The sequence below is a fragment of the Rathayibacter sp. Leaf185 genome, from assembly GCF_001423885.1.
GTDB lineage: Bacteria > Actinomycetota > Actinomycetes > Actinomycetales > Microbacteriaceae > Rathayibacter.
Window position 1 is genome coordinate 1 of the sequence record NZ_LMPP01000005.1, and the last position, 115,343, is coordinate 115,343.

Genomic DNA, 115,343 nt, shown 5'->3' on the forward strand with positions numbered 1-115,343 from the left:
CTCGTCGAGGACCTGCCGCTGACCCGGGCGGCGCTCGCGGCCGCGCGGATCAGGTGGCGGGCGGCCGAGGTGATCTGCTCGGTCGCCGCGCTGCTGCCCAAGGAGTCGCTCCCCGAGTTCGACGAGCGCGCTGCCGAGCTCGCGCTCACGACGACGCCGACGCAGCTGCGACGCGCCGTCGACAGGCTGCGCGACGAACTGCACGACCAGCCCCTCGAGAAGCGGCACGCCCGCGCGAAGGAGAACCGCGGAGTGTGGCTGACCCCGGAGATCGACGCTGGAACGCGCGCCCCTGCTCGTCGAGGACCTGCCGCTGACCCGGGCGGCGCTCGCGGCGGCGCGGATCCGGTGGCGAGCGGGCGAGGTGATCTGCACCGTCGCGGCGACACTGCCCGAGGAGTCGCTCGCCGAGTTCGACGGACGCGCCTCCGAGCTCGCGCTCGCGACGACGCCGACGCAGTTGCGGCGCGCGGTCGACAGGCTGCGCGACGAACTGCACGACCAGCCCCTCGAGAAGCGGCACGCCCGCGCGAAGGAGAACCGCGGAGTGTGGCTGACCCCGGAGATCGACGGGATGGCGACCCTGTCCGCGTACCTTCCGGCGCCTGACGCGGTCGGCGCGTACAACCGCCTCGACCGGATCGCCCGCACCCTCCGCGACGGCGACGGCACTCACGGAGACCAGCGGACCCTCGCGCAGCTGCGCGCCGACGCCCTCACCGATCTGCTCTGCGACGGCGACATCGCCGGCACCACCCCGGTCGGCGACGGAACGACGGCTCCGACCTTCGTCCCCGGAATCCGCGCGGACGTGCGGCTGACCCTCGCTGCGAGCACCGCCGCCGGCCTCGACGACGCTCACGCCGACCTCGACGGCTACGGAGCGATCCCCGCCGCCGTTGCGCGAGAACTCGCCGGTGTCGCCGCCACCGTCACCCGTGTCCTGACCGACCCGAGCACCGGAGCCGTGGTCTCCGTCGGCCGCACCCANACCGATCTGCTCTGCGACGGCGACATCGCCGGCACCACTCCGCTCTCCGACGGCGAGACCCCCGCGCCGACCTCGACGGCTACGGAGCGATCCCTGCCGCCGTTGCGCGAGAACTCGCCGGTGTCGCCGCCACCGTCACCCGTGTCCTGACCGACCCGAGCACCGGAGCCGTGGTCTCCGTCGGCCGCACCCACCGCGTCCCACCCCCGCAGATGCGCCTGCACCTCCAGTTGCGTGACCAGACCTGCCGCTTCCCCGGCTGCACCCGCCCCGCCTCCACCTCCGAGGCCGACCACACCACCGAATGGCGCAACGGCGGCGACACCTCCCTCCACAACCTCGCCTGCCTCTGCACCGCCCACCACCACGTCCGCCACGGCGACCGCTGGACCTACCGCCTCCAACCCGACGGGACCGCCGACTGGACCACTCCTTCCGGCCGCCGCCTCACCACCCGACCACCCGCCCTCCCAGGACGGCCACCCGCACCGCCGCGCTTCGCCGACACACCATCAGCGGTCGGGCCCGTCCTGACTCGGGCCGCGTCGATGCGCAAGCCTGAAGCGAGACGGGCCTCACTGGCACGTCCTGCGCGTGCGGTGTCTGTCCCCGGGCCCGGGAAGCGGGACGACCGATGACCAGGGGGGTGAGTGGAACCGCCGGAGAGGCGACGTCAGGTGCGCGACGGGTTGCGGATGCCGACCAGGGAGACGATGCCGCCGGCGATCAGGAGGGCGGCGGTCGCGAGCGCGGCGCGGGCGAAGCCGCCCGCGTCGAGGGTGTCGCCGACGATGAGGGACGTCGCGGCGATGGCCACGAGGCCCGCGATGCGCGAGACCGCGTTGTTGACGGCGGAGCCGACTCCGCTGTGCTCGCTCGAGACCGCGCCGAGGATCGTCGAGGTCAGCGGCGCGACCGTCACGGCGAGGCCCAGACCGAACAGCACGATCCCGGGCAGCAGCCGCGTCAGGTAGTCCCCCGGCTCGCTCGCACCCACCATCAGGAGGAACCCGCCACCCGCGACGAGCGGGCCCAGCCCCATGAACAGCCGCGGCCCGAATCGCGCCGACAGGGACCCCGCGTACTGCGACAGCAGGAGCAGCAGGATCGTCGGCGGCAGCGTCGCCACGCCCGCGAGGGTCGCCGAGAAGCCCAGCCCCTGCTGGAGGAAGAGCCCGAGTGCGAAGAAGCCGAACGAGAGCGCGCCGTAGATCATGGCGGTCGCCACGTTGCCCACGGTGAAGTTGCGCGTCGCGAACAGCGACAGCGGCAGCATCGGATGCGGCGCCCGCCGCTCCCAGAGCACGAACGCGATGAGCGACGCCACTCCGCCGACCAGTGCGGTCAGCACGAGCGGGTCGTCGAAGCCGAGGCGCTCCTGCTCGATGAGCGCGAAGACCGGGCCACCGAGGCCGACCACTCCGAGCACCGCACCGACACCGTCGATCGGCACGCGACTCCCGGAGTCGATGTGTCCGAGCCGGCGCAGCAGCACGAGAGTGACGGCGATCGGCACGATGTTGAGCGCGAAGACGTAGCGCCACGACCCGGCATCGACCAGGAGTCCGCCGATCACGGGGCCGGCGATCGTCGCGGTACCGGTCCAGGCCGTCCACGCGCCGATCGTCTTCGCCTGGGCGGCGCCGCGCACCGTTGCGATGATCAGCGCGAGCGAGCTGGGGACGAGGATCGCCCCCGCCGCACCCTGCAGCATCCGCGCCACGATCAGCACCTCCGCGGTCGGCGCCGCAGCGCAGAGCAGAGAGGTCACGCCGAATCCGATGAGCCCGATCGTCATGCTCCGGGCACGGCCGATACGGTCGGCGAGCGAGCCCGCCACCAGGATCAGCGCGCCGAGCGTGATCAGGTAGCCGTCGACCACCCACTGCTGGGTGACGAGTCCCCCGCCGAGCTCCCGCGAGATCGCCGGGAGCGCCACGTTGACGACGGTCCCGTCGAGGAACGCGACGAAGGAGGCGAGGACCGCCACGACGAGGACGGCGCGCCGCCCCTTCTCCGCGGGGTCCACGGTGGCACTCACTGCGGCTTCCGGCTCATCCGCTCACCGTACTCCGAGCGCCACGGAAGGAGGCGGCGCCGCGGATCCAGACTCGTCGCCTACTCTCGTAGCCATGTCTGCGCAAGGAACCACCCGCGGCGGCATGCTCGCCCGCGTGCTCGCGATCGCCGGGGCGAGCATCGCCGGCGGTCTGCTGATCACCGTCGGCGTCACGCCCGCCCTCGCCGTCACCGGCCTCGCCGAGAACAACCCCGTCGGTCTGTTCGAGACCGTTCCGGAGTACCTCGAGCTGGGCCAGCTGGCGCAGAAGACCGAGATCTACGCCAAGAACGCCGACGGCTCCGACCAGCTGCTCGCCTCCTTCTACGCGCAGAACCGCGAGGAGGTCGCCTTCGACCAGGTCAGCCAGTTCGTGAAGGACGCGGCCGTCGCCACCGAGGACCCGCGTTTCTACGAGCACGGCGGAGTCGACCTGCAGGGCACGATCCGCGCGGTCCTCAGCAATCTGGTCGGCGACGACCTCCAGGGCGGATCCTCGATCACGCAGCAGTACGTCAAGAACGTGCTCGTGCAGAAGGCGGAGTCGCTGAGCGACACCGACGAGGCCGCCTCCGAGGCCGCCTACGCCGAGGCGACCGCGACCACTCCCGCACGCAAGCTCAAAGAGATGAAACTCGCCGTCGACCTCGAGAAGAAGTACAGCAAGGACGACATCCTCCTCGGCTACCTCAACATCGCCGGGTTCGGCGGGCAGGTCTACGGGATCCAGGCGGCAGCCGAGTACTACTTCTCGACGACCGCCGCGAACCTGACGCTGGCGCAGTCGGCCAGCCTCATCGCCACCGTCAACAACCCCAACAACCTGCGCATCGACGACCCCGAGAACATCGCCGCGAACAAGGTCCGCCGCGACTACGTCCTCGACCAGATGCTCCAGGAGGGGAAGATCACGCAGGCCGATCACGATGCGGCCGCAGCCGAAGAGGTCGTCCCCGCGGTCAATCCGATCCAGACCGGGTGCCAGACGGCCGGGAACGCGGCCTACTTCTGCGACTACGTCACCCGCGTGATCCAGAACGACCCGGCCTTCGGCGACACCGAGAACACCCGCTTCGCCAACTTCCAGCGCGGCGGCTACAAGATCTACACGACCCTCGACCGCGACCTGCAGGACACGGCCACGAACGCCACGAACGCGGCAGTGCCGAAGGTGCCGACGAACGACACCAACATCGGCAGCTCGACCGTCTCGATGGAGGTCGGCACGGGTCGCATCCTCGCGATGGTGCAGAACAAGGACTACGACGCCGCCGGGTCGGTGAACGGCGCGAACTTCTCCGCCGTGAACTTCAACACCGACACGGCCTACGGAGGCTCCGCCGGCTTCCAGGTCGGGTCGACGTACAAGGTGTTCACGCTGGCGCAGTGGCTCGCCAACGGCCACACCCTGTTCGAGACGGTGAACGGTCGCGAGCGCACCTTCGAGGGCTTCCCGGCGAGCTGCGCACCCGGCGGTGAGGACGAGACCTCGTACGAGGTCAACAACGACGAGGGCGAGAACGGCAGCTACAGCGTCCTGAACGGGACGATGCAGTCGATCAACACCGTCTTCGTCTCGATGGCGCAGCAGCTCGACCTCTGCGCGATCCGCGATCAGGCCGTCGCCTTCGGAGTGAAGGCGGCCGACGGCGGCGAGGTCGACTACAAGCCGTCCTCGATCCTCGGCTCCGACACCCTCATCTCGCCGCTCTCGATGGTCACGGCCTTCGCCGGGTTCGCCAACAACGGCACCGCCTGCTCGGCGATCGCGATCGACTCGATCACCGACGCCTCCGGTGCCGCGGTGCCGCCGCCCGTGTCGACCTGCAACCAGGCGCTCAGCCCCGAGCTCACGGCGGTCGCGAACTACGCCCTGCAGCGCGTGGTCTCCTCGGGAACCGCCGCGCAGTCCGATCCCGACGACGGGATCGAGCACATCGGCAAGACGGGGACCACCGACAACGCCGAGTCGACCTGGATGGACGGCGCCAGCTCGCGCGTCGCGACGGTCGTCTGGGTGGGCAACATCGATGGTCACGTCTCGATGCGCGAGGTGCGCTTCCCGAACTCCGACCTCGAGAGCCGGCCGTACGCCTCGAACATCCGCCACTACATCTGGAACGCGGTGATGACCCGCGCCGATGAGAAGTTCGGCGGCGACGACTTCGCCGAGCCGTCCAGTGCACTGCTCAACGGCCGCCAGGTGACCGTTCCGAACGTGTCCGGCCAGTCGGTCGACGACGCGACCGAGACCCTCGAGGACCTCGGCTTCGACGTCGAGGAGGGCGCGACCGTCGACTCGGGCGCAGCCGCGGGAACCGTCGCGGGCACGGATCCGGGCGCCGGGACGACCGTTCCGCGCTACTCGAGCATCACCCTGCTCGTGAGCAACGGCTCGCAGGTCCCTGCCCCGGCGACGCAGGCTCCCGCGCCGGCGCCGTCCGCGAGCGAGACTCCGGAGGCGACTCCCGCGCCGACCGCCACGGAGACGCCGGTGGCGACACCGACGTCCACGCCGACCGGGGACGTCGAGGAGTGAGCGGCTTCGACGGCTCGTTCCTCGGCCCGGAGGTCGGCCCGCTCCGCCCGGCCGCCGAGCGCGCGACGAGGATGCTGCCGTACACGCACTTCGAAGTGCTGCTGGATCCGGAGCGGCGGCTCGCGCTGTCGACCGCGGTGAACATCGACGGTGCCCGGCTGGTCGAGCTCGGTCGTGGCGACGACTGGCATCTCGACGACCGCATCCCGGCCTCCGAGCAGACGGGCCCCGAGGTCTACGCTCGCAACGACTTCGACCGCGGTCACCTCGTCCGCCGCCGCGACCCGGTGTGGGGTGAGGCGACGGAGGCGCGCGCGGCCAACGTCGACAGCTTCTGCTACACGAACGCAGCACCGCAGGCCAGCGGCTTCAACCAGTCGAAGGAGCTGTGGCTCGGCCTCGAGACCCTGGTCCTCGACTACGCGCAGACCTGGCGCACCCGCCTCGACGTCTTCACCGGGCCCGTGCTGGCCGAGGACGATCCCGTGTACCGAGGCGTCGCGATCCCACTCCGGTTCTGGAAGATCGCGGTGTGGAGCCCCGACGGCGAGACCCTCGCGACGAGCGCATACCTGCTCGATCAGACCGATCTCGTCGAGGGGATCACGCGCGAGGGCGTCGTGCCCCTCGGTGGATTCCGGACCTTCCAGGTCGCAGTGTCGCTGATCGGCGAGCTGACGGGGCTCGACGTCGACGTGGTGGCGGCGGCCGATGTCCGCGCCGACGAGGGTCTGCGCCCGTCGACGCCGCGCGAACTCACGACTCCCGAGGACGTTGCAGCCGGTCTGGCCGTCCGCTGATCCGCAGTGGGGTCCAGGATGGGGGACATGAGCTCCCCCGTCCTCGTCGAGATCGTCTCCGGTTCCGTACTGCTGCGTGATCCTGCCGCAGGGCTCGTGCGCGTCGACGAGCCGGGCTACCTGCGCGGCGACGGGATCTTCGAGACGCTCGCCGTGATCCACGGCCGGCCGCACGGGCTCGAGGAGCACCTGCACCGGCTCCGGGCGTCGGCGGAGGCGATAGGGCTCCGGCTCCCGGACGACGAGGCCTGGACCGCAGCCGTGTCTCTCGCACTCGACCAGCACGACGAGGGGGACGACCTCTCGGTGCGTCTCGTGGCCGCCTACCGTGACGCCGAGGGGGCGCGCTGCACCGTCCGCGTCGAGCCGACCCCCGACTCCGGCGCCCTGCGCGCGAGCGGAGTCGCGGTGGCCGTCCTCGAGCGCGGCTGGGCCCGCGGCGCGACGGACGCGGCGCCGTGGCTGCTCGGCGGTGTGAAGACCACCTCGGGAGCCGTCACGCGGGCCGCCCTGCGCGAGGCGCGCCTCCGCGACGCCGACGACGTGGTCTGGCGCACGAGCGACGGCTGGCTGCTCGAGGGGGCGACGTCGAGCCTGGTGCTGCTGCTCGACGGTGTGCTGACGACACCGGTCGCAGGTCGCGGGATCCTCGACGGGACCACGGTCTCGCGGGTGCTGGCGCTCGGCTCCGACCGCGGGATCGACTCCGCCCGGCGCGAGCTCCCGGTCGCCGCGCTCGCCGGGGCCGAGGCGGCGTGGCTCGTCTCGAGTACGCGGCGCGCAGTCCCGATCCGTGCGGTCGACGGCGTCCCGCTGGCGATCGACCGCGCCCTCACCGTCGCCTTCGAGGCGGGGCTGCTCGCCGGCTGAATGCTCCGCTCGACGCGGGGATCAGGCCGCAGCAGCGAGGGCGAGCGCGGTGTGCGGGCCGACGCCGGCCGCCTCCGCGTCGCGCAGGTCGTCGACGGTGTCGACGTCGAGCCTCAGGGAGGAGGTGCGCAGGACATCGACGACGCTGCAGCCCGCCGCGCGGTGGCGCGCGAACGAGTCGAGGCCGAAGGAGGGCGTGATCACGGCTCCTGCACGCAGGAGGAGCGCCGTGGTGCCGGTTCCCGCGCGGTCGGGCACGACGGCCGGCAGGGCGACCGCGGCGCGCAGTACTTCGTCGAGATCGACCGGCACGAGGGCGGGCAGGTCGCCGGTGAGAGCGATCACGGGCGCCTCCGGCCGCTCGACGAGGGAGTGCGAGACTCCGGCCGACACGGCGCCGTTGAGGGTCCCGGGATCGGCCAGGACGACGAGCCCGGGATCCGCCGCGATCGCGCGCGCCGCCGCTTCGGCATCGGAGGTGACCAGCACCAGCAGCGCCACCTCCCGCGCTGCGCGCGCGGCCGCGAGAGTGTCGAGGAGGAACGCCTCGGCCAGTGCTGCACGCCCCTCGAGCTCGAGCCGCGTCTTCGACGATCCGCGGCCCTTGAAGACGACGACGGCGCTCCAGCGGACGCTCACTGCTCCCCCGCCGCAGCCCGGCCCGCCGCGAAGCCCTCGGCGTACGCCTCGTCAGCGCCGAGCCGGAACATGTCCTCGGGCCCTGTGCGTGTCAGCGAGCGCGCCCCTGGCGCGTCGAGGCCGGTGATCAGTCGGTCGAGGCCGCGGACGATCGCGACCGGGCGGCCGGTCGACTTGCCCTTGACGAGGTCGCCCAGCCCCGCGATCTCGTCGGCGACGGCGGGCATGGTGACGCCGAGAGTGCGCCCGAGTGCGTCAGTGGCTCCGCGGAGATCGTCGATGACGTCGAGGCCCGCCGCGCCGATCGCCGCGTCGGTCTGACCCACCCGCCAGGCGCGGCCGAGGGTATCGCTGATGATCACGGCGACCCTCGCGCCGAGCCGCTCGCGCAGCCCCGCGCAGAGGCGTCGAGCGGAGGCATCCGGATCCTCCGGCAGGAGCAGCACGGTGCCGTCGGCGACATTGCTCGAGTCCACACCCGCTGCGGCCTGGACGATGCCGAGGCGGTTCTCGACGATCCGCGTGACGCCGTGAGCGTGGGCGCGGGTCGCGACGACCCGCACGGTCTCGGCCGTGATCGCGTCCTCGCGGTCCTCTGCGGCGATGAGCCGGCCCTCGGCCTTCGAGACGATCTTGCTGGTGACCACGAGGATGTCGCCGTCAGTGGGACGATCCTCCGCCGGGGCGGCGGCGATGGAGGCGAGGATCAGCTCGAGCAGGTCGTCACCGGGCACCACCTCGGGGATCCCGTCGAGGGTCCAGGCCTGCACTCGCGTCGCACTCACCCGTCCATTCTCCCGGGCGGCGGGACGTCCACCCGACCGCGGAGTCGGACGCGGACCGCACTGCCAGGACCCGGTCCGGACGGCCGGCACGCAGCCCCCGGGGGTCAGGAGGTGAGGAACTCCGCGACCGCGGGCGGCACGTACGGCGAGACGTCGCCGCCCAGGCTCGAGACCTGGCGCACGAGCGAGCTCGAGACGTGCGCGTGCGCCGGGTCGGGCAGGAGGAACACCGTCTCGACGTGGGCCAGGTTGCGGTTCACGATCGCCATCGGCGTCTCGTAGGCCACATCGACCTGCGAGCGGATGCCCTTGACGAGGACGCTCGCCCCGACATCCGTGCAGTAGTCGACGAGCAGCCCCATGCTCCACGAGGCGACGACGAACGTGCCCTCGAGGCCCGCCTCCGCGATCGACTGCTCGATCAGCGCGACGCGCTGCGTGATCGGCAGCAGCGCCGTCTTGGACGGGTTGTGCACGACGACGACGTGCAGCTCGTCGACGAGGCGCGCGGCGCGCTCGATGACGTCGAGATGCCCGAGGGTGACGGGGTCGAACGAACCGGGGACGACGGCGATGCGGGCCATGGCCGAAAGCGTAGCCGCCGACGGCGACGCCTCCCTGAACGGGAGCGGCTCAGCTCTTCGCGAGGAACTCGCGGTCGCGATCCTGCACTCGGCGCTCCAGTGCCGCGCGGAGGCGGTCGTGGCCGGCGAGTATCGGGTCCGACTCGAGCAGATCCTCGGCCAGAGCCCTCGCCTCGACGATGACCGATGCGTCCTGCACGACGCGCAGCAGCCGGAGGGAGGAGCGCCCGCCCGACTGCGAGTCGCCGAGCACATCTCCCTCGCGTCGCAGCTCCAGGTCGACCTCGGCGAGCTCGAAGCCGTCGAGCGTCGCCGCGACGGCCTCGACCCGCTCGCGCGCGATGGTCCCCGCCTCCGACGCCGTCACGAAGAGGCACACGCCCGGCACACCGCCCCGGCCGATCCGCCCGCGGAGCTGGTGCAGCTGCGAGACCCCGAAGCGCTCGGCGTCGAGGACGATCATCATCGACGCGTTCGGGACGTCGACGCCCACCTCGATCACGGTCGTCGAGACGAGCACGTCGATCTCACCGGCCGCGAAGGCCTGCATCACGGCGTCCTTCTCGTCCGTCGACATGCGGCCGTGCAGGGCGGCGGAGCGGCGCTGCGAGAGCAGGGGGTGCGCCCGCACGCCCTCGATCGTGCCGGCGACGGTCGAGAGCGGGGTCGCCGCGTCCTCGGGAGCGACGGCACTCTCCGCCACCTCCCCCGGCTCGATAGCCGGGCACACGATGTAGATCTGGTGACCCGAGCGGATCTCCTCCTCCGCCCTCTCCCACGCCCTCGCGATCAGCCCGGGCTTGTCGGTGAGCGACACGACGTGGCTCGTGATGCCGGGGCGGCCCGCGGGCAGCTCGCGGATGGTCGAGGTGTCGAGATCGCCGAAGACCGTCATCGCCACGGTGCGGGGAATGGGCGTCGCGGTCAGCACGAGGACGTGCGGCGGCTGCGCGCCCTTGCGCCGGAGGGTGTCGCGCTGGTCGACTCCGAAGCGGTGCTGCTCGTCGATGACGACCAGCCCGAGATCGTAGAACGTCACCTTGTCACCGAGCAGCGCGTGCGTGCCGACCACGATCTTGGCTGTCCCCGAGACGATGCGCAGCAGCGCCGCCCGTCGCTCCGCGGCACCGAGACCGCCGGTGAGCAGCGTCGGCACCAGCTCCGCCGAGAGCTCGGGACCGAGGGTCTTCACGATCGAGCGCAGATGCTGCCCGGCGAGCACCTCGGTCGGTGCCAGCAGAGCCGACTGGCCGCCGCTCTCGGCCGCCGTCAGCATCGCGCGCAGGGCGACGAGCGTCTTGCCCGAGCCGACCTCGCCCTGCACGAGCCGCGACATCGGGTTCTCGGTCGCCAGGTCGAGCGCGATCTCGGCACCGACCTCCCGCTGATCGCCGGTGAGCTCGAACGGCAGCGCGGAGTCGAAGCGCTCGAGCAGACCGCCCAGCGAGGGCGTGCGCGCGGTCGCCGGGCTGGCCTTCGCGGCCAGGCGCCGCTCGAGCAGGGCGAGCTGCAGGAGGAACGCCTCGTGGAAGCGCAGGGTCCGGCGCGCCTGCGCCTCCTCCCCTTCGCGCTGCGGCCGGTGGATGAGCTCGAGCGCCTCGCCGAGGGGCATCAGCGACCTGCTCGCGCGGACGGACTCGGGCATCGGATCGGGCACCTCGCCCAGACCGTCGAGCAGCACCGCCATCGCCGACTGCAGCTGCCAGCTCGAGATAGCGCTCGTCGCCGGGTAGATCGGGATCGGCCGCTCGGCCCAGTCCTTCGCCAGCTCGACCCCGCCCGCCGCGACGGCCTCGTCGTCGTCGAAGAGGCGGTAGTCGGGATGGGTGAGCTGCTTGGTGGTGCGGAACATCGAGACGGTGCCGGCGAAGATCCCCCGCGCCCCCCGGTGCAGCTGCGACCTGCGCCACGGCTGACCGAAGAAGGTGAGCGAGAGGGTGCCCGTGCCGTCCGAGATGATCACCTCGAGGAGGCTCCCCCTGCGGTTCTTCATCGGACGCTCGTGCACCTCGCGCACCTCGGCCACGATCGTGACACTCTCGCCGACGGGCAGCTGCGACAGCGCTGTCAGCTCGCCGCGCTTCGCGTAGCGCCGAGGGTAGTGACCGAGCAGCTCGCCCACGGTGCGGTAGCCGAACGCCTTCTCGACGGCGGCCGCGGTGCGCGGGCCGACGACCGCTGCGAGGCCTGCGTCGAGGGGGTCGGGATTCACCTTGCGATCATAGAGCGGACGTCGGACGTCGCTGCGGGGTGAACGCGGATCGCGGCAGAACTGCGGCGAACACACGACGGGGCACGCCCACCTCGGTCCGGAGCGACGCGACGACCCGGGTCGACGCGTCCCAGGACGAGACGGCCTCTGCAGCGAACGGCGCGTACCGGACGTGCTCGAGGGTGCGGCGAAGACCCCTCAGGGCCTCCCGCGCCTCGTCGCCCCCGAGGGACGCGGCGATCAGAGCCTCCTGCGCGCGAGGTGTCGCGGTCGTCTCGACCGGGACACCGAGGTCCCGAGCGCTCGCCAGCAGCTCGGTCCACGCCGCCTCGGTCGATCCGCCCTCGGCAGCCCGCCGCCGGAGTGCCCGTTGGACGACGCGGAGCAGCCAGGGCACCAGCAGCACCAGGAGGAGGAGCACCCAGGCGGTGACCGCGGGCGCCGCCGACACGGACGTCCCGCCGAGGGCGCCGGCCGTGGCCGTCGAGGTGGCAGCGGTCGCCGTCGGAGCCGCGCTCGCCTCCGGAGTCGTCCCGGCCGCCGCGCTCGACGTCGCACCCGGAGTGCTCGACCCCGACGAGGACGTCGCGTTCGGGAGCGTGTACGACGCCGGAGCACCGCGGCTCGGAGTCGGCTCGAAGGGCAGCCAGCCCACACCCTCGAAGTAGAGCTCGGGCCACGCATGCAGGTCGGAGGACATCACGCGGTAGTTCGTGAGGTCGCTGTCGGCGGCCGGGACGACCGAACCCGGCTGATAGCCGATCGCGAGTCGGGACGGGATGCCGAGATCACGCGCCATCACCGCCATCGCCGACGCGAAGTGCACGCAGTACCCCTCGCGGACGGTCAGGAACGCCTCCAGCACGCCGACGCCGTCGCCGTCGTAGCCCTCCTCGGCGGGGGTGTCCTCGGAGTAGGTGAACTCGGACGAGCGGAAGTAGGACTGCAGCGATCGAGCGCGATCGTACGCCGTGGTGTCGTCGGCGGTCACCTGCTCAGCCGTCGTCCGCACGATCTCGGGCAGATCGTCGGGAAGGGTCAGGTAGCGGTCGAGCCCCTGCGGCGCCGGAGCGTCGAGGAGTTGCTGCGGGTCGGGCTCGAGACGCAGCGCCTGCACGTCGTAGTCGTCCCCGGCGCGAGTGGTCGCGTCGCCCCGGATCGAGCCGTCCTGCACGTCCTGGAGCCAGCCGTCGCCGACTCCGCTCAGCGACTCGACCGGGTACGGCACCGGCAGCCACTGGCTCCGGAGCGTCTCGACCGAGACGTCGACCTCCTCGCTCAGCCGGGGCACGCTGTCGGCGAGTCCCTCGGGGACGATGGGCGCATCGATCGGAGCGGTCTCCTCCGTCGCGCTCGGCGCCCAGTTCTCGCCCTCGAAATCGGAGACGGTGAGAACCCGGAGGTAGACCGGCAGATCGGAATCGGTGGCGTACCGGAGGACCGTGACGGGGTCGGGGCGGCGCAGATCGGCACCGAGGGCGACCACCGGGTCGATGGAGCCGTTGAAGAGCGTGCCCGAGACTCCGGACGAGGTGTTGGTGCGGACGTATCCGCTGGCGGAACCTGCGAGCAGCCCCGCCACGACCACGACCACGCCGACGACCGCCGTCGCAGGCGCGGCCGACGCGAACGACGGACGGCTCGCACCGGGTCGCCGCGGGCGCGCGCTCACCGCGAGGATCGCGACGTAGAGGAGCGTGGTGACGATCAGGCTCGCCCAGGACACGTCGGCGGGGTCGATCACAGCGGGCACCGCGAGCAGCGCCGCCGGGAACAGGCCGGCGAGCGCGGGGAGCCGGACCGAGAACGCGAACAGATCGGTGGCCCACGCGAGCACCACGACCCCGCCGACCAGGAGGAAGGCGATCCCCTGATCGGCGACCGCGGGCAGACCCTGCTGAGCGATCGAGGTGAAGCCCGCCTGAGCGAGCGCCCGCGCATCGGCGAGGGCCGACGGCGTGGGGATGACGAAGAGGAGGGAGCGCGCGGGCACGAACATCGCCGTCACGACCACGACGGCCGTCAGGGTGGCGAGGATCGGCGGCACGACCGGGTGCGCGCGCAGCGCCCTCGCCCCTGCCGGGACGGCGAGGACGAGGCCGACGGCCACGGCGAGCTGCACGAGCCAGCCGACCCCCGACAGGAGGCGCCCGGTGCCCGAGGCCGCGGCGACGATCGCCAGCCAGAGCAGGACGCTGAGCAGGACCGAGCCGGCCCGGCTGTCGCGGCGGGTCACGCGACCACCCGGAGGGCGAGGGCGTCGGCCCAGGCCTCCTCGATGCGCGTGCCGACCGAGACCGGGACGGTGTACCAGCCGAGCGAGGTGAGCACCGCCTCCTCCTCGGGGCTGCCGCCGACGACGAACGCCAGAGCGGGGCGGGCGTGGGCGGCGAGGGAGGCGAGCGAGGCCAGATCCTCCTCGCGGAGGCGCGAGAGCACGGCGAAGACCGGTCGGACTCCTCCGGCCTCGCGCATCTCGCCCGCGACGCGGCCGACGGCCTCGACCGAATCGGTGGCCGCCTCGAGCTCGGCGAGGCGGAGCAGCACGTCGTGCGCGACCTCGAGCCCGTCCTCCGACGGGTCCAGGCCTCCGCTCGAGCCGGTCTCGACCAGATGGGTCTCGAAGCCGCGGTCGAGGAGGTGGACGGCGAGCGAGGCGGTCATCGAGACGGCCCACTCGAAGCGCTCGTCGCCGCGCCCGTCGAGCATGCGGCTCGCTCTGGTCTCCAGCAGGATCCAGGCGTGCGGGTCGGTGTTCTGCTCGTCCTGGCGCACTTTCAGCTCACCCGATCGCGCGCTGGCGCGCCAGTGCACCCGACGCATCGCGTCGCCCGGGCGGTAGTCGCGCGGGATGACGTCGTCGGTCCCGGCTCCGGCCGTCGCGTGGGCGACGGGGCTCGATCCGCCCGCGCCGTGGGCGTCGAGCACGTCGCTCTGCAGCGGTACGGCCCGCGGAGTCACGACGAACGGCTGAGCGGCCCCCGCGGCGCTCTCGCGCAGCGCCAGCCCCAGCGCATCGCCGCGCACGAGGCGGAGCGGCCCGATGCGGTGGATCCCCCGCCGACCCGCGGGAAGCCGGTAGCGCGCGCGGACGCGTCCCGCACCGCTCCCCGCCGCGGCGATCGGAGGAAGGGCGAACCCGCCGCGCGCGACGACCCGGCCGGCCGCCTCACCGCGCTCGACCCGCTCGAGACGGTCCTCCGCGCGGGCGCCGGCCCGGAGCGGCCCGCCGCGGTTCTCGACCAGCACGTCGACCTCGACCACGTCGCCGACCGCGACCACGCGGGGCGCGAACCGACGCTGCACCTGCAGCACCGGGCTGCCCGGGACGAGCGAGACGACGGCACCGAGGGGCAGGCCGAGCAGCACGAGCCCGACGAACAGCAGCTCGCGGAAGCCCAGCAGCGGCGCGACGATGATCGAGGCCGTCCCGAGGACGACGAACGACCAGCCGCGCACCGTCAGCGCGACGCCCGCGAGAGCCGGGAGCGCTCCGATGCGCGTCGAGGGCGAGTCGCCCGCCCGCGGCTCAGGCGCCACGGCCGCTGAAGGGCACCGGGGTGGCGGCGACGATCCGCTGCACGATCTCGGTCACGGAGTGGGAGGAACTCGTCCCGGAGCGGCCCGGCAGGCGGGTGGCCGGCAGCAGACGGTGGCCGAGGACAGGGACCGCGAGGGTGTCGATGTCGTCGGGTACGACGAAGTCGCGGTCGTTGATGGCGGCGAGCGCCTTCGCCGCTGCGATGAGCTGGAGGGTCGCCCGCGGACTGCCGCCGAGACGCAGCTCGGGATCGATGCGGGTCGCCTGCATGATCGCGACGACGTACTCCTGCACCGGCGGCGCGACGTAGACCGATTGCACGTAGTCGATCATCCGCTCGAGCTGATCACGGGTGACGACCGGCCGCAGCTCCTCGAGCGGGCTCCGAGCGTCGCGAGTGCGGATCATCTCGAGTTCGGCGCGCTCGTCGGGGTAGCCCAGCGAGAGGCGCGCCATGAAGCGGTCGCGCTGCGCCTCCGGGAGGCTGTACGTGCCCTCCATCTCGACCGGGTTCTGCGTCGCGACGACCGCGAACGGCCGCGGCAGGATGTGCGTGATGCCGTCGACCGAGACCTGCCGCTCCTCCATGCACTCCAGGAGCGCCGACTGCGTCTTCGGCGATGCCCGGTTGATCTCGTCGCCGATCAGCACGTTGGCGAACACGGGGCCGGGTTTGAACTCGAAGTCGCGCGTCGCCTGGTTGTAGACCGAGACTCCGGTGACATCGGAGGGCAGCAGGTCGGGCGTGAACTGGATCCGCGACACGCTGCCGCCGACGGAGGCGGCGAGCGATTTGGCCAGCACCGTCTTCCCGGTACCCGGGACGTCCTCCATCAGAAGGTGGCCGCCGGCGAGGAACACCGTCAGCGCCATCGAGACCTCGGCGTCCTTGCCGTCGATCACCCGGGTCAGATTCGACAGGATCGCAGCGCAGTGCTCGGTGAACTCCTCCCGCGACATCGACGCGTCCGTGCCAGGAGCGGAGCCGACAGTGGAGGGGTGCGAGTCGAGGGACGTCATAGCTGGTGATTCTCGCAGTCCGAGCAGGAAAACGGCTCAGGGTTCGCAGGGGTCTCCCGGGAGGCTCCGGCGCCGTATGCTCGGGTCGGTGACCAGGATCATCGCCGGCTTCGCCGGATCCCTCACCCTCCGCGTCCCGCGCACCGGGACCCGGCCCACCAGCGACAGGGTCCGGGAGGCGGTCTTCTCGGCTCTCGAGGCGCGCGACGCCCTCGACGGAGCGACGGTCGTCGATCTCTACGCCGGTTCCGGCGCCCTCGGGCTCGAGGCAGCCAGCCGGGGCGCGAGCTCCGTCGTGCTGGTCGAGCGCGACCCGAAGGCGGCACGCACCGCGGGCGAGAACGCGCGCGCCATCCTCTCCTCCGCGGCGTCGAACCGGGTGACCCGTCCGAGGATCGAGGTGGCGATCGCCTCCGTCCGCTCCTTCCTCGACGGGTCGCCCGCCCTCAACGTCGACACGGTCTTCCTCGATCCGCCTTACGACCTGCCCGAGGACGACCTCGCCTCCGACCTCGCGGGCGTGCTGCCGCTCCTCCGCGACGACGCCGTCGTGGTCGTGGAGCGCAGCTCCCGCAGCCCCGAGCCGCGCTGGCCGGCCGGGCTCGAGCGCGACAAGCGCAAGGACTACGGCGAGACGACGATCTGGTGGGCCTCGCCCGCGGCCGATCAGCCCGCCGCGCCGTCCCAGCCCAGGTAGGGGTCCCAACCCCCGCGGTCGAGGAGGGCCTCGCCGCCGAGCCGAACCTCCGCGTCGCCCTCGCGGACGACGCCGAGGGCGGTGAAGCCCGGAGGCAGCGCCACGGCGCTGGGGAAGCAGGCGAGCATCGCGTGGTCCTCCCCGCCGCCCAGCACGAGGGCGCGGGCGAGGGCCGGGTCGACCCCGGGCAGCAGTCCCGCGTGCCGGTCGACGGCGACGGGGTCGAGGTCGACGACGACTCCGCTCGCCCTCGCCATCCGGCGGGCGTCGAGCACGACGCCGTCCGAGACGTCCATCATCGCCGTGGCCCCGGCGCCCGCCGCGATCCCGGCCGCGATCGGCGGCGTGGGCCGCAGCTGCGCGTCGAGCACCTCGGGGAGCCGCTCGCGCAGGCCCCGCGCGAGCTCCGCGGACGGCTCCCCCTGCGCCTGCGCCTGCTCGAACAGGAGGCGCAGCCCGAGGCCGGCCGCGCCCAGCGTCCCCGCCGTCGCGACCACGTCTCCTGGCCGGGCGCCGCTGCGCAGCACGGGCGCTCGGCCGTCGAGCGACCCGAAGGCGGTGATCGCCAGGGTCAGCGTCGTGGAGGCGGAGAGGTCGCCGCCCACGACCGCGCAGCCCGGTGCCATCGCGGCGCAGCCTGCCGCGAGTCCGTCGGCGATGCCCTCGAGGACATCGACCCCGAGGCCCTGCGGCGCGGCGATCGCCACGACCAGCGCGGTCGGTCGCGCGCCCATCGCCGCGACGTCCGAGAGGTTCGAGGCCGCGGCCTTCCAGCCGAGATCGAACGGCGTCGACCAGGCGAGCCGGAAGTCGGGGCCGTGCACCATCATGTCCGTGGTCACGACGAAGCGGCCGTCGGGCGCGCGCAGCACGGCGGAGTCGTCGCCCGGCCCGACGAGCGTCTCTGCTCCGGAGTCTCCGCCGAGCCTCCGCAGCACCCGCGCGAGGACCTCGCCCTCGCTGAGCTCGGCCAGGGTGGGGCTCGGATCCGGTTCCATGGTCGACACGCTAGCGTTGCGATCGATGTCCGCTCGCCGCCTCCGCACCCCGTTCGTCGCCCTGTCCGCCGTGCTCCTGCTCTCGGGGTGCGCCGCCGCCGTCCCCCTCGAGCCGGCCGCCGACGCGACGAACGAGGGCTGCGCCGAGGTGTCGGTGCGCCTGCCCGATGTCGTCGCCGAGCAGCCCGAGCGCGAGACGGACGCGCAGGGCACGGCAGCGTGGGGCACGCCGGCCGCCGTCATCCTGCACTGCGGGGTCGAGCCTCCCGGGCCCACCACCGACCTCTGCGTCTCCGTCAACGGCGTCGACTGGATCATCGACGAGACGCGGGCCGATGAGGACGTCTACACGTTGACCACCTACGGTCGCGACCCGGCCGTCGAGATCACGGTCGACCAGAGCCGCGCCTCCGGGACCTCGGCCGTCACCGACCTCGCGAACGCCGTCTCCTACCTCCCCCAGGACAGGGAGTGCACGGACGTGTCCGACACCGACACCCTCGACACGACGGGCACCCCGACCGGCTGACTCTGCCGCAGCGGTGAGAGGGCGTGCCGCGGAGCGGCTTCAGGCGCCGAGAGCGCCGCTCACCACGCGCAGCGCCTGGTCGGCGGGCGCGCCCAGCGCCCGGGCGCGGTCGACGTAGACCGAGGCGGCGAGCTGCAGCTCGCGCTCGACACCCTCGATGCCGCCCGCGACGATCGTCCCCGCACGGCCGCGGGTCTCGACGACTCCGGCCGCCTCCAGCTCCTTGTACGCGCGTGCCACCGTTCCCGGAGCGACCCCGAGCTGCTCGGCCAGGACGCGCACCGGAGGCAGCCGCGTCGCCAGCGGCAGCGCCCCCTCGGCGACCAGCCCGGCGATCTGCTCCCGGATCTGCTCGAACGGCGCGGCGGACTCCTCCGGGTCGACGCGGAGGTCGAGGGTCACTGCGCGGCGACCGGGAGCCGCTCGAGCGCGAGGTCGATCAGCTCGCCGATCAGGTCCGGGTAGTCCACGCCGCTCGCACCCCACATCCGCGGGAACATCGAGATCGGAGTGAAGCCCGGCATCGTGTTGATCTCGTTGATGACGAAGCCCTCCGCGGTGAGGAAGAAGTCGACGCGCGCGAGCCCCGCGGCACCGATCGACTCGAACGCCCGCACGGCGAGCGCGCTCATCTCGGCGAGCTCCTCGGCGGTCAGGTCGGCCGGGCAGATCAGATCGATGCCCGCCGCGCCGAGGTACTTGGCCTCGAAGTCGTAGAAGCCGCCGCCCGAGACGACGACCTCGCCCGCCACCGAGGTGCGGGCCGGGGCGCCGCCGAAGGCGCCGAGCACGCCGATCTCGATCTCGCGGCCGGCCATCCCCGACTCGATGAGCACGCGCGAGTCGTGCGCGAACGCCTCCTCGAGCGCGGCGCCCAGCTGCGAGCGCTCGTCGACGCGGCTCACCCCGACGCTCGACCCGGCCCGGGCCGGCTTCACGAACACCGGCAGTCCGAGGCCGTCGAGGGCGGCGGCGGCGTCACCCTGGTCGACGCGCCACTCCGACTCGGTCACGGTGTACCAGGGCGCGACGGCGATGCCGGCCGCCCGCAGGACCGTCTTGGTGAAGTGCTTGTCCATCCCGAGCGCCGAGGCGAGCACGCCGGAGCCGACGTACGGCAGGCCGATCAGCTCGAGCAGCCCCTGGATGGTGCCGTCCTCGCCCCACGGGCCGTGCAGGATCGGGAACACGACGTCGACGTCGCCCAGCGAGCGTTCGCCACCGCCGTCCGAGACGGTCAGCTCACGTGACACCGCCGACTCCGGCCAGCGCACGCGGCTGCCGTTGTCGACGACCTCGGGCAGGGCGGCCGCATCGAGCGCGAACTTCTCGGGACGGTCCTCCTCGAGCACGAACGCACCGTCGCGCGTGATCCCGACGGGGATCACCTCGAAGCGGTCACGGTCGATCGCCCGCAGCACCCCCGCCGCCGTTGCGCAGCTGATCGAGTGCTCGCTTGAGCGCCCCCCGAACAGAACGGCCACGCGGAGCTTGCTGGTCATCGAGGTTCCTCTCACCCTGAGGCTCGTCCGAATCCGTGGTCAGGTGCGGCGCGATGTCCTTCGGGTCGAGCGTACCGGCGAGCACCTGCGACACCTGCTCGACGATGGGCATGTCGACACCCCTGGCGCGGGCGAGCTCGAGCACCGGCGCGACCGAGGCGAGCCCCTCCGCCGTCTGCTGCATCGACTTGACGACATCGGTGAAGCTGTAGCCCTGGCCGAGCAGGCGCCCGGCCGTGTTGTTGCGCGAGAGCGACGAGCTCGAGGTGGCGATGAGGTCGCCGAGGCCGGCGAGCCCCGACATGGTCTCGGCCTTCGCTCCGTAGGCGACCGCGAAGTCGGTCATCTCGGCGAGGCCGCGCGTCATGATCGACGCCTTCGTGTTCTCGCCGTAGCCGACCCCGTCGACGATGCCGATCGCCACCGCGATCAGGTTCTTCAGCACGCCGCCGAACTCGGTCCCGATCACGTCGGTGTTGACGAACGAGCGGAAGTAGCGGTTGGTGGCGGCGAGTGCCACCTCCTGCGCCGTGACGAGGTTCTCGGAGGCGATCACTGCGGCGGTCGGCTGCTCCTTGGCGATCTCGAGGGCGAGATTGGGCCCTGAGGCGACCGCGATCCTGCTCGGATCGATCGGCAGCACCTGGAGGATCACCTCGCTCATCCGCAGCCCCGTGCCCTTCTCGACACCCTTCATCAGGCTGACGAGGACGGTGCGCTCGGTGAGGAACGGGGTGATGGCCTCGAGATTGCCGCGCAGGGTCTGCGACGGGATCGAGAGGTAGACGTGGTCGGCGCCCTCGAGCGCTTCCTCGATCCGCGGCGTGGCACGGATGTTGCGGGGCAGGTTGATGCCGGGGAGGTAGTCGCTGTTGCGCTTCGCCTCCGTGATCTCCCGCGCCAGCTCGGCTCGGCGCGCCCACATGACCACCTCGGAGCCGCCGTCGGCGAGGATCTTGGCGAACGTGGTCCCCCAGCTGCCGGCGCCGAGCACCGCCACCCGGCGCGGGACCGGGATCGGGCGCTTCTGGCCTCTACTGCTCGGACTCAAAGCGACCCGTCCCCTTCTGGTTGTGCTCGGCCGGGTTCCAGCGCTTCTCGGGCGCCGTCTCGCCGCGCAGCTCCTCGAGGAGCGCCGTGATCGCGGCCATCACGACCGCCGACGCCTCGTTCAGGGTCGCGGAGTCGAGGCTGCGCCCGCGGAACGCGGACAGGTCGACGGGGTCGCCGATCAGGACGTCGACCCGCTTCCGCCGGAAGAGCGTGACCTTCTTGGAGTAGCGCCCCATGAGCTGCTGCGTGCCCCAGTGCGCCATCGGGATGACCGGGAGGCCGTACTGCAGCGCCATCCGCACTGCGCCCGTCTTGCCGCGCATCGGCCACAGCTCGGGGTCGCGGGTGAGCGTGCCCTCGGGATAGATCAGCACCGAGCCACCGCGGTCGACCAGGTCCTTCGCCGCCTGGAGCGGCTGGCTCCCCCGCACCGAGCCGGCGCGCTCGACGGGGATCTGCCCGGAAGCGCGGAGGACGGCGCCGACGACGGGGACCGTGAAGAGCGACGCCTTCGCGAGGAAGCGCGGCGCACGACCCGCCCGCCACAGAGTCCAGCCCGTGATGAAGGGGTCGATCTCGCTGTAGTGGTTCGGCGCGAACACGAACGCGCCGGTCCGGGGGATCTTGTCGATATCGCGGACCCGCAGGTCGACGGAGGCGGTCAGCGTCGGGATCACCGCCGCCGCGAGGAACCAGAAGACGGAGGGACGACTGCGTTCAGACACCCGCCCATCCTCGCATCCCCGCGCCGGGGAGCCCGACTGCGCGCGCCCGGGCCGGACGACGGAACCCCGGGCCGTCGAGAGCGCCTGCAGGAGCAGGCGGCATCGACGATCCGGGGTTCCCTCGAGCAGGAGCCCTACGCGTCGAGCGAGAAGTCGGCGCCGAGCAGCTCGAGCTTGGTGAGGAAGTTCTCGTAGCCGCGGCTGATGATGCCGACGTTCGAGACCGAGGAGGTGCCCTCGGCCGAGAGCGCCGCGATCAGGTGCGAGAAGCCTCCGCGCAGGTCGGGGACGACGATGTCGGCTCCGTGCAGCTTCGACGGACCGGAGATGACGGCGGAGTGCATGAAGTTGCGCTGGCCGAAGCGGCAGGCCTGCCCGCCGAGGCACTCGCGGTGGATCTGGATGGTGGCGCCCATCTCGACGAGGGCGTCGACGAACCCGAAGCGCTGCTCGTAGACCGTCTCGTGCACGATCGAGACGCCCTTGGCCTTGGTCAGCGCCACCACGAGCGGCTGCTGCCAGTCGGTCATGAAGCCGGGGTGCACATCGGTCTCGATGATCACGGGCTTGAGCTCGCCACCGGGGTGGTAGAAGCGGATGCCGTCCTCGGCGATCTCGAACGCGCCGCCGACCTTGCGGAAGACGTTGAGGAAGGTCGTCATCTCCTGCTGGCGTGCGCCTCCGACGAAGATGTCGCCGTCGGTCGCGAGGGCCGCGGCGGCCCAGGAGGCGGCCTCGTTGCGGTCGAAGAGGGCGCGGTGGGTGTAGCCCGAGAGGCGCTCGACGCCCTCGATGCGGATCACGCGGTCGGTGTCGACCGAGATGATGGCGCCCATCTTCTGCAGGATGTTGATGAGATCCATGATCTCGGGCTCGATCGCGGCGCCGGAGAGCTCGGTGATGCCGGAGGCGCGGACCGCGGTCAGCAGGACCTGCTCGGTCGCTCCGACGCTCGGGTAGGGCAGCGACACCTTCGCGCCGTGCAGTCCCTCGGGCGCCGACATGCGGATGCCGGAGGGGAGCTTCTCGACGATGGCGCCGAAGTTGCGCAGCACCTCGAGGTGGTAGTCGATCGGGCGATCGCCGATCCGGCAGCCGCCGAGGTCGGGGATGAACGCCTCGCCGAGGCGGTGCAGGAGGGGTCCGCAGAACAGGATCGGGATGCGGCTGGAGCCCGCGTGCGCGTCGATGTCGGCCATGTGCGCCGACTCGACGTTGGAGGGGTCGAGGATGAGCTCGCCCACCTCGGGGCCCTGCTTCACCTTGACGCCGTGGACCTCGAGGAGGCCCTTCACGACGCGGACGTCGCTGATGTCGGGGACGTCGCGCAGGGTCGACGCGGTCTCGCCGAGGAGGGCCGCGACCATGGCCTTGGTGACGAGGTTCTTCGCGCCCTTGAGCTCGATGCGACCCTTCAGCGGTCGCCCGCCGTTGATCGTGATCCGCTCGGTCGTCATCCCCACCCTGGCCCCCGCCGCCTTCGCATCCTGAAGTGCCGTCCTGGCGTCCTGAAGAAGTGTGTTCACGCTATTTCACCGGCAATGTCTTGGGCCGCCAGCTCGCGCGACGGGTCTCGAATTCGGAAATGAGCGCTTCGTCGCGCAGGGTCAGACCGATGTCGTCCAGCCCCTCGATCAGGCGCCATCGTGTGTAGTCGTCGATCTCGAAGGGGAAGGTCTCGCCACCGGCGGTGACCGTACGGGCAACCAGATCGACGGTGAGTTCTATTCCCGGCTGCGCGTCGATGATCGCCCAGATGCGCTCGATGTCGTCCTCGGCGACCGCGGCGGCCAGCAGCCCCTGCTTGCCGGAGTTGCCCCGGAAGATGTCGCCGAAGCGGGAGGAGAGCACGACGGTGAAGCCGAAGTCGCGCAGCGCCCAGACCGCGTGCTCGCGGCTCGAGCCGGTGCCGAAGTCGGGCCCGGCGACGAGGATGCCCGCCCCGCGGAAGGGCGCCTGGTTGAGGACGAAGTCCTCCTCCTGGCGCCAGCCGTAGAAGAGGGCGTCCTCGAAACCGGTCTTGGTGACGCGCTTGAGGAACACCGCCGGGATGATCTGATCGGTGTCGACGTTGCTCCGCTTGAGCGGTGCGGCGATGGCGGTGACGGTCTCGAACTTCTGCATGATCAGGCCTCCACCAGTTCGCGAGCGGGCTCCAGATCGGACGGGCTGGAAAGGGTGCCGCGCACGGCGGTCGCCGCGGCGACCAGCGGCGAGACCAGATGGGTGCGCCCGCCCTTGCCCTGGCGGCCCTCGAAGTTGCGGTTCGAGGTCGACGCACAGCGCTCCCCCGGAGCGAGCTGGTCGGGGTTCATCCCGAGGCACATCGAGCAGCCGGCGAAGCGCCACTCGGCCCCGAAGTCGAGGAAGACCTTGTCGAGGCCCTCCGCCTCGGCCTCGATGCGCACACGGGCGGAGCCGGGGACGACCATGACGCGGACGCCGGGCGCCTTGGTGCGTCCCGCGATCACAGAGGCGAACGCACGGAGGTCCTCGATGCGCGAGTTGGTGCAGGAGCCCATGAAGACCGCGTCGACCGGGATCTCCTTCATCGGGGTCCCCGCCTCGAGATCCATGTACTCGAGGGCGCGGCGGGCGTTCGAGCGCTCGTTCGGGTCCTCGATCGACTCCGGGTCGGGGACGGCCTGCGAGAGCGAGACGCCCTGGCCGGGGTTCGTGCCCCAGGTGACGAACGGCTCGAGCTCGTCGGCGTCGAGGACGACCTCGGCGTCGAACACGGCGCCCTCGTCGGTGGGCAGGGTGCGCCAGTACTCGACGGCGTCGTCCCAGTCCTGCCCGGCGGGGGCGTGCGGGCGGCCCTTCAGATAGGCGAAGGTCGTCTCGTCGGGAGCGACCATGCCGGCACGCGCGCCCGCCTCGATCGACATGTTGCAGATGGTCATGCGGCCCTCCATCGAGAGCGCGCGGATCGCGGAGCCGCGGTACTCGAGGACGTAGCCCTGACCGCCTCCTGTGCCGATCTTCGCGATGACGGCCAGGATGATGTCCTTCGCCGTCACGCCCTCGCGCAGGGTGCCGTCGACCGTGATCGCCATCGTCTTGAACTGCTTCAGCGGCAGCGTCTGGGTCGCCATGACGTGCTCGACCTCGCTGGTGCCGATGCCGAACGCCATCGCACCGAAGGCGCCGTGAGTGGACGTGTGCGAGTCGCCGCAGACCACCGTGATGCCGGGCATGGTGAGACCCAGCTGGGGCCCGACGACGTGGACGATGCCCTGCTCCACGTCGCCCAGCGAGTGCAGGCGCACACCGAACTCGGCGCAGTTGCGGCGCAGGGTCTCGATCTGGGTACGGCTCGTCAGGTCGGCGATCGGACGGTCGATGCCGACCGTCGGGGTGTTGTGGTCCTCGGTGGCGATCGTGAGATCGGGGCGGCGGACGGGACGGCCGGCCAGGCGCAGGCCGTCGAAGGCCTGCGGACTGGTCACCTCGTGCACGAGGTGCAGATCGATGTAGATCAGGTCGGGAGTGCCGTCCTGGCCCTTCGATACGAGGTGGTCGTCCCAGACCTTCTCGGCCAGGGTCCGCGGGCGGGCGGCCACGGCATCGTGGCCCGTACCGGCGTTCGTGTCGGTCGTACTGTCGTTCATGTCGGTGGATTCTCTTCCTCGGGAAGGATGGTCAGCCCACGAGAGACACCGCGACGAGAGAGGCCTGTCAGATCGAGGTCTCGTCGCGGCGGAGAAGAAGGAGCCGGCCGAACAGCATTCGACGAGGATAGCACCGCGCACGCGGTGGGCCGGGGACGACCGGAGCGCCTGTCGCAGGGGCTACGGAGTGGCGAGCATCGCGATGAGCACGGCGGGCACCACGAGGAGGGCCGCGGCTCCGACGACGACGCCGCCGACGACGAACACGGCGGCGGCAGCCGCGCCGAGCATGCCGAAGAGGCCGCCGCGCCGTGCGACGGGGAGTGCCTCGTGCTCGAACCACTCGCCGTCGAGGGGATCGGGCGCCTCGGACTCGTGGCGCGCCGCCTCTTCGAGGCGCTGCGGGAGCTCGGCGAGCATGCGGGCCGCATGCGGCGACTCCGACGCCAGCTCGAGGGGCTGCACCAGCGCGCGCTCGGCCAGCTCGAAGGGGTCCTCGTCGGTGCTGACGAGAGCCCGCTCGAAAGCGTGCAGCTCCTCGGGGGCCGCTCCGCTCTCGACGAGGTAGCCCCAGCGGCCCGCCTCGATCAGATCGCCGGAACGACGGTAGAGCTCGGAGAGCAGGATGCGGGGATCGAGCCAGGCGGGATCGGCGGCGACGCAGCGCTCGAGCAGCGAGACCGCTCCACGGACGTCCCCCTCGGCGAAGCGCGTCTTCGCGCGATCGAGAGCCTCGTCGGTGTTCATCCCTCCAGTATGCCGTTCGACAGCCGGGCTCTGGAGTTGACGCGACACGATGCCGCAACCCGTCCGGGGGGGCACCTGGCGCGAGGAGGGTCGCGCCTCAGGCCGCCGGTCCGAGAAGGGCGTCGACCACGACGACGGTCACGTTGTCGCGACCACCGGCCGCGATCGCCTCACGGACGAGAGACTGCGCGAAGTCGGCGGGGGCGATCCCGCCCGCGTCGCGCCGCTCGAACAGGTCGGCGATCCGCTCGTCCGAGAGCTCCTTGGTCAGACCGTCCGAGCAGAGGAGGTAGCTCGCCCTCGGGACGATCGGGAGGGTCCAGACGTCGGTCTCGACGGCGTCGTCGGCTCCGAGGGCACGCGTGACGATATTGCGGTCGGGGTGCGATTCGGCCAGCTCCCGGGTGATCAGGCCCGCGGCCACCAGCTCCTGGACGGCCGAGTGATCGACCGTGAGCTGCTGGATCCCGGAGCCGTCCCACCGGTAGACGCGCGAGTCGCCGACGTTGAAGAGGGCCCAGCGCGCGGGGCCTGCGCCGTCGGGCCGCACGAGCGTCAGCCCGGTCAGGGTGGTGCCGCAGAGCGCACCGCCCACATCGAGATCGCGGACCGCGGTGTTGGCGGCCTCGACGAGGTCGAAGACGGCGTCGACGGGCCCGATCGTCGCCGGGGCGTTCGCGCGGAGGGCGTCCACGGCCGTCGCGCTGGCCAGATCGCCGCGCGCGTGCCCGCCCATGCCGTCGGCGACCGCGAGGAGGAGGTCCTCGGCGAGCAGCGCGTCCTCGTTGACCCGGCGCACGGTGCCGACATCGGTGCTGCTGGTCACCGACAGGCGCAGCACGCCCTGCGGGAGCTCGATGCTCGTCGCGCTCATCGGCCCGTCACTTCTCCTCGGCGCCCGAGCGGGGCGCGTCGGTGTCGGACACCACCTCGGGGTGGCCGTCGTGCATCTCGATGTGGCTGTGCTCGCGGCGCATCTTGAGCAGGCTCGCCACTGTCGCGACCGTCATGCTGACGACGATCACGGCGAGCGAGGTCCAGGTGTCGATGTCCCAGACGGGGACGGGCTCGCCTCCGTTGATGAAGGGCAGGTCGTTCTCGTGCAGGGCGTGCAGCACGAGCTTCACGCCGATGAAGGCGAGGATGAAGGCGATGCCGTACTTGAGGTACTCGAGCTTGTCGATCAGACCGCCCAGGAGGAAGTAGAGCTGACGCAGCCCCATCAGAGCGAAGATGTTCGCGGTGAAGACGATGAACGGGCTCTCGGTGATGCCGAAGATCGCCGGGATCGAGTCGAGCGCGAACAGCAGGTCGGTCGAGCCGATCGCCAGGAACACGATGAGCATCGGCGTGAAATGGCGCGTGCCGTCGATGGTGGTGCGGATCTTCGAGCCGTCGAACTCGTCCGAGATCTTCACCCGGCGGCGCAGGAGGCGGATCAGCAGATTGTCGGTGCCCTCGCTGTCGTCCTCCTTGCCGAAGGCCTGGTTGTAGGCCGTGTAGACCAGGAACGCGCCGAAGAGGTAGAAGATCCAGCTGAAGCTCTCGATGAGCTGGGCGCCGAGCAGGATGAAGACGCCGCGGAAGATCAGCGCGATGATGATGCCCACCATCAGCACTTCCTGCTGGTACTTCGGCGGGACGGCGAAGCGCCCCATGATGATGACGAAGACGAACAGGTTGTCGATCGAGAGGCTGTACTCGGTCAGCCAGCCCGCGAGGAACTGCCCCGCCGTCTCGCCGTCGCCCAGCACCAGCATCGCCAGGGCGAACAGCAGCGCGAGGCTCACGTAGAAGCCGACCCAGAGACCCGACTCCTTGAGGCTCGGCACGTGCGGACGCTTGTAGACCAGCAGGAGATCGGCGGCGAGGATCAGGCTCAGGACGACGAAGGAGCCGACCACGAACCAGACGGGCAGATCGATCATGGGAGGGGGCCTTTCGGGGTGGGTGGAGGTCCGACGGTCTCTCCCCGGGGCCCGGAGGGCGCAGCCCGACCGTGCGCCCGCCCCGCTCCCGGCATCGCGGCGGCGCGAGGCGTGCTGACGGGGGCGGGAAGGTCGGGATACTCCCCTTCGCGGATGCGAGCCTAGCGTCGATCCGGACCGTGCTGACGGACCGTGTTAACCGACGAAAGCCCCCGGTGAACCGAGGGCTTTCAAGGGTGTTGCCGTGGTGACCCCAGCGGGATTCGAACCCGCGTTACCGCCGTGAGAGGGCGACGTCCTAGGCCGCTAAACGATGGGGCCGCGTTTTTGCAACTCGAAGAGTGTTGCACACCGATCTGCACCGGTGCAAATCGGCGGGGGCGAGCGCCTTGCACCGCGACTCCGGCCGCGCTTAGCTCGGGGCATGCGACTGACCAAGCTCGAGCACTCCACCGTCCTCGTCGAGGAGGCGGGCGCCCGCCTCGTGATCGACCCCGGCTCCTTCACCCGCCCCGTCGACGGCACCGCCGACACGGTCGCGGTCGTCATCACGCACGAGCATCCCGACCACTGGACCCCCGAGCAGCTGGAGCGGCTGCGGGGAGCGAACCCCTCCCTCCGGATCTTCGGGCCCGCTGGAGTCGCCGCGGCCGCCGAGGGATTCGACGTCGAGACCGTCGCCGAGGGAGACCTGGTCGAGGTCGGCCCCTTCGAGCTGCGCTTCTTCGGCTCCCGGCACGCGGTCATCCACCGCTCGATCCCGGTGATCGACAACGTGGGCGTCCTCGTCGACGGGCGCTTCTACTACGCGGGCGACTCCTTCACCGTGCCTTCCGGGGTCGACGTCGAGGTTCTCGCCGCCCCCTCCGGCGCCCCGTGGATGAAGATCGCCGAGTCGATCGACTACGTGCTCGCGCTGGCGCCGCGGCACGCCTTCGCGACGCACGAGGCGGTGCTCTCGGAGGCCGGGCAGAAGCTCGGGCACGACCGCCTGGGCTGGGCGACCCAGGAGGGCGGCGGCGAGTACCACGCGCTCGCCTCCGGAGACACGCTGGAGGTCTAGCGACACCGCCAGCCGGGGGCGTCGGAGTGGACGACGTTCGCGAGGTCGGCGCCGAACTCGAAGCTCCAGCGGGCGGAGTCGCCCGCGACCAGCACTCCGGGGAGCCAGAATCGCGCGTCGTCCCACATCGCGGTGTAGGGGACCTCGGCGACCGGCACGAAACCGGCGTCGAGCTCGCTGGAGGCGACGACATCGCCCTCCCAGCGCCGGCAGACGAAGACGTGCGAGCGCTGGCTCCACGCCGGGCGGTGCGGGAAGCGGTAGTCGAGACGGCCGCGCGGCTCGAGATCGCGCGGATCCGCCCGCAGCCCGACCTCCTCTGCGAGCTCGCGCACCGCCGCCTGCTCGGGTGACTCGCCGGGCTCGAGCTTGCCGCCGGGCGCGACGATCCGGCCCTCGCCGAGGCCGCGGCGCTTGCGGCCGAGCAGCACCTCGCCTCCGTCGACCGTCTCGCGGAGCACGTAGACGACGCACACCTCGGGCAGATCGGGCACGCGTACCTCCGCTCGCCGCGGCAGGGGGCTCCGGACCGCCGTCGTAGGCTAGCCGGGTGACGACGACCGCGCTCGAGCGCTTCCAGGCCCTGCTGCGGGTCGACACGGTGTCGCACTCGGACGAGTCGAAGACCGACTGGAGTCGGTTCTACGTCTTCGTCGAGCTGCTCGAGCAGCTCTACCCGGCACTGCACACGGCGCTCGACCGCGAGATCATCGCCGGGCACTCGGTCCTCTGGCACTGGAAGGGCGCCGAGGCCGGCGATCCCTCGGTGCTGATGGCGCACTACGACGTGGTCAGCGTGACGCCCGAGGACTGGTCGAGCGCCCCGTTCGCGGCCGACACGGTGCTGCGGCCCGACGGGCGGACCTCGGTCATCGGCCGGGGCGCCGTCGACGACAAGGGGTCGCTCGTGACGCTGCTCGAGGCGGTCGAGGCGGCGGTCCTGCGCGGCGAGCGGCCGCAGCGCGACGTCTACCTGGTCTCGACCCACAACGAGGAGACGGCGGGCGACGGCGCACCCTCGGTCGTCTCCCTGCTGGCGGCCCGCGGGGTCCGGCCTCGCTTCGTGCTGGACGAGGGCGGGAACGTGCGACGCGGCATCGTCCCCGGCGTGACGACTCCGATCGCCGTCGTCGGTGTGACCGAGCGCGGCATCATGAACCTCGAGCTCACCTGCCACGATGCAGGCGGACACGCCTCGGCTCCCCCTCCCCTGCCGGGCATGCTCGCGACGCAGCGCCTGGCCCGCGCGATCCACCGGCTCACCGAGAACCCGTTCCCCTCGACGCTCCCCGAGCCGATCGCCGAACTGGTCAGGGCCGCCGCACCGCACGCCGACGCGGCGCACTCCGTCTGGTACGCGCACCCCCACGAGCACCCGGACGCCGTCATCGGCGCGCTCGCCTCGCACTCGAACCGCTCTGCGGCGATGCTCCGGACGACCGTCGCCGTGACCCAGCTGCGCGGGAGCACCGGAGCGAACGTGCTGGCCTCGACCGCGAGCGCCGTGGCGAACGTGCGCATCAACCCCGGCGGCACCGTCGCGGGGGTCGTCGAGCGCATCCGCTCCGTCATCGACGATCCAGAGGTCGAGATCGAGGTGCAGGTCGCGCACGAGCCCTCCCCCGTGTCGCCGACGGGCGAGCCCGGCGACGGCGGCCCCTACGACGTGCTGCAGCAGGTGGTGCACGAGGTGTTCCCGGAGGCGATCGTCGCCCCCTACGTGCAGACCGGCGGCAGCGACGCCCGCCACTTCCACGCCATCAGCGACGGCGTCTACCGCTTCATCCCGTTCGAGATCAGCCCGCAGCAGCAGCTCGGCATCCACGGAGCCGACGAGTCGATCGAGGTCGACCAGTTCGAGCGCGCGATCGTGTTCTACGCGGCGCTGCTCGCCCGGCTCTGAGGCGCGCCGGCTCCGAGCGCTCTGGCGCGGGAACGCGTCCGATTCTGGGAAAAGCGTTCGATGACGCGCCGATTCGTGTTGGCCGCCCGTTCACCCCGGGATGATGGACTGGCGCTCGCGGGCATTCCCCTTGGATCCCGCGGAGAAGCTCCGCTAGTGTCGATGCTGAAACATCCGATTCAGCTCCCGCAGATCGTGAAACTCGAGGATCATGACCGTCCGTCAGGCCGAGTACCCCCGGCCCAACCACTTCATCCTTCACCTCAGCGACACGCACTTCATCGCCGGAGACGGGGGCCTCTACGGCTCCGACGTCGACAGTGAGGCGCAGCTCCGCCGGCTGTTCGACGAGCTCGAGGAGTCGGGCGGCCGCCCCGAGGCGATCGTCATCACCGGCGACCTCGCCGACAAGGGCGAGCCGCAGGCCTACGCCAAGCTCCGCGCCGTCGTCGAGCCGGCCGCCGCGCGCCTCGGCGCCGAGGTCATCTGGGTGATGGGCAACCACGACGATCGCGGAGCGTTCCGCTCGGGGCTGCTCGACCAGCTGCCGACCACGCAGCCGATCGACCGCGTGCACGACGTCAACGGGCTGCGGATCATCGCGCTCGACTCGACGGTCCCCGGTGCGCACTACGGCGAGATCTCGGACGCCCAGCTCGACTGGCTCGCCGAGGAGCTCTCGAGCCCCGCGCCGCACGGCACGATCCTGGCGCTGCACCACCCGCCGGTCCCCAGCGTCCTCGACCTGTCGGTGCTCGTCGAGCTCCGCGACCAGCCCGCGCTGGCCGAGGTGCTCGAGGGCTCGGACGTCCGCAGCATCATCGCCGGACACCTGCACTACTCCTCGACCGCGACCTTCGCCGGGATCCCCGTCTCGGTGGCGTCGGCGACCTGCTACACGCAGGACCTCAACGTCCCCGTCGGCGGGACGCGCGCCCGCAACGGCGCGCAGGCCTTCAACCTGATCCACGTGTACGACGGCACCGTGCTGCACTCGGTGGTGCCGATCGGGGTCTCGACCGAGGTCTCCTACGTGTCGGCGAACGAGACGCAGCGCATCCTCGCGGAGCACGGCGTCGAGATCGCGGCGGCCACGGCCGCTCCGGTCGCCCGCGACGAGGCGCTCTACCCGCCGATCGCCGAGCCCGTCAGCGTGTAGCGCGTCGTGGGAGGGGCGCGGAGTCAGCGTCCCGGGCGACCTCCCGCGCGGTCCTTCGCGAACAGGTAGCCGGCGAAGGCGAGGGCCGAGCCGAGCGCGAGTCCCACACCGATCCCGGCTCCGACTCCGATGCCGGGGAAGACGAGCGAGCTCGCCACCCCGAGCAGCAGCCCGAGCACTCCCCCGACGACGGCCCAGACCACGGTCAGTCCTCGCGCTCCCACGGTGCCGGGATCGGGTAGTACTCCTCGAGGAACCCGATGACGGCCTTGGTGCGTGCCTCCGCCGAGATCTCGGGGAAGCTGCCGTCGTTGAGGCAGAAGAAGTCGACGCTGCGGTTCTTGAGCAGCTTCTTCATGTCCTTCAGCCCCTGCAGCATCGTCGTGTCGACGTACTTGACGGAGGCGTTCTCCTGCACCACGGCGCGGCCGGTCATCAGCGCGTAGTAGTGGTAGAGCGAGTTGGTGACCGAGACGTCGCTGGAGGAGCGGAAGCGGCTCGCGGCGGTCGCGGTGAACTCCGGCTCGAACTCGGCCTCGAGCTCGGCCATGACCGTCTTGCGCAGCGGTGTGGCGGCGTGCTCGAGGTGACGCGTGGTCATCGCGCCGAAGCGCTCGCGGAGGAGCCGGCGGTTGACGCGGGCGGCGTTCTCGAATCCGCTGCGCGCCGCGTTGGAGTCGCCCATGCCGATGCGGGTGGTCGCCTCGATGAACTTGGTGATGCCTCCGGGCGAGAAGAAGATCGACGGGTTCACGGGGCGCCCGAAGAACATGTCGTCGTTCGAGTAGAGGAAGTGCTCGGCGAGACCCGGGATCCGGTGCAGCTGGCTCTCGACGGCGTGCGAGTTGTGCGTCGGCAGCACCGACAGGTCGCGGAAGTGGTCCTCGCTGCGCACGAGCGTGACGTCGGGGTGGTCCTCGAGCCAGCGCGGTCTCGGCGAGTCGGTGACGATGAAGATGCGGCGGACCCACGGGGCGTACATGTAGACGCTGCGCAGCGCGTACTTGAGCTCGTCGATCTGGCGGAAGCGAGCGGGGGCGTCGTCGCCCTCGCCGACCACGTAGCTCGCCATGCGGGCGGCGCGGGCGCGCTGGAACTCGAGATCGGTGCCGTCCACCCACGAGAAGACCATGTCGACGTCGAAGCGGATGTCGCTGACGAGGGGCTCGAACATGCCCTCGAAGGTCGGCCATGTGCGGCCGTAGAGCTCGACGTGCGCATCGATCGCCTCGGTGACGGGCAGGCTGTTGCGCATCAGGGCGTTCTCGGCGGGAGTGATGATCTCCTCCTCGCCGACCTTCCAGAACTCCAGGCGCACCCCGCTGCGCGCGCCGTAGCGGAGCGAGCCGTTCGAGGAGACACGGGGGCGGAAGAGCGAGAACACGGCGGCGCGCGGGTACGGCGCGATCATCCCCTCGGCGAGCAGCTGCGGAGGGGTGCCCCGCTTGTCGAGGGTCTTCACGTAGAACGGCTCGGTCGCGAAGGCGCGCGCGAGCAGCGTGGCGAGCTCGGCGCCGAGCGAGCGGTCGATCGCCAGGAAGGGCGAGCCGTCGTTGCCGCGGATGAGGCGATAGGGGAACTCGGCCTCGTCCAGGACCTCGCCGAGGGCGATCAGATCCTCCGTCCACGCCGCGCGCGGGGTCGTACTCGAGTTCACCAGCGAGAACAGGCCGGCATGGACCACGACGTCGTCGCGGTCGAAGTGGCGCGGACGCAGGAGGGGTGAAGGCAGAGCACGGACGGAAGGCATGATTCACATTATCCGCCGCCGGGGTTTCTCCTGTGTCACCGGCGGTTCACCTTGACAGGGAGTGCAGGCGCGCGAGGGCCTCGTCGCCCCTGATCGAGGCCTCGTGCTCGAGCCGTCCCTGCTCCGCGAACACGACTCCGAGGACGAAGGCGGGCTCGCCGCGCTGCTCGGCCGACACGGCGTGGGCGAGCACGGTCTCGCGCAGCGCGGCGGCATTGCGCTCCTCACCGAGGGCGTCGGCGATCCGCTCGGCCGCCGACTCGAGGGCGCGGTGCCTCTTCTTCACGGCCGACGGGACGACCGACGACCAGGCCTGCATCAGGTAGCGGAGGCGCTTCGCGGCCTTGCGGATCTCGTGGCGGGCGATGTCCGCCTCCTCCACCGGCGCGCTCCGCGCCCGCTCGAGCCTGCCCAGCTCCTTCTCGACCGAGCGGTCGATCAGCCTCGTGACCCCCGAGCCGGCGTGCTTCCTGAACGCAGGAGCCGCGAGGAGGGCGTCGAGAGAGGCGAGCAGCGCGAGGTAGCGGTCGTCGACGAGGGTCCGGGAGACGACAGCGAGAGCAGTGGCGTGCCTCTGCTCGCCCGCCTCGACGAGAGCGTCGATTCCGGAGGAGGCGCCCGGCGCCTGCGCGATCGCCGCGTCGACCGCGGAGTGCAGCCGCTCGGCGAGCACTTCCTCGTCGCGGGCGGCTCCGAGGATCTCCGCGAGCCTGCGGAGCTCGTCGCGGATCGGATCGGTCGCCTCGCGCTCGAGCACCGACCGGGACCCGGCGAGCACCGTGCGCAGGCGACGGGTGAGGACGCGCATCCGGTGCAGGGCGTCCTCGGTCTCGAGGCGCACGTGCGGATCGATCGCGCGGAGGTCGCGCAGCAGGAGGCGGATCGCGGCGAGCGCCGCCTCCCCTCCGGTGCTCGGGGAGGTGACGGGCTCCTCGAGGGGACCGCCCGTGGCGCGGGCGAGCTTCGAGGCGCTCTCGGCAGGACGGGCGCCGGCGTCGAGCAGTCGCTCCTCGATCGCGTCGAGCGCGGCCTCGCCCTCGGTGCCGCGAACATCGACCAGCTCGACCTCCCACTCGCGCCAGCGCCGCTCCTGGCCCGAGCGCGCATCGACCGCGATCACGAGATCGTCGGCGATCTCGGCGAGCAGGCGCCCGTCGGCGTCCACCGCGCGGGTGATCCCGCGTACGGTCTCGAGGACGGCCAGCGTCTCGAGACGGGAGTGCGCGACGTGCGCGAGGACAGGCTCGCGCACGGCGTCCGGCACGGTGCGCGACTCGGTCAGCGGTACGTGGATCTCGGTGCGCCCCGCGGATCCGGGGAGCTTCACGTGCCAGCCCTCGTCGGCTCCGCCCTCCCGGCGCCGGAGGGTGATCCGACCGCGGGAGAGCGCGCGGTCCGCGCTGTCGAAGTACTCGGCGCGGAGGGTCACCGGCTCCTCGCGGACCACGCTCGCCACGGCTCCCGCACCGACGAGCTCGGGCAGCTCGGCCTCGGCGTCGACGTCGTACTTGCGCTCGATCTCGGTCTGCACGCGGCGGGAGGGGCTCGTCTTCTTCGCTGAATGGCTGGCCATGCTCCATTGTGCGCAGTCCGAGGCGTCCTCCCGCACCATCGCGAGCTCGTCCTGCGAGCGCCGCCTAGGCTGGTGCGATGACTGCGCCCGTCCCTCCTGTCGCCCGCCGCATCCCCCTCGAACGCCGCCATCACGGTGATGTCGTCGTCGACCAGTACGAGTGGCTGCGGCAGAAGGAGGACGAAGAGGTCCTCGCTCACCTCGAGGCCGAGAACGCCTACACCGACGCCGTGCTCGAGCCGCTCGCGCCGCTGCGCCAGAGCATCTTCGACGAGATCCGCTCGCGGACGAAGGAGACCGACCTCTCCGTGCCGGTCCGCGAGGGCGCCTGGTGGTACTTCTCGCGGTCGTACGAGGGCCGTCAGTACGCGGTGCACTGCCGTGCCCCGATCTCGGGTGCCGACGACTGGACGCCTCCGTCGATCGCCGAGGGCGGCCCGCTCGAGGGCGAGCAGGTCGTCCTCGACGGCAACGCGGAGGCGGAGGGGCACGACTTCTTCTCGCTCGGCAGCTTCGATGTCTCGAGCGACGGCCGCTTCCTCCTCTTCGGCACCGATATCGAGGGCGACGAGCGCTACACGCTGCGGATCCGCGACCTCTCGACCGGGGAGGACCTGCCCGACGTGGTGGAGGGAACGGGCGGCGGCGCGACCTTCGGCGCCGACGCCCGCTTCGTCTTCTACCCGACCGTCGACGAGTCGTGGCGACCCGACACCGTGTGGCGCCACGAGGTCGGCACCGACTCCTCCGCCGACACCGTGGTGTTCTCGGAGCCGGACGGGCGCTACTGGATCGGCATCGGCCTCACCCGCAGCCGCCGCTACCTGGTCATCGAGATCGGCAGCAAGATCACCAGCGAGTGCCTGCTGCTCGACGCCGGCGACCCCACGGGCGAGTTCCGCTCCGTCTGGCCCCGCCGCGAGGGCGTGGAGTACGAGGTCGAGCACGCCGTGGTCGACGGGCGCGACCGGCTCCTGATCGTGCACAACGACGGCGCGCTCGACTTCGAGATCGTCGAGGAGCCGGCCGACCTCGATCGGAGCCCCGAGGAACGAGCCGCCGAGCGCCGTGTCGTCGTGCCGCACGCGGCAGGGCGCCGCATCGAGGGCGTCGACGCCTTCGCGCAGCACGTCGTGGTCTCGTACCGCTCCGAGGGGGCGACCCGCCTCGGCCTGCTGCGCGACGGCTCGGACGAGGCGGTGCTGGAGGAGATCGTCTTCGACGAGCCGCTCTACGACGCGGGTCTCGCCGGCAACCCGGAGTGGGAGCAGCCCGCTCTGCGCCTCGCCTACACCTCGTTCGTGACACCCTCGACGGTGCTGACCCTCGACGTGGCGACGGGTGAGCGCACGGTGCTCAAGCAGCAGCCGGTGCTCGGCGACTACGACCCCGAGCGATACGTCCAGCGGCGCGACTGGGCGACGGCCGCCGACGGCACGCGCATCCCGCTCTCGCTGGTCTGGCGACGCGACGCGGCCGACCCGGACTCCGCGCCGGCCCCGCTGGTCCTCTACGGCTACGGCTCGTACGAGGCCAGCATCGACCCGGGCTTCTCGATCGCGCGGCTCTCGCTGCTCGACCGCGGAGTCGTCTTCGCGATCGCGCACGTGCGCGGCGGGGGCGAGATGGGCCGCTCCTGGTACGAGAACGGCAAGACGCTCACCAAGCGCAACACCTTTACCGACTTCGTCTACGCGGCGCACCACCTCGTCGCGGCGGGCATCACGACTCCGGAGCGGCTCGTCGCCCAGGGCGGCTCGGCCGGCGGTCTGCTGATGGGCGCGGTCGTGAACCTCGCCCCGGAGTCGTTCGCCGGGATCCTCGCGCAGGTGCCGTTCGTCGACGCGCTCACCTCGATCCTCGATCCGTCCCTGCCGCTGACGGTGATCGAGTGGGACGAGTGGGGCGACCCGCTGCACGACGCCGAGGTGTACGCCTACATGAAGTCCTACTCCCCCTACGAGAACGTGCGCGAGGGCGTGCGGTACCCACGGATCCTCGCCACCACGAGCCTCAACGACACCCGCGTGCTCTACGTCGAGCCGGCGAAGTGGGTCGCGCGGCTGCGCGAGGTGGGGGCGCCCGCGCTGCTCAAGATCGAGATGACGGCGGGGCACGGCGGTGTCAGCGGGCGCTACGAGCGCTGGCGCGAGGTCGCGTTCGAGTACGCGTGGACGCTGGACGTGCTCGGGCTGTCCTGAGCGCGGTTCCCGCACGGGCGTGCTCCGATCGACGGGGCACGCCGCAAGCCCCAGCGGCCCGGCACCCGGGCCGGTTAGGGTCGGGGGTGCCGACGAAGGGGAGAGCCGACCAATGAGCGCAGGCCTATCGATCGACCGGGCCACGGCCTGGGTGGCGCAGCAGCGGTGGTACGCGAGCAAGGGGCGCAGCCCCGTCCTCGAGGTCCGCGGGGAGTGGACGCTGCGGCGTGACGGCGGCGACATCGTCGTGATGCTCGTCATCGACCGCGCGGGCACCGGCCCGGTGCTGTACCAGGTGCCCGTGACGGTGCATCCGGAGCCCGTCGCGGGCCTCGAGGAGGCACTGATCTCGGGCGAGGGCGGCCGGTACGTCTACGACGGCCCGCGCGATCCCTTCTTCGCGGAAGCGCTGATGGCGATGATCGCCGACGGCGGCTCCTCCGACGCCGAGGGCGCCCTCGGCCACGCTCGCGCCGACGGGCACCGTCAGCCGGGCGCCGTGATCGGCGCGTTCGCGTCCTCGCGCATCCTGAGCGGCGAGCAGTCGAACACCTCGATCATCGTGCAGACGACAGCGGAGGACGGCTCGGCCGGGACCCCCGTGATCGTGAAGGTGTTCCGCGCGCTGCACCACGGCGACAATCCCGACGTGACCGTCCAGTCGGCTCTCAACGCGGCCGGCAGCACGCTCGTGCCTCCGGTGGTCGGCAACGTGACCGGCGAGTGGGACGACTCCGGAGAGGAGTCGGGCCGCGCGTTCGGCCACCTCGCCTTCGCCCAGGAGTTCCTCCCCGGCGTCGAGGACGCGTGGCGCGTCGCCCTCGAGGCCGTCGGAGCCGACGCCGACTTCACCGGCCCGGCCCGCGAGCTGGGCATCGCGACAGCGGAGGTGCACGCGGTGCTCGCCGGGGTCATGGAGACCGAGGACGCCTCGCCCGAGGTGATCGAGCGGATGATCGCCAGCATGCGCCGGCGCCTCCGGATCGCGTCCGCCGAGGTCCCCGTGATCGCCGAGGACGCGGAGGCGATCGACGCGGTGTTCCGCGCGGCCGCCGCCGCACCGTGGCCGCGGCTCCAGCGCATCCACGGCGACTACCACCTCGGACAGGTGCTGTCGGTCCCCGGCCGGGGCTGGGTGCTCCTCGACTTCGAGGGCGAGCCGCTGCGGCCGATGAACGAGCGGCGGATGCCGGACATCGCGCTCCGCGACGTCGCGGGCATGCTGAGGTCGTTCGACTACGCGGCGGGAGCCTCCGAGCAGGACTCCCCCGGCACCTCCCGCGCCGCCTGGGCGGCGGCGACCCGCGCGGCGTTCCTCGAGGGGTACGCCGAGCGGGCTGGTGACGCGGTCACCGCGCACCGAGCCGTCCTCGACGCGTTCGAGCTCGACAAGGCCGTCTACGAGGCGATCTACGAGGCCCGCAACCGGCCCGGCTGGCTGTCCATCCCCGTCGCCGCGGTGCAGCGGCTCGCCTCGCACTCGTAGGGTTCAGAGATGAGCGAACGCGACACGACCCCCGAGCCCCTCGATCCGCTGAGCGACTTCTCGCTGCCGGGCGACGCCGACCTGCACGTGGAGGGCGACGCCTCCGGAGCGGACGGCACCGAGATCGCGGAGCCGGGAGACGACGACGACCGACGCGCGGCCGACGACTCCGCCCGAGGCTAGAGCCAGCCCCACTTCTTGAAGAGGCGGTGCAGGACGACGCTGGAGGCGAGCATCGCGGCCAGGGCGGCGGGGTATCCCCAGGCGAGGTGCAGCTCCGGCATGGCGTCGAAGTTCATGCCGTAGACACTCGAGATCATGGTCGGCGCGAAGAAGATGGCCGCCCATGCCGAGATCCGCTTGACCTCGTCGTTCTGCTGGTTGCCCGCCTCCGCCAGCTTCTTCATGTCCTCGTTCTGGCGCTGGGCGACCAGGGTCGCGTTGACGGCGAGGATCTCGCGGAGGGTCGTGCGGAAGCCGTCGACGCGCTCGTTCACCACCGCGACGTGGTCGGCGACGTCGCGGATGTAGCGGCGCAGCTCGACGTCGGACTGGAAGACCTCGAAGTCGGTCACGAGGCGCCCCAGCATGCCGACCAGCGGCGAGACCGCGCGCTGGAAGTCGAGCACCTCCTGGCTGAGCTCGTAGATGCGCCGCGACACCGCGGGGTCCCCCTCGAAGACCTGGGCCTCGATCTCGTCGATGTCGTTCTCGAGACCGGCCACGACGGGTGAGTACTGGTCGACCACGGCGTCGAGGATCGCGTACAGCACCGCGACGGGGCCGACCCGCAGCAGAGCGGGGTCGGACTCCATCCGGCGGCGCACGAGCGAGAGGTCGGGCTTCTCGGAGTGGCGGACCGTGACGACGAAGTTCGGGCCGACGAACAGGTGCAGCTCGCCGAAGTCGACCTCCTCGCGCTGATCGGAGTAGCTGGCGGCGCGGAGCACGACGAACATGTCGGCGCCGTAGCGCTCGAGCTTGGGCCGCTGGTGCGCGCTGATCGCGTCCTCGATGGCGAGCGGGTGCATCGAGAACTCCTCCTCGAGGGAGGAGAGCTCGGCCTCGGTGGGCCGGTAGAGGCCGATCCACGCCATCGCGTCGGGCAGCTTCTGCAGCGCGGCGAGCGCCTCCGGGATGCTGTGCGGCGAGACGACGCGGTGGCCGTCCTGGTAGATCGCGTTGTCGACCGTGCTGGTGCGCGGGGGCTCCTCAGTGGGGAGGATCCGCTCGATCGGGCTCGTGTCCTCGGCGGCCGCTCGAGTGCGCGAGCCGATCCCGAGGATCGTCGCGGGGACGCGGGGCAGTCTCATCCCGGCTCCTCTCGTCGTGGCCGACGACCCATTCTGCACCCGCGGGTGAACAGGAGGTGTCGTCGTGCGCGGCCGGTGTCGGAGGTGCTCAGTAGCCTGGACGGGCACGACGGCACCCCTCGCGAAAGGACGGACGTGAAGCTCCTGCACACCTCCGACTGGCACATCGGGCGCACGTTCCACGGCCACTCGAGCGTCGGCGCGCTCTCGCTCGTGCTCGACGCGCTGGTCGAGACCGTGCGGGCGGAGGAGGTCGACGCGGTCCTCGTCGCCGGCGACGTCTTCGACTCGGCCGTCCCCGCCGCCGAGCACTACACCCTGCTGACGCGGACGCTCGAGGCGATCCGTGCGGCGGGCGCCGAGGTCGTGCTCACGAGCGGCAACCACGACTCCCCCGCGCGGCTGGGCTTCCAGGCGGGGCTGCTGCGCACCTCCGGAGTGCACGTGCTCACCGACCCCGAGCGGTACACCGAGCCGGTGGTGCTGCGCGGCGCCGACGGCATCGAGGTGGGCGTGTACGGCATCCCCTACCTCGAGCCGGCGCTCTACCGTCACCGGCACCCGGAGGAGTCGCTGCGCCGCCACGAGGACGTCCTCGCGTTCGCGATGCGGCGGGTCAGGGCGCACGCCGAGGCCGCAGGGCGGCGATGGATCGTGATGTCGCACTGCTTCGCCGTCGGTGCGCCGGCCGGAACGGTCGAGCGCGACATCACCGCGGGCGGCATCGACTACGTCTCGGTCGACCACTTCGCCACGGCCGACTACGCGGCCCTCGGCCACATCCACGGGCGGGCGACGCTGCTGCCGAACGTCCGATACTCCGGTGCGCCGCTGCACTACTCGTTCGGCGAGGCGTCGAAGCCGCGCGGCGGCTGGCTCGTCGAGCTCAAAGCCTCCGGTCTCGGCGAGGTCGCCTGGTCGCCCGTGCCGGTGCCCCGTCGCCTGAGCACGATCGAGGGGCCGCTCGAGCAGCTCCTGAGCGATCCCTCGCTCGCCGAGTACGAGGGCGACTGGGTCTCGGCGGTGCTCACCGACGAGGTGCGCCCGCTCGACGCGATGGCACGGCTGCAATCGCGGTTCCCGGGTTGCGCGACGCTGGAGCACCGGCCGCCCCACGCCGCCGACGACCGGCGCGAGTACGCCGAGCGCATCCGCGGGCGCAGCGACGTCGAGGTGGTCGACGACTTCCTCGCGCACGTGCGCGGCGGCCACGGCGCGAGCGAGGTCGAGCGCGCGCTCGTGCTCGACGCGCTCGCGGCCGTCGACGTCGAGGCGATGCGGTGAGGATCCGGCGCCTCGCCTTCGCGGGCCTCGGCCCCTTCCGCTCCGAGCAGTGCATCGACTTCGACGCCCTCGAGGACGTCGGCATCTACCTGATCGCGGGCCGCACCGGAGCCGGGAAGTCGACGATCCTCGATGCGATCAGCTTCGCGCTCTACGGGTCGGTGCCGCGCTTCGACGGCACGGCGACGCGCCTCCGGAGCGACCACAGCGCACCCGAGGACGAGACGTTCGCCGAGCTCGACTTCGAGGCGGCGGGGCGGCTGTACCGGATCCGTCGCTCTCCCGAGTACGAGCGCCCGGCCAAGCGCGGCGGCGGGACGACGAGGCAGGCCGCGAAGGTGTCGCTGCTCGAGCACGTCGACGGCGAGTGGACGGGCCTGTCCTCGAGTGCCCGCGAGACCGGAGCCGACATCGGCCGCATCGTCGGCCTGGCGAAGGACCAGTTCCTGCAGGTGATCCTGCTCGCGCAGAACCGCTTCCACGAGTTCCTGCTGGCGAAGAACGACGATCGGCAGCGGCTGCTCCGCACGCTGTTCGCGACCGAGCGCTACGAGCTGCTGCGCAAGCGCCTGCTCGAGCAGCGGCAGCAGAGCGCGGCGGCGCTCGAGGAGGAGCGCGCGGCTGTGACCGCGCTGGCCGACGAGGCCCGCCGCGTCGCCGGGGAGGAGGAGCCGGGTGTCGTCGACCTTCCCTGGTTCTCGGAGCTCGTCGCGCGACTCGAGCCGGTGCTGACGGGGGCGCGTACCGAGGCCGCGGAGGCGGACCGCGGCGATCGCGAGGCGCGACAGGCGCTCGAGGCGGCTCGGATCCTCCGCCGCTCGCAGGAGCGGCGCTCGCGTGCGCTGCGCGAGGCCGAGGAGCTCGCCGTGGCCGAGCCCGCCGCTGCCGAGCACCGCGAGCGGATCGAGCGCGCCCGTCGGGCCGACGGCGTACTGCCGGTGCTGCGGAGTGCTCGTACCGCCCGAGCGGCCTCCGAGACCGCCGCGGTGGCGCGGGAGGGGGCGGGCGAGCGGTTCGCAGCGATGTTCGGGCTCGCGCCCGATCACGCGGCGGCGTCGGAGGCGGTCGAGGCTCTGACGACACGGCTCGGAGCGCTGGCCGACGTCCTCGCCGACGAGCAGCGGCTGCCCGAGGCGAGCAGGAGCGCCGAGCAGGCGCAGAACGCCCGCGAGAAGGCGGATCGCGCCCTCGAGATCGTCGAGGTCGAGGCGCGGGAGCTGCCGTCACGGCTCGATGCGCTCGAGAGCGAGGAGTCGGCACTCACCCCCGAGGCCGCTGCGGTCGCGGGACTCGCGGAGGACCTCGCCGCCCTCGAGCGGCGCATCGCCCTGCTCGCCGAGCGTGCTGCTGCGGCCACCACCCTCGACGACCGGCGCGCCGCTCACGCCGGCGCCGTCCGCCGGCACGGGGAGCTGGCCGCTGAGCACGCCCGCCTCGTGGCGCAGCGCTTCGCGGGCTTCGCCGGCGAGCTCGCTGCTGCTCTGCACGACGACGAGCCCTGCCCCGTCTGCGGATCGACCGAGCACCCCGCGCCCGCGAGCCACGGTGACCGCACTCCGGTCGGCGTGGCAGACCTCGACCGGGCGCGCCTCGAGGTCGAGCGCGCCGCCTCCGCGATGGACGCCGCGCGCGCCGAGGAGAACGCCGCCGCGCTCGCGTGGGCCGCGCTCGACGAGCGCGCCGGACGCGAGAGCGCGGACGAGCTCGAGCGCGCCCGCGTGACAGCCCTGCGGCGACTCGACTCCGCGCGGACGGCCGCTGCCCGCTGCGAGACCCTGCGACGCGAGCGCACCGCCGTCCGGGTGCGCGCCGACGAGCTGACGACGTCGATCGACGCCGCACGCGAGAAGCGCGACCTCCGCGCCGGCGAGACGGCCGCCGCGGAGGAGTCGCTGCGGATCCTCCGCGAGCGCGTCGACGCCCACAGGGGCGTGGCCGCCAGCATCGCCGACCGGGTGTCCGGACTCCGCGAGGAGCGTCGCGTGGCGGAGGCGCTGCTCGAGGCCGAGGAGCTCGCATCGACCCGCGCCGAGGCCGCCGAGGCGGCGGAGGAGCACCTCTCGGAGGTCCTCGAGGACCGAGGCTTCCCCACCGCCGAGGCCGCCGAGGCAGCCGCCCTCTCGAGCGGTGAGCGGGCACGCGCCGAGGCCGTCGTCGCCGAGCACGAGCGTCGCCGCTCCGCCGTCGACTCCGTGCTCGCCGAGCCCGAGCTGCACGAGCTGCCGACGGCGCCCGTCGACGTCCCCGCCGCCGAGGAGGCGGCTCGCATCGCCTCCGCCCGGCGCGACGACGCCCGTCGCGAGCTCTCGCTGCTCGAGGATCGAGCCGAGCGCCTCGGCAGCATCGCGAGACTGGCCGAGACGCGACTCGCCGGACTCGATGCACGCCTCCGCAGTCACGACGAGCTGCGCGCGCTCGCCGACACGATCGACGGCCATGGCCAGAACTCGAGGCGGATGGACCTGGAGGCGTTCGCGCTCGCGGGTCGCCTGGAGGAGATCGTCGCCGCAGCGAACCTCCGCCTGACCGCGATGACCAGCGGCCGGTACACCCTCGCCCACGACGACTCCCTCGCCTACCGCGGCGCCGCCTCCGGGCTCGGGATCGACGTGCTCGATGCCTTCACCGGCGCTCGCCGCCAGCCGGCATCACTGTCGGGCGGCGAGACGTTCCTCGCCTCGCTGGCGCTGGCGCTCGGACTCGCCGACGTCGTGACGATGCAGTCGGGCGGCATCTCGCTCGAGACCATGTTCATCGACGAGGGATTCGGCTCCCTCGATGCCGAGACCCTCGAGACCGCCCTGGGCACCCTCGACGCGCTGCGCTCGGGCGGCCGGACCATCGGCCTGATCAGCCACGTCGACGCCATGCGCGAGCGCCTCCCGACCGGCCTCCGCGTCATCGTCAGCGACCGCGGCGACAGCACGATCCTGACCGCCTGACGGCGCGGGTCCGGGCTTCTCACGAACATCCCGGACCCGCTGCTAGGGTCGTCCGCAGTGACACGGGGTGCCCCCTCCAGGGCTGAGATGAGACCCGTCGAACCTGATCTAGTTCGTACTAGCGAAGGGATGTCGCGAATGAGCATTCGCACGCCTGCCCACCCGACCCTCCACGACCGCGCGAGCGCCGTCGGCCGCGATCTCGCCGCCCTCCGCGGGGAACCGCCGCTCGTGCAGTGCATCACGAACGCCGTCGTGACCGGCTTCACCGCCAACAGCCTCCTGGCCCTCGGCGCGAGCCCCGCGATGTGCGATCTGCCCGGCGAGGCGGGCGTCTTCGCCGAGATCGCCTCCGCGATCCTGGTCAACCTCGGCACCCCGGGCGCCGAGCAGCGCGACGGCGCACGCGAGGCGGTCGCCGCCGCCCAGCACGCCGGGACGCCGTGGGTGCTCGACCCCGTCGCCGTCGGCCCGCTGCCCGTCCGGACCGCTCTCGCGGCGGAGCTGCTCGACGCGCGGCCCGCGATCATCCGCGGCAACGCCTCCGAGATCCTCGCTCTCGCCGGACTCGGTGCCGGCGGTCGCGGTGTCGACGCGGTCGACGGAGCCGAGGACGCGCTCGAGGCCGCCCTCGCGCTCGCCCGCCGCACCGGTGGAGCCGTCGCCGTCTCGGGTGCGGTCGATGTCGTCACCGACGGCGCGACCGTGATCCGCATCGCCGGCGGCCACCCCCTGCTCACCCGGGTGACCGGAGGCGGCTGCGCTCTCGGCGCCGTGATGGCCGCGTTCCTGGGCACCGGAGCCGATCCTGTCGCCGCCGCCGTCGCGGCCTCCGTCGTGTGGGGCCTCGCGGCCGAGCGCGCCGCCCTCCGCGCCGCCGGGCCGGGCTCGTTCGCCGTCGCACTCCTCGACGAGCTCGCCGCGCTCGACGCCGAAGCCGCAGCACAGGGGGCGCGACTCGCATGAGCACCCCCGACCTCTCGCTCTACCTCGTCACCGACACCCGTCAGTGCGGGGCGCGCGGTGTCCCCGCCGTCGTCGCGCAGGCCGCGGAGGGAGGCTTCACGACGGTCCAGGTCCGCGACCACGACGCCTCCGCCGCCGAGCTGGTCTCACTCGTCCTCGCCGTCGCCGCCGTCCTCGACGAGCGCACCACGCTGATCGTCGACGACCGGGTCGACGTGGTCCTGGCTGCGCGCCTCGCCGGAGCGCGGGTCCACGGCGTCCACGTCGGCCAGTCCGACCTGCCCGCAGCAGCCGCCCGCTCGATCCTCGGCCCGGACGCGGTCGTCGGCCTCACCGCCGACACCCCCGTGCACCTCGAGGCCGCGCACGCCCTCCCGCCGGGCACCGTCGACTACCTCGGCGTCGGCGTGATCCGGCCGACAGCGACCAAGGCCGATCACCCGGCTCCGCTCGGTCTCGACGGCTTCGCGGCGTTCGCCGCCGCGAGCCGCTACCCCTGCGTCGCGATCGGCGGCGTCGCGCTCGGCGATGCCGCTCCGCTGCGACGACGCGGCGCGGCCGGTCTCGCCGTCGTCTCGGCGATCTGCACGGCCGACGACCCTGCCGCCGCCGCACGCGCCTTCCGCGAGGAGTGGGACCGATGAGCACCTCGATCCCCCGCGTGCTCAGCATCGCGGGCACCGACCCGACCGGCGGCGCCGGCATCCAGGCCGATCTCAAGTCGATCGGCGCCCTCGGCGGCTACGGGATGGCCGTCGTGACGGCCCTGGTGGCGCAGAACACCCACGGTGTCCGCTCGGTGCACCTGCCGCCGGCCGGCTTCCTCCGCGAGCAGCTCGACGCCGTGAGCGACGACGTGCGGATCGACGCCGTGAAGATCGGCATGATCGCGACCGCCGAGCTCGGCGCGGTCATCGCCGACTGGCTCGACGCCGTCACCCCGCCGCTCGTCGTCGTCGATCCGGTGATGATCGCGACCAGCGGGCACCGTCTGCTCGACGAGGAGGCGGAGGACGCCGTCCGCGCTCTCGTCCGCCGCGCAGATCTGGTGACTCCGAACCTGCCCGAGCTCGCCGTTCTGGCCGGCGAACCGACCGCGACGACCTGGCAGGAGGCGCTCGCGCAGGCCGCACGCCTCGCCCAGTCCCTGGGCACGACCGTGCTCGTCAAGGGCGGGCACCTCGAGAGCACGGCTGCTCCGGATGCGATCGTCACACCGGCCGGCGACGTGAGCGAGGTGCCGGGTGAGCGCGTCGAGACCTCGAACACCCACGGCACGGGCTGCTCCCTCTCCACCGCGATGGCGACCCTGCTCGCCGGAGGTACGAGAGACGCCACCGACGCCCTCGCCGAAGCCAAGGAGTGGCTCACCGCGGCGCTGCGCGGCGCCGATGCGCTCGAGGTCGGCTCGGGCAATGGACCGATCGACCACTTCCACCGCCTCCGCATCCCGCCGTTCTGCACGGCCGTCTGGGACGAGACCCGGGAGCTGCGCAGCGAGATCGACGCTCTCCCGTTCGTGCGCGCGCTCGGCGACGGGAGTCTGGCCCGCGACGACTTCGAGTGGTACCTCGAGCAGGACGCGCTCTACCTGACCGAGTACGCGCGCGTTCTCGCGGTCGCCGCGCAACGGGCGCCCAGCACCGCCGAGCAGGTGTTCTGGGCCGAGTCCTCCGCTTCCGCCCTCGCCGCCGAGGCGCAGCTGCACCGCGACCGCCTCGGCGATCGCCTCGCGGTCGCCTCCGAGACCACCCGCGGCTACATCGACCACCTCCTGGCCGTCGGCTCGCGCGGAGACTACGGCGAGCTCGTCGCCGCCCTGCTGCCCTGCTTCCAGCTCTACGCCGATGTCGGCGAGCGCCTCGCGGCGGCGTCGAGGTCGGGACACCCCTACGAGGACTGGCTCGCGACCTACTCCGACCCGGTCTTCGCCGCAGCGACCGAGCGGTTGATCGCGATCACGGAGTCGGCGGCGCAGCGGGCCACGCCACCTCAGCGGGAAGCGATGCGCGACGCGTTCCTGCGCTCGAGCCGGTTCGAGCACGACTTCTTCGCGGCGCCCCTCAGGCGCCGCGAAGAATGAGGAGGATCAGCCGATCGCCTCGCGCAGCACGTGCATCAGCGCATCGAGCTGCACCGTGTCGGCCGAGGCCGTCTCGGCCTCCGCACCGTCGAGCGCGCGGGCGGCGAGGCCCGCCTTCGCGTCGATGAGCTCGGCGATCTTGGCGTCGATCGTGTGCGCCGCGATGATGCGCCAGGCGGTCACGGGCTCCTCCTGACCGATGCGGTGCACGCGGTCGATGGCCTGCGTCTGCTCGGCCGAGGTCCACGACAGCTCGGCGAGCACGACGTTCGAGGACGCCTGCAGGTTGACCCCGACACCCGCCGCGGTCAGCGAGCAGACGGCGACCGACACGTCGGGGTCCTCGTTGAACGCATCGATCTGCGCCTGCCGGAACGTCGCGGTCTGGTCGCCGCGGATCGAGACGGAGGTGAGCTCGCGCTTCTCGAAGGTGTCCTCTGCCTGGTCCATCACGTCGACGTGCTTCGCGAAGAACACGACCTTGCCGACCGACCGAGCCAGCTGGGACGCGTAGTCGGCGGCCAGCGCCGCCTTCGCCTGGCCGATCCGGCGCACCATGGTGAAGACGTTCTCGCCGGTCTTGGCCGACTTCGACTCCTCCAGCTCGCTCTGCGCGACGATGCGGATGAACCGCTCCTGCTCGGTGTCGTCGAGCTCGTGCGTGATCGAGGCGGTGACCGCCTTGAAGCGCTGCAGCATGCGGGCGCCGAGCTCGCGCTCCGCCTTCTGGATCGAGCGCCCGAGGTCGTCGTCGAGCTCGACGGGCAGGTCGACGATCCGCTTCGAGGGCAGATCGGCGGCGACGTCGATCTTCTTGCGGCGGACGATGCCGAGGTCTATGACCGCCTCGCGCGCCTCCGGGTAGAACGCTGTGTCGGCCGGGGTGAGCCCGGTGTCCTCGAGCTGGCGCATCAGATCGGGCCCGGGCTTGGTCTCGTCGATCCAGCCGAGGAACCGCCAGATCGCGCGGAAGTCGTCGACGTCGTTGATGAGCGGCGTTCCCGTGAGGGCGATCATCAGCGGATCGTGGCCGGGCGTCGTCTCGCGGATCTTGGCCGCGAGCGCCAGGACGCTCTGCGAGCGCTGCGAGCGGAGGTTCTTGATGAAGTGCGCCTCGTCGACGACCATTCCGCGGAAGCCGAGGCTCCCCAGCCAGCCGCTGTGCCGGTCGAGGATGTCGTAGTTGACGATGACGACGTCGGCGAACGCGTCGAGCGTGGTCCCGTCGCCGTGGATCACCGTCGCACGGCGCTGCGGAGTCCAGTGCTCGACCTCGCGGGCCCAGTTCATCTTCACGACGTTGGGCACGACCGCGAGCAGCGGGTACGAGCCGGTGACGGAGGCGGCGAGGAGGCTCTGCGCCGTCTTGCCGAGGCCCGGCTCGTCGGCGAGGAGGAAGCTGCGGTGCCCCTCCCTAGCGCTCTCGATGAAGCGCGCCTGGTGCGGCATCAGCTCGCGACCGCGCGGCGTCACACGGTCGATGGTGGGAGGCTCGGGCAGCTCCATGCTCGCGGCGCGTCCACCGGCGCCGTACTCGAACGCCTTGAACAGCGGGCCGAGCAGCTCCCAGTCGTCGAGGCGGCGGCGGGGCGCGGGGGCCGGAGTCGCGATCGAGAAGTCCGGCGGGAGGAACGGGTTGGCGAGCTGGCGGGCACGCACCGACTGCGGAACCACCTGGTTGACGGGCACCTCGGGCTTGGGCTCCGGCTCGGTGACGATCAGCAGCTCGTCGGGGCTCAACTCGGCGCCGGCCTCGAGGAGCCAGTCTCGGCGCAGCTTCTGCGCGGCCGCCGTGATGCCGGCCTCCGACTCGAGCAGGGCGATCAGGCTCGTATCGCGCGCGGCGGTCTTCGCGAGGATCGTGGCGATGCCGTCGAGACGCTTCATCTCCTCGGCACGCTGGGAGTCGCTGAGCTCGGTGTCGACCTTGACGCGCTTGCGCTCCTCGCGCATCAGCAGCGCGATGACGAGGAACTTCGTCCGGTTGGTCGGACCGACCTTCCCGGTCTGCGCCTTCGCCTCGACCTCGCGGACCCGTCGCGCGAGGATCGGGATGATGCCCGAGTTGTCCACTCCGCGCGATCGCGAGCGCGGACGGCTCCCGGCGGCGTTCGCGGGTCGACGCGTCTGACCGGACTGACGCTGGCCGCTGCGAGCCATGCTCCTCCTCCACGTGTGACGGGGCGGAGGAGGGATTCCCGCGCTCTGCCGTCGCAGTGCACTCGCCACGCTGCTCACGAGGAGCGACGGGCATCGATGCATCCGCTGGCCGTCGGGAGCTCCGAGCAACGGGTCTGAGACCCGGTCGCAGCATCCCCGGACGTGCGGACGCGACTCCAGTCTACTCCCCGGCGCGGCGGGACGCGGTCAGTCCGCGACCGGCACCTTGATGAGCAGGCCGGCGGCCACGACGACGCCCACGGCGGCGAGGTGGAGCGAGGACCACACGGCGTCCGGGAACGAGAACGGCAGCACCGGGTTCCAGAGCACGAGGATCGAGACGAGGCCCACGAGCCAGAGGTACGACTTCGCCTGGAGCGCGAACCACCCGATCACCGCGGCGAGGATGGCGACCGGGTAGCGGACGAAGTCGTAGGCGTCGCCTCCGACGAGGGCGAGCCCGGCGAGCAGGATGATCGCGGCCAGGATGCCCGGCGCGAGCGCCATCTTCGCGATTCCCCGGGACGGGTAGCGGTCGGTCGCTCCGGAGCCGGCTCTCTGCGCATTCACCCTCCGATGGTACGGGCGATACCCCCGCCCCGTATCCGGCGGCGGCGTAGGCTGACCGCGTGATCGAGGACCTCAAGAAACGCTCCCTGCACCGAGCACGCATCCTGGGGGGCCAGATGCGCGGGCTCGAGAAGATGATCGAGAACGAGGACTACTGCGTCGACATCGTCACGCAGTCCCTCGCGATTCAGAAGTCGCTCGGCTCGCTCAACAAGCTGATCGTCGAGAATCACCTCCGCACCCACATCACGGCGATGTTCGAGGAGGGCGGCGACGCCCGCGAGGCCGCCATCGCCGAGCTCGTGAAGATCTTCGAGCTCTCGAACAACCGGTCCTGACGGTGACCACGCTCACCGCCGTCCGCGGCGACATCACTCGCGAGCACGTCGACGTGATCGTCAACGCTGCGAACTCGTCCCTGCTCGGCGGAGGCGGAGTCGACGGTGCGATCCACCACGCAGGCGGTCCCGAGATCCTCGCCGAATGCCGCCGCCTCCGCGAGACCGACCTCGAGGAAGGTCTGCCGGCGGGATCGGCCGTGGCGACGACCGCGGGGAAGCTGCCCGCCCGCTGGGTGGTCCACACCGTCGGGCCGGTCTTCTCGGCGCGGGAGGACCGCAGCGCCGTGCTCGCCTCGGCGTACACCGCATCGATCCGCACCGCCCGCGCCCTCGGCGCCCGCACGATGGCGTTCCCGGCGATCTCGGCCGGCGTCTACGGCTGGCCGATGGGCGACGCGGCGCGGATCGCGGTGGAGTCGGTGCGTGCCGCCGCAGTCGACGGCGCGCTCGACGAGGTGCGCTTCGTCCTCTTCTCGGAGGATGCGCTCGCAGCATTCACCGCCGCGCTCAGCTCGTAGCAGACCCCGACGTGCCGCCGGCGCCCGAACCGGTGCCGTCCGGAGCCTCGAACTGCGATCCCGGTCCGCCGCCCTGGCCGAACCCGCCGTCCGGCATCTGTCCCCGTGGGTCGAAGCCGCCCACGGAGGAGCCGACGGCGTTCCCCACGCCGTAGCCGACCCCGAAGCCGCCGGCGAGCAGGAGGAGTCCCGCGACGACCGCGGCGATGATCAGGGCCGCGCGGTGCCGCCACCAGGGCCGGCGCGGTGCGACGGAGGACCTGCTGCCCTCCGACACATCGGCCGCGGCCGGCGCCGGCCACCCCGTCGCGGTCTCGCGCCGTTCGTTCTCGATCGTGTCGCTGCCAGCACCCATGATGTCTCCGCCTCTCGTTCCGCACCCCGAGCGGGGCGCGGGACGAGAGTCGACCCGGGGGCTATGCGGACACTGAGCGGAGCCGATCAGAGGGCTCTGATCCGGCCCGTTCCGGACTCCAGCCCCGCTGAGCTCCGGCCTGCGCTGAGCTCAGGCCGTCTTGGGCCGCGCGAACTCGTCGAAGGGCAGCGTGATCGGTCGCGTGCGCGGCGGCATGCGCAGCACGGAGTCGAGCGCCGGCCCCATCGCCTCGCGCCAGGCGCGGTAGCCCCCCTCGGTGAGGTGCAGCCCGTCCTCGGAGTACTCGGGCAGGATCCCGCCGTCCTCGCCCGCGAGCACGGGCCAGAGGTCGAGGTAGCCCGCATGGGCGGTGGGCGCGAACTGCCACAGGTGCCGGTTGATCTCGCGGATCTGCGGCGAGAACTCGTGTCCGCGCGGCAGCACCGAGATCACCAGGATCCGGATGTCGGGGAGGTCGCGGCGGAAGGTCGCCACGATGGTCTCGATGTTCCTGACGATGTGCTCCGTCGTGCGGTGCCAGGCGAGGTCGTTGGTGCCGACGAGCACCACGACCGTGTCGGGCGCCTGCTCGATGAGCTCGGGGAGGCGCGCGACGACGTCGGCCGTGGTCGCTCCTCCGACGCCCTCGTCGACGACGGTCGACGCGGCCAGCCACTGGCCCCACTCACCACCCTGGATGATGCTGTCCCCGACGAAGAGGACCTTGCCCAGCTGGAGATCGCGCCCCGCGTCCGTGTCCGACCGTTCGCTCATCGTGCTCCTCTCGGTAGCGTCCGGGCCGACGTCGCCGCCCACGGACCCTCCCATTGTCACCGCTGGACCGTGAGACCGCCAGGCGAGCGCTCATCGGCGGTGTCCTTCAGACCCGCCGCGGTCGCCGTGATGCGGTTCGCCATGCCGTTGAAGATGACGCCGTGGAACGGCAGGACCGCGAACCAGTACAGCCGTCCGGCGAGCCCCTGAGGGAAGAAGACGGCCCGCTGGGTGTAGACCGAGCCGCCGCCCTCGGCCGGCTCCGCATGCATCTCGAGCCACGCGCCTCCCGGCACCTTCATCTCGGCTCGCAGGCGCAGCAGCGTCGGCCGCTCGATGGCCTCCACCCGCCAGAAGTCGAGCGCATCGCCCGCGTGCAGGCGCTCGGAGTCGCGGCGCCCGCGCTGGAGGCCCACTCCCCCGACGAGCTTGTCCATCCAGCCCCTGATCGCCCAGGCCAGCGGGAACGAGTACCAGCCGTTGGTGCCGCCGATGCCCTCGATGACCCGCCAGAGCTTGGCCGCATCGGCGTCCGTCTTCCGGACCTTGCGGTCGACGTACACCGTGTGGCCCGCCCACTCCGGGTCGCTCGGGAGGGGATCGCTCGGAGCACCGACCACCTCGGAGTTCTGCCAGCTCGTCTCGATCTCGCCCGTCTGCATCTTGCCGAGCGCGAGCCGTACCGAGCGGCGGTAGCCCGTGAGCCCGCCCTCGGGGTCCGGGATCAGCTCACGGATGTCCTGCTCGCGCACGATGCAGTCGTACTGCAGCGAGGCGATGATCGGCACCGCGAGCGACCGCGGGATGGGCGTGACGAGGTTGACCCACTGGGAGGCGAGCCACGGTGTGAAGACCGGCAGCGAGGCGATCGGCCGCTGCGGCAGACCCGCCTCGACCGCGTAGCCGTTCATCATCTGCCCGTAGCGCAGCACGTCGGGGCCGCCGATGTCGAACGTGCGGTTGAGCGTGCGGTCCTCGAGTGAGGCGGCGCCGATCAGGTAGTGCATCACGTCGCGCACGGCGATCGGCTGGATGAAGTTGCGCACCCACTGCGGCGCGGGCATGTACGGGAGGATGTCGGTCAGGTGCCGCACCATCTCGAACGACGTCGATCCGGAGCCGATGATGACGCCGGCCTGCAGGGCGATCGTCGGCACGCCCGACGCCATCAGGATCCGTCCCACCTCCGCGCGGGAGCGCAGGTGCTTCGACAGCTCCTCGCCGTCGGGGTGCAGCCCGCCGAGGTAGACGATCCGCTCGATGCCCGCTGCGAGGGCGGCCTCGGCGACGTTCGTCGCGGCGCGGCTCTCGACCTCCTCGAAGTGCGCGTGATCGGCACCGGACCCCATCGAGTGCACCAGGTAGTAGAGGACGTCGACGCCCTCGAACGCCGCGGTCAGCGACTCCGGATCGGCGAGATCGCCCTGGGCGACCTCGACCTGCTCGGCCCACGGCACCTCGGCGAGGCGGCGGGGGTCGCGGACGAGCACGCGCACGCGGAAGCCGGCCTCGAGCAGACGAGGGGTGAGGCGCCCGCCGATGTAGCCGGTGGCGCCGGTGACGAGCGCGAGGGGGCGCGACGGGGCCGTGGAGGATTCGCTCATGCGATCCACGCTACGCCGCACCTCCGACAGGCTCGCGGCCTGGTGCGGCGGAGCGCCCGCTGCTATGCGAGCCGGGTGCCGCAGGGTCCGGTCAGGCGATGCCGAGGACGGCGCGCACCCGGGCGACGTCGTCGTTCATCTGACGGATCAGCGGCTCGACTCCCTCGTAGGCGACCTGTCCGCGGATCCGCGAGACGAACGCGACATCGACGACCAGGTCGTAGAGATCGAGCGTCTGGTCGAGCACGAAGGCCTCGACCTGCTTGGGCGGCACGCCGACGAAGGTCGGGTTGCTGCCCACCGAGATCGCCGCCGGGTAGGTGCGCCCTTCGGCGGTCAGCCGGCCCGCGTACACGCCATCGGCCGGGATGAGCCCCTGCGACTGCGGAGACAGGTTCGCCGTCGGGAAGCCGAGCTCGCGCCCGCGCTTGGCGCCGTGCACCACCACTCCGCGCACCACGGGCTCGTGACCGAGGAGCCACGTCGCGTGCTCGATGTCGCCGTCGGCGAGCAGCTCGCGGATCCACGTCGACGACACGCGACGGCCGTGCTCGGGGCGGACGTCGTCGATCAGCTCCACCGTGAAGCCGTGCACCCCGCCGAGCTCGCGGAGGCGGTCGACATCGCCCGCTCCGCGCGCCCCGAAGCGGAAGTCGGAGCCGACGAGCACGATGCGCGCCTCGAGAGCGTCGACCAGCACCTGCTGCACGAACTCCTCCGCCGTCAGTGAGCGGAAGGCCTCGTCGAAGGTGAGCAGCAGCGTGGCGTCGACGCCGGTGCCGGCCAGCAGCTCGAGCTTCTGCTCGTTGCCGACCAGCGCGGGCGGGCACTTCTCGGGAGCGATGACGCTGAGCGGGTTCCGGTCGAACGTGACCACGACGGCGGCGAGACCCTGCTCGCGCGCCCGCTCGTGCAGCGTGCCGATGACCGCGCGGTGGCCGGAGTGGACGCCGTCGAACTTCCCGATCGTGACGGCGGAGGGGCCGATCCCGGCGAGGTCCTGCGGAGTCGTCTCGACGCGCATCAGGCCGCGCCCCGGCGGCCCTGCACCCGGAGCCACCAGAGCCCGAGGACGGGCAGCACGAGCGGGATGAGGAGGTAGCCGGCACCGAAGGCCGACCACACGGTCGCCTGCCGGCCGAACGGATCCACACTCGAGAGCCCCAGCAGCTGCGGAGCGAGCACGCTGATCGCCCCGACCACGAGGACGCCGATCAACTCGAAGGTGATCGTCACCCACGCGACGCGCTGCCACACACGACCGGGCGCGACGAGCGCGACGGTGGCCACGATGTAGACGACGGCCGAGAGCGCCGAGAGCGAGAAGGCGAGGGGCGCCTCGTCGAAGCGGTCGATGATCTGGAAGACGGAGCGACCGGTCGCGGCCAGCGCGAGGATCGCGTAGACCACGACGAGGAGACTGCCGAACCCCCTCGCCCGCGTCGAGCGGGCGGTACGGGTGCGGGGGTCTCGGGGAGTGGTCGCCCGTCCGGGCGCATCGCTGGCTTGATTCGACATCGCAGGGTCAATGGTAGGCGCTGGCTGCGGGGTGCTCACGCGACCTGGAAGAACCAGATCTGGTGCATCCGGTAGACCATCACCGCGACCGAGAGGCAGACCACACCGAGGATCACGGTGCTCCAGCGGCTGCGCTCGATCAGCGCCCAGAAGCCGGCGGCGAGCGGCAGGATCAGCGCCGAGATCAGGTAGACGTAGTACTCGGGCAGGCTGCCGGTCGGGCTGTTGCCCACTTGCGGCGAGACGATCGCTACCGCGAGCTGCACGATGAGCAGCAGCTCCACGATCGCCGTCGCCCCCACCGAGACATCGGAGGGGCGCCGGCCGAAGAGGCCGAGCACGAGGCAGAGAAGCCCGGCGACGACGGCGACGCCGACCTGCAGCGTCGTGAACCAGTCGATCACGGCGCGACCGCCCTGGTCTGCTCCGTCGGGAAGTTGACGACGCTCTTGAGCACCTGGCCCCGTCGCTCCGCGAGCCCGATGAGCCGGCCCGCCGGGTCGACCGCGGCGAGCAGACCCGTGGCGCCGAGCGTCTCCTCCGCGGCCGCGATGCGCTTGCCGTTCGCGAGGTCGACGGCGGCCTGCGCATCGAGGTGCAGGAGGGGGAACAGCTCGCCCGCGACCGCCGTCGGGGTGAGCAGAGCGGAGGGGACGTCGAGCTCGTCGATGTCGCCCGCCGTGTCGATCGAGAAGGGACCCACGGAGGTGCGGCGCAGAACGGTCAGGTGCCCGCCGACCCCGAGGGCGGCCCCGAGATCGCGGGCGAGGGCGCGGATGTAGGTGCCGGAGGAGCAGCTGACCCGCACGTCGAGGTCGAGGAAGCCGTCGACCTCCCGGCGCTCCAGCACGTCGAAGGCGCTGACCGTAACGGGCCGCGCGGGGAGGACGACCTCCTCGCCGTCGCGCGCGCGGGCGTAGGCGCGGCGTCCGTCGACCTTGATGGCGCTGACCGAGCTCGGGATCTGCTCGATGGCACCGGTGAGGGTCCCGACGACCGCGTCGACAGCCTCCGGAGTGATGGCTGCGATGCGGCCCGGCTCGGCACTCGCGAGGGTCTCGCCCTCGCGGTCGTCGGTGCTGGTCGAGGCGCCGAGGCGGATCGTCGCCTCGTACTGCTTGTCGAGCCCGACGAGGTAGGTGAGCAGCCGCGTCGACGGACCGAGCCCGAGGATCATCAGGCCCGTCGCCATCGGATCGAGGGTGCCGGCGTGACCGACCTTGCGCGTCCCGGCGCGGCGACGCGTCCGCGAGACGAGATCGTGGCTGGTGATGCCGCCCGGCTTGTCGAGCAGGAGGATCCCGTTCGGTGCCGTCCCGTTCGGTGCCGTCCCGCTCGATGCCGTCGCAGGGGTGGCGGGGGTCTCGAGCACGGGTGCGAGGATACACGCGCCGTTCGGGAGTCGGCCCGGCGTGGGCGGGCACTCCGTTCGGACCGCCGGGGCGCCCGTCCTAGGCTGTCCGGATGAGGATCGCAGTACTCGGAGCGGGCGCCGTCGGGGGAACGATCGCCGCGCTGCTGGATCGTGCAGGACACGATGTCGAGGTGACAGCGCGAGGCGCTCACCTGACCGCGATCCGCCGCTCCGGTATCCGTCTCGACGGCGCCTGGGGCGAGCACACCGCCTGGGTCCGCAGCGGCGAGACGCTCGACCTGGTCCCCGAGCTCGCCGTCCTCGCGACCAAGGCGCAGGATGCGGAGGACGCGCTCCGAGCGAACCGCCGCACGGTCGACGGCACACTGCTCGTCGTCGTGCAGAACGGACTCGACGGTCTGCAGGCCGCGGCACGCCAGGTCCGCGACGCCCGGCTCGTCGGAGCGCTCGCGCTCTTCGCTGCGAGCCACCTCGAGCCCGGACGGGTGAGCGTCACCGCGCCGGCCACCACCACGCTCGGCGTGCCCGGCGGACCGGCCGACGACGACGTCCGACGGGCCGCGTCCCTCCTGGGCGAGGCGATCCCGACCGCGACGACCGACGACTTCGTCGGCGCGCAGTGGACGAAGCTGCTCATCAACGAGGTGAACGCACTGCCGGCGATCACCGGGCTCTCGGTGCAGGAGACGATCGCCGATCCCGGGCTCCGACGCCTGCTCGCGCGGGCGATGAAGGAGGCGGCGCGCATCGGGATCGCCTCCGGCGTGCGCTTCGGCGCCCTGCAGGGCCTCAACGACACCGCCGTCCGCACGCTCGTGGCCGCTCCGCTCGCCGCCGTCGAGTTCCTGCCGCGGCGGATGGCCTCCCGGATGGGCGACGTGCCGAACCCGGGCTCCACCCTCCAGAGCGTGCGCCGCGGCGTCCCGAGCGAGATCGACCACCTCGCGGGAGCCGTCGTGCGCACCGCGCACCGGCTCGGCCGTGAGGCGCCCGTCAACCAGCTGCTCGTCGAGCTCGTGCACGAGGTCGAGCGGACGGGAGCCTTCCTCCCCTCGGCGGAGGTCGTGCGGCGCGGCTCGGCGCTCTAGCGGCTCCGCGCCCCAGCGCCCTCGGCTCCGCGCCCCAGCGCCCTCGGCTCCGCGCCCCAGCGGCTCAGCGCCCTCGGCTCCGCGCCCCAGCGGCTCAGCGCCCCAGCGCCCTCGGCTCCGCGCCCCAGCGGCTCAGCACGAGTCGGCGAAGACACGCCGGGGGTGCTCCGGGTCGCGGATGTCGACGAGCACCGGCGCCAGTCGGCGCGGGTCGGTGCTCGCCCGGTAGGCCTCGTCGACCGGGGGCTCCTGCGTGTCGAGCCGGATGCTCAGATTCCACGCGCCGCGGATCTCGGGCCGCAGCGCGAACTCTCCGTCGACCAGCAGCACCGCGTCCTTACCGGCCGTCCGCCACTTCGGCTGGCGCGGCTCGTCGCGGACGGCGTCGAAGCCCGCCAGCACGAAGCCGGTGCTCCCGCCCATCTTGAACGGGCCGATCAGCACGCGGCGCAGCAGCTCGTAGTCGTAGCGGCCCAGGTAGGCACGCTGCGCCTCCGGGAGCTCGTCGTCGTCGCGGTCCACCCGCGGCCGCTGGAAGTCGGTGAGGTGCGCGACCATCGCGTCGTGCCCGGCGCGCCGGATCGCCTCCGCCAGCTCGAGCGCGAACGCGGCGGTCACCTCGGGGTCGTCCCCGTCGATGCCGACGGCGACCCGGCCTCGGCCGTAGTTGTGCAGCACCTCCGCGGCGAGAGCGTCGAGCACATCGGCCTTCCGGGGAGCCCACTTGGTCATCCGCCCACGATACGCGGCACCCCTTAGGGTGAGCCGATGCCCACAGGATTCGCCCCCGAGATCGTCGACTGGTTCCGCACCAGCGCGCGCGACCTCCCCTGGCGACGCGAGGGGTTCCCCGCGTGGGGCACCCTCGTCAGCGAGTTCATGCTGCAGCAGACCCCCGTCGTCCGCGTGATCCCGCGACTGGCGGAGTGGCTCGAGCGCTGGCCCACGCCCGCCGATCTGGCCGCCGTCCCGCCTGGCGAGGCGGTGCGGGCCTGGCAGTCGCTCGGCTACCCGAGGCGCGCCCTCCGCCTGCACGCCTGCGCCGGCGCGATCGCCGAGCAGCACGGCAACGTCGTCCCCGACGACGTCGAGACGCTCCTCGCGCTGCCCGGCATCGGCGACTACACCGCGCGCGCCATCGCGGTCTTCGCCTACGGCCTTCGCCACCCGGTCGTCGACACCAACGTGCGCCGGGTGATCGCTCGTGCGGTCGGCGGAGTCGCGGAGGCGGGCCCACCGCGCGCCAAGCCCGACCTCGCGGCCATGGACGCCCTGCTCCCGGAGGGCCTCGAGGACGCCGCCGCCTTCAACGCCGGGATGATGGAGCTCGGTGCGATCGTCTGCACCGCGCGGGCCCCGCGCTGCGACTCCTGCCCGATCCGCGACTCCTGCCGCTGGCGCGCCGCCGGCTACCTCGCCTACGACGGCCCGGTGAAGGCCCGCCAGAAGACGTTCGAGGGCTCCGATCGGCAGGTGCGAGGACTGATCCTCGCCGAGCTCCGGGCATCGCACCGCCCCGTCACGGCCGCCGAGATCGACTCGGTCTGGCCCGACGCCGAGCAGCGCGCCCGGGCGCTGGCCGGCCTTCTCGCCGACGGCCTCGCGGTCGGCGGCCCCGCCGAGGGCTACCTGCTCCCCCACTCCTGACCACCGTGTCGGAGGCGCCGGGTAGCGTGACGCCGTGACCGATCGCCGCCTCCGCCTCCCCCGTCCCGACGACGACGTCGCCGCCGCTCTCGCCGCATTGCGCAGCGATCTGCCGGCCGGATTCTCCCCCGACGCGCTCGCCGAGGCCGAGGAGGCGGACCGGGTCGCCGACGACACCGGCCGCCTCGACCTCACGGCGATCCCCTTCGTGACCATCGACCCGCCCGGCTCGCTCGACCTCGACCAGGCCGTCCACCTCGAGAGCACCGCCGACGGTGTCGTCCTCCGCTACGCCATCGCCGACGTCCCCGCAGTGATCCGCCCCGGAGGCGCACTCGACGCCGAGACGCGTCGCCGCGGTCAGACCTACTACCTCCCCGACGGCCGAATCCCCCTGCACCCCGCGGTCCTCTCCGAGGGCACCGCCTCCCTCCTCCCCGAGCAGACCCGCCGGGCGCTGGTCTGGACGCTCACTCTCGACGCCGACGCCGAGCCCCGCTCCGTCCGCCTCGAGCGCGCACTCGTCCGCAGCGCCGCCCGCCTCGACTACGAGTCCGTCCAGCGCGACGTCGACTCCGAGACGCTGCACCCGTCGATCGCGCTGCTCCCCTGGTTCGGCCGCGAGCGCCTCGAGCGCGAGGCCGAGCACGGCGGAGCGAGCCTCACCCTGCCCGAGGAGGAGATCGTCGCCGTCGAGGACGGCTACCGCGTCGAACGCCGCGCTCCCCTCGCCGTCGAGGGCTGGAACGCGCAGGTCTCGCTCCTCACCGGCATGGCAGCCGCGTCGCTCATGCTCGAGGCCCGCATCGGCATCCTCCGCACGATGCCCGCCGCCGACGCCTCGACCCTCGCCGCCTTCCGCTCCCGCACCGAGGCTCTCGGCACCCCCTGGGCACCCGACGAGCCCTACGGCGCTTACCTCCGCCGCCTCGACACGGCAGACCCCCGCCAGCTCGCCGTCATGTACGCCGCCGCCTCGCTGTTCCGCGGAGCCGGCTACACCGCCTTCGACGGCACGGTGCCGGCTCAGCCCGAGCAGTCCGCCCTCGCCGCCCCGTACGCGCACGTCACCGCGCCGCTGCGCCGCCTCGTCGACCGCTTCGGTCTCGCGACCTGCCTCGCGATCTCCTCCGGCACGGAGGTCCCCTCCTGGCTCCGCGTGGCCCTGCCCGAGGTCCCGTCTCTGATGGCCGCGAGCGATCGCCGATCAGGAACCGCCACGCGGGCGGCGACCTCCATCGTCGAGGCGGCGATCCTCCGCGGCCACGAGGGTTCGACCTTCACGGGCATCGTCGTCCAGACCGGCAGGACCCGCTCCTCCGTCCAGCTCCTCGACCCCGAGATCACGGTCGACGTGCAGGCCCCGCTCACGCCGGGAGCCCGTGTCGACGTCGACCTGGTCTCGGTCGATGTCGCCACGGGCTCCGCAGTCTTCGGGCTCAGCGCCTAGTCCTCGTCGTCGTCCTCACGAGGCTTCACGTACGGGTCGGCCTCGCCCGCGTAGTCCGCCTTCGCGGCGAGCGTCTGCACCTGCGAGTCCTGGTTGCGCGCCGCAGCGAGGAGATCCTCGATGTGCTTCGCGTTCTCGGGCACCGCGTCGAGGATGAATTCGAGCGACGGCGTCAGCCGCGACGTGATGTTCTTGCCCACCTCGGTGCGCAGCATCCCGGTCGCCGCCTTCAGGGCCGCGGCCGAGTCGGTGCGCTCCTCGTCGGTGCCGTAGACCGTGTAGAACACGGAGGCGTGCTGCAGGTCGCCGGTCACCTGCACATCGGTGATGGTGACGAAGCCGAGCCGCGGGTCGCGGAGTCCACGCTCGAGTCGCTTGGCGACGATCACCTGAATCCGTTCGGCGAGCTTCCTCGCCCGTGCCGGATCTGCCATGGCTGGTCCTCACATCTCTCTCGACGAACCTCTCGGCCCGTCCTCTAATCATTACCCTGCCGGGGCCGGGTCGTTCGGTTTCGCCATCCGACCTCGGGCGGGGTGCCTCGTCACGGCTCCCTCCCGAGCGCCTGCGGCGCTCCCGCCAGACCCGAGCCAGGAGCCGCGACGAGGCACCCCACCCGCTCCTCCCGTCGAGAAGCACCGGTCTCTTCTGATCTGACGCTGAGGGACGAGGTTTGTCACCCCTCCACTGCTGGCGGGTGGAGGTCTTCTCGTCGCCGCGCCTGGCTCGGGTCTGGCGGGCGCCCGAAGGGCGCGGGATGGCGCGGCGACGAGAAGACCTCCGCCTGCCCCCTGCGGAAGCCGAACTTCTGAGGACCGACCTCTGCAAGCCGGACCTCGGGGAGGCCCGGTGGGAAGCCAGAAGGCCCGGGCGGACCCGGGCCTTCTGGGGAGTCGGGATCAGCCTCGCGGCTTCTCCTTCATCTCGATCGTCTCGATCTCGTCGCCGATCTGGATGTCGTTGTACTTCCCGAGACCGATACCGGCCTCGTAGTCCGTACGGACCTCCGTGACGTCGTCCTTGAAGCGACGCAGCGACTCAATGGCGAGGTTGTCGCCGACGACGACGCCATCGCGGATGACGCGCGCCTTCGAGTTGCGGGTGATCGTGCCGGAGCGGACGATGACACCCGCGATGTTGCCGAACTTCGAGGAGCGGAACACCTCGCGGATCTCGGCGACACCCGACTGGACCTCTTCGAACTCGGGCTTGAGCATGCCCTTGAGCGAGTTCTCGACCTCTTCGATCGCGTTGTAGATGACCGAGTAGAAGCGGATGTCCACTCCTTCTCGAGCAGCGCGCTCGCGGGCCTTCGGGTCGGGGCGGACGTTGAAGCCCACGATGATCGCGTTGTCGATCGTCGCGAGGTTGACGTCCGACTCCGTGATCGCACCGACACCGCGGTGGATGATGCGCAGCTGCACCGAGTCGTCGACCTCGATCTTGACGAGCGACTCCTCCAGCGCCTCGACGGCACCCGACACGTCGCCCTTGATGATGAGGTTGAGCGATTCGACCTTGCCCTCCTCGAGAGCACGGGTGAAGTCCTCGAGCGAGATGCGCTTGCGGGCCTTGGCCAGCAGGGCGTTGCGCTGAGCGGCTTCGCGCTTCTCGGCGATCTGGCGCGCCGTGCGGTCCTCCTCGGTGACGAGGAAGGTGTCGCCGGCGCGGGGCACGGACGAGAGTCCCTGCACCTGGACCGGTCGCGACGGCACGGCCTCGAGGACGGCGACGCCGTTCTCGTCGGCCATCGCACGGACGCGGCCGTAGGCCGTTCCCGCGACGATCGCATCGCCGACACGCAGCGTTCCCGACTGGATGAGCACGGTCGCGACCGCACCGCGTCCCTTGTCGAGCTTCGCCTCGATCGCGACTCCGCGTGCCTCCTTGTTGGGGTTGGCGCGCAGGTCGAGACCGGCGTCCGCGGTGAGCAGCACGGCGTCCAGCAGGTCCTGGATGCCCGTGTTGGCTCGCGCCGACACGTCGACGAACATGACGTCTCCGCCGTACTCCTCGGCGACCAGACCGAACTCGGTGAGCTGCTGGCGCACCTTGGCCGGGTTGGCGTCGGGCTTGTCCACCTTGTTGACCGCGACCACGATCGGCACGTTGGCCGCCTGGGCGTGGTTCAGCGCCTCGATGGTCTGCGGCATGATGCCGTCGTCCGCCGCGACCACGAGGATCGCGATGTCCGTGACCTGGGCACCTCGGGCTCGCATGGCGGTGAACGCCTCGTGACCCGGGGTGTCGATGAAGGTGATCGGGCGCTCGATGCCCTCGTGCTCCGCGACGACCTGGTACGCACCGATGTGCTGCGTGATGCCGCCCGCCTCGCCGGCGACGACGTTGGCGTTGCGGATCGCGTCGAGCAGGCGCGTCTTTCCGTGGTCGACGTGACCCATGACGGTGACGACGGGGGGACGGATCTCGAGGTCCTCGTCCGTCTCGTCGTCGAGCTCCTGCTCGAGGTCGAGACCGAAGCCCTCCAGGAGCTCCTTGTCCTCGTCCTCGGGCGAGACGACCTGGATCTTGAAGCCGAGCTCTCCGCCGAGCACCTCGAAGGTGGCCTCGTCGAGCGACTCGGTCGCCGTCGCCATCTCGCCGAGGGCGAAGAGCACCGTGACCAGGTTGCCGGGGGGCACCGGCACGCCGGTCATGGCCTCGATCTTGTCGGCGAAGTCCGAGATCGACGCGCCGCGGCGCAGACGGATGACCGTCTTGCCGTCGCCGCGGGGGACGCTGACGCCGCCGAGCGACGGGGCCTCCCTGAGCTCGAACTCCTGACGCTTCGTGCGCTTGGACTTGCGGGCCTTGCTCTTGCCGCCACCGCGACCGAACGCACCCGCGGTGCCACCACCGGGACCGCGACCGCGACCGCCGCCACCACCGGGACGAGGGGCGAATCCGCCACCTGCTCCGGGGGCGCCACCGGGACGCTGGAAGCCGCCGCCGGCCGGACGACCGGGGCCGCCGGGACGACCGGCTCCTCCGCCGCCGGGACCGCCGGGACGCTGGCCGAAGCCTGCAGGGCGCTGACCCATGCCGGGACCGCCGGGACGCGGGGCGCCGGGGCGGGGAGCAGCAGGGCGGGGGATGTTGCTCGGGGTCGGGCGCGAGCCCATTCCCTGCGAGCTCGCGAAGGGGTTGTTCCCGGGGCGGGGAGCAGCGGGACGCTGACCCATGCCCTGGTTGCTCGCGAACGGGTTGTTGCCGGGCCGGGGCGCGCCGCCGGGGCGGGTCGATCCACCGGCTCCGCCGGAGCGCGGCGGGGCGGCCGCGGGGGCCGGGCGAGGGGTCGCCGGCTTCGGGCCACCGGGGGTCGGGCCGTCGGAGGGCTTCTCCGCCGCGGGGGCGGAGGGCGTCTCGACGGGGGCCGGGGTCGCTGCAGCGGCGGGTGCGGCCGGAGCCGGCGCCTCGGCGGGTGCGTTGGCGGCGTCCTGGGCGCGCTGGGCGGCCGCAGCCTCCTGCGCGGCCTGAGCCGCGACCTGGCGCTCGGCCACCGACATCGGAGGAGCCGGCGCCGGAGCGGGCGGCTTGACCGGGCCGGGGGTGGGCGCGGAGGGACGGGCGCCGGAGGGGCGGGGAGCCCCGGGGCGGGCGGTGTTGCTGGGTGCCGCCGGAGTCGACGACGGAGCACTCGCCCCTGCACCGGCGTGGCCCTGGAGGGCCTGGCGGAGCTTGCGGGCCACGGGGGGCTCGATGCTCGAGGACGGTCCCTTGACGAACTCGCCCAGTTCCTTCAGTTTCGCAAGTGCGACCTTGCTATCGACACCGAGTTCCGATGCGATCTCGTGTACGCGTGGTTTTGCCACTTCTCTCCTGTCTTGGGCCTGCACCCAAGACGGGGGCAGGCGTCACGAACGGACGGGTCTCATTTCGAGCCGCTCATCAGTCTTCGCTCATGATCAGTTCACGGGCCGTTCTGCCTGTTCTCTATGGTGTGATCGTGCGCTGCGTCGGGCCCTCAGGATGAGGAGCCGAGCCGGTCGGATCGCGGGTGAGGTACTGCTCGAGGCCGCTCGCGTCCACGCTTTCGCGTGTCCGGAACGCCCTGCTGAACGCTCGGCGCTTGACCGCGCGTTCATAGCAGTCCTTCGTCGGGTGGAGCCACGCTCCCCTGCCCGCAGCGACGGCCCGCGGATCGACCGCGAGGACATCGGAGTGGGAGACGATCCTCAGAAGAGAGGATCGGGGGGCGCGCAGACGGCAGCCGACGCACGTTCTGACGGGTTCCACCTTACTCCCTCGTCCCCGGGAGCGCCTCCCCGCACGGCCGACGGGCGGGGATCACTCCCCGTCCATCACCGAATCGGGCTGGATGTCGATCTTCGCGCCGGTGAGCTTCGCGGCGAGTCGGGCGTTCTGGCCCTCCTTGCCGATCGCGAGCGAGAGCTGGTAATCGGGCACGAGTGCGCGCACGGCCTTCAGGCTCTGGTCGATCACGAAGGCGCTGGTCACCTTGGCGGGCGACAGGGCGCTCGCGACGAAGGTCGGCAGGTCGGAGGAGTAGTCGACGATGTCGATCTTCTCGTTGTTCAGCTCGGCGGTGACCGCGCGCACGCGCTGGCCGAGCTCGCCGATGCAGGCGCCCTTGGCGTTCACTCCGGGCTCGGTCGCGCGGACGGCGATCTTGGTGCGGTGGCCGGCCTCGCGGGCGAGCGACACGATCTCGACGACTCCGGAGGCGATCTCGGGGACCTCGAGTGCGAAGAGCTTGCGCACGAGCGAGGGGTGGGTCCGGGACACCTGGACCGAGGGGCCCTTGGGTCCGCGGCCGACGCTCGTCACGTAGACGCGGATGCGGCGACCGTGGCTGTAGTCCTCACCGGGCACCTGCTCCTCGGGGGCGAGGATCGCCTCGATCGAGCCGAGGTCGACGTGGATCATCTTGGGGTTCGGGCCCTGCTGGATGACTCCGGCGACGATGTCGCCCTCGCGGCCCTTGAACTCGCCGAGGACCTTCTCGTCTCCGATGTCGCGCAGGCGCTGGTTGATGACCTGCTTGGCGGCGAAGGCGGCGATGCGGCCGAAGTCGCGCGGCGAGTCCTCGGACTCGCCGACGACGGCGCCCTCCTCGTCCAGCTCGGGCACGAAGACCGAGACGTGACCGGTCTTGCGGTCGAGATGCACACGGGCGTCGACGGCGGTCGCCTTGTCGGCGTCGTCGGCCTGTCCGATGTGCTTGAGGTAGGCGGTGAGGATCGCCTGCTCGATGATCTGCACGAGTTCCTCGAAGGGGATCTCGCGCTCGCGCTCCAGAAGTCTCAGAACGCTCAGGTCGATGTCCACAGGCGGGCCTTTCTCTCTATTCACTTGGCGTCGCGGATGCGCGACCTCGTCGAAGTCCGGTCCGACGTCCGGCGGATCGGCGGCCCTGAAGGTCGCCCGATCCGCGCGTCGGAACCATTGATCCTACCCGAACGAGCGGATGACGGCTCCGGCCTCAGGCTCCGAGACGGGCGAGCGCCTCGGCGGCCGAGAGCTGCTCGCGCTCCCCGGTCCGGCGGTCCCACAGCTCGACGACGCCGTCGGGGGCGCCGCGGCCGGCGATGACGATGACCGGGACTCCGATCAGCTCCGCATCGCCGAACTTCACGCCGGGCGAGACCTTCGGGCGGTCGTCGATCAGCACCTCCCGACCTGCTGACTCGAGCGAGGCGCCGACCGACTCGGCCAGGGCGAGCGCCGACGGGTCCTTGCCCGTCGCGATCACGTGGACATCGAAGGGCGCGACGTTCTCGGGCCAGATCAGTCCGCGGTCGTCGTGGTTGCTCTCGGCGATGATCGCGAGGATCCGGGTCACCCCGATGCCATAGGAGCCCATCGTGACGGTGACGAGCTTGCCGTTCTCGTCCAGCACCTTGAGACCGAGCACGTCCGCGTACTTGCGGCCGAGCTGGAAGACGTGGCCGATCTCCATGCCCCGCGCGGTCTCGATCGGGCCGGAGCCGTCGGGGGCGGAGTCGCCCGCGCGCACCTCCGCGACCTCGACCACGCCGTCCGCTATGAAGTCGCGACCGGCGACGAGGTCGAGCACGTGCTGACCGGCGGTGTTCGCTCCGGTGATCCAGGCGGTGCCGTCGACGACCCGGGGGTCGAGCAGGAAGCGGATGCCGGTCGCCGACTTCTCGCCGAGGACGGAGCCCTCCGCGGACCAGGGGCCGATGTAGCCCTTGACGAGTCCGGGGTGTTTCGCGAAGTCCGCCTCCGTGGCCGCTTCGACCTCGGCGGGCGCGAAGGCGACCTCGGCGCGCTTGAGGTCGACGTCGCGATCGCCGGGCAGCCCGACGATCACGAGCTCGCGGGTGCCGTCGAGCGCGGTGAGCGCGAGGACGACGTTCTTGAGCGTGTCCGCGGCGGTCCAGGCACGCCCGTCGTCGCGGGGCTGCTCGGCGTTGGCGAGGTCGACGAGCGTCTGGATGGTGGGGGTGTCGGGCGAGTCGAAGACGCGCGCCGCAGCGAGCCCCTCGATCGGCAGCGCGTCGGGAACCGGGGTCCGGTACGCCTCGACGTTGGCCGCGTAGCCTCCCGCGGAGCGCACGAAGGTGTCCTCGCCGACAGGGGTCGGGTGCAGGAACTCCTCGCTGCGCGAGCCGCCCATCGCACCGGCGTCGGCCTGCACGATCACGTACTCGAGCCCGAGGCGGGCGAAGATCCGCTCATAGGCGTCGCGCTGCAGCTGGTAGCTCGCGTCGAGGCCGGCGTCGGTGTAGTCGAAGGAGTAGGCATCCTTCATCGTGAACTCGCGGCCGCGCAGGAGGCCGGCGCGGGGGCGGGCCTCGTCGCGGTACTTGTCCTGGATCTGGTAGATCGAGAGCGGCAGATCCTTATAGGAGGAGTACAGGTCCTTGACCAGGAGGGCGAAGAACTCCTCGTGCGTCGGCGCCAGCATGTAGTCCGCGTCCTTGCGGTCCTTCAGGCGGAAGACGCCGTCGCCGTACTCGGTCCAGCGTCCCGACAGCTCGTAGGGCTCGCGGGGAAGCAGCGCCGGGAAGTGGACCTCCTGCGCGCCCGCCGCCTCCATCTCGTCGCGGATGATGCGCTCGATGCGGCGCTTGACGCGCAGCCCCAGGGGCAGCCAGGCGAAGACGCCGGGAGCCTGGCGACGGATGTAGCCGGCCCGCACCAGGAGGCGGTGGCTGGCGACCTCGGCGTCGGCCGGATCCTCTCGGAGGGTACGGACGAACAGGTGCGAGAGACGGGTGACCACGAGGGACGATCCTATCCGGAGTCCTCGGGCCGCCCGCTCGCGCGCCGGCTCAGTTGGCGACGGTGACGACCGGAGAACCGGTCGAGGTGTCGTCGGCAGGCATCTCGGCGGCCAGGCGGTTGGCCTCCTCGATCAGCGTCTTGACGATCTCCGACTCCGGGACGGTCTTGACGACCTCGCCCTTGACGAAGATCTGGCCCTTGCCGTTGCCGGAGGCGACACCCAGGTCGGCATCGCGGGCCTCGCCCGGCCCGTTGACGACGCAGCCCATGACGGCCACGCGGAGGGGGACGGTCATGCCCTCGAGGCCGGCGGTCACGTCGTTCGCGAGCGTGTAGACGTCGACCTGCGCTCGCCCGCAGCTCGGGCACGAGACGATCTCGAGCTTGCGCTCGCGGAGGTTCAGCGACTGCAGGATCTGCAGGCCGACCTTGACCTCCTGCGCGGGCGGAGCCGACAGCGAGACGCGGATGGTGTCGCCGATGCCCTCGCCGAGGAGGATGCCGAACGCCGTGGCCGACTTGATCGTGCCCTGGAACTCGGGCCCCGCCTCCGTCACGCCGAGGTGGAGCGGCCAGTCGCCGCGCTCGGCGAGCTGACGGTAGGCCTTCACCATGACGACAGGGTCGTTGTGCTTGACCGAGATCTTGAAGTCGTGGAAGTCGTGCTCCTCGAACAGGCTCGCCTCCCAGACGGCGCTCTCGACGAGCGCCTCGGGGGTCGCCTTGCCGTACTTCTGCATCAGGCTCGGCTCGAGCGATCCGGCGTTGACGCCGATGCGGATCGAGACGCCGGCGGCCTTCGCGGCGGCGGCGATCTTGCCGACCTGGTCGTCGAACTTGCGGATGTTGCCGGGGTTCACCCGGACGGCCGCACAGCCCGCGTCGATCGCCGCGTAGACGTAGTTGGGCTGGAAGTGGATGTCGGCGATCACCGGGATCTGGCTCTTCTTGGCGATGATCGGGAGCGCCTCCGCGTCGTCGCGACTCGGCACCGCCACGCGGACGATGTCGCAGCCGGACGCGGTGAGCTCGGCGATCTGCTGGAGCGTCGCGTTGATGTTCGTCGTCGGCGTCGTGCACATGGACTGCACGCTCACCTGGGCGTTGCCGCCCACGAGCACCTTGCCGACCTTGATCTGACGGGACTTGCGGCGGGGGGCGAGGGTCTCGGGGACCTTGGGCAAACCCAGATTCACTGCTGGCACGCCCTCCATCGTACGCGGGCTCCGCCTCCCTCCCCCTCGGACCCCCTCCCCGTTCAGCCACCGGTCAGCCAGCCCGCCCATGGACCCCGCCTCGCGGACCCGTCGGACGGTCCCCGCCGACTCCTGGTGGTCGAGCGGCTCGAAGGATGCATCGCGACTCACTTGCATCAGTGCGCCCCGTGCCCCTCACCCTCTGGCCCAGGTGGACGTCGACGCGCCTGCTACGCGGGCCACAGGCCACCGCCTCCAGGCCCGGCGAACACCTCGGAGGCGAACGCGTGAATCGCGTCCCAGCGATTCGCGCTAGCCGACCGCGGCACGCTCCACCTACGCAACCACCCCGGAAAGCCGACCGCGGCACGCCGGGCTACGCCCGGCGTGCAATCCAACTCAGAACAGCCGAATGGGGTTCACGATGTCGGCGTAGATGAGAAGCGCGCTCATGCCGCCGAGCACGATGACGACCACGTAGGTCAACGGCAGCAGCCGGGCGATGTCGAAGGGCCCGGGGTCGCGCCTGCCGAAGAGCTTCGCGGTGCGGCGCCGGAGGCCCTCCCAGAGTGCGCCGGCGATGTGTCCGCCGTCCATCGGGAGCAGCGGCACCAGGTTGAAGACGAGCAGTGCGACGTTGAGCGAGGCGAGCACGCCGACCATCGTCTGCACCTTCGAGACGATCGGCAGCTGGTCGGAGGCGGCGATCTCGCCCGCGATGCGGCCGACGCCGACCACGCTGATCGGTCCGTTGGCGTCGCGCTCCTCGTTGCCGAAGGCGGCCTGCGCGACGTCGTAGAGGCGCTGCGGCAGGTTGAGGATCACGTGCGCGACGCTCGTGATGTTGGTCCACACCGTCTCGGGGACGGCGGTGATCGGCTGCTGCACGAGCGCGCTGGTCGGCGAGATGCCGATGAAGCCGACCGTCTGCGTCTCGACGGCTCCGGAGGAGTCCGTCACGACCGCGCCCGAGGCGTCGGTGACCGCGACCTCGTTCTCGACGGGGGTGATGGTGAGGGAGAAGGACTGTCCGTCACGGTCGACGACGACGTCGAGCGGCGTGTTCGCCGACTCCCGGATGATCGGGGTGAGGTCCTCCCACGACGAGACGGCGGTGCCGTCGATCGAGGTGATGGTGTCCCCCGGCAGGATCCCCGCCTCGGCACCGGGCGACAGCGGGTCGTCGGCGGAGCAGGTCTCTGCCCCCGTGGACGAGGCGGGGACGACGCACTGCGAGACCGTGGCGATGGTCGAGGTGCTCTGAGCGACTCCGATGCCGCACAGGAGGACAGTGAAGAGGACGCTCGCGATGACGAGGTTCATGAAGGGCCCGCCGACCATGACGACGACGCGCTTCCATACCGGCAGCCGGTAGAAGGCGCGGTGCTCCTCCCCCTCGCCGATGGTCTCCGCGCTCGCGGCGCGCGCTTCGTCGATCATCGAGGTTCGGCTGCTCGCGCGGATGTCGGCGGACTGCTGGCCGACGCCCTTGAACATGCCGACGGCCGACTCCGTGAGGGGGTCGCCCTCGTGCTTCGGCGGGTACATGCCGATCATCGCGATGTAGCCGCCGAGCGGGATCGCCTTGATCCCGTACTCCGTCTCTCCGCGACGCCTCGAGAAGATCGTGGGACCGAATCCGATCATGTACTGCGTGACCTTGACGCCGAACAGCTTCGCGGGCACCAGGTGCCCGACCTCGTGCAGGGCGATCGAGAGCGCGACACCGACGGCGATGATGACGACGCCGAGGACGAAGAGCAGCACGGATTCCACTGGGTCACTGTAGGCCGGGCACGAGGCGTTCTGCTGGGCCCGGCCTGGGCGTCGTCGATGAGTCGCGGTAGCGAGCCCGCCCTGAGCCGAGAGCGCGACTCATCGACGATGAGTGCACGGCGACCGTTCCCGGCCGACGTTCTGCGCCGCAGAGCTCAGGCGGCCGCGATCCGCTCGTCCGCCGCGCGCCGCGCCCACGTCTCAGCGTCGGCCAGCGACTCGCGGGTGAGAGCTCCGTCGACCGTGTGCGCGTCGACCACCGCCTCCACCGTCTCGAGGATGTCGAGGTAGCCGATCCGCCCGGCGTGGAACGCGTGGACGGCCTGCTCGTTGGCCGCGTTGAAGACGGCGGGATACGACGCCCCCGCCCTGCCGACGCGCTTCGCCAGCCGCACCGAGGGGAAGGCCTCCTCGTCGAGCGGCTCGAAGGTCCAGGAGTGCGCACGCGTCCAGTCGAGCGGGGCCCCGACGCCGGCGACCCGGTGCGGCCAGTCGAGGCCGAGCGAGATCGGCAGCCGCATGTCCGGCGGCGAAGCCTGCGCGATCGTCGATCCGTCGACGAACTCGACCATCGAGTGGATGACCGACTGCGGGTGCACCGTCACGTCGATCCGGTCGTACGCCACATCGAAGAGCAGATGCGCCTCGATCACTTCGAGACCCTTGTTGACGAGGGTCGACGAGTTCGTCGTGACGACGAGCCCCATGTCCCAGGTCGGGTGCGCCAGTGCCTGCGCCGGAGTGACATCGCGCAGTGACGCGCGGTCCCGTCCACGGAACGGGCCGCCCGATGCGGTGAGCACGAGGCGTCGCACCTCGCGGTGCTCCCCCGCGAGCAGCGCCTGCGCGATGGCCGAGTGCTCGGAGTCGACGGGGACGATCTGCCCCGGGGCCGCGATCGAGGTGACCAGCTCTCCGCCGACGATGAGCGACTCCTTGTTGGCGAGTGCCAGCGTCCGCCCCTCCTCGAGTGCGGCGAGCGTCGGGCCGAGGCCGACGGAGCCGGTGATGCCGTTGAGGACGACGTCCGCCTCCACGCCGCGGACCAGCTGCTCGGCCTCGATCTCGCCGAAGGCGGTGTGCTCGACACCGAAGGCCGCCGCCTGCTCGGCGACGACGGCGCGGTTCGAGCCCGCCGAGAGTCCGACCACCTCGAAGCGGTCGCGGTTCGCGCCGATCACGTCGAGGGCCTGCGTGCCGATGGACCCGGTCGAGCCGAGGATGATGACCCTGCGCATCCGCCCATCCTCGCACGGAGCACCTCGGCGTGATCGGGTCAGCTGACGGCGAGGACGTCGATGACGAAGACGAGAGTGTCGGTGCCGCTGATGCCCGCGTCCGCGTTGCCCGCGTCTCCGTAGCCCTGTGCGGGCGGGATGACGACGAGCACCTGCGAGCCGACCGTCTGGCCGACCACCGCCTGCTTGAAGCCCTCGATCACGTCCCCGGTGCTGAAGGACGCGGGGGTGCCCGATCCCCAGCTCTGGTCGAAGACCGCGCCGGTGCCCCAGACGACGCCCTGGTACTGCACGACGAGCGAATCGCCGTCGGCCACGGTCTGGCCGTCGCCCTTCTTCAGCACGGCGATCTGCAGGTCGGCGGGCGGGTCGGTCGCGGGGATCGTCACGGTCGGCGTGCCGTCCTCGGCGAGCGCCACCGTCGGCAGGCCGTCGACAGGCGGCTGCGGCTCGCCGGTCGCGGTGGTCGGGATGATGCCCTCGACGTCGATCACCATGACGATCGAGTCGGTCGCGGCGATTCCGAGGTCGGTGTTGCCCGCGTCGCCGAACGCGTCGGCCGGAGGCACCACGGCGACCACGCGCGATCCCACGGTCGCGCAGTTCACGGCCTTCACCAGACCGGCGAGGTACTTGTCGACGTCGACCTCGAACGCAGCACGGCCACCGGCGGCGTACGTGCTGGCCGAGAACTCGGCTCCGCTGGTCCCGTTGTAGAGGGTGTAGTCGACGAGCACGGTGTCGCCCTCGGCGACCGTCGCTCCCGTGCCTTCGATCGCGACCGAGCCCTCGGTGTCCTCGACGCTGATCGGCGTCGGGAAGACGGTGACCGGCTTGGTCGCGAAGTCGCCGCTGGTCTGGACGGCGCTGGTCGCATCTCCCTCCGAGACGCAGCTGAGCGGAGTCGCCGAGGCGCTCGGTGACGCCTCCTCAGCGGCGTCCGTGCAGGCCGTCAGGCCGAGGGCCGCGGCGACGACGGCCACGATCGCGAGTGTTCTGCGCACAGCGCACCTTTCCTCTCCGGCGGAGCCGGCACGTACAAGGGGAGGAGACCATCCTCGGTGACCCTCCTATGGAGGGGCTGGACGTGGGGCGCCGTCGCGGGGCTTCGCAGACCGCTCGCCTAGCATGGCGGCATGCGTGAATTCTCGGTCCCCCAGTCCCGCGCGCTCGTCACCGAGCTCCCCGGCCCGCGCTCGATCGCCCTGCAGGAGCGTCGCGTCGCCAGCGTCTCGCGAGGCGCGGGCACCCTCGCGAACATCTACATGGATCACGCCTCGGGCGCCGTCCTGGTCGACGTCGACGGCAACCGCCTCATCGACCTGGGCTGCGGCATCGGAGTGACGACCATCGGCCACGCGCACCCCGCGGTCGCCGCGGCCGCCGCCGCCCAGGCCGACAAGCTCACCCACACCCTCTTCACCGTGACGCCCTACGAGAACTACGTGCGCGTGGCCGAGAAGCTCGCCGAGATCACCCCCGGTGACTTCGAGAAGCACTCGATCCTCGTCAACTCGGGCGCGGAGGCGGTCGAGAACGCGGTGAAGATCGCCCGCAAGTACACGGGTCGCCGCGCCATCGCGTCGCTCGACCACGCCTTCCACGGCCGCACCAACCTGACCATGGCGATGACCTACCGGCCCTGGCCCGAGCGCGCCGGCATGGGCCCGTTCCCCGGCGAGATCTACAGCCTCCCGATGAGCTACCCGTTCCGCGACCCCGAGGGTATGACCGGCGCCGAGGCCGCCGAGCGCACCATCGACTACATCCGCACGCACATCGGAGCTCAGGAGCTCGCGGCTCTCTTCGTCGAGCCGATCCAGGGCGACGGCGGCATCATCATCCCCGCGCCCGGCTACTTCGAGCGCCTCTCCGAGTTCTGCACCGAGAACGGCATCGTCTTCGTCGCCGACGAGATCCAGGCCGGCATCGCGCGCACCGGCACCTGGTACGCGATGGAGCACTTCGGAGTCGTCCCCGACCTCGTCACGACGGCCAAGGGCATCGCGGGCGGCTTCCCTCTCGCGGCGGTCACGGGCCGCGCCGAGATCATGGACGCCGTGCAGCCCGGTGGCATCGGCGGGACCTTCGGCGGCAACCCCGTCTCCACCGCCGCCGCCCTGGCCACGTTCGAGGCGATCGAGTCGGAGGGGCTCCTCGCCGAGGCGCAGCGCGTCGAGCGCGCCCTGTGGGCCCGCATCGGCGACTGGTCCGAGCGCTTCCCCGTCGTCGGCGAGGTCCGCGGCAAGGGCGCCATGTTCGGCGTCGAGCTCGTGCACCCGGGCACGAAGCGGCAGAACCCGGAGGCGCTCGCCGCGATCTTGAAGCACGCGACGACGAACGGCGTCATCGTGCTCGACGCGGGCAGCTGGGACAGCGTCCTGCGCATCATGCCGAGCGTGGTCATCAGCGACGAGCTGATCGACGACGCGGCGAGCGTGATCGAGGAGGCCCTCGCGACGCTGGCCTGACATGACTCCGGCGGCATGAACCCGCCGGTAGCCTCGTCCGAATGCGGACCGACGACGACCACGAGAGGCCGACCCCGCCCGGGATCGGCCTCTCGGCGCGTCTGGCGCGCCTGACGATGAGCGGCGCCGGGCGGATGATCTACCGGCCGATAGTCGAGGGCCGCGACAACGTGCCCTCCTCCGGCCGGGTGATCCTCGCCAGCAACCACCTCTCGTTCATCGACTCCCCCGTGCTGACGCTGCTCGCGCCGCGCCCGGTGCAGTTCCTGGCGAAGGCCGACTACTTCACAGGGTCCGGCGTCCGCGGTGCGCTCTCCCGCTCCTTCTTCACCGCCGTCGGAGCCGTCGCGGTCGAGCGCGGAGCCGGCCAGGCCGCGCAGGCGGCGCTCGATCTCGGCCGCGCGATCCTCGAGCGCGATGAGGCGTTCGCCGTCTACCCGGAGGGCACCAGATCGCGGGACGGCCGTCTCTATCGCGGGCGCACCGGAGTCGCGTGGCTCGCCCTCACGACCGGGGCGCCGGTCGTCCCGGTCGGCCTCATCGGCACGCAGGAGCTGCAGCCGGTCGGCTCGAGCATCCCGCGGCTGCACCGCATCACCGTCCGCTTCGGGGATCCGCTCGATCTGTCCGCGCACGGTTCCGCCGACTCCGGTCGCGCGCGCCGCCACGCGACCGACGAGGTGATGGCCGCGATCCACACGCTCTCCGGTCAGGAGCTCGCCGGCTCCTACAACGAGTCGCCGCCCGCAGGAGCGGTGGAGCGGATCAAGCGAGCGCTGCCGCACGAGCGCCTCTGAGCCGACCGGCTCGGCGCTGCTCAGTTCGTCGCGGCCTCCGTCGTCGGCTCGTGCCCGACGGGGAAGCTCACTGAGTTCGCGATGAAGCACAGCCGGGAGGCCTCCGCGTGCAGCGTCTGGGCGAGTTCGACCATCGACTCGTCCGCGACCCGCACGCGCGGCCGGAGGGTCACCGACTCGAACCGGCCGCCCTCGCCCTCCTGCACCATGCGACCGACGGCGTCGTCGCTGTAGCCCGTCACCACGACTCCGTTCTTCACGGCGACGTGCAGGTACGAGAGCAGGTGGCACTGGGCGAGGGAGGCGAGCAGCAGCTGCTCCGGGTTCCACCGGTCGGGATCGCCGCGGAACGGCTTGTCGGCCGAGCCGAGGATGGGCGAAGGACCCTGTGCGCTGATGAGGTTCTGCCGCCCGTACTCGCGGTAGCCGCTGGTCCCCGTCCCCCGGTCGCCCTCCCAGACGACGGAAACCGCGTAATCGTGCTCTGCCTTCATCGGAATGCCCCTTCTCGTCGCTGGATCAGGCCGGTCTCGACCGTCTGGACCTCCGCGCCTCTCGGGGCTCGCGGATAGACTCGACAGACCATGACAGACACGCTCGCCCCCCAGGTTCCCACGTCGGCAGTCCCCCAGGAGCGGCGCCTCGCGACCGAGATCCCCGGGCCGCGATCCCGGGCCCTGCACGAGCGACGCCTCGCCGTCGTCCCCTCGGGCGTGGGCACCGCGCTGCCGGTCTACATCGACCGGGCACACGGAGCGATCCTGGTCGACGTCGACGGCAACCACTTCATCGACCTCGGCGCAGGCATCGGCGTCACGACGATCGGGCACACCGATGACGCAGTGGTCGCCGCGGCGACCGCCCAGCTCGGCCGGCTGACCCACACCCTCTTCACCGTCACGCCCTACGAGCCCTACATCCGCGTCGCCGAGCTGCTCGCCGAGCACACTCCCGGCGACTTCGCGAAGAAGACGGTGCTGGTCAACTCCGGTGCGGAGGCGGTCGAGAACGCCGTGAAGATCGCGCGCAAGCACACCGGTCGCCCCGGAGTCGCGGTGCTCGACCACGCCTACCACGGCCGCACCAACCTGACGATGGCGATGAACTTCAAGGCACTCCCCTACGGGCTCGGCTTCGGACCGTTCGCGAGCGATGTGCACCGCGCACCGAGCTCGTACCCGTACCACGACGGACTCTCGGGTGCCGCGGCCGCCGAGCGAACCATCTCCTACCTCGAGAAGACGGTCGGCGCCTCCGCGCTGGCGTGTCTCGTCGTCGAGCCCGTGCAGGGCGAGGGCGGCTTCATGGTCCCGGCCGAGGGCTACCTCCCCGCGCTGCAGGAGTGGTGCACCGCGAACGGCATCGTCTTCGTCGCCGACGAGATCCAGTCGGGCATGGCGCGCACCGGTGCGTACTTCGCGAGCGAGCACTTCGGGCTCGTCCCCGACGTGGTCCTCTCGGCGAAGGGCATCGCCGGCGGACTACCGCTCGCGGCAGTCACGGGACGCGCCGAGATCATGGACTCGGCGCAGGCCGGCGGTCTCGGAGGGACCTTCGGCGGCAACCCCGTCGCCGCGGCCGCCGCGGTCGCCGTATTCGAGCGGATCGAGCAGGACGGTCTGCTCGCCGAGGCCGACCGCATCGGCGCTCGCCTGGGAGCAGCACTCCGCGAGCTCCAGGGGCGGTACGACATCGTCGGCGACGTCCGCGGGATCGGCGCGATGATGGCGATCGAGCTGGTCCAGCCGGGAACGGGCGACACCACGAAGGCGCCCAACACCGCGGCCGTCACCGCGATCATCGACTACGCGGCGGCGCACGGCGTCCTCGTCCTGAGCGCCGGCACCTACGGCAACGTGGTCCGCTTCCTCCCGAGCCTCGCCCTCACCGACGAGCTCCTCGACGACGCTCTGTCGGTCCTCACGGAGGCGTTCGCCGCGCTCTGACGCACCTCGCAGGTCGACCGCGCGCGGGCACACGCTCCTCCGCGAGCGGCCGACCCGGACCGGAGACCACCGCGGGTCGGGCAAGATGGACGGATGCCCGCAGGAACCTTCACCGTCGCAGAGTCCGTCGAACTGGCCGTCGTCGAGCGTTCCGGCTTCATCGAGTCGCGCCACACCGGCTCCGCCGTCGTCCTCGACTCCGACGGACGTGTGGCCCGGAGCCTCGGCACCCCGACGGCGCCGATCCTGCCGAGGTCGTGCCTCAAGCCGTTCCAGGCCCTCGCCGTGATGACCGCGGGCGTCGACCTCACCGGCGCTGAGGCGGTCATCGCCACCGCGAGCCACGCCGGCATCCCGCAGCACGTCGCGCTCGTGCAGAACCTCCTCTTCCGTGCCGGCCTCGACCACACGGCACTGCAGTGCCCCGCCGACTGGCCCGGCGACTCCACGACGCGCACCCAGCTCATGCGGGCCGGCGCCACCCGGGATCCGCTGTACATGAACTGCTCGGGCAAGCACGCGGCGATGCTGCTGGCCTGCGTGCAGAACGGCTGGAGCACCGAGGACTACCTCGAGCGCTCGCACCCCCTGCAGCAGCACATCGTCGATACGATCGAGCGCCTGACGGGCGAGAGGATCGTCGCCTCCGCCGTCGACGGTTGCGGTGCGCCTGTGCACGCCCTCCCGCTCACCGCGCTGGCCAAGGGGATCTCGCGGATCGTCTCCTCCTCGGCCGCGTCGCCTTTCGGCCTCTACCGCCAGGCGGGCGTGCTGACGAACTCGATCCTCGAGAACGCCTGGGCCATCGACGGGCCCGGCCGCGACAACACTGTCGTGATCGAGCGTCTGGGCCTCGTCGCGAAGATGGGCGCGGAGGGCGTGCTGGTGATGGCGTCCCCCGACGGCACGACCGTCGCGCTCAAGATCCTCGACGGCAGCCTGCGGGCCGCCACGGTGGTCGCCCTGAAGCTCCTCGTCGAGATCGGCGCGGTCGAGCGGGCGGCCGCGAACGACGTCCTGGTGAAGCTCAACCCGGTGGTCTCGGGCGGTGGGCGCCCGGTGGGCGCGATCCGGGCCTCGTACGTCTGAGACGCGCTCACCGCCCGGACTCACCGGCCCGGAATCACTGACTCCGAGCGAGCCTCTTCGCCCGCGCCGCCGATGACACCTGGGTGACGACGACGATCACGATCGCCAGGAGGAACACGGCCGAGGCGATGACGTTCGCCTCGGCGGGGATGCCTCGCGCCGCCGCGATGTAGATGTACTTCGGGAACGTCGTCACCGATCCGGAGTTGAAGTTCGTGATGATGAAGTCGTCGAAGCTCAGCGCGAACGAGAGCAGCGCCGCGGCGAGGATCCCGGGCAGCAGCAGCGGGAACGTGATCCTCCAGAAGACCTGACCGGGCGAGGCGTAGAGGTCCCGTCCCGCCTCCTCGAGCCGCGGGTCGAGGCTCGCGACCCGGGCCTTCACCGTGACGACGACGAAGCTGATGCAGAACATCGTGTGCGCCAGGATGATCGTGACGAGCCCCTTCTCGGCTCCCACCGTCAGGAACTGCGAGGCCAGGCCGGCACCGAGGACGACCTCGGGGGTCGCCATGGGGAGGAACAGCAGGAGGCTGATCGCCGAGCGGAACCGGAAGCGGAACCGCACGAGAGCGATGGCGATCATCGTGCCGAGCGCGGTCGCGAGCACCGTCGCAACGGCGCCGACCAGGAGGCTGTTGCCGAACGCGGTCATCACCTCCTCGCTCGTCCATGCCGAGACCCACTTGTCGAACGTGAAGCCGCGCCAGGCGAGGTTGCTCTTCACGGAGTCGTTGAACGAGAAGACGAAGGTGTACCCGATGGGGATGAGCAGGAAGATCAGAGCCAGCGCGGTGTACAAGCCGAGCCCGAGGCCCTTGAAGCGGCGCGGCCCCCTGACGGGAGCCGGTGCGGGGGCGCCCAGGATCTCCTGAGCGCTCGCGACGGGCCGATCGGCGGTGGCGGTCACAGGAGGTCCTCCGTTCCACTGCGCCTCACGTAGAAGGCGACGATGACGAGGATGACGGCCATCAGCACGATGGACAGCGCCGCCGCCGCCGGGTAGTTCTCGAGAGTCAGGAAGTTCGCCTCGATCGCGTTTCCGACCATCGAGGTCTGCGAGGAGCCGAGGAAGTCGCGGCTCGCATTGATGTAGTCGCCCGCTGCGGGAATGAAGGTGAGGAGTGTCCCCGAGACGATGCCCGGCATCGAGAGCGGCACGGTGACCTTCCAGAAGACCGACGCGGGGTTCGCGTACAGATCCGACCCGGCCTCGAGGAATCTCGTGTCGAGCCGCTCCAGCGTCGTGTAGAGCGGCAGCGTCATGAAGGGGATGAAGTTGTAGGTGATGCCGAAGATCACCGCGAACGGAGTCCCGGTGAGGTGACCGTCGCTCGGGAGGATCGCGATGGTCTTCAGCGCCTGCACCAGCGGGCTCTCATCAGCGAGGATCTGCTTCCAGGCGAGGGTGCGGAGCAGGAAGCTGATGAAGAACGGCGCGATCACGAGCGTGAGCAGCAGGTTCTGGAGCAGCGGCCACGGACGCGCCTTCACCCCGATGAAGTACGCCAGTGGGTAGCTGACGACCAGCGCCAGAACAGTGGCGACGAGCGCGTAGCCGAAAGAGCGGAGGGCGTGCGGCCAGTAGTCCGCCATCACGACCAGGTAGTTCTGCCACGCGAATCCGGGCGCGTACTCCCCGATGTCGCCGTCCGGGATCTCGACCTGGAACGAGGTCAGCACCAGCGAGATGAGGGGAGTCAGAAAGAACAGCAGCATGTAGGCGATGCCCGGCAGCAGGAGGATCAGCGCGACGGTCGAGCGCTTGCGGACGGGCGCGTCGAGCGGATCCGCTGTGCTGGACGCGAAGGCGGCGAAGGCCATGCCTAGGACCCTCCGGCGCGCCCGGCGAGCAGCCCGCGCTTCTGCAGAGCGATCGCGCGGGTGGAGTCGTCGGGATCGAACCGCGGGACAGTACCCGGCTCGTCCGCGAGTCCGAAGCCGTGCTCGATGCTCCAGCTGACCCAGACCTCTGCGCCTTCGCCCACGACAGGGCCGAATACCATGTTCTGCGCGAAGACGACGACCGGTCCGACGCTCGGGATCTCGATGGTGTACTGCGTGCTCACTCCGCTGAACGAGACGTCGATCACCCGGCCCGGGCCGAGCACGTTGCGATCGGGGGCGTCAGCGGGTGCCTCGGTCAGGAGGAGTAGCTTCTCGGGGCGGACCCCGACCGTCATCTCGCCCGACTCGCGCGCCGACCTGACGGTCGGAACCACGATCCGATGAGCGCCGGCGTCGACGGTGAGCGCCGTCGCCGTGGAGCCGACGACCTCCCCCGTGAAGAGGTTGGACTGCCCGAGGAAGTTGGCCACGAACGCGGTGCGCGGCAGCTCGTAGAGCTCCTCGGGCGCCCCCATCTGCTCGATGCGGCCCTTGTTCATCACGGCGACCGTATCGGCCATGGTCATGGCCTCCTCCTGGTCGTGGGTGACGTGCAGGAAGGTGAGTCCGACCTCCTCCTGGATCGACTTCAGCTCGAGCTGCATCTGCCTCCGCAGCTTGAGATCGAGGGCGCCGAGCGGCTCGTCGAGGAGCAGGAGGGCCGGACGGTTGACGATCGCCCGGGCGAGGGCGACGCGCTGCTGCTGCCCGCCCGAGAGTTGAGCGGGGCGGCGTTGCGCGAGGTGGTCGAGCTCGACGAGGCGGAGCGCCTCGTGGGCCTTCCCGACCGGGTCGTCGATCCGGCGTCGTTTGAGGCCGAAGGCGACGTTCTCGAGGATCGACATGTGGGGGAACAGCGCATACGACTGGAAGACCGTGTTCACAGGCCGCTGATAGGTCGTGGTCGCTGTGACGTCCTTCCCGCCGATCAGGATCCGGCCGCCCGAGGGCTCCTCGAGGCCCGCGACGAGACGGAGCGTCGTGGTCTTGCCGCAGCCGGACGGCCCGAGGAGGGCGAAGAACGATCCCGCGGGGATCGTGAGGTCGAGGGAGTCGATGGCGGTGAAGCCCGGGTAGTGCTTGCTGATCCCGACCAGTTCGAGGTCGGCGCCGCTCTCGGCGAAGGTTCCGGTCGCCATCAGATGCCCAGCAGCACTTTCTGGAACTCGGCCTGGTAGTCCTTCTCCTCGGCCGCGGTGAGCGTCCGGAAGACATGGGCCTGCGACAGCGTCTCCTCGTCGGGGAAGATCAGCTGGTTCTCGGCCAGGTCCGGATCGATGCTCTCCATGGCTTCCTTCGCTCCGTCGACGGGGGTGATGTAGTTGACCCACGCGGCGACCTGGGCGGCCACCTCGGGTTCGTAGTAGTAGTTCATGAGGGCCTCGGCGTTGGCTTTCCGCTGCGAGCCCATCGGCACGACGAAGGTGTCGTTCCACAGGGTGCCGCCCGAGTCCGGGAGCGCGAACTCCCACTTGTCGCCGGCCTCCGCGTTGATCAGCGTGATGTCCCCCGACCAGCAGATCGCGGCGAGGGTGTCCTCGTTCTGCAGGTCGTTGAGGTAGGCGTTCCCCTTGATGTTGCGGATCTGTCCGGCGTCGACCTGCTCGCGGAACACGTCGATGGCGTTCATGAACGCATCCTCGCCCCACTCCCCCGCGATGTCCGTGCCCTGGGCGAGCATCATCAGGCCGATCGTGTCGCGCATCTCGCTCAGCACGCCGACGCGGCCTCGGAGTGCCGGATCCCACAGGTCGTCGATGCTCGAGAGCCCTTTCGGGAGCTTCTCCTTGTTCCAGCAGATGCCTGCGAACCCCGCCTGCCACGGCAACGAGAGATGGCGGCCGGGGTCGAAGTCGGGGTTGGCGAGCGACGGGGTGAGATTGGCGATGTTGGGGATGTTCGCGTGGTCGAGCTCCTGGATGTACTGACGGCGAGCCAGTCGCGACACCATCCACTCGGTCAGGCAGACCGTGTCGGCGCCGATGTACTGACCGAGGGCGAGCTGGTCCTTGACCTTCCCGTAGTACGAGTTGTTGTCGTCGACCGCCACGTTGTAGTTCACCGAGATGCCGCTCTGCTCCTCGAACGCGAGCAGCGTCGGGTAGGCGCCGTCGTCGTCCTCGTCGAGGTAGGCGGGCCAGTTGTCCCAGACCAGCTCGGGGTCGGAGGCCGACTGGTCAGCAGCGGCCGTCGGCGCGGGCCGACTGACGGGAGCACAGGCAGCGAGCGCCAGCGCTCCGGCACCGAGACCGAGCCCTCCGAGTACCGCTCGCCGCGAGAGCACTGCTCGCCGCTCGCGCTCGCGGGAGCGCGCGACGGCGATGGCTTCGCGGAGGACGGGATCCCTCGGGAGGGGACGGGTCATGCTGCGACTCCTGTCTGCGTCGGTGCTCCGGCCGACCGGCGCGAACGTGAGGAAATACTGGCACAGCGCCCACCAGGTGTCGACGCCGGACCGACGAGATCGGACATGCGGAAACACGAACGTCACGAAATCAGTGCCGGAGGCGGGGTCATACGGCGGATTCCCTGTGTCCGGACTCCCCGGCCGCCGGCCAGCGAGACCGCTGCAGCGTTCCGTCGCTCTCGACCAGCACGCGGTCGCCCGAGCACAGCGGAGCCGGACCCAGCGGACCGAGCAGGATGCGCGCCTCGATCGGGGCGACGTCGAGGACCAGGATCCCCGATCGCCGCGCGGCCGCCAGGAGGCTGCGGGCCGATGACCACTCGAGGACGGTGCCCACGACCGCGTCCCCTGACCCGTCGGCGAGCGCCTCCTCCACGCTCGAGACGATCACTCCGAGCGCGGCCAGTCGCGATCGGACCGCTCGCGCCCGATTGCTGAGCACGGCGACTCGGGCGCCTCCGACCCTCACGGGAGGGGGCGGCGGAGCAGCCAGGCGCGGAGGTGCCTCCGCGGACGCGAAGATCTGGATGCGCTCGCCGTGCCACCAGCCGCCACCGGGCGGCAGATCGGCGTCGAACCTCTCACCGGCGAGCGCCAGCAGCTGATGCTCCTGTCGGTTCGACGCACGCAGGAGCAGGACGTCGTCGAACGCGTCCCGCAGCGCGGCGAGACCGTCCGTCGGGCGTCGCGCCGCGACGATGACGCGGCGCTCCCCCGCGCGGATGGCGGTCTGCAGCGCCTCGAGGAGTCGACGCCGCTCCTCCTCCGTGCAGCGCCGCAGCAGCAGATCGAGGTCGTCGATGACGAGCGGTCCGGGTTCGGGGAGGTCGTCCATGACGGCGTCCCACGCCTCCTCGGGGTCGGCCGGGCCGACGATGCGGGCCTCGCCGAGCTGCGCGGCCATCGTCCGCAGCGCACCCGACCGCCCGGATCCTGTTGCTCCCAGGACGAGTACCGACCGCCTCTCGAGGGCCACGACGATCTGGCTCTGCTCCTCCGGACGATCGACGATCCCGAGGAGGATCCGCCGATCCGATCCTGCCGGAGGCAAGGGGATCACCGCCGGCAGAGGGTCGCGCCAGGGGCGGTGCACCGCGACCGCGCCATCTCCGGGGCTCGCGGCTCCGGCGATGTCATCACCGCGGGCGATCGCTGCCTGGACGAGACGCTCCCGGCCGCCCGACGCGACGATGCAGCGTCCGGGGATGCCGTGCGGGAGGCGCGCCGCCGCATCGGAGCCGATCAGCGCCCGAGAGTCGGCGACGTCCTGCACGCGCAAGGCGATGCGCAGCCCGCAGTTCGCGGCGACCGCATCGCGGACCACGCCGATCGGCCGCTGCGTGCACAGGATCAGGTGCACCCCGAGCGAGCGACCGCGGGCCGTGATGTCGGCGAAGGCGCGGTGCAGCTCGGGTGCCCGCTCGAGGACGACGGCGCACTCGTCGACGACGATCACGAGCCGCGCCAGGACGCCGTCGGGGAGTCTCGCGATGTCGGGGACCCCGTGCTCCGCCAGGACGACCTCCCGCCGACGCAGCTCCGCCGCGACGCTGGCGAACGCCCGGGCGGCGCCTCCCGGGTCGAGATCGGTGATCACTCCTGTCACGTGCGGGAGCTCGGCGAGCGCCGCGAATCCTGCCCCGCCCTTGAAGTCGGCCAGGAGGAAGGTCACGTCGGCTGGACTGTGGCGGGCCGCGAGCGCGACGATCCAGGCGATCAGCAGCTCGCTCTTGCCGCTGCCCGTCGTGCCCCCGATGATCGCGTGGGGCCCGTCTGCGACCAGGTCGATCTCGAGGAGCCCCTCCTCGGCCGCCCCGAGGACGGCGCGGAGACCGGTCTCCCCAGTACGGCGCGTCAGCGCACCCAGCTCTCCGAGGAGCACCCGCGCGGGGAGGTCCGCGGCAGCACCCCCCACGCTCGACTCGGCGAGAGAGGCCGCGAAGACCCGCGACTGCTCCGCGGACACGTAGTCGACCCGCACCTTCTCGGTCGCACCCGGAAGGACCCTCCCGACCACTCGATCCCCTTCTCGTCCGCCGAGAACGACGACGACCCGGCACGACGCAGGGAGCAGCGACGGGTCGTCGGCGAGGACGATCACCCGGTCCCCCACCGTCGACTCCCCACTCTGCTCGACGACGCTCAGGCAGACCGGAGCCGTGGTCGCGCGGACGTGCGGCAGGGTGCTGAGCCCGTGCCAGGCGACGCCGGAGGGCAGCCTGATCGAGAGCGCACCCGGCGCGACCAGCTCGGCGCACTGCACGACAAGTCCTCGGACGAAGGCTCGGACCAGGACCGCCGGCCCCGCGATACCGATGCCCGACGAGAGGGCGACGGTCAGCGGCACGTTCGGCAGTACCGGCCCGGCGGCCGCGCGCCCGGAGGACGTGACGAGACGCTCGCCGTCTCCGAGCGTGATCTCGAGAGTGGCGGCGGAGCGACGCCAGCGGGCGTCCACGGGCAGCGCACGATCGAGGATCGCCAGCGGCCCCGGCGAGGCGAGGCGGAGCGCCTCGAGTTCCCGTTCGCGGGCAGCGGCGAGGGCGATCTCGTACTCGATGACCTCCTGGTCGTACCTTTCGGCCTCGACCCGCATCGACCGCCGACGCACACGTGCCCCGTCGAGGTACGACGCCACTGCCACCACCGGCCCCAGCGCGGCGAGCGCGAGCGTGTACGGCGACGAGGTGAGCAGATAGAGCACCAGCGAGGACAGCACGGGCGCCGTCGCCGCGATCCAGGGGAAGGAGGCGCGACCCGGAGCGGCGGGCGGCGACGGCGCGCGGGGCGGGTCGTCTGCGGATCGGATCGTCATGGCGTCAAGCTCACAGGACGTGGACGCTCCGTGGGGCCTCAGCGAGTGATCGGTGGACGACCGGAGCCTGTGGAGGAGCCGTCGACGCGCTCGACCGCCATCTCCACCGCGGACAGCAGGACGCGGCTCCCGATCTTCGTGCGGTAGCGCCGCCCCGCCTCGAGGGGCAGCGGAGCCTGCGTGGTGGTCACCAGTACGGAGCCGTTGGCCGACCAGCGGTCGCGGATCCACAGTCCGCCCTCGTCGAAGCCGAACTCGAGGTGCGTCTTCGACAATGACCGCGAAGGGTCGGGGATGGCCAGGATGTGACGGAAGGTCTCGCCCGGGTCAGGAAGAGGCTCCCGGCCGATCAGTCCGTTGCCGGTCACGATCGCGTGCTGCCCGGAGGCGAAGCTGAGCCGGACGAGGCCCTGGGCCGGGGGCGCCATCGGAGCACCCGGCGCCGGGCGGCGGTGCCGACCGGGCGCGAGGCCGGGGAGCCAGGCGCGGCGGGAGGGATCGAGCACCGTGGTGTCGCCGGCGGCGGTGGGGCGCGACGAACCGGGAGTCGCGTGCGAGGCCACCGAGGATCCGCACTCGCCGCAGAGGATCGCCCCGGGGGCGAGTGTGGAGCCACACGTGCTGCAGATCACCGAGAACGCCCTTCCGCTCTCCATCGTAGCCAGGAGCCGCCCGGGTACTCCTGGACCTCCGGGATCAGCCCGGGTCTCCCGTCACCGCGAGCACGTCGACGACGACCACCGTGATGTTGTCCCGGCCGCCGTTCTCGAGGGCCGCGGCGATCAGCGCGTCCACCGCCTCCTGAGCGTTCCCAGTGGTGGCGAGGAGGTGCTCGAGTCCGGCGTCGGTGAGCTCCTTGGTGAGCCCGTCGGAGCAGATCAGCAGGCGGGAGGGCGCGATCACGGGAACGAGCCGGTAGTCGGGCACCGGCGCCTCGTGGAAGCCGACCGCGCGCGTGATGACGTTGCTGTGCGGATGCACGTCCGCTTCGTCGCGGGTGATGAGCCCGGCGTCGACGAGTTCCTGGACGATCGAGTGGTCGACGGTCAGTTGCACGAGGGATCCCTCGATCCACAGGTACACCCGGGAGTCGCCGATGTTGAACACCGACCAGTACGGCTCACCGCCGATCGCGGTCAGAGCCGCTCCCGTGACGGTGGTGCCGGTCCCGCCGTCCGCGTCGCCGGGGCGACGCGCGATGTCGTCCACCGCGTCCCGCAACGCACGGTCGATCTCCTCCGCGCCGACCGTCGCCCCGGTGGCGGCGCGGGAGAGTCGCGAGACGACGGCGTTGCTCGCGACCTCTCCGGCCGCGTGGCCGCCCATTCCGTCGGCCACGGCGAAGAGGGGCGACTTCGCGAGGTAGCTGTCCTCGTTCGCGCTGCGGACGAGTCCCGTGTGCGTGCCCGCGGCCCATCCGATCCGGACCTCGGCGGAGGGGGCGTCCGAACTCCAGGCCGATACGGGTACCGTGACGGACGCGCGGCTGCGGCCGATCTGCGTCATCACGCCTCCTCGCCCGAGCCCGACTCCGCCCTCGCGGGCCGGAAGAACCTTCCGATGGTACCGGCTGGCGAGCCGAGCCCGGCCTCGTGTCGCCGCGGTCCGCTCGGGGCCCTTCGGTGGTCGGGAGTTCCGCACCGAATGACAGCGCATTCCGGCTCCGCGCAGGCTCCGCGTGTACGGATTCACTTGCCGCGACCCCGGTCGACTGTCAGAATCCTCGCATGAGCCCCTCCCGACCTCCTTCTCAGCGCCCGATCCAGCTCGACGACGTGTCGAAGGCGATCATCGAGCAGCTGCAGGCCGACGGACGCCGTTCCTACGCCGAGATCGGCAAGGCGGTGGGTCTCAGCGAGGCCGCGGTGCGGCAGCGGGTTCAGAAGCTCACGGAGTCGGGGGTCATGCAGATCGTCGCAGTCACCGACCCGATGCAGCTGGGCTTCTACCGGCAGGCGATGATCGGCGTTCGTGTCACGGGCGACACCCGGGACGTCGCGGACCGGCTCGCGGCGATCCCGGCGGTCGACTACGTGGTCCTCACGGCCGGCACGTTCGACATCCTCGCCGAGGTCGTCTGCGAGAACGACGACGACCTCATCGCCCTTCTCAACCAGGAGATCCGCTCGCTGCCGGGCGTGCTCTCGACCGAGACCTTCGTCTATCTCAAACTTCACAAGCAGTTCTACAACTGGGGAACGCGGTAACCAATGACCGAGACAGCCTTTTCGACCGTCGGCCTCGAGTCCGGAGAGACGGTGACCGGCGCCGATTCGACCGACGGCATCGACGACTCCGCACTCCAGAAGAAGGCCAAGGACCACCTCTGGATGCACTTCACCCGTCAGTCCGTGATGGACTCCGGTGCCGGCGTGCCGATCATCACCAAGGGTGAGGGCCACCACATCTGGGACAGCACGGGGCGGAAGTACTTCGACGGACTCTCCGGGCTCTTCGTCGTCAACGCCGGCCACGGACGGCGTCGACTCGCGGAGGCGGCTGCGAAGCAGGCCGCCGAGCTCTCGTTCTTCCCGCTGTGGTCCTACGCGACGCCGTCGGCGATCGAGCTCGCAGACCGCCTCGCCGACTACGCGCCGGGTGACCTCAACCGCGTCTTCTTCTCGACCGGCGGCGGCGAGGCGGTCGAGACCGCCTTCAAGCTCGCCAAGCACTTCTGGAAGCTCCAGGGCAAGCCGGGCAAGCACAAGGTCATCTCCCGCTCCGTCGCCTATCACGGCACCCCGCAGGGAGCGCTCGCCATCACGGGCATCCCGGCGATGAAGGCGATGTTCGAGCCGATCGTCCCCGGTGGCTTCCGCGTACCGAACACCAACTTCTACCGAGCCCCCGAGCACGGCGACGACCTCGAGGCCTTCGGCGTCTGGGCTGCCGACCGCATCGAGGAGATGATCGAGTTCGAGGGCCCCGAGACCGTCGCCGCCGTGTTCCTCGAGCCGGTGCAGAACTCCGGCGGCTGCTTCCCGCCCCCTCCCGGCTACTTCCAGCGGGTCCGCGAGATCTGCGATCGCCACGATGTCCTCCTGGTCTCGGACGAGGTGATCTGCGCGTTCGGCCGGATCGGGCACATGTTCGCCTGCGACGAGTACGGCTACGTGCCCGACATGATCACCTGCGCGAAGGGGATGACCAGCGGCTACTCCCCCATCGGCGCCACGATCATCAGCGATCGCATCTACGAGCCCTTCCGCCACGGCCAGGCGTCCTTCCCGCACGGCTACACCTTCGGGGGCCACCCGGTCTCGGCGGCGGTCGCTCTCGAGAATCTCGACATCTTCGAGGAGGAGAAGCTCAACGAACGCGTCCGCGAGAACTCCCCGATCTTCCGCTCGACCCTCGAGAAGCTGCTCGACCTGCCGATCGTCGGCGACGTGCGCGGCGCCGGCTACTTCTTCGGGATCGAGCTCGTCAAGGACAAGGCGACGAAGGAGACGTTCGACGATGACGAGTCCGAGCGCCTGCTGCGCGGATTCATGTCGAAGGCCCTCTTCGACGCGGGCCTCTACTGCAGGGCCGATGATCGCGGAGACCCCGTCGTGCAGCTCGCACCCCCGCTGACCATCGGGCCCGAGGAGTTCGACGAGATCGAGCAGATCCTCCGCGGAGTCCTGACCGAGGCATGGGCGCGCCTCTGAGCTGACCGCCCCGGGCGGAGTCACGCGGCGAGGTCCGTGTCGATCCGCCCGGGAGCCCGGCTCGCCTGCTCGAGGGCGCAGACCAGTCGGCGGGCTTCCGGGTCGTGCGGGTCGGAGCGCACCGCCCAGCTCGCCAGTCGAACGGCGTCCTCCCGTCTGCCGGCGGCCCACGTCACGGAGGCCAGTACGACGAGCACCGGAGCACGCTCTGTGGCGGGAGCCGACGCCGCCGCCGCCCCGAGCAGCTCGAGCAGCTGACTCGACGGAGGCCGGTTCGAGGCGGCAGCGATCCGGAGTGCGTGCTCGCGCCAGCCCTGGCGCTGGGCGCAGACGATCAGGGCGGCCACGGCCTGGGATCGACGCTCGCAGCACCACCCGGCCGCAGCACGACGCAAGAGCGCATCGACGCTCGACCGGACGGACTCGGAGAGCTCGGCCCGCGGATGGCGGTCGAGCAGGAGATCAACTTGCGCGCCGACGGCCCTCGCCTCGCTGCGATCGACATCGGGAAGCAGCCGCCGCTCCGCTGGCACCCCCGGCGAACCTCCTCTCTCCCCCCGCGCTCCTGAGGGGCTCCCGGGGTCGACCACGACGTCGAGATCATGGATACCCACGCGTCGGGCGGCCGCGATGAGGGCGTCGGTGAGCACTCGGTTCTGCGGCTCGTCCGGGCGCTCGGTGTAAACGACGGCGACGACGGCCTCCGCGCGCCCGAAGCATCCGAGCGCGCCGATGAATGCGCGAGCGCAGGGCGGCGCGTCCTCCGCGGGAAGATCGAAGCGGAGAGCGCCGGTCGCTCGGCCCTGCCTCAGAGGGACGAGCACCACGCTCTCGCGGGGTGAGAAGCCGACGAGGTCGGGGATCGAGGCGACGATGCGGTGGGAGGTGCGGTGGGGTTCGAGTGCCGTGAGTGTCATGCGGAGATCGTGGCCGGGGTGACCTCGCCCGCGCGGATCGTCCTCCCGATCTGGAGACAACCGCCTCGATCGACACCTGTGGAGGGCTGAGGCGGTCGGCCGTCGCGCGACCGCGACGCGCACGTGTTCTTCGTGACCGCGGACGAGGCGGTCGGCGCAGCACTCCTCCCCAGGCGCCCCTTCGCGGACTTCTGCACCGATGTCCGATTCCCGCGAGAGGGGCAGCAGGGCCGTCGTTATTCTCGGCGTATGAGAATGATTCCCCTTCATGTCCGACGCGTCGACAGCCCGCTCGGTCGCATCGAAGTCGGCAGTGACGGCGAGTCCATCGTGTCGCTCTTCATCGAGAGCGGCGGAGCACTCCCCCATGACCACCTGCCCGCCGGCGACCTCGACGTCCTCGAGAGAGCGGCGCTTCAGCTCGCCGAGTACTTCGCCGGAGAGCGACGGCGGTTCGACCTGCCGATCGTCCTCCAGGGCACGCCCTTCCAGCTCGAGATCTGGAGCGAGCTGCAACGGGTCGACTGGGGAGAGATCACCTCTTACGGGGCGCTCGGTCAGGCGACCGGCCGACTCCGCTCCGGCCGTCCGATCGGAGGAGCGGTCGGCGCCAACCCGATCCCCATCATCGTGGGCTGCCACCGAGTCCTCGCGGGCGACGGACGCATCACCGGATTCAGCGCCGGCGAGGGCATTGCGACGAAGGCCTGGCTGCTCGATCACGAAGGGATCGCGCACCGATGACGCTCGCTGATGGCCTCGTCGCCGGAGACGACGGACTCACGCGATGCGCGTGGAGCGCCGCCGACCCGGAGTACCGCCGCTATCACGACGAGGAGTGGGGCACCCCGCTCCACGGCGATCGGGAGCTCTTCGAGAAGATCTGCCTCGAGGGCTTCCAGTCCGGTCTGTCGTGGATCACGATCCTCCGCAAGCGCCCGCGCTTCCGCGAGGTCTTCCACGACTTCGAGCTCGAGACCGTCTCGCAGATGGGCGAGGAGGACGTCGACCGCCTCATGGACGACCCCGGCATCATCCGCAATCGGGCCAAGATCCTGGCGACCGTCGACAACGCCCGGGCAGCGCTCGTGCTCCGCGAGCGCGACGGCGAGGGAGCGATCGACCGCCTCGTCTGGTCCTTCGAAGAGCCTGCGCCAACCGCTCCGAAGACCATCAAGGAGATCCCGACGGCGACTCCCGCCTCATTGGCGCTGTCCAAGGCCCTGCGCAAGGCTGGATTCCGTTTCGTCGGTCCGACCACGATGTACGCCCTGCTGCAGTCGGCCGGAGTCGTCGATGACCATCTCGCCGGCTGCTTCCGCGCCGCAGCCTAGAGCGTCAGCCTTCGCGCACCACTAGATCGATCTCGCCCGTCTCGCCGTTCGGAGACAGCTCGAACCCCCTACCGCCCGCCCACTCCGCGAGCTCCTCGATCGAGTCCGACCGGACCCCGTCCTCGACGAGCGCGCGGACGAAGCGTCCCTTCCCCTGCTTGTTGAAGTGGTTGAGGTTGCGGAGAGTCCCCGACGCGTCCCTCGACCGCACCCGTACGAAACGACGGTCCTCGCCCCGAACGAGCGGCCCGAGCGCCGCGTACGCCTCGCTCCGCAGGTCCAGGACGAGACCGCTCAGGCCGGCGATCACCTCCGCGGCGGACTGCGCCCACCAGCGCTTGAGCGGGAAACCAGGGATCCGGGAGTCGTGCGAGAGGCGGTAGGCGGGGATCGCGTCGAGCGCACGCACAGGCCCCCAGAGGGCCGAATGGATGACGACGATCTGCCCGAGGACCTCCTGCGCGCCGGTTGTGAGCGATCCTGCGTCGAGCGCATCGAAGAGCACTCCGTCGAAGCGGTCGACAGCGGCCATCCCGAGCGGTGACACGAGCGCCGCGTTCCGGTCGATCTCGTCGAGCTGTCGCGGCCCGAGCTTGAGCGCCCGCGTCGAGAGCTCCCTGTCGCGGGAGAGCTCGACCAGAGCGTCGCGGAGCAGTCGCCGCCGATCCGTCAGCTCGGGGAATGCAAGGTCCTCGAGCACGAACGGCGACGAACCGCCGCTCCGCTTGGTCTCGGACGGCGGAAGCAGGACGTGCACAGGACTCCTTCTCGGGCGGGCGCAGACGACGGAGGGGCCGGGCGATCTCGATGATCGCCCGGCCCCTCCGGATGCCGCGGTGCGCGGCGGTGGTTCAGACGAGTGCCGCCTCGCGGGCGACGACCGTGACGACGTCGTTCTCGACCGAGAGGAAGCCGTCATCGGCCTGCGCGGTGATGCGCGTGCCGTCGACCGCGGTCACTCGGACCTCACCGGAGGCGAGGATCGCGAGCAGCGGCTCGTGACCCGCCAGGATCCCGATCTCGCCCTCGACGGTGCGAGCGGTGAGCTGACGGGCCTCGCCCGCCCAGACCTCCGCCGTCGCGGAGACGACGCTGACCCTCAGAGTGCCGGCCATGATCAGCCGTTCTCCTTCTGGATCTGAGCCCACTTCTCCTCGACGTCCGAGATCGAGCCGACGTTGAAGAACGCCTGCTCGGCCACGTTGTCGAACTCGCCCTTGCTGATCGCGTCGAACGACTCGATCGTGTCCTTCAGCGGAACGGTCGACCCCTCGACACCGGTGAACTTCTTCGCCATGTAGGTGTTCTGCGAGAGGAACTGCTGGATCCGGCGCGCTCGCGACACCGTGATCTTGTCCTCCTCGGAGAGCTCGTCGACACCGAGGATCGCGATGATCTCCTGCAGCTCCTTGTTCTTCTGGAGGATCTGCTTGACGGTGGTCGCCACGCGGTAGTGATCGGCGCCCAGGTAGCGGGGGTCGAGGATGCGCGACGTCGAGGTCAGCGGGTCGACGGCCGGGTAGAGGCCCTTCGATGCGATCTCACGCGAGAGCTCGGTGGTCGCGTCGAGGTGGGCGAAGGTGGTCGCCGGCGCCGGGTCGGTGTAGTCGTCCGCAGGAACGTAGATCGCCTGCAGCGAGGTGATCGAGTGTCCACGGGTCGACGTGATGCGCTCCTGGAGCACACCCATCTCGTCGGCGAGGTTCGGCTGGTAGCCCACGGCCGAGGGCATGCGGCCCAGAAGGGTCGACACCTCCGAGCCGGCCTGGGTGAAGCGGAAGATGTTGTCGATGAAGAGCAGAACGTCCTGCTTCTGCACATCGCGGAAGTACTCGGCCATGGTCAGGGCAGACAGGGCCACCCGCAGTCGGGTTCCCGGCGGCTCGTCCATCTGGCCGAAGACGAGGGCGGTCTTGTCGAAGACCCCCGCCTCCTCCATCTCGGCGATGAGGTCGTTGCCCTCACGGGTGCGCTCGCCCACTCCGGCGAACACCGACACTCCACCGTGGTCCTGCGCGACGCGCTGGATCATCTCCTGGATGAGGACGGTCTTGCCGACGCCCGCTCCGCCGAACAGGCCGATCTTGCCTCCCTGCACGTACGGGGTGAGGAGGTCGATGACCTTGATGCCGGTCTCGAAGAGCTCGGTCTTCGACTCGAGCTGGTCGAAGGCCGGGGGCTTGCGGTGGATCGGCCAGCGCTCGGTGATCTCGAACGACTCGCCGTTGATCTTGCCGTCGGCGTCGGCGTTGAGCACCTCGCCGATCACGTTGAAGACCTTGCCCTTGGTCACGTCGCCGACCGGGACCGAGATCGGCAGGCCGGTGTCGTGGACCTCCTGGCCGCGGACGAGTCCGTCGGTCGGGTTCAGCGAGATGGCGCGGACGAGGTCGTCGCCCAGGTGCTGCGCGACCTCGAAGGTCAGCTTGCTCGAGACACCCTCGACCTCGACGTGCGTGTAGAGCGCGTTGTAGACCTCGGGGATCGCGTCGTGGGGGAACTCGATGTCAACGACGGGGCCGGTGACGCGAGCGATACGGCCGACGGCCCCGCCCGGAGTCCCGGTCGCCGCCTCAGGTGCGGTCAGTGTCATTGCTTCTTCCTTCTAGGTCTCACCGCTCCCGGAGGGCGGAGTCTTCGTGTCTGGGGAGGAGAGCCGTCTACTTCTTGGACGACAGGGCGTCGGCGCCGCCGACGATCTCCGCGATCTGCTGCGTGATCTCGGTCTGGCGCGCGTTGTTGGCGAGCCGCGTGTAGGTCTTGATGAGCGTGTCGGCGTTGTCGCTCGCCGACTTCATCGCCTTCTGACGTGCCGCGTGCTCGGACGCCGCCGACTGCAGCATCGCGTTGAAGATGCGGCTCTCGACGTAGACCGGCAGGAGGCGGTCGAGGACCGTCTCGGGGTCGGGCTCGAACTCGTAGAGCGGATAGAGATCGGTGTTCTGATCCTCCGCCCCCTCGACGACCTCGAGCGGCAGGAGCCGGACGACCGTCGGCTGCTGCGTGACCATGCTGACGAAGCGGTTGTAGACGAGGTGGATCTCGTCCACTCCGCCCTCCTCGTCATCGAGGTTGTACGACTCGACGACCGCATCCGCGATCTCCTTCGCCGTCTCGAACAGGGGCTGGTCGGTACCGCCGGTCCAGATTCGCACGCTGGGGCGCTTCCGGAACGAGAAGTATGCGTTCGCCTTGCGGCCGACGAGGTAGAAGACGACCTCCTTGCCCTCGCTGCGCAGGAGCGATGCGAGCTCCTCCGCCTCCTTGAGCACGCTCGAGGAGAAGGCGCCCGCGAGGCCGCGGTCGGAGGTGAAGATCACGATCGCGGCCGTGTCGAGCTTCTCGCGCTCGGTCGTGAGCGGGTGCTCGACGTTCGAGTAGGTCGCGACGGCCGACACGGCGCGCGTGATCGCGTTCGAGTACGGGGCTGCGGCAGCGACGCGGTTCTGCGCCTTCTGGATGCGCGAGGCCGAGATCAGCTCCATGGCCCGAGTGATCTTCTTGGTCGTCTGGGCCGAACGGATCTTCGACCGGTAGACCCGAAGTTGCGCTCCCATGTGTCTCCTGTAGTCCTTGTGTGTCGAATCGCCGGGGTGCCGCTGTTAGCGGCGACCCTTCACGATCTTCTCCTGGCCGACCTCGTCGGCCGAGATGGCCTGGTGCTCCTCGCGCCCGACGGAGGCGAGCGGCTTGCCCTCGCCCGTCTGGAACTCGAGCTTGAAGCCGTCGACGGCCCGGTCGAGCTCCTTCACGGTGTCGTCCGAGAGGACGTTGGTGTCGCGCAGAGTGCTCAGGACCTGGGTGTTGCGTCCGAGGTAGTCGAGCAGCTCGCGCTCGAAGCGCAGCACGTCGGGCACGGGGACCTCGTCGAGCTTGCCGTTGGTGCCGGCCCAGATCGAGACGACCTGCTCCTCGACGGGATACGGCGAGTACTGCGGCTGCTTGAGCAGCTCGGTGAGGCGGGCACCTCGGGCGAGCTGACGGCGCGACGCGGCGTCGAGGTCGGAGGCGAACATCGCGAAGGCCTCGAGCGAGCGGTACTGCGCGAGCTCGAGCTTCAGCGTGCCGGACACCTTCTTGATCGACTTGACCTGGGCGTCACCACCGACGCGGGAGACCGAGATGCCCACGTCGACCGCCGGACGCTGGTTGGCGTTGAAGAGGTCGGACTGGAGGAAGATCTGGCCGTCGGTGATCGAGATCACGTTCGTCGGGATGTAGGCCGAGACGTCATTGGCCTTGGTCTCGATGATCGGAAGGCCGGTCATCGAGCCGGCGCCGAGCTCGTCCGAGAGCTTCGCGCAGCGCTCGAGCAGGCGGGAGTGCAGGTAGAACACGTCGCCGGGGTACGCCTCGCGTCCCGGCGGACGGCGCAGGAGGAGCGACACGGCGCGGTAGGCCTCGGCCTGCTTCGACAGGTCGTCGAAGATGATCAGCACGTGCTTGCCGCCGTACATCCAGTGCTGGCCGATGGCCGAGCCGGTGTAGGGGGCGAGGTACTTGAAGCCGGCGGGGTCGGAGGCGGGAGACGCGACGATCGTCGTGTACTCCATCGCTCCGGCGTCCTCGAGCGCGCCCTTCACCGAGGCGATGGTCGAGCCCTTCTGGCCGATGGCGACGTAGATGCAGCGCACCTGCTTGTTGGTGTCGCCCGACTCCCAGTTGGCCTTCTGGTTGATGATCGTGTCGATGGCGATGGCCGTCTTGCCGGTCTGGCGGTCGCCGATGATCAGCTGGCGCTGTCCGCGGCCGACGGGGATCATCGCGTCGATGGCCTTGATGCCGGTCTGCAGCGGCTCGTGGACCGACTTGCGCGACATGACGCCGGGCGCCTGGAGCTCGAGAGCACGGCGGCCCTCGGAGGCGATGTCGCCCAGTCCGTCGATCGGGTTGCCGAGCGGGTCGACGACGCGGCCGAGGTAGCCGTCTCCGACGGGGACGGAGAGGACCTCGCCCGTGCGGGTGACCTCCATGCCCTCCTCGATGCCGGAGAACTCTCCGAGCACGACGACGCCGATCTCGTTCTCGTCGAGGTTCTGGGCGAGGCCCAGCACACCGTTCGAGAAGCGGATGAGCTCATTGGCCATGACGCCGGGGAGTCCCTCGACGTGGGCGATGCCGTCTGCGGCGTCGATGACGTAGCCGACCTCGGTGGTGGAGGCCTTGCCCGGCTCGTACGACGAGACGAAGTCCTTCAGCGCGTCGCGGATCTCATCCGGGCTGATGGTGATATCTGCCATGGGAATTCCTATTCGTTGGGTCCGTGCGAGCCGAAGCGGTCGTCGGGGCCTGACCTGGATGGTGCGGGGGTCGGAGGCGGCGCGAGCCGCTCCCTGAGGATACGTGCGCCCGTCAGGACGCGAGCTGGAGCTTCAGGTCGGAGAGCCGCGCGGACACGGTCCCGTCGATGACCTCGTCGCCGACGTGCAGACGCATCCCGCCCAGGAGGGAGGGATCGACGAGCACGTTGACGGAGACCGGGCGGCTGTACTGACGCGACAGCGCCGAGCGCAGCCGGTCGAGCTGCCCGGGGGCGAGCGGTGCGGCGACCGAGACCGTGGCGATGGTGAATCCGCCCTGGTCGGCCACGACGCCCGCGGCGAAGCGGACGAGCTCGGGGATGCGGCGGCCGCGCGGGTGGGCGACGAGCTGGCGGAGGATCGCGAGTGTCTCGGCCGAGGCCTTGCCCTCGAGCAGGCGCTGCACGAGCGCCACCTTCGAATCGGCCGCGGCGAGCTTGCTGCCGAGCGCGAGCTCGAGCTGCGCGTCGGATGCGACGACCGCGCCGAAGGTCTGAAGCTCGGTCTCGAGCGACACACCCTCGGGGGCGGAGGACGCGATAGCGCGCACCCCGACCTCCTCGATCCCGGCGACGAGATCGCTCGAGCTCGACCAGCGGTGTCCGACCACGACGGTGAGCAGGCGCTTGGCCGGCTCTCCGAACGGACCGAACACACGGGCGACGAGTGAGCGCTTGAGATCGGCGTCCGCACTCGGGTCGGAGAGGGCGGAGCGCAGCTGCGCCTGCCCGTCGATGACCCGTGCCGCCTCGAAGAGCTGCTGAGCCGTGTCGAGGGACGCCTGACCGCCGAGGACGGAGAGCTCCGCCTTCGCCGATGCGAGTGCCTGCCTTGACGCGCTGCCCATCAGCTGCTCGCCTTCTCCGAGGCCTCGAGGTCGGCGAGGAAGCGGTCCACGATCGCGGACGCCTTCGCGTCGTCGTTGAGGCTCTCGCCGATCACGCCGGAGGCGAGATCGATGGCGAGGGTTCCGACTTCGGAGCGCAGAGCGACGACGGCCGCCTGGCGGTCGGCCTCGATCTGGGCGTGCGCATTGTGGAGGATGCGCTCGGCCTCGACCTGCGCCTGCTCCTTCTTCGCCGCCACGATCGCGTTGCCGTCGGCGTTGGCCTTCTCGCGGATCACTCCGGCCTCGGCGCGGGCCTCGGCCAGCTGAGCGGTGTACTTCTCGAGCGCGAGCTCGGCCTGGCGCTGAGCCTCGTCGGCCTTCGCGATGTTGCCCTCGATCGCCGCGGAGCGCTCGTCGAGGAGCTTCTGGAGTCGCGGGAGCACCAGCTTCCAGAAGAAGAAGAGCAGGACGAGGAAGATCACCCCCGACCAGAAGAAGTCGTAGAACTCCGGGATCAGAATGACCGCGGGGACGTCACCTTCTTCCGCAGCGATGTTCACAGCGGTGCTGAACACGACTACGCCGCGAAGATGAAGTAGGTGGCGAGGCCGATGAGCGCGAGCACCTCGGTGAACGCGATGCCGAGGAACATCGTGGTCTGGAGGCGGCCGGCCATCTCGGGCTGGCGCGCCATGGCCTCGACGGTCTTGCCTGCGACGATGCCGACACCGATGCCGGGGCCGATCGCTGCGAGGCCGTAACCGACCGTCGCGATGTTGCCGGTGAGTTCGGCGAGAACGGTGACTGAGTCCACGAGTGGGTCCTTTCAGTGGGGTGATCGTGTGAACGGGCGGGAGCCCGTGAGTAGTGGGGTCAGTGCTCTTCCGCGACGGCCAACTGGATGTAGACCGCGGTGAGGAGGGTGAAGATGTAGGCCTGCAGCACGGCGACCAGCAGCTCGAAGAGCGTGAACGCGCCTCCGAACCCGAAGGTCAGGATGCCGAAGAGCTTGAAGCCCGGGTCGACCTGCGAGCTGAAGAGGAAGAACTGCGTCGCCGAGAAGCACAGCACCAGGAGGAGGTGCCCGACGATCATGTTCATCACGAGCCGCAGCGCGAGCGACAGCGGACGGATGATGAACGTCTGCAGCAGCTCGATCGGCGTCAGGATGAAGTAGATGAGGAACGGGGCACCGGGCGGGAAGAGGGCGTTCTTGAAGAAGCCCACCCCGCGGTCCTTGATGCCGGCGTAGATGAAGGTGACGTACGCGACCAGGCCGAGGAAGAGCGGCATGCCGACGACCGAGGTCCCCGCGATGTTCAGGAACGGCACGATGCCGGTCAGGTTCATCGAGATGATCGCGAAGAAGATCGTCACGAGGATCGGCAGGAACCGGCGCGCGTCCTTCTCGCCGAGGATGTCCTTCGCGATCGTGACGCGCACGAAGTCGAAGGCCATCTCGACGACGCTCTGGAAGCGTCCGGGCACGAGGCGCATCTTCCGGGTCCCGAAGTAGAAGAACAGCATCAGTGCGATGACCGCGACGAAGCGGACCAGCATGACGCGGTTGATCTCGAAGGGGGTGTCCACGAAGAGGAAACCGGGCGGGAAGAACTCGGAGATCGACGGGGTGTGGAAGTCACTCTCACCGGTCGAGGACGAGACCAACAGGGTCACAGCGTTAGCAAACAGCGCTAGCTCCTGGAATTCGGGGCGTGGCACGTTACAGCTGAACGAATCGAATCGTTCGGACGCAACGCTCTCGCGACGACGAAAGGTGGGGTCTTCCGCTCAAGCGGCGATCGTACTCGACGGCCGACATCAACGATGAGACGACCTGAGGACACGTTCGCCTGCGGATTCATCCCTACTGTAGCAACAGAACGGCCTGAGAGCCGAATCGCGAGGCTCTCAGAAAGCACTCGGCCGGCTCTCATCGGGCTATGTCGCTGACGTTCGGGATGCGCGAGCGGGACACGACGAGCACGTCGATCACGAGCGACCCGAGGACGGCGACGATGATCGTGACGAACATCGCCGTGCTGTTCAGCCAGGGCTGATCGCGCAGCACCAGGGCGGCGATGATGAAGAGCACGAACTTCGCCAGCCAGGTGCCGAGGACGACGGCGAAGAAGCCGCCGATGTCGAGACGGTTCGCGACGAGGATGCTCGCGGCGGTGAGGGCGACCATCACACCGCCGACGATCGCGCCGAGCAGGGCTCCGAGCGCCCCCTCCGCCCCTGCTGCGACCGCACCGATCGCGGCGCCGACCACCGCCAGGACGAGGACGAACACGCCTCCGATGACGAGGGTCCTGCGCAGGACGGGCACTGAGGCGGGCTGCTGGCGGACGACGGCCGGGTTCTCTCCGGTCATGATGCTTCTTTCCGCGCCACGGGTGACGCTGTCGTGTCACGACCGAGCGGACGCTCGTCGGACGGACGACCGGGCTCCGGTGCGGAGGCGCGGTCGAGCGGGTCGAGGACGGGGGACGCCTCCGCGAGCTGGGCCGCGGCCTCGAGGCGCTTGCGGCGGCTGAGCGGAGCGAGCGTGACGACCGTGCAGACGAGGAGGCCTACGGCGAGGAAGACCAGCGGGACCCAGAGCACGTCGACGACGAACATCAGCAGGCAGCTGAACGCGATGACCGCGGTCCACGCGTAGAAGATGAGCACCGCGTGCAGATGCGAGTGGCCCATGTCGAGCAGGCGGTGGTGGAGGTGCTTGCGGTCGGCGCTGAACGGCGACTTGCCGGCGCGCAGCCTCCGGACCACCGCGAGGCCGAAGTCCATCAGCGGCACGACCAGGATCGCGAACGGCAGGATGATCGGGATGAACGCGGGCAGCAGCTCCTTCGCGGCCAGCTGCGCCGGATCGATCTGCCCCGTGACCGCGATGGCCGACGTCGCCATCAGCATCCCGACGAGCAGCGCTCCCCCATCGCCCATGAACATCTTCGCCGGCCGCCAGTTGATCGGCAGGAATCCCGCGCACGCGCCGACCAGAACGACGGCGATCAGGGAGGCGAGGTTGAAGTAGTCGGTCGGCGACGTCTGCTGCACCAGCAGGTAGCTGTAGAGGAAGAAGACGCCGTTCGCGATGAGCGCGACGCCGGCGACCAGCCCGTCGAGTCCGTCGATGAAGTTGAGCGCGTTCGTCACGAGCACGATCGCCAGAACGGTGATGATCAGCGACATCCACGGCGATCCGACCGTCAGGCCGCCGATCGGCAGCGAGACGATCTGGACGCCTTTCCAGGCGATCAGCCCGGCAGCGATGAGCTGGCCCGCCAGCTTCGTGGTCCAGTCGAGGTCCCAGATGTCGTCGGCGACTCCGATCAGAACGATCAGGAGGCTCGCACCGAGGATCGCGAGGATCGGCTCCGGATTCGAGAAGACGAGCCGGAAGTAGGGCAGCTGCGAGGCGATCGCGAAGCCGACCACGATCCCCAGGAACATCGCGATGCCACCGAGCCGCGGAGTCGGGCGGGTGTGCATGTCACGGACGCGGATCTTCGGGTAGAGCCGGTACTTCAGGCTCAGCTTGAGGATCACGAACGACAGGACACCGGTCACGATCGCGACGGCGAGCGAGACGAGGGCGAAGGTGATCATCCGTCACTCACTCGGAGCGGCATCGGCACGTGCGGTGCCGCTCGCCGACGGCTCGTCGAGCAGGCGCGCACCGGATGCCCAGTCGGGGCGGGCACTCGGTGCGGGCGCCTCCGCAGGCCGGGCCGACTGCTCAGGCTGCTCGGACCCCTCCGGCTCCTCGGACCCGAGCGACGTGTCGGTCGACGCGTCGTAGGAGGCGACCTCGGTCGCCGGGGCGTCGGGGTCCGGCAGCAGGTCGCCGATGACCTCGCGAATCTGCTCGACGGAGACGACCCCCTGACGCAGGACCCTCAACGTCCCGCCGTCGAAGCTGAGCGCCGTCGCATCGACGATGGTGGACGACTCGCTGGCCCCGGCCGGACGGTCGCTGTAGCGCGCGCCAGCCGCTCCGGCGTCGAGATAGACGTCGACGGCGTCGCCGAGCTGGTCGAACGCCTCCTGCGCGGTCGTGGCGGAGGGCTGCCCCGTCTTGTTCGCCGACGAGACGGCGAGGGGCCCCGTCTCGGCGAGGAGCTCGATCGTGACGGGGTTGTCGGGCATGCGCAGGGCGACGGTGCCCTTGGTCTCCCCGAGATCCCAGACCAGCGACGGCTGTGCATGCAGCACGATCGTGAGGCCGCCCGGCCAGAAGGCCTTGGCGAGCTCGCGGACAGCGTCGGGGACGTTCTCGGCGAGGGCGTCGAGGGCTGCGATGTCCCCGATGAGAACGGGGGGCGGCGACTGCCTGGTGCGCCCCTTCGCGTCGAGCAGCCGCTGCACGGCGGCCGCGTCGAAGGCGTTCGCGGCGACGCCGTACACCGTGTCGGTCGGGATCACGACGAGCTCACCGCGCCCGATCGCCGTCCGCGCGAGACGGGTGCCGGTGAGGAGGTCGGTGTCGACGGAGCAGTCGTAGATGCGAGCCATAACAAGCCGATGATACCGGGCTCGCTCCTCTTTACTCGGTCCGCCTCCGCTCGCACGCTTTGAGGAGCTTGGAGCGACAGGGGATAGATCATTTCGTGCCCCTGCCGAGGTCCAACGACGGGCCGATGCTTGAGTCGTTCTCCGTGACCTTTCCTCACCTGCTGATCCGATATGGAGAGCTCGACCGGGCCCGCTGCGGCACCTGCTCGGCGAACCAGGTCCTCATCGTGTCCGCCGATCCAGGCAGCTCCGATCCAGGCAGCTCCGTGATCGAAGGGGCCCGGGGTCCTCACGTCGTCGGAGGATCGCGCGATCCCGCCGCGGGAGAGCTGCGGGCGTCACGTCGGACCCACTCGTCGATGGAGCGACGCCCGGAGCAGGTGATCCGTTGATCCTGAGAGGCCGAGCCTGGATGAAGCTGGACTCCACCGCCGTGATCGAGGGAGCGGACCGGGCGCTGGTCCTGGAGATGAACCACGCCGACTCGAGGCCGATGATCCTGGAAGCGACCGCCTTCACGATCTGGCAGGAGATCGACGGGGAGTCGGACACCGACGCGATCGTTCAACGCCTTTCACAGCGGCAGGGCCTGAATGCCGATCTCATCCGGCCGGACGTCGAGGCCTTCCTCCTCCGTCTGGCTCGGGACCATGTCATCGCGAGCCTGATTCCCCCTTCTTCCGTCTCCGAACGGCCGAGGGAGTGACGCCGTTCGCGACGCTCGACATGCTGAGCGCCACGCAACTGGCCCACGCACTCACCGCTCATCTCGCCTCCGAGATCGGCATCCGTGCGATCTGCGTGAAAGGCCCTGTGCTGGCTGATCAGGGGCTCCGGTCACCACGCGTGTCGAGCGACGCCGACGTCCTCGTCGAGCCGGGTGCGATCGACGGTCTCGTCGCGGCGCTCCGGTCCCGAGGCTGGAGCGAGCGCTTCGTTGCCGACGTCCCCAGAATCCTTCGCAACCATGCCCGGACGCTCACCCATCCCGAATGGCCGTGCGACATCGATCTGCACCACGGCTTCCTCGGCTTCCTCGCCTCCGATGAGGAGGTGTTCGAGGCTCTCTGGGAACGTCGGTCCACCACTCGCATCGCGGATGTCGACGTCATCTGCACCGATCCTGTCGCGAACTCCGCGATGCTCGCTCTGCACTGCCTTCGCGAGATGCATGTGCTTCGCAACCGCGATGAGCTCGATCAGCTGACGGCGGCATGGTCGACTCCGCGGCCGGATCTCGACTCCGCAGAGCTGATCTCGCTCGCGACGCGCACGGGAGCCGTCGAGACGCTGCGCCCGTTCTTCGAGCGGATCGGTCTCCGGGCGGCCATTCGCCCGCACGACGCCGATGCCCTCGCCGCGTGGACACTCCACACCGCCTCCGTGGGAAGCGGACGTGCAGCGGCATGGCTGGCCGCGATCACCGCGGCCGGCTGGCGTCAGCGCCCGCAGCTCCTGGTCCACGCGATCTTCCCGCCCGAGGAGGAGTACCGACTCGAGCACCCCGAGATCGAGCGCGGCCGCGTGGCCTTCGCCCGGGCCATCGCTCGCCGCGGCATGAAGGGGTTCCGGGACCTCCCGACCGCCTTGAAGCAGCTCGAGCAGGCACGCCGGATCAGTCGCGAACTCCACTCCGGCGAGGTCGTCATGTCAAGCAGGGCGAGGCGATCGGGGTCGACTCGAGGGTCGGTCGCGCGGCCCCAGGAGGAGGAGGAGCAGAGGCGCAGGTCCGTCGCCATCATCGGGACCCGGGGGTATCCGAGTTACTACGGAGGCTTCGAGACCGCGGTCCGCAGGATCGCACCGTACCTCGTCGACCGAGGATGGGACGTCACGGTATACGGCAGGGACGGCTCGACGAAGTCCGACGACCGCGACCGGGACCCTCGGGTGATCACGAGGGTCACCGCGGGCCTGGAGACCCGATCGTTGAGCACACTGACCTACGGCCTCACCGCATGTCTCGACGCGCTCCGGCGCGAACCCGACGTTGCGCTGGTCATGAACGTGGCGAACGGCTTCTGGCTGCCTCTGCTCAGCGCTCGAGGAATCCCCAGCGCTGTCAACGTCGACGGCGTCGAGTGGGACCGGGCGAAGTGGGGGCCCATCGCGAAGAACGTGTTCCGCAGCGGCGCACGCGCCACGGCGCTCTTCGGTGACGAGCTCATCTTCGACGCCGAGGCGATCGCCACACGGTGGCAGCGCGAGTTCCGACGGACGGGGACGTTCATCCCGTACGGCGGCGACGACCCCGGTGAGCTACCCGTCGTCAGCGGGTTCCCCCACCGCGGCTACATTCTCGTCGTCGCCCGCTTCGTCCCCGAGAACACCGTCGCGGAATTCCTCGACGCAGCGGAAGTCCTCGCCGCGCGATGGCCCGTCGTCATCGTCGGATCCTCGGGCTACGGCGGCGAGCTGGACGCACGAGCCGAGCGCCTGGCCGTCGAGCACCGCTCCGTCACCTGGCTGGGTCACGTCAGCGACGACCAGATGCTGTTCGCCCTCTGGCAGCACGCAGGCGCCTATTTCCACGGGCACAGCGTGGGCGGAACGAACCCGGCGCTCGTACAGGCGATGTCCTGCGGCGCTCCGACCGTCGCACGCGACACTGTCTACAACAGAGAGGTCCTCGGAGTGACCGCGGAGTACGCGCAACCCGCCGCCACAGCGATCATCGAGGCTGTCAGCCGGCTCATGGAGGACCCCGGCAGGCAGGAGCGACTCAGCGCGGCGACATACGCACGCGGACGAGAGCACTACTCGTGGGAGGCGGTCTGCGAGGGATACGAGGCCACGCTCAGGAGCCTCGTGACGTCGAGACGACGTCGTCGATGATCAGCCGGACTCGTATCGGAGACGACTCCGCTTCCCTTCCCATCCGGATCCTCCCGGAGCTCCGATCGACTCAGATCGACGACTACCGCGGTGGACCGCGAGCCCTCGTCGTGTATCTGGGCACGAAGTACGACCTCGACGCGACGGACGTGCCGACCGAGTTCGTGCACGCGAGACTGGCTGGAGCGGCGACCCTCCTCTTCCACTCCTCTGCCAGCGTCCTCGAACTTCCCGAACCGCTCTGGATGCGCTTCCTCCCCACAGAGATCGTGCTTCTCGGGGCTTGGCATGCGGGCCGTCTCGTCCACCGCGGCCGACGGACCGTCGTGACCTACGCGATGGAGAACAACGATCTGGGCAGCCTCCTCACAGGAGACAGGACGGCACCCGCGTGGTTGGTCCGAGGCGCGGGCTTCTGCCTCGGCGCACTGATCGCGGTCGGATTCGATCGGATCGCCTTCGGCAGCGAAGGCGCCCGCGCACTGTACACGGGACTGCCCTTCGTGGGCCGGATGCCGTCCCGTCTTTTTCCCCATCTGCCTCAGCCAGCACTGGACACCCCTCGATCAGCAGTACCGGACTCGGTCGTGTTCCTCGGGCGACTCGAGGAGCGCAAGGGACTCCGTGCCTTGATCCGCGCCTGGGACGACGTGGAGAAGGCCTCGCCGACGGCTCGACTTCGGATCATCGGTTCAGGACCACTCGACGGGCTCGCCCGTGCCTGGGCGGCCGAGAGACCGAACCGCCGCGAGGCACTCGGACCGGTGCCCCACAAGGAGGTCCGCGCCCTCGTCGGCGATCGCGCAGTCGCCGTCGCTCCGTCCCAGCGCGACGGCCGCTGGCGCGAGCAGATCGGCCTGCCGATCCTGGAGAGCCTCGCACTGGGTCTGACCGTGGTCACGACGGATGAGACCGGAATCGCCCGATGGCTGCGCGAGCACGGCCACTCCGTCGTCGCCGCCGGGGCTCCGCAGGCCCTGTCAGCCGCGATCCTCGCCGCCCTGGCCCGTCCTCTGGACCGGGTGCAGGTCCTCCGATCACTTCCCAGATCTCGCGGACGCATCGACGCAGCCTGGTGGCTGTACGAGGGCTCGTCGGCCACGACGCTCCACCCCATGACAGCGGAGGACGGGAAGTGACGGACCAGGGCAGGATCGTCGGAGTCGTTGTGCACTTCCGGAGCTACGAGACGGTCGGAGGGTCGGTCCAGGCTCTCCTCGACGAGGGGGTAGCGCCCGGCGATCTCGTCGTCGTGGACACCAGTGAGGAGCCGCACCGTCGCGTTGAGCTGCGCGGATTGCTGCCGGCGGAGGTCACTATCGTGTTCGAGCGCAACCGGGGCTACGGCGCGGCCGTCAACTTCGCTGTCGATCACCACGCCGCCCGCTCGGGTACTCCAGCCGAGTACTTCGTCGTCGCGACCCACGAGACCCGGATCGAGCCCGGTACCGTCGCCGCACTCGAGCGAGCCCTCGACCTCGATGCTGCAGCTGCGGTCGCGGGCCCGACGCTCATCTCCGGCATCGAAGGCCACGCGCCCTACGTCTGGTCCACCGGGGGCAGACTGACGAGGCTGCTGCACCTGCCCGCGCACCACGACCATCGCGCGCCGCTGACATCCCTGGCCACCCGCTCGATCATCGAGGAGCGCGACTGGTTGGACGGGGCGTTCCTCCTCTACCGTCGCGACGACTTGGACCGGAACCGCATCTGCGAGGACTTCTTCGTCTACATGGAAGAAACGGATCTCCACCTCCGTCTGCGCGCGCAGGGCAGGAAGGTCCTCTGGGTACCGGAGGGTCGGGTCTGGCAATCCTCGAACGGGGTGCCCCCCTACTACCTGGCCCGCAATCTCCGGCTCCTGGCGGCCCGCCAGGACGGACCCTTGCGCGGATCAGCCGCGACCTCGGTCGCCGCCGCGCGGAGGATCCTCTCCGACCTCCGGAACGGTTTCGGGACCGCGAGCCTCGCCCCACTGGTTCGAGGACTCTTCGAGCGCCTGCCCGCGACAGGTCGGGACCGTCCTGGCAGCACAGTGCTGCTGGTGAATCCCCTTTCCGGGGCGCTCGAGCACTACGAGCAGGAACTCGCCGACGTGCTGGTCGCCGCGGGTGAGCACGTGATCAGGCGAGCGGTGCCGGAGCCCTCGATCAGCGGACACAATCGACCGGCCTGGCTCCGCGCCTACATCCGTGTTCTCCTCGCCGCCGCCGGCGAGGCTCGGCGGATCCCGGGCTCCCGCGTCGTCGTCGTCTGGCCGGTTCTCGGCTACCTCGACCTCCTGCTCCTGCGCACCTCAGGCCGAGTCCGCTCCAGCCTCGTCCTCCACGATCCGCTGCCTCTTGTCCGAGCGGTCGGCTACTCGCGCCGATCGCGCTGGTTGGCAGCTCGATTCGGGAAGCGGACGGAGCTGATCACCCACAGCGAACGAGCGGCTGCTGCAGTGCGAGCAGACATGGAGGGCCACCCGACCGTGCTGCTGCCGCATCCCATCCTCGAGCCGGACGCCGCGACCCGCTCGCAGCACACGGGACGTCCCGTCGTGCGGGTTCTCGGGCAGTACAAGCGTGACCGCGATCTCCTCGCGCTCGAGCAGATAGCGCTGGACCTCGCCGGCTCGGCAGACCTCCAGATACGCGGTCGTCGGTGGCCTGCTGTCGCGGGCTGGAGCGTCGATGCGCGATTCGTCCCGGAAGCGGAGCTCGAAGACCTCCTCCGCACGAGCTCGGCCATCGTGATCCCGTACCGGAATTTCTTCCAGAGCGGCATCGCGGTTCGCGCTCTGGAGGCGGGGACACCGGTCGTCGGTCCGCGGGACAGCTCTCTCGTCGAGATGCTCGGGAGGACCTCGCCCTTCCTCGTGGACCCCGGCGAGCGATGGAGCCCGGCGGTGCGGGCGGCGGTGGGTGCCGAACGGGCGAGTGTCCTCTCACTCGCGCGCACATGGCGGCTGACTGCTGTCGAGGCCTGGAGAGGATGGGCTCATCGATGACGAAGAGATACACCATGGTCGCGCTCGGTCGCCCGGTTCCCGGGTATGCCGAGCTCTGGGAGTCGCAGCCGGAGATCGCCGGGATCGTGCGATTCGAGCATGCGCAGCCGCAGGGGATCCGCTGGGGCAGAAGAGCACTCGGACTCGGCGTCGATGCGGCGGTCGTCGCCGTGAAAGCCGTACTGACTGGTCCTCGCCGGTCGTTCCTCGCGCTCAATCCGTGGACAGGTGCCGCCCTGCGCCTCCTCGGTCGCCGCGACCTCGCCGTCACCGGCCTGTACGCCCGGGAGGGGTCGCGCAGCTGGAGGATCCTCAGGCGGTTACTCGGGTCCGCGCCCGTCATCGCCACGGTGGAGGTCGAGGCGGCCGCATGGACGGCCGACGGCGGGCGTGCGGCACACGTGCTCTACGGCACCGAGTTCCCCTATCCCTCGAAGAGAGAGCACGATGCAGGGCAGCCCCCGAGCCTCTTCGTCGGGGGTTCCTCCGACCGCGATCGAACCGTCGTCGACGCGCTGATCGCACAGGTCCTCGACTCGCCCGACCCGATCCACCTCACGCTGGCCATCGGACGGGAGTCCTCACCGCTGTCGAACGGAGCAGGGTCCCGAGTCGTCTCGGTCGGCCCGGTGACACAGGCGGAGTTCGGGCGGCTGATGTCGGAGGCGGATCTGGTGTTCCTCCCCCTGAAAATCGGCGAGCGCGCAGCCGGGCACATGGTCACTGTCGGCGCACTGCAGATCGGAGTCCCCGTCGCGACGACGCCCTCCATCGGGATGAAGGGCTACATCGACGGTGTCTTCGTCCGGGTCGTGCGTGGCGGCGACACCCTCCTCGCCGACCTCCTGGTCATCGCGAGGGAGATGCGCACCCGCACGAGCGAGATCAGGGCGCACTGGGCGGCCACTCACAGTCGCACAGTGAACGCCCGAGCCGTTCTGGACGCGCTCGCGGCTCTCGAGCAGGCCTCGAGCACAGGTACAGGACGACGGTGACGATCGCCGTCAGCGCCGGACGTGCACCGGCGGAACAGGACGATCGATCGCCGCGGTCAGAGCCTGAAGGTCCTCAGCGGAGTAGGTCGCCGCGATCTGCCTGTCGTTGCCTCCTGAATCGACGTTCGCCGAGAACAGGCCCTTCGTACGCGATCCTCTGACGGGCAGGAACTCGGACTCGGCAAGGGCATCGATGCGCAGCACAGGTCGTCGATCCCGAACCGCGGTCGAATGGAGCCAGACGTCGTCGGCGAACGGCGCGACAGCCGTGAAGGCATCCCCACGGGCACGGAGGACGGAGAGGAACGCCGGCGGGTAGAGCACGCCGCCGACACCGACGGCGAAGTTCCGGAGGGAGAGGGTGCCCGGATCCGCGCTCCTCCACTCCCGGTAGGGGGCGAGCGTTCCCTCTCCGACGACGACCCGATGAGCTCGATGAGCGATCACGGCGTCGGGATGCTCCTCGTGCGCCGCGGTGAGCTCCAGGAGCCAACGCGTCGGGTAGAGGGTGTCATCGTCCGCTGTCACCAGCGGTAGACGGTGATCCTCGATGCTCATGGCGTAGGGGAAGTACTTCTTGTGCGGTCCGAGGTCGGGTGTTCGCTCGATCTCGAGACCACGGGCGCGCAAGCGTCGGAGCCCAGGAGTCGGCCGCGCGAGAGAGTTGTCCTCATCGAGCCAGAGGATCAGTCGGCCAGGCCGCTGAGTGCCTCGCGCAATACTCTCGATCGCGAGATGCACCAGGATCGTGCGCCTGCCATAGGTCGTGAGGGAGACCACCGGCCCGCCCGGAGCGGTCACTCGTCGTCGTCCGAGCATGTTGCGTGCCTGCGCCGCGATCATCGCTGTGACGATCCGGATGTTCCGCCCGAGTGGACTCCAGCGGTTCATGGTCCTCGCGATCGATCTAGGGGGCCGACGAAGAGTGGTCCCGCGCGAGACTCCCGACCGGGCGATCGACCGAGCCGAATCTAAGGCATTCCTCGGGCGCACTCCGCGAGTGGCGCGAGACGACGCCTCCGGCAGGTGCTCTCGCGACAATGGTCGCGGCACGGCGGCCGGCGCATCGGTCGCACGCCTCGATGCACGAGAGAGGACCTGCTCATGCAGCTCGCCCTGTGGGTCGCCCTGGCGCTCCTGCTCTCCTTGATCTGCTCTCGGCGACTCCTCCTCCCCGTCTCCGTCGTGCTGCTCACCACCCTCCTCGTACCGGTGGTTGCGAGCGGTGTGATCGTCGGTGGCGGGCTTCCCGGCCTGGCGGGCATGTACCCCTCGACCTACTTCATCATGGTGCTCGCCGGGTCGCAGGTGCTCCTGCGACTCCGGGAGTACGTTGCAGATCTCGCTCAGTCGGTCCCTCTGGTCCTCGCACTCGTGCTCTTCATCGGGGCAGCGCTCGTCTTCACCTACTTCACCACCCGGATCGCGGGACTCTCCTTCGTCTTGAACCAGATCGTGGCTCCGGTTCTGCTGTTCGCGGTGATCCGGCGCGCGCTCGCCGACGATCCCCGCGCAGGCCGCTCCCTCGCGCTCGTCGTCGTCGCCGGCGGGGCCTACGAGAGCGTCGTCTCGATCCTCGTCTGGTCGGGAACGATCCCCCAGCCTTTCGCGGCCTCCTACGAGAACTACTACTGGTTCACCGAGGAGTTCACACGAGCGCTCGGAACGACTGACCACCCGCTCGTCCTCAGTGTCCTGCTCGTCGCAGCCGTCGCGCTCCTGATCACAGTGAAGAACTCGGCGCTGCGGACCGGCCTCGCCGTCCTCTTCCTCGTCGCGATCGTCCTGACGCAGTCGCGGACGGGTCTGCTGCTCTCCCTGGTAGCACTCGGCTTCCTCCTGCTCAGGAGCCGCTCCTCGTTGCAGGCCAGGCTGGTCCTGCTCCTGGGACTCCTCGTAGCGGGGGGCATCTACACGAACAGCGCGCTCACCGAAGGCATCTCGGAGAAGTTCGTCGACGACGGAGGTTCCGGTGCTGTGCGCGGCATCGCGATCGAGTACGTGTTCAGCCGCTTCCAGGACTACGCAGTGCTGGGGCTCGGCCCGGGGTCCGCCTCGCGCTTCGCCACGGAGGCCGGTCTCGGGACGAGCCTCGAGAATCCGCTCCTCATCTACTCGATCGAGTACGGCGCAGCCTTCGCTCTGATCTACTTCGGAGCGCAGTTCCTCCTGCCGCTGATGGCTCGTCGGTCCGCCAGGTCGGTCCCCGGGGCGCGGCTGTGCGCCCTCCTGGTCCTGATCGCCGTTCAGACGTTCAGCTCCGTCTCCACGTCCAACTCCCTGGGAGTGGTCGTCTGGGCGCTTCTCGCGATCGCCTCGCCGCCGCTCACCACCGTCGAGCCGGCACCGAGAACGGCCGAGCGTCGCGTGGCGCGGACTCACAGGCCGCCCGGCTCCGTGTGGAGCCCCCCGGCTGCAGTCCGGATCCGCCCGAGTCCCTCGCACTCGGCCGGCCGCCGATCAGCGCTGCCGGCGAAGACGCCCCTGGAACCGAGACAGGGCGCGCCTGATCTCCACGAGATCGCTCCGACGGAGCCCGACGAACGCTGATGCCCTCACACCCAGCAGGCGTTGCAACCAGATCAGATTGGCACCTCCGGCGATCGCGTTGCCCAGGAGGGTCGCCGATGCCGCACCGAGAGCGCCGTGAGTCGGAACGAGCACGACAACGCCGACGATGTTCGCGATGAGACCGAGGATGATCGAGTACGAACGCAGTTCGGGCCTTCCTCGTGCCGAGAGGGCCACTCCCGCCATCGAACCAGGGGTACCGATCACAACGGCTCCGAGAAGAACGAGAGCTGCGGGGATCGACTGCTCGAAGCCGGCTCCGAACAACGGCCCGACCCACAGGGGCGCGCTGCCTCCTATGACTACGGCCAGCCCCGCCGCCAGCGCTGTCGCCAAGCGTGACCCGCGCGTGATCATCGCATCGTCGCGATTCTGCGCATCGGCGGTGAGCATCACGGCAGCGATCGCCGTATTGAGCACGAAGGTGACCTCGCTGATGTTCACCGCCGTCGAATAGAGCCCGAGCTGGTAGGTGCTGGAGAGCGATGTCATGAGGACCTGGTCGAGACGGGACAGGAGGATGCCGGAGAGGGACCCCATCCAGACTCGCGAGCCGTAGGAGACCATCGCGGACCAGGGTGCAGGCTCGCGTTCCGCGGCATCCCCCGCTCGCATCACCGCGAGGACCCTGATGTATGCAACCGCACCGACGAGGGGCGACAGAACCAGCACCAGGAACGCCGAGAACGGAGTGAGGAGTCCGAGTACCGCCAGAAGGGCGATCGGGACGAATCGGAAGAGGGCTGCGATCAGCCTCTCGTTCGTGATCGCGTGCCAGCGGTTCACTCCAGCAGCCACGCCCCGGAGTCCCGCGACCAGGATCGCGGGAACGACGGCGGCGGCGGACAACACCATCAGGTGCTCCACGGTCTGATCTCCCCCCGAGAGGACGGGAGCTCCGAAGCAGATCACGAGCGCCGCGATCCCACCGGCCGCGGCGAGGAGGACGACGGCGCGGAGGAAGGTCGCGCGTGCAGCCGCGGGGCGCCGCGCGAGAAGGAAGGTCAGGGCTTCCGGGATCCCGACCGTTCCGGCGACGACTGCGAGCAGGTAGGGCGCGGTGACAGCGGCGACCTCTCCGCGGCCCTCCACTCCGAGGGCATGTCCGAGGATCGGAGCGGTCGCGAACGCGGCGAGCGGTGCCATGAGGTTGCCGATCGAAGCGACTGCGATGTCCCGCGCCATTCTGGGCGCAGGCGCGGGATGGCCGCTCCTGCTGGTCTCGTCAGAAGCGGGTGCCGGATCGTCCTGTGTCACGGTGGCTGGTGGTCCCTCCTGGTGCTCCTCCGCCGACCGGAGAGCCGACGGACGCCGGCGAAACGCCGGCAGGACGTGGACCCGCGGGGAGTCTGAACGGCGACGCGGAACGGGTCGGACGACCGACGCCGCGCGGGATCCGGAAGAAGACTCGAACGCGCTCCGCTACCGTGTCCATATAACGAGACTATCTCGGGTTCTCCGTTCGATCGGCCGTGAAACGAGCCGCGCGTCCACGAACGGTCCAGCCGGCACTCCCCGTTCTCCGTTCAGGAGGGTCGGGAGGCGCGCTCGCCACCGACGGCCTCGGGTTCCGACTCAGTACTGGGGGCAGACGATGCGCGCATTTCTCCTTCGACGGGTGCCGACGTCCGCCGCGATGCGCGGCAGACGACTGAGGCGCGGACCTGGTCGCGCAGTGTCGTCCCTGCTCGCAGCAGTTCTCGCAGCGACGATCCTGGTCGCACCGCCTGCACCCGCCTCGGCCGTCACCGGTGCGCCCCTCGACGGCCTCACGGCCGGAGCAGTGTCGACCAGCCACCCCCGACTGATCCTCACGGACGCGAAGCTCGCCGAGCTCAAGGCCCGGGTCGTCACGGACCCCACCTCGATGACCTGGTACTCGCGGATCACCACGAACGCGCAGAGCGACCTCACCGCGGCAGTCGTGGGCTACGACAAGTCGAGCGGTGACCTTCTGCCCGTCGCGAGGAGTCTCATCTCCCGCACCTACGACCTCGCGCTGATGTACCGCATGACGGGCGAAGCCCGTTACGCGGAGTCACTGTGGTCGAATCTCGCCGCCGCTGCCGCTTTTCCGGACTGGAACCCGGGCCACTTCATCGACACCGCCGAGATCGCCCACGCCGTCGCGATCGGCTACGACTGGCTCTACCCGTACTGGTCCTCGAGCCGGCGAGCGACTCTGCAGAACGCGATCGCGCAGAAGGGCCTCGCGGCCGCAGTCGCTTCGTCCCGATCGACATCGAACGGCTGGACCGCTGTCGGCAGCAATTGGAACCTCGTCGGCAACGGCGGTATCGGAACAGCCGCACTCGCGATCGCCCGAGAGGATCCGACGCTGGCTGATCAGGTCTTCACCGTGATGAGGGGCAGCATCTCCTACGGGCTCGCCTCCTACGGGCCCGACGGCGGTTACTCCGAAGGGGTCACGTACTGGGCGTACGGCACGAGCTACCTCACGACCCTGATAGCAGGGCTCAGGAGCAGCACGGGATCGGACAGGAATCTCCTGACCACGCCCGGGCTGGCCTCGACCGCGCAGTTCGCCCTCGCGATGGCCGGGCCGTCAGGCCTCTCCTTCAACGTCGGCGACAGCTTCGCCAACGAGTCGCTGACGACCGCGCTGCTCGGTCTCGAGAGCGCCTTCGGCGACTACGGGTCCCGCTCACTCTCGGTCACCGGGTCGATGGGTCGCATCACCGACGACGCCAACGTCCGCTCGCTGATCTGGCTCACTCCGCGATCGACCGAGGATGTCCTCGAGGACACCGCAGCGCAGCCTCTCGATCGCACCTACTCCGCGGCCGGCCTGACCGCTCTCCGGGGTGCATGGAACGAGGACCAGACGAACTGGGTCGCTCTCCGGGCGGGCAATGCGAGCGTGTCGAACGGCCACGACGATCTCGACGCAGGCTCGTTCGTCCTCGATGCCCTGGGCGAGAACTGGGCCGTGGAACTGGGGCCCGACGATTACAGGCTCCCCGGATACTTCACCGACTCCGACGCGGGCAGATGGTCCTATTACAGGAAGCGCGCGGAGGGTCAGAACACGCTGGTGATGGATCCCACCGTCAAGGGAGGCGCCTCGAAGCCGAGCTCCGCGACGACCGCGATCGTGCGGTCGGACCCGATGGGGTCGGCGGCCGTCTCGACCCTGACCTCGGCGTATCCGGGCCTGGCGACCTCGTGGCGGCGCGGCATTCAGCTTGCGGACAGCCGCAACCGGATCATCGTGCAGGACGAGGTGACGGCGTCCAGGACGGTCCCCTCCTGGTGGTTCATGCACACGAAGGCCGATGTCGCGATCTCAGCCGATGGTCGAAGCGCCACCCTCAGTCAGAACGGCAAGCAGCTCGTCGCTCGGATCGCTGCTCCTTCGGCGGCTCTCTTCACCCTCATGGACGCCGTCCCGCTCGGCGGAAGTCCCGGACCTGTCGGCCAGGCCGCGAACAACGGCACGAAGAAGCTGGCGATCCAGCTCCCCGCAGCGACGTCCTACACGGTCTCAGTGGAGTTCACCCCGCTCAGAGAGGGCGCCACGCTCCCGGCGCTCATGCCGGTGCGGGCTCTGTCGGCATGGTCTCCTTCGGGGCCGGAGCCCGCCCGTCT

Annotated in this window: 103 protein-coding genes, 1 tRNA gene and 1 riboswitch (1 of these 105 running past the window's edge); of the genes, 37 read left to right on the forward strand and 67 right to left on the reverse strand. The window is 70.7% G+C overall.

From position 1 onward, the window contains the following. Nucleotides 1-277 precede the first annotated feature (277 nt). Nucleotides 278-990: DUF222 domain-containing protein (locus tag ASG06_RS20695; protein WP_442965618.1), on the forward strand; the 713-nt coding region annotated here is incomplete at its 3' end. Between the two features lie 674 nt (nt 991-1,664). Here ASG06_RS20695 and ASG06_RS16070 read toward each other — a convergent pair. Further along, nucleotides 1,665-3,032, reverse strand: coding sequence for an MFS transporter (locus tag ASG06_RS16070; protein WP_056044370.1), 1,368 nt, complete (start codon nt 3,030-3,032; stop codon nt 1,665-1,667). 91 nt (nt 3,033-3,123) lie between these two features. Here ASG06_RS16070 and ASG06_RS16075 point away from each other — a divergent pair, with 91 nt between their 5' ends. Genes ASG06_RS16075 through ASG06_RS16085 form a run of 3 tightly spaced genes read left to right on the forward strand, consistent with a single transcriptional unit; the run spans nt 3,124 to nt 7,259 of the window. Beyond that, nucleotides 3,124-5,589: a transglycosylase domain-containing protein gene (locus ASG06_RS16075; RefSeq protein WP_082499300.1), complete on the forward strand. Its 2,466-nt coding sequence runs from the start codon at nt 3,124-3,126 to the stop codon at nt 5,587-5,589. Continuing rightward, on the forward strand, nt 5,586-6,389 hold the full coding sequence (locus ASG06_RS16080; protein WP_056044375.1) for a DNA/RNA non-specific endonuclease: 804 nt from the start codon (nt 5,586-5,588) through the stop codon (nt 6,387-6,389). The genes ASG06_RS16075 and ASG06_RS16080 overlap by 4 nt, the downstream gene beginning before the upstream one ends. A gap of 27 nt (nt 6,390-6,416) precedes the next feature. Beyond that, nucleotides 6,417-7,259 (forward strand): aminotransferase class IV, encoded by an 843-nt coding sequence (locus tag ASG06_RS16085; RefSeq protein WP_056044377.1) that lies wholly within the window; start codon nt 6,417-6,419, stop codon nt 7,257-7,259. A gap of 21 nt (nt 7,260-7,280) precedes the next feature. Here ASG06_RS16085 and cofC read toward each other — a convergent pair whose 3' ends face one another. From cofC to ASG06_RS16120, 7 genes are all read right to left on the reverse strand, one after another. After that, a complete protein-coding gene (gene cofC, locus ASG06_RS16090; protein WP_056044380.1) occupies nt 7,281-7,898 on the reverse strand; it encodes a 2-phospho-L-lactate guanylyltransferase in 618 nt (205 codons plus the stop codon). Continuing rightward, nucleotides 7,895-8,683: a coenzyme F420-0:L-glutamate ligase gene (gene cofE, locus ASG06_RS16095; RefSeq protein ID WP_056044382.1), complete on the reverse strand. Its 789-nt coding sequence runs from the start codon at nt 8,681-8,683 to the stop codon at nt 7,895-7,897. Before cofE ends, cofC begins: the two co-directional genes overlap by 4 nt. Nucleotides 8,684-8,787: 104 nt before the next feature. Continuing rightward, nucleotides 8,788-9,267 carry a pantetheine-phosphate adenylyltransferase gene (gene coaD / locus ASG06_RS16100; RefSeq protein ID WP_056044384.1) on the reverse strand — a complete coding sequence of 160 codons (480 nt, stop codon included), beginning with the start codon at nt 9,265-9,267 and terminating at the stop codon, nt 8,788-8,790. A 49-nt stretch (nt 9,268-9,316) separates the two neighbouring features. Beyond that, on the reverse strand, nt 9,317-11,479 hold the full coding sequence (locus ASG06_RS16105; protein ID WP_056044385.1) for an ATP-dependent DNA helicase RecG: 2,163 nt from the start codon (nt 11,477-11,479) through the stop codon (nt 9,317-9,319). Between the two features lie 7 nt (nt 11,480-11,486). Further along, entirely contained in the window at nt 11,487-13,715 is a 2,229-nt protein-coding gene (locus ASG06_RS16110; protein WP_056044387.1) for a transglutaminase family protein, read from the reverse strand. Continuing rightward, nucleotides 13,712-15,019, reverse strand: coding sequence for a DUF58 domain-containing protein (locus ASG06_RS16115; protein WP_056044389.1), 1,308 nt, complete (start codon nt 15,017-15,019; stop codon nt 13,712-13,714). Before ASG06_RS16115 ends, ASG06_RS16110 begins: the two co-directional genes overlap by 4 nt. After that, a complete protein-coding gene (locus ASG06_RS16120; protein ID WP_442965617.1) occupies nt 15,009-16,040 on the reverse strand; it encodes an AAA family ATPase in 1,032 nt (343 codons plus the stop codon). The genes ASG06_RS16115 and ASG06_RS16120 overlap by 11 nt, the downstream gene beginning before the upstream one ends. Nucleotides 16,041-16,128: 88 nt before the next feature. Here ASG06_RS16120 and rsmD point away from each other — a divergent pair, with 88 nt between their 5' ends. After that, nucleotides 16,129-16,737, forward strand: coding sequence for a 16S rRNA (guanine(966)-N(2))-methyltransferase RsmD (rsmD, locus tag ASG06_RS16125; protein WP_056044639.1), 609 nt, complete (start codon nt 16,129-16,131; stop codon nt 16,735-16,737). Here the strand turns inward: rsmD and thiL are convergent. Next, nucleotides 16,707-17,735, reverse strand: a complete 1,029-nt coding sequence (thiL, locus tag ASG06_RS16130) for a thiamine-phosphate kinase (protein ID WP_056044395.1) — start codon at nt 17,733-17,735, stop codon at nt 16,707-16,709. The genes rsmD and thiL overlap by 31 nt on opposite strands. Before the next feature lie 25 nt (nt 17,736-17,760). On the opposite strand from thiL, the gene ASG06_RS16135 reads away from it, so the two are divergent. Beyond that, a complete protein-coding gene (locus ASG06_RS16135; RefSeq protein ID WP_056044397.1) occupies nt 17,761-18,264 on the forward strand; it encodes a DUF3515 domain-containing protein in 504 nt (167 codons plus the stop codon). 39 nt (nt 18,265-18,303) lie between these two features. Here ASG06_RS16135 and ASG06_RS16140 read toward each other — a convergent pair whose 3' ends face one another. From ASG06_RS16140 to ASG06_RS16190, 11 genes are all read right to left on the reverse strand, one after another. Next, a complete protein-coding gene (locus tag ASG06_RS16140; RefSeq protein WP_056044399.1) occupies nt 18,304-18,666 on the reverse strand; it encodes a GntR family transcriptional regulator in 363 nt (120 codons plus the stop codon). After that, nucleotides 18,663-19,766 (reverse strand): D-alanine--D-alanine ligase family protein, encoded by a 1,104-nt coding sequence (locus tag ASG06_RS16145; protein WP_056044401.1) that lies wholly within the window; start codon nt 19,764-19,766, stop codon nt 18,663-18,665. The genes ASG06_RS16140 and ASG06_RS16145 overlap by 4 nt, the downstream gene beginning before the upstream one ends. After that, complete coding sequence (locus ASG06_RS16150; RefSeq protein ID WP_197409442.1) at nt 19,663-20,760, reverse strand: NAD(P)H-dependent glycerol-3-phosphate dehydrogenase; 1,098 nt, start codon at nt 20,758-20,760, stop codon at nt 19,663-19,665. Before ASG06_RS16150 ends, ASG06_RS16145 begins: the two co-directional genes overlap by 104 nt. A 40-nt stretch (nt 20,761-20,800) precedes the next feature. Beyond that, nucleotides 20,801-21,544 carry a lysophospholipid acyltransferase family protein gene (locus tag ASG06_RS16155; protein WP_056044406.1) on the reverse strand — a complete coding sequence of 248 codons (744 nt, stop codon included), beginning with the start codon at nt 21,542-21,544 and terminating at the stop codon, nt 20,801-20,803. A gap of 134 nt (nt 21,545-21,678) precedes the next feature. Continuing rightward, nucleotides 21,679-23,001, reverse strand: a complete 1,323-nt coding sequence (murA, locus tag ASG06_RS16160; protein ID WP_156466014.1) for a UDP-N-acetylglucosamine 1-carboxyvinyltransferase — start codon at nt 22,999-23,001, stop codon at nt 21,679-21,681. 70 nt (nt 23,002-23,071) lie between these two features. Continuing rightward, on the reverse strand, nt 23,072-23,668 hold the full coding sequence (gene leuD / locus ASG06_RS16165; protein WP_056044411.1) for a 3-isopropylmalate dehydratase small subunit: 597 nt from the start codon (nt 23,666-23,668) through the stop codon (nt 23,072-23,074). 2 nt (nt 23,669-23,670) lie between these two features. Continuing rightward, entirely contained in the window at nt 23,671-25,155 is a 1,485-nt protein-coding gene (gene leuC / locus ASG06_RS16170) for a 3-isopropylmalate dehydratase large subunit (protein WP_056044413.1), read from the reverse strand. A 180-nt stretch (nt 25,156-25,335) separates the two neighbouring features. Further along, nucleotides 25,336-25,902, reverse strand: a complete 567-nt coding sequence (locus tag ASG06_RS16175; RefSeq protein ID WP_056044414.1) for a DUF6584 family protein — start codon at nt 25,900-25,902, stop codon at nt 25,336-25,338. A 97-nt stretch (nt 25,903-25,999) separates the two neighbouring features. Then, nucleotides 26,000-26,776 carry a PP2C family protein-serine/threonine phosphatase gene (locus ASG06_RS16180; protein WP_056044416.1) on the reverse strand — a complete coding sequence of 259 codons (777 nt, stop codon included), beginning with the start codon at nt 26,774-26,776 and terminating at the stop codon, nt 26,000-26,002. A 7-nt stretch (nt 26,777-26,783) separates the two neighbouring features. Then, nucleotides 26,784-27,830 (reverse strand): TerC family protein, encoded by a 1,047-nt coding sequence (locus ASG06_RS16185; RefSeq protein WP_056044417.1) that lies wholly within the window; start codon nt 27,828-27,830, stop codon nt 26,784-26,786. Between the two features lie 245 nt (nt 27,831-28,075). Beyond that, nucleotides 28,076-28,151, reverse strand: a tRNA-Glu gene (locus ASG06_RS16190). Nucleotides 28,152-28,254: 103 nt separating this feature from the next. Between ASG06_RS16190 and ASG06_RS16195 the strand changes: the two genes are divergently transcribed. Further along, nucleotides 28,255-28,893, forward strand: coding sequence for an MBL fold metallo-hydrolase (locus tag ASG06_RS16195; RefSeq protein WP_056044419.1), 639 nt, complete (start codon nt 28,255-28,257; stop codon nt 28,891-28,893). Here the strand turns inward: ASG06_RS16195 and ASG06_RS16200 are convergent. Beyond that, a complete protein-coding gene (locus ASG06_RS16200) occupies nt 28,890-29,387 on the reverse strand; it encodes an 8-oxo-dGTP diphosphatase (protein ID WP_056044421.1) in 498 nt (165 codons plus the stop codon). The two genes, ASG06_RS16195 and ASG06_RS16200, sit on opposite strands and share 4 nt — an antisense overlap. Nucleotides 29,388-29,443: 56 nt before the next feature. Here ASG06_RS16200 and ASG06_RS16205 point away from each other — a divergent pair, with 56 nt between their 5' ends. Continuing rightward, nucleotides 29,444-30,796, forward strand: coding sequence for a M20/M25/M40 family metallo-hydrolase (locus tag ASG06_RS16205; protein ID WP_056044423.1), 1,353 nt, complete (start codon nt 29,444-29,446; stop codon nt 30,794-30,796). Between the two features lie 211 nt (nt 30,797-31,007). After that, the gene (locus tag ASG06_RS16210) at nt 31,008-31,955 is read left to right on the forward strand and encodes a phosphodiesterase (protein WP_056044429.1); all 948 of its coding nucleotides are present in this window, start codon (nt 31,008-31,010) and stop codon (nt 31,953-31,955) included. A 23-nt stretch (nt 31,956-31,978) separates the two neighbouring features. Here ASG06_RS16210 and ASG06_RS16215 read toward each other — a convergent pair whose 3' ends face one another. The 3 genes from ASG06_RS16215 to ASG06_RS16225 are packed head-to-tail and all read right to left on the reverse strand — an operon-like array spanning nt 31,979 to nt 35,278. Beyond that, nucleotides 31,979-32,158 carry a hypothetical protein gene (locus ASG06_RS16215; protein WP_056044431.1) on the reverse strand — a complete coding sequence of 60 codons (180 nt, stop codon included), beginning with the start codon at nt 32,156-32,158 and terminating at the stop codon, nt 31,979-31,981. Nucleotides 32,159-32,160: 2 nt separating this feature from the next. Then, nucleotides 32,161-33,705 carry a stealth conserved region 3 domain-containing protein gene (locus ASG06_RS16220; RefSeq protein WP_056044433.1) on the reverse strand — a complete coding sequence of 515 codons (1,545 nt, stop codon included), beginning with the start codon at nt 33,703-33,705 and terminating at the stop codon, nt 32,161-32,163. Between the two features lie 46 nt (nt 33,706-33,751). Beyond that, nucleotides 33,752-35,278 (reverse strand): CYTH and CHAD domain-containing protein, encoded by a 1,527-nt coding sequence (locus ASG06_RS16225; RefSeq protein ID WP_162239032.1) that lies wholly within the window; start codon nt 35,276-35,278, stop codon nt 33,752-33,754. Nucleotides 35,279-35,355: 77 nt separating this feature from the next. Here ASG06_RS16225 and ASG06_RS16230 point away from each other — a divergent pair, with 77 nt between their 5' ends. The 3 genes from ASG06_RS16230 to ASG06_RS20075 all read left to right on the forward strand — a co-directional run bounded on the left by ASG06_RS16230 (nt 35,356) and on the right by ASG06_RS20075 (nt 39,148). Continuing rightward, the gene (locus ASG06_RS16230) at nt 35,356-37,479 is read left to right on the forward strand and encodes a S9 family peptidase (protein WP_056044438.1); all 2,124 of its coding nucleotides are present in this window, start codon (nt 35,356-35,358) and stop codon (nt 37,477-37,479) included. Nucleotides 37,480-37,591: 112 nt separating this feature from the next. Continuing rightward, nucleotides 37,592-38,965: a maltokinase N-terminal cap-like domain-containing protein gene (locus tag ASG06_RS16235; protein ID WP_056044440.1), complete on the forward strand. Its 1,374-nt coding sequence runs from the start codon at nt 37,592-37,594 to the stop codon at nt 38,963-38,965. 9 nt (nt 38,966-38,974) lie between these two features. Beyond that, complete coding sequence (locus tag ASG06_RS20075) at nt 38,975-39,148, forward strand: hypothetical protein (protein ID WP_156466015.1); 174 nt, start codon at nt 38,975-38,977, stop codon at nt 39,146-39,148. Here ASG06_RS20075 and ASG06_RS16240 read toward each other — a convergent pair. Continuing rightward, the gene (locus ASG06_RS16240; RefSeq protein ID WP_056044442.1) at nt 39,145-40,278 is read right to left on the reverse strand and encodes a magnesium and cobalt transport protein CorA; all 1,134 of its coding nucleotides are present in this window, start codon (nt 40,276-40,278) and stop codon (nt 39,145-39,147) included. The genes ASG06_RS20075 and ASG06_RS16240 overlap by 4 nt on opposite strands. A gap of 135 nt (nt 40,279-40,413) precedes the next feature. On the opposite strand from ASG06_RS16240, the gene ASG06_RS16245 reads away from it, so the two are divergent. The 5 genes from ASG06_RS16245 (at nt 40,414) to thiD (ending at nt 47,553) form a co-directional block, all read left to right on the forward strand. Then, complete coding sequence (locus ASG06_RS16245) at nt 40,414-41,562, forward strand: exonuclease SbcCD subunit D (protein ID WP_056044443.1); 1,149 nt, start codon at nt 40,414-40,416, stop codon at nt 41,560-41,562. After that, complete coding sequence (locus ASG06_RS16250) at nt 41,559-44,504, forward strand: AAA family ATPase (protein WP_056044445.1); 2,946 nt, start codon at nt 41,559-41,561, stop codon at nt 44,502-44,504. Before ASG06_RS16245 ends, ASG06_RS16250 begins: the two co-directional genes overlap by 4 nt. A 53-nt stretch (nt 44,505-44,557) precedes the next feature. Continuing rightward, nucleotides 44,558-44,651, forward strand: a riboswitch (TPP riboswitch). Next, nucleotides 44,643-45,470, forward strand: a complete 828-nt coding sequence (thiM, locus tag ASG06_RS16255) for a hydroxyethylthiazole kinase (protein ID WP_056044447.1) — start codon at nt 44,643-44,645, stop codon at nt 45,468-45,470. Its footprint overlaps the riboswitch before it by 9 nt. Next, a complete protein-coding gene (gene thiE / locus ASG06_RS20080; RefSeq protein ID WP_056044449.1) occupies nt 45,467-46,114 on the forward strand; it encodes a thiamine phosphate synthase in 648 nt (215 codons plus the stop codon). Before thiM ends, thiE begins: the two co-directional genes overlap by 4 nt. Beyond that, nucleotides 46,111-47,553, forward strand: coding sequence for a bifunctional hydroxymethylpyrimidine kinase/phosphomethylpyrimidine kinase (gene thiD / locus ASG06_RS16265; RefSeq protein ID WP_056044451.1), 1,443 nt, complete (start codon nt 46,111-46,113; stop codon nt 47,551-47,553). Before thiE ends, thiD begins: the two co-directional genes overlap by 4 nt. A gap of 6 nt (nt 47,554-47,559) precedes the next feature. Here the strand turns inward: thiD and ASG06_RS16270 are convergent, their stop codons facing one another. Together ASG06_RS16270 and ASG06_RS16275 are read right to left on the reverse strand one after the other, a co-directional pair. Then, nucleotides 47,560-49,713 carry a DEAD/DEAH box helicase gene (locus ASG06_RS16270; RefSeq protein WP_056044454.1) on the reverse strand — a complete coding sequence of 718 codons (2,154 nt, stop codon included), beginning with the start codon at nt 49,711-49,713 and terminating at the stop codon, nt 47,560-47,562. 207 nt (nt 49,714-49,920) lie between these two features. After that, nucleotides 49,921-50,283 carry a DUF6804 family protein gene (locus tag ASG06_RS16275; RefSeq protein ID WP_082499304.1) on the reverse strand — a complete coding sequence of 121 codons (363 nt, stop codon included), beginning with the start codon at nt 50,281-50,283 and terminating at the stop codon, nt 49,921-49,923. 59 nt (nt 50,284-50,342) lie between these two features. Between ASG06_RS16275 and ASG06_RS16280 the strand changes: the two genes are divergently transcribed. Together ASG06_RS16280 and ASG06_RS16285 are read left to right on the forward strand one after the other, a co-directional pair. Continuing rightward, a complete protein-coding gene (locus ASG06_RS16280; RefSeq protein ID WP_056044456.1) occupies nt 50,343-50,621 on the forward strand; it encodes a metal-sensitive transcriptional regulator in 279 nt (92 codons plus the stop codon). 2 nt (nt 50,622-50,623) lie between these two features. Then, on the forward strand, nt 50,624-51,142 hold the full coding sequence (locus ASG06_RS16285) for an O-acetyl-ADP-ribose deacetylase (protein ID WP_056044458.1): 519 nt from the start codon (nt 50,624-50,626) through the stop codon (nt 51,140-51,142). On the opposite strand, the gene ASG06_RS16290 is transcribed toward ASG06_RS16285, so the two are convergent. From ASG06_RS16290 to truB, 7 genes are all read right to left on the reverse strand, one after another. Continuing rightward, nucleotides 51,132-51,497, reverse strand: a complete 366-nt coding sequence (locus tag ASG06_RS16290) for a hypothetical protein (RefSeq protein WP_056044460.1) — start codon at nt 51,495-51,497, stop codon at nt 51,132-51,134. The genes ASG06_RS16285 and ASG06_RS16290 overlap by 11 nt on opposite strands. A 150-nt stretch (nt 51,498-51,647) precedes the next feature. Further along, a complete protein-coding gene (locus ASG06_RS16295) occupies nt 51,648-52,271 on the reverse strand; it encodes a GDSL-type esterase/lipase family protein (protein ID WP_056044461.1) in 624 nt (207 codons plus the stop codon). A gap of 56 nt (nt 52,272-52,327) precedes the next feature. Beyond that, nucleotides 52,328-53,875 carry an SDR family oxidoreductase gene (locus ASG06_RS16300; RefSeq protein ID WP_056044463.1) on the reverse strand — a complete coding sequence of 516 codons (1,548 nt, stop codon included), beginning with the start codon at nt 53,873-53,875 and terminating at the stop codon, nt 52,328-52,330. Nucleotides 53,876-53,966: 91 nt separating this feature from the next. After that, nucleotides 53,967-54,899, reverse strand: coding sequence for a bifunctional riboflavin kinase/FAD synthetase (locus ASG06_RS16305; RefSeq protein WP_056044465.1), 933 nt, complete (start codon nt 54,897-54,899; stop codon nt 53,967-53,969). Then, nucleotides 54,899-55,393, reverse strand: coding sequence for a hypothetical protein (locus tag ASG06_RS16310; protein WP_231727794.1), 495 nt, complete (start codon nt 55,391-55,393; stop codon nt 54,899-54,901). The genes ASG06_RS16305 and ASG06_RS16310 overlap by 1 nt, the downstream gene beginning before the upstream one ends. A gap of 35 nt (nt 55,394-55,428) precedes the next feature. Beyond that, nucleotides 55,429-55,797 (reverse strand): hypothetical protein, encoded by a 369-nt coding sequence (locus ASG06_RS16315; protein WP_056044469.1) that lies wholly within the window; start codon nt 55,795-55,797, stop codon nt 55,429-55,431. Further along, nucleotides 55,794-56,765: a tRNA pseudouridine(55) synthase TruB gene (gene truB, locus ASG06_RS16320; protein WP_082499305.1), complete on the reverse strand. Its 972-nt coding sequence runs from the start codon at nt 56,763-56,765 to the stop codon at nt 55,794-55,796. Before truB ends, ASG06_RS16315 begins: the two co-directional genes overlap by 4 nt. A 92-nt stretch (nt 56,766-56,857) precedes the next feature. On the opposite strand from truB, the gene ASG06_RS16325 reads away from it, so the two are divergent. Continuing rightward, on the forward strand, nt 56,858-57,856 hold the full coding sequence (locus tag ASG06_RS16325) for a ketopantoate reductase family protein (RefSeq protein ID WP_056044471.1): 999 nt from the start codon (nt 56,858-56,860) through the stop codon (nt 57,854-57,856). A gap of 132 nt (nt 57,857-57,988) precedes the next feature. Here the strand turns inward: ASG06_RS16325 and ASG06_RS16330 are convergent, their stop codons facing one another. Beyond that, complete coding sequence (locus ASG06_RS16330; RefSeq protein ID WP_056044473.1) at nt 57,989-58,588, reverse strand: hypothetical protein; 600 nt, start codon at nt 58,586-58,588, stop codon at nt 57,989-57,991. Between the two features lie 36 nt (nt 58,589-58,624). Between ASG06_RS16330 and ASG06_RS16335 the strand changes: the two genes are divergently transcribed. Continuing rightward, nucleotides 58,625-59,503 carry an A/G-specific adenine glycosylase gene (locus ASG06_RS16335; protein ID WP_056044475.1) on the forward strand — a complete coding sequence of 293 codons (879 nt, stop codon included), beginning with the start codon at nt 58,625-58,627 and terminating at the stop codon, nt 59,501-59,503. A gap of 34 nt (nt 59,504-59,537) precedes the next feature. Beyond that, complete coding sequence (locus ASG06_RS16340) at nt 59,538-60,953, forward strand: RNB domain-containing ribonuclease (RefSeq protein WP_056044477.1); 1,416 nt, start codon at nt 59,538-59,540, stop codon at nt 60,951-60,953. Here ASG06_RS16340 and rbfA read toward each other — a convergent pair. The 9 genes from rbfA to ASG06_RS16380 all read right to left on the reverse strand — a co-directional run bounded on the left by rbfA (nt 60,950) and on the right by ASG06_RS16380 (nt 73,379). Continuing rightward, nucleotides 60,950-61,387 carry a 30S ribosome-binding factor RbfA gene (gene rbfA, locus ASG06_RS16345; RefSeq protein ID WP_056044480.1) on the reverse strand — a complete coding sequence of 146 codons (438 nt, stop codon included), beginning with the start codon at nt 61,385-61,387 and terminating at the stop codon, nt 60,950-60,952. The two genes, ASG06_RS16340 and rbfA, sit on opposite strands and share 4 nt — an antisense overlap. Before the next feature lie 465 nt (nt 61,388-61,852). Further along, nucleotides 61,853-64,765 carry a translation initiation factor IF-2 gene (infB, locus tag ASG06_RS16350; RefSeq protein WP_056044481.1) on the reverse strand — a complete coding sequence of 971 codons (2,913 nt, stop codon included), beginning with the start codon at nt 64,763-64,765 and terminating at the stop codon, nt 61,853-61,855. A gap of 121 nt (nt 64,766-64,886) precedes the next feature. Next, complete coding sequence (locus ASG06_RS19660) at nt 64,887-65,189, reverse strand: YlxR family protein (RefSeq protein ID WP_082499306.1); 303 nt, start codon at nt 65,187-65,189, stop codon at nt 64,887-64,889. A 51-nt stretch (nt 65,190-65,240) separates the two neighbouring features. Continuing rightward, a complete protein-coding gene (nusA, locus tag ASG06_RS16355; protein ID WP_056044484.1) occupies nt 65,241-66,242 on the reverse strand; it encodes a transcription termination factor NusA in 1,002 nt (333 codons plus the stop codon). 154 nt (nt 66,243-66,396) lie between these two features. Further along, nucleotides 66,397-68,163, reverse strand: a complete 1,767-nt coding sequence (locus tag ASG06_RS16360; RefSeq protein ID WP_056044486.1) for a proline--tRNA ligase — start codon at nt 68,161-68,163, stop codon at nt 66,397-66,399. A gap of 49 nt (nt 68,164-68,212) precedes the next feature. Further along, a complete protein-coding gene (ispG, locus tag ASG06_RS16365) occupies nt 68,213-69,370 on the reverse strand; it encodes a flavodoxin-dependent (E)-4-hydroxy-3-methylbut-2-enyl-diphosphate synthase (protein WP_082499330.1) in 1,158 nt (385 codons plus the stop codon). 390 nt (nt 69,371-69,760) lie between these two features. Continuing rightward, entirely contained in the window at nt 69,761-71,128 is a 1,368-nt protein-coding gene (locus ASG06_RS16370) for a M50 family metallopeptidase (RefSeq protein WP_056044489.1), read from the reverse strand. A gap of 164 nt (nt 71,129-71,292) precedes the next feature. Then, a complete protein-coding gene (locus tag ASG06_RS16375) occupies nt 71,293-72,375 on the reverse strand; it encodes a 1-deoxy-D-xylulose-5-phosphate reductoisomerase (protein ID WP_056044491.1) in 1,083 nt (360 codons plus the stop codon). A 38-nt stretch (nt 72,376-72,413) separates the two neighbouring features. Next, the gene (locus ASG06_RS16380; RefSeq protein WP_056044493.1) at nt 72,414-73,379 is read right to left on the reverse strand and encodes an FKBP-type peptidyl-prolyl cis-trans isomerase; all 966 of its coding nucleotides are present in this window, start codon (nt 73,377-73,379) and stop codon (nt 72,414-72,416) included. 132 nt (nt 73,380-73,511) lie between these two features. Here ASG06_RS16380 and gabT (ASG06_RS16385) point away from each other — a divergent pair, with 132 nt between their 5' ends. Beyond that, complete coding sequence (gabT, locus tag ASG06_RS16385) at nt 73,512-74,846, forward strand: 4-aminobutyrate--2-oxoglutarate transaminase (protein WP_056044494.1); 1,335 nt, start codon at nt 73,512-73,514, stop codon at nt 74,844-74,846. 41 nt (nt 74,847-74,887) lie between these two features. After that, nucleotides 74,888-75,643 carry a lysophospholipid acyltransferase family protein gene (locus tag ASG06_RS16390; protein WP_056044496.1) on the forward strand — a complete coding sequence of 252 codons (756 nt, stop codon included), beginning with the start codon at nt 74,888-74,890 and terminating at the stop codon, nt 75,641-75,643. Between the two features lie 20 nt (nt 75,644-75,663). Here the strand turns inward: ASG06_RS16390 and ASG06_RS16395 are convergent, their stop codons facing one another. After that, on the reverse strand, nt 75,664-76,137 hold the full coding sequence (locus ASG06_RS16395; protein WP_056044498.1) for an OsmC family protein: 474 nt from the start codon (nt 76,135-76,137) through the stop codon (nt 75,664-75,666). A 90-nt stretch (nt 76,138-76,227) separates the two neighbouring features. Here ASG06_RS16395 and gabT (ASG06_RS16400) point away from each other — a divergent pair, with 90 nt between their 5' ends. Further along, nucleotides 76,228-77,589 (forward strand): 4-aminobutyrate--2-oxoglutarate transaminase, encoded by a 1,362-nt coding sequence (gabT, locus tag ASG06_RS16400; protein WP_056044499.1) that lies wholly within the window; start codon nt 76,228-76,230, stop codon nt 77,587-77,589. Between the two features lie 93 nt (nt 77,590-77,682). Beyond that, entirely contained in the window at nt 77,683-78,678 is a 996-nt protein-coding gene (locus tag ASG06_RS16405; RefSeq protein ID WP_056044501.1) for an asparaginase, read from the forward strand. Nucleotides 78,679-78,712: 34 nt separating this feature from the next. Here the strand turns inward: ASG06_RS16405 and ASG06_RS16410 are convergent, their stop codons facing one another. The 7 genes from ASG06_RS16410 to ASG06_RS16440 all read right to left on the reverse strand — a co-directional run bounded on the left by ASG06_RS16410 (nt 78,713) and on the right by ASG06_RS16440 (nt 87,293). Next, nucleotides 78,713-79,480 (reverse strand): ABC transporter permease, encoded by a 768-nt coding sequence (locus ASG06_RS16410; RefSeq protein WP_231727797.1) that lies wholly within the window; start codon nt 79,478-79,480, stop codon nt 78,713-78,715. A gap of 104 nt (nt 79,481-79,584) precedes the next feature. Next, complete coding sequence (locus tag ASG06_RS16415; protein ID WP_056044503.1) at nt 79,585-80,502, reverse strand: ABC transporter permease; 918 nt, start codon at nt 80,500-80,502, stop codon at nt 79,585-79,587. 2 nt (nt 80,503-80,504) lie between these two features. Then, the gene (locus ASG06_RS16420; RefSeq protein WP_056044504.1) at nt 80,505-81,704 is read right to left on the reverse strand and encodes an ABC transporter ATP-binding protein; all 1,200 of its coding nucleotides are present in this window, start codon (nt 81,702-81,704) and stop codon (nt 80,505-80,507) included. Then, the gene (locus ASG06_RS16425) at nt 81,704-82,930 is read right to left on the reverse strand and encodes an ABC transporter substrate-binding protein (protein WP_082499307.1); all 1,227 of its coding nucleotides are present in this window, start codon (nt 82,928-82,930) and stop codon (nt 81,704-81,706) included. Before ASG06_RS16425 ends, ASG06_RS16420 begins: the two co-directional genes overlap by 1 nt. Nucleotides 82,931-83,078: 148 nt before the next feature. Beyond that, nucleotides 83,079-85,787: an FtsK/SpoIIIE domain-containing protein gene (locus ASG06_RS16430; protein ID WP_056044506.1), complete on the reverse strand. Its 2,709-nt coding sequence runs from the start codon at nt 85,785-85,787 to the stop codon at nt 83,079-83,081. A gap of 38 nt (nt 85,788-85,825) precedes the next feature. Then, nucleotides 85,826-86,350, reverse strand: a complete 525-nt coding sequence (locus ASG06_RS16435; protein WP_056044509.1) for a hypothetical protein — start codon at nt 86,348-86,350, stop codon at nt 85,826-85,828. Nucleotides 86,351-86,483: 133 nt separating this feature from the next. Beyond that, on the reverse strand, nt 86,484-87,293 hold the full coding sequence (locus ASG06_RS16440; RefSeq protein ID WP_056044510.1) for a PP2C family protein-serine/threonine phosphatase: 810 nt from the start codon (nt 87,291-87,293) through the stop codon (nt 86,484-86,486). A 221-nt stretch (nt 87,294-87,514) separates the two neighbouring features. Between ASG06_RS16440 and ASG06_RS16445 the strand changes: the two genes are divergently transcribed. Next, nucleotides 87,515-87,994 carry an Lrp/AsnC family transcriptional regulator gene (locus tag ASG06_RS16445; protein ID WP_056044512.1) on the forward strand — a complete coding sequence of 160 codons (480 nt, stop codon included), beginning with the start codon at nt 87,515-87,517 and terminating at the stop codon, nt 87,992-87,994. Between the two features lie 3 nt (nt 87,995-87,997). Continuing rightward, the gene (locus ASG06_RS16450) at nt 87,998-89,440 is read left to right on the forward strand and encodes an aspartate aminotransferase family protein (protein WP_082499308.1); all 1,443 of its coding nucleotides are present in this window, start codon (nt 87,998-88,000) and stop codon (nt 89,438-89,440) included. A gap of 20 nt (nt 89,441-89,460) precedes the next feature. Here ASG06_RS16450 and ASG06_RS16455 read toward each other — a convergent pair whose 3' ends face one another. Then, entirely contained in the window at nt 89,461-90,357 is an 897-nt protein-coding gene (locus tag ASG06_RS16455) for a DUF4192 family protein (RefSeq protein ID WP_056044513.1), read from the reverse strand. A 249-nt stretch (nt 90,358-90,606) separates the two neighbouring features. Here ASG06_RS16455 and ASG06_RS16460 point away from each other — a divergent pair, with 249 nt between their 5' ends. Further along, on the forward strand, nt 90,607-91,101 hold the full coding sequence (locus ASG06_RS16460; RefSeq protein WP_056044516.1) for a methylated-DNA--[protein]-cysteine S-methyltransferase: 495 nt from the start codon (nt 90,607-90,609) through the stop codon (nt 91,099-91,101). Continuing rightward, complete coding sequence (locus ASG06_RS16465) at nt 91,098-91,691, forward strand: DNA-3-methyladenine glycosylase I (protein WP_056044517.1); 594 nt, start codon at nt 91,098-91,100, stop codon at nt 91,689-91,691. Before ASG06_RS16460 ends, ASG06_RS16465 begins: the two co-directional genes overlap by 4 nt. Nucleotides 91,692-91,695: 4 nt before the next feature. Here the strand turns inward: ASG06_RS16465 and ASG06_RS16470 are convergent, their stop codons facing one another. The 12 genes from ASG06_RS16470 to ASG06_RS16525 all read right to left on the reverse strand — a co-directional run bounded on the left by ASG06_RS16470 (nt 91,696) and on the right by ASG06_RS16525 (nt 102,341). Further along, nucleotides 91,696-92,448, reverse strand: coding sequence for a YaaA family protein (locus tag ASG06_RS16470; RefSeq protein WP_056044520.1), 753 nt, complete (start codon nt 92,446-92,448; stop codon nt 91,696-91,698). A gap of 94 nt (nt 92,449-92,542) precedes the next feature. Beyond that, complete coding sequence (locus tag ASG06_RS16475; protein ID WP_056044522.1) at nt 92,543-92,806, reverse strand: F0F1 ATP synthase subunit epsilon; 264 nt, start codon at nt 92,804-92,806, stop codon at nt 92,543-92,545. A 2-nt stretch (nt 92,807-92,808) separates the two neighbouring features. Then, a complete protein-coding gene (gene atpD, locus ASG06_RS16480; protein ID WP_056044523.1) occupies nt 92,809-94,284 on the reverse strand; it encodes a F0F1 ATP synthase subunit beta in 1,476 nt (491 codons plus the stop codon). A 67-nt stretch (nt 94,285-94,351) separates the two neighbouring features. Next, the gene (locus ASG06_RS16485) at nt 94,352-95,248 is read right to left on the reverse strand and encodes a F0F1 ATP synthase subunit gamma (protein WP_056044526.1); all 897 of its coding nucleotides are present in this window, start codon (nt 95,246-95,248) and stop codon (nt 94,352-94,354) included. A 45-nt stretch (nt 95,249-95,293) separates the two neighbouring features. Next, a complete protein-coding gene (gene atpA / locus ASG06_RS16490; RefSeq protein WP_056044527.1) occupies nt 95,294-96,931 on the reverse strand; it encodes a F0F1 ATP synthase subunit alpha in 1,638 nt (545 codons plus the stop codon). Between the two features lie 112 nt (nt 96,932-97,043). Then, nucleotides 97,044-97,838 carry a F0F1 ATP synthase subunit delta gene (locus tag ASG06_RS16495; RefSeq protein ID WP_056044530.1) on the reverse strand — a complete coding sequence of 265 codons (795 nt, stop codon included), beginning with the start codon at nt 97,836-97,838 and terminating at the stop codon, nt 97,044-97,046. Beyond that, nucleotides 97,838-98,395, reverse strand: a complete 558-nt coding sequence (locus ASG06_RS16500) for a F0F1 ATP synthase subunit B (RefSeq protein WP_056044532.1) — start codon at nt 98,393-98,395, stop codon at nt 97,838-97,840. The genes ASG06_RS16495 and ASG06_RS16500 overlap by 1 nt, the downstream gene beginning before the upstream one ends. Before the next feature lie 2 nt (nt 98,396-98,397). Continuing rightward, nucleotides 98,398-98,634 carry an ATP synthase F0 subunit C gene (locus ASG06_RS16505; protein WP_055794702.1) on the reverse strand — a complete coding sequence of 79 codons (237 nt, stop codon included), beginning with the start codon at nt 98,632-98,634 and terminating at the stop codon, nt 98,398-98,400. A gap of 59 nt (nt 98,635-98,693) precedes the next feature. Next, nucleotides 98,694-99,497, reverse strand: a complete 804-nt coding sequence (gene atpB, locus ASG06_RS16510; protein ID WP_056044534.1) for a F0F1 ATP synthase subunit A — start codon at nt 99,495-99,497, stop codon at nt 98,694-98,696. Nucleotides 99,498-99,753: 256 nt separating this feature from the next. After that, on the reverse strand, nt 99,754-100,197 hold the full coding sequence (locus tag ASG06_RS16515; RefSeq protein WP_056044536.1) for a hypothetical protein: 444 nt from the start codon (nt 100,195-100,197) through the stop codon (nt 99,754-99,756). After that, nucleotides 100,194-101,435 carry an MraY family glycosyltransferase gene (locus tag ASG06_RS16520; RefSeq protein WP_082499309.1) on the reverse strand — a complete coding sequence of 414 codons (1,242 nt, stop codon included), beginning with the start codon at nt 101,433-101,435 and terminating at the stop codon, nt 100,194-100,196. The genes ASG06_RS16515 and ASG06_RS16520 overlap by 4 nt, the downstream gene beginning before the upstream one ends. Nucleotides 101,436-101,438: 3 nt before the next feature. After that, the gene (locus ASG06_RS16525) at nt 101,439-102,341 is read right to left on the reverse strand and encodes an L-threonylcarbamoyladenylate synthase (protein ID WP_082499310.1); all 903 of its coding nucleotides are present in this window, start codon (nt 102,339-102,341) and stop codon (nt 101,439-101,441) included. A 412-nt stretch (nt 102,342-102,753) separates the two neighbouring features. Between ASG06_RS16525 and ASG06_RS16535 the strand changes: the two genes are divergently transcribed. The 5 genes from ASG06_RS16535 (at nt 102,754) to ASG06_RS16555 (ending at nt 109,163) form a co-directional block, all read left to right on the forward strand. Continuing rightward, complete coding sequence (locus tag ASG06_RS16535; RefSeq protein WP_056044541.1) at nt 102,754-103,047, forward strand: PqqD family protein; 294 nt, start codon at nt 102,754-102,756, stop codon at nt 103,045-103,047. Then, nucleotides 103,044-105,176, forward strand: a complete 2,133-nt coding sequence (locus ASG06_RS19665) for a glycosyltransferase (RefSeq protein ID WP_082499311.1) — start codon at nt 103,044-103,046, stop codon at nt 105,174-105,176. The genes ASG06_RS16535 and ASG06_RS19665 overlap by 4 nt, the downstream gene beginning before the upstream one ends. Nucleotides 105,177-105,286: 110 nt before the next feature. Then, nucleotides 105,287-106,315, forward strand: coding sequence for a glycosyltransferase family 4 protein (locus tag ASG06_RS16545; protein WP_197409444.1), 1,029 nt, complete (start codon nt 105,287-105,289; stop codon nt 106,313-106,315). Further along, nucleotides 106,312-108,168, forward strand: coding sequence for a hypothetical protein (locus ASG06_RS16550; RefSeq protein ID WP_056044546.1), 1,857 nt, complete (start codon nt 106,312-106,314; stop codon nt 108,166-108,168). The genes ASG06_RS16545 and ASG06_RS16550 overlap by 4 nt, the downstream gene beginning before the upstream one ends. Further along, nucleotides 108,165-109,163 (forward strand): hypothetical protein, encoded by a 999-nt coding sequence (locus tag ASG06_RS16555; protein ID WP_156466019.1) that lies wholly within the window; start codon nt 108,165-108,167, stop codon nt 109,161-109,163. The genes ASG06_RS16550 and ASG06_RS16555 overlap by 4 nt, the downstream gene beginning before the upstream one ends. Before the next feature lie 9 nt (nt 109,164-109,172). On the opposite strand, the gene ASG06_RS16560 is transcribed toward ASG06_RS16555, so the two are convergent. Further along, entirely contained in the window at nt 109,173-110,006 is an 834-nt protein-coding gene (locus ASG06_RS16560; RefSeq protein ID WP_156466020.1) for a hypothetical protein, read from the reverse strand. 261 nt (nt 110,007-110,267) lie between these two features. On the opposite strand from ASG06_RS16560, the gene ASG06_RS16565 reads away from it, so the two are divergent. After that, nucleotides 110,268-111,713 (forward strand): hypothetical protein, encoded by a 1,446-nt coding sequence (locus tag ASG06_RS16565; RefSeq protein ID WP_056044552.1) that lies wholly within the window; start codon nt 110,268-110,270, stop codon nt 111,711-111,713. Here the strand turns inward: ASG06_RS16565 and ASG06_RS16570 are convergent. Further along, nucleotides 111,624-112,919 (reverse strand): oligosaccharide flippase family protein, encoded by a 1,296-nt coding sequence (locus tag ASG06_RS16570; RefSeq protein ID WP_056044554.1) that lies wholly within the window; start codon nt 112,917-112,919, stop codon nt 111,624-111,626. The two genes, ASG06_RS16565 and ASG06_RS16570, sit on opposite strands and share 90 nt — an antisense overlap. A gap of 490 nt (nt 112,920-113,409) precedes the next feature. Between ASG06_RS16570 and ASG06_RS16575 the strand changes: the two genes are divergently transcribed. Next, a protein-coding gene (locus ASG06_RS16575; RefSeq protein ID WP_056044556.1) for a CBM96 family carbohydrate-binding protein crosses the window boundary here: on the forward strand, nt 113,410-115,343 show its 5' portion. The gene runs 1,417 nt beyond the window's last position; the window shows 1,934 of its 3,351 coding nt (coding positions 1-1,934); it begins with the start codon at nt 113,410-113,412; its stop codon lies off the right edge, out of view.

Bases quoted from the DNA above. Each gene is read 5' to 3' on its own strand.
- ASG06_RS16445 (WP_056044512.1), top strand. From the start codon at position 87,515: ATGAGCCCCTCCCGACCTCCTTCTCAGCGCCCGATCCAGCTCGACGAC.
- ASG06_RS16235 (WP_056044440.1), top strand. From the start codon at position 37,592: ATGAGCGCAGGCCTATCGATCGACCGGGCCACGGCCTGGGTGGCGCAG.
- ASG06_RS16185 (WP_056044417.1), bottom strand. From the start codon at position 27,830: ATGATCGATCTGCCCGTCTGGTTCGTGGTCGGCTCCTTCGTCGTCCTG.
- ASG06_RS20075 (WP_156466015.1), top strand. From the start codon at position 38,975: ATGAGCGAACGCGACACGACCCCCGAGCCCCTCGATCCGCTGAGCGAC.
- ASG06_RS16225 (WP_162239032.1), bottom strand. From the start codon at position 35,278: ATGGCCAGCCATTCAGCGAAGAAGACGAGCCCCTCCCGCCGCGTGCAG.
- ASG06_RS16430 (WP_056044506.1), bottom strand. From the start codon at position 85,787: ATGACGATCCGATCCGCAGACGACCCGCCCCGCGCGCCGTCGCCGCCC.
- gabT (WP_056044494.1), top strand. From the start codon at position 73,512: ATGCGTGAATTCTCGGTCCCCCAGTCCCGCGCGCTCGTCACCGAGCTC.
- thiM (WP_056044447.1), top strand. From the start codon at position 44,643: ATGAGCATTCGCACGCCTGCCCACCCGACCCTCCACGACCGCGCGAGC.
- ASG06_RS16425 (WP_082499307.1), bottom strand. From the start codon at position 82,930: ATGACCCGTCCCCTCCCGAGGGATCCCGTCCTCCGCGAAGCCATCGCC.
- ASG06_RS16450 (WP_082499308.1), top strand. From the start codon at position 87,998: ATGACCGAGACAGCCTTTTCGACCGTCGGCCTCGAGTCCGGAGAGACG.
- ASG06_RS16460 (WP_056044516.1), top strand. From the start codon at position 90,607: ATGAGAATGATTCCCCTTCATGTCCGACGCGTCGACAGCCCGCTCGGT.
- ASG06_RS16515 (WP_056044536.1), bottom strand. From the start codon at position 100,197: ATGACCGGAGAGAACCCGGCCGTCGTCCGCCAGCAGCCCGCCTCAGTG.
- rbfA (WP_056044480.1), bottom strand. From the start codon at position 61,387: ATGGCAGATCCGGCACGGGCGAGGAAGCTCGCCGAACGGATTCAGGTG.
- ASG06_RS16330 (WP_056044473.1), bottom strand. From the start codon at position 58,588: ATGACCAAGTGGGCTCCCCGGAAGGCCGATGTGCTCGACGCTCTCGCC.
- ASG06_RS16525 (WP_082499310.1), bottom strand. From the start codon at position 102,341: ATGGCTCGCATCTACGACTGCTCCGTCGACACCGACCTCCTCACCGGC.
- atpD (WP_056044523.1), bottom strand. From the start codon at position 94,284: ATGACACTGACCGCACCTGAGGCGGCGACCGGGACTCCGGGCGGGGCC.
- ASG06_RS16085 (WP_056044377.1), top strand. From the start codon at position 6,417: ATGAGCTCCCCCGTCCTCGTCGAGATCGTCTCCGGTTCCGTACTGCTG.
- ASG06_RS16535 (WP_056044541.1), top strand. From the start codon at position 102,754: ATGAAGCTGGACTCCACCGCCGTGATCGAGGGAGCGGACCGGGCGCTG.
- ASG06_RS16230 (WP_056044438.1), top strand. From the start codon at position 35,356: ATGACTGCGCCCGTCCCTCCTGTCGCCCGCCGCATCCCCCTCGAACGC.
- thiE (WP_056044449.1), top strand. From the start codon at position 45,467: ATGAGCACCCCCGACCTCTCGCTCTACCTCGTCACCGACACCCGTCAG.
- ASG06_RS16120 (WP_442965617.1), bottom strand. From the start codon at position 16,040: ATGACGTCCCTCGACTCGCACCCCTCCACTGTCGGCTCCGCTCCTGGC.
- ASG06_RS16175 (WP_056044414.1), bottom strand. From the start codon at position 25,902: ATGAACACCGACGAGGCTCTCGATCGCGCGAAGACGCGCTTCGCCGAG.
- ASG06_RS16305 (WP_056044465.1), bottom strand. From the start codon at position 54,899: ATGCGCGTCGAGACGACTCCGCAGGACCTCGCCGGGATCGGCCCCTCC.
- ASG06_RS16290 (WP_056044460.1), bottom strand. From the start codon at position 51,497: ATGGGTGCTGGCAGCGACACGATCGAGAACGAACGGCGCGAGACCGCG.
- leuC (WP_056044413.1), bottom strand. From the start codon at position 25,155: ATGAACGACAGTACGACCGACACGAACGCCGGTACGGGCCACGATGCC.
- ASG06_RS16375 (WP_056044491.1), bottom strand. From the start codon at position 72,375: ATGCGCAGGGTCATCATCCTCGGCTCGACCGGGTCCATCGGCACGCAG.
- ASG06_RS16335 (WP_056044475.1), top strand. From the start codon at position 58,625: ATGCCCACAGGATTCGCCCCCGAGATCGTCGACTGGTTCCGCACCAGC.
- gabT (WP_056044499.1), top strand. From the start codon at position 76,228: ATGACAGACACGCTCGCCCCCCAGGTTCCCACGTCGGCAGTCCCCCAG.
- thiL (WP_056044395.1), bottom strand. From the start codon at position 17,735: ATGGAACCGGATCCGAGCCCCACCCTGGCCGAGCTCAGCGAGGGCGAG.
- ASG06_RS16465 (WP_056044517.1), top strand. From the start codon at position 91,098: ATGACGCTCGCTGATGGCCTCGTCGCCGGAGACGACGGACTCACGCGA.
- ASG06_RS16220 (WP_056044433.1), bottom strand. From the start codon at position 33,705: ATGCCTTCCGTCCGTGCTCTGCCTTCACCCCTCCTGCGTCCGCGCCAC.
- leuD (WP_056044411.1), bottom strand. From the start codon at position 23,668: ATGCAGAAGTTCGAGACCGTCACCGCCATCGCCGCACCGCTCAAGCGG.
- ASG06_RS16520 (WP_082499309.1), bottom strand. From the start codon at position 101,435: ATGATCACCTTCGCCCTCGTCTCGCTCGCCGTCGCGATCGTGACCGGT.
- ASG06_RS16180 (WP_056044416.1), bottom strand. From the start codon at position 26,776: ATGAGCGCGACGAGCATCGAGCTCCCGCAGGGCGTGCTGCGCCTGTCG.
- ASG06_RS16440 (WP_056044510.1), bottom strand. From the start codon at position 87,293: ATGACGCAGATCGGCCGCAGCCGCGCGTCCGTCACGGTACCCGTATCG.
- ASG06_RS16570 (WP_056044554.1), bottom strand. From the start codon at position 112,919: ATGGCGCGGGACATCGCAGTCGCTTCGATCGGCAACCTCATGGCACCG.
- ASG06_RS16560 (WP_156466020.1), bottom strand. From the start codon at position 110,006: ATGATCGCGGCGCAGGCACGCAACATGCTCGGACGACGACGAGTGACC.
- ASG06_RS16135 (WP_056044397.1), top strand. From the start codon at position 17,761: ATGTCCGCTCGCCGCCTCCGCACCCCGTTCGTCGCCCTGTCCGCCGTG.
- ASG06_RS16395 (WP_056044498.1), bottom strand. From the start codon at position 76,137: ATGAAGGCAGAGCACGATTACGCGGTTTCCGTCGTCTGGGAGGGCGAC.
- thiD (WP_056044451.1), top strand. From the start codon at position 46,111: ATGAGCACCTCGATCCCCCGCGTGCTCAGCATCGCGGGCACCGACCCG.
- atpA (WP_056044527.1), bottom strand. From the start codon at position 96,931: ATGGCAGATATCACCATCAGCCCGGATGAGATCCGCGACGCGCTGAAG.
- ASG06_RS16390 (WP_056044496.1), top strand. From the start codon at position 74,888: ATGCGGACCGACGACGACCACGAGAGGCCGACCCCGCCCGGGATCGGC.
- ASG06_RS16455 (WP_056044513.1), bottom strand. From the start codon at position 90,357: ATGACACTCACGGCACTCGAACCCCACCGCACCTCCCACCGCATCGTC.
- ASG06_RS16210 (WP_056044429.1), top strand. From the start codon at position 31,008: ATGACCGTCCGTCAGGCCGAGTACCCCCGGCCCAACCACTTCATCCTT.
- ASG06_RS16310 (WP_231727794.1), bottom strand. From the start codon at position 55,393: ATGTCGAATCAAGCCAGCGATGCGCCCGGACGGGCGACCACTCCCCGA.
- ASG06_RS16485 (WP_056044526.1), bottom strand. From the start codon at position 95,248: ATGGGAGCGCAACTTCGGGTCTACCGGTCGAAGATCCGTTCGGCCCAG.
- coaD (WP_056044384.1), bottom strand. From the start codon at position 9,267: ATGGCCCGCATCGCCGTCGTCCCCGGTTCGTTCGACCCCGTCACCCTC.
- murA (WP_156466014.1), bottom strand. From the start codon at position 23,001: ATGACGACCGAGCGGATCACGATCAACGGCGGGCGACCGCTGAAGGGT.
- ASG06_RS16145 (WP_056044401.1), bottom strand. From the start codon at position 19,766: ATGACCAGCAAGCTCCGCGTGGCCGTTCTGTTCGGGGGGCGCTCAAGC.
- ASG06_RS16555 (WP_156466019.1), top strand. From the start codon at position 108,165: ATGACGAAGAGATACACCATGGTCGCGCTCGGTCGCCCGGTTCCCGGG.
- ASG06_RS16565 (WP_056044552.1), top strand. From the start codon at position 110,268: ATGCAGCTCGCCCTGTGGGTCGCCCTGGCGCTCCTGCTCTCCTTGATC.
- ASG06_RS16295 (WP_056044461.1), bottom strand. From the start codon at position 52,271: ATGAGCGAACGGTCGGACACGGACGCGGGGCGCGATCTCCAGCTGGGC.
- ASG06_RS16270 (WP_056044454.1), bottom strand. From the start codon at position 49,713: ATGGCTCGCAGCGGCCAGCGTCAGTCCGGTCAGACGCGTCGACCCGCG.
- ASG06_RS16475 (WP_056044522.1), bottom strand. From the start codon at position 92,806: ATGGCCGGCACTCTGAGGGTCAGCGTCGTCTCCGCGACGGCGGAGGTC.
- ASG06_RS16420 (WP_056044504.1), bottom strand. From the start codon at position 81,704: ATGGCGACCGGAACCTTCGCCGAGAGCGGCGCCGACCTCGAACTGGTC.
- ASG06_RS16300 (WP_056044463.1), bottom strand. From the start codon at position 53,875: ATGAGCGAATCCTCCACGGCCCCGTCGCGCCCCCTCGCGCTCGTCACC.
- ASG06_RS16195 (WP_056044419.1), top strand. From the start codon at position 28,255: ATGCGACTGACCAAGCTCGAGCACTCCACCGTCCTCGTCGAGGAGGCG.
- ASG06_RS16075 (WP_082499300.1), top strand. From the start codon at position 3,124: ATGTCTGCGCAAGGAACCACCCGCGGCGGCATGCTCGCCCGCGTGCTC.
- ASG06_RS16325 (WP_056044471.1), top strand. From the start codon at position 56,858: ATGAGGATCGCAGTACTCGGAGCGGGCGCCGTCGGGGGAACGATCGCC.
- ASG06_RS16495 (WP_056044530.1), bottom strand. From the start codon at position 97,838: ATGGGCAGCGCGTCAAGGCAGGCACTCGCATCGGCGAAGGCGGAGCTC.
- ASG06_RS16405 (WP_056044501.1), top strand. From the start codon at position 77,683: ATGCCCGCAGGAACCTTCACCGTCGCAGAGTCCGTCGAACTGGCCGTC.
- ASG06_RS16415 (WP_056044503.1), bottom strand. From the start codon at position 80,502: ATGGCCTTCGCCGCCTTCGCGTCCAGCACAGCGGATCCGCTCGACGCG.
- ASG06_RS16240 (WP_056044442.1), bottom strand. From the start codon at position 40,278: ATGAGACTGCCCCGCGTCCCCGCGACGATCCTCGGGATCGGCTCGCGC.